The organism is Actinomadura madurae (genome assembly GCF_047130825.1).
In the GTDB taxonomy this organism is placed as follows: domain Bacteria; phylum Actinomycetota; class Actinomycetes; order Streptosporangiales; family Streptosporangiaceae; genus Spirillospora; species Spirillospora madurae.
Genome location: NZ_CP083237.1, coordinates 1241859 through 1351560, shown reverse-complemented (window position 1 = coordinate 1351560; position 109702 = coordinate 1241859). Strand labels below are relative to the sequence as shown.

Genomic DNA, 109702 nt, shown 5'->3' with positions numbered 1-109702 from the left:
GGACCCGGCCAGTTTCAGCGCGACCAGCAGCGGTTCGGCGGCGTCGGGACGGCCGAGCAGGTCGGGCAGCGGCGCCCCGGCCGCGGTGCGGGCGTCGTGGCCGAACAGGCGCTCGGCACCCTCGCTCCACCCGGTGACCGTGCCTTCCGGGGTGAGCAGGACGGTCGCCGCGCCGGGCGGTCCGGGTCTGTCGGGCATCGGTCCTCACTGTCCCGTAAAGCGGGGGCCGCCAGGGTGTCTCGCGTTACGCTGAGGTCCCCGCGGACGGCACCCCTTCGGTCAAAGGGAGACGATGAATGGACTCCGAGTGGATTCCACCCGAGGTCGACAGTCAGAGGCCAAGCGTCGCACGGGTGTATGACTTTCTGCTCGGCGGAGCCCACAATTTCGCGTCGGATCGTGACCTGGCGACGGGGCTGCTGCGGGTCGAGCCGCAGGCGCGGGAGCTGGCGCACGCCAACCGGGCGTTCCTGCGCCGCGCCGTCCGCACGGTGGCCGGCGCCGGGATCTCCCAGTTCGTCGACATCGGGTCGGGCATCCCGACGCAGGGCAACGTGCACGAGGTCGCGCAGGAGGTGAACCCGGACGCCCGCGTGGTGTACGTCGACAACGACGACGTCGCGGTGGCGCACAGCCGGTCGATCCTGGCGGGCAACGAGCGCGCGGCGGTGATCCAGGCCGACATGCGCGACCCGGGCGCGATCCTCGCCGACCCGGGGCTGAAGGGCCTGGTCGACCTGTCCGAGCCGGTGGCGTTCCTGCTCGTCGCCGCGCTGCACCTGATCAAGCGCGAGGAGGATCCGGCGGGCATCGTCGCGACGCTGCGGAACGCCGCGGCGCCCGGCAGCCACCTGGTGATCTCCCACTTCACCGACGAGGCGCAGCCGGGCAAGACCGCGGCGATCGGCAAGCTCTACAACCGCGCCACGTCCCCGGCCGTGCCCCGCTCGCACGCGGAGATCCTGCGCTTCTTCGACGGCTGGGACATGCTCGACCCCGGCCTGGTGTACGTGCCGCTGTGGCGTCCGGACGAGGGCGAGGCGGTGCGGGACCCCGAGCGGTTCCTGGTCTTCGGCGGGGTCGGCCGGCTGCCCTGATCCGGCTCGGCGGGCGCGGCTCAGCGGGCGAACGCGGCTCAGCGGGCGAACGCGATGGCCGTTCCCGCGCTGATGACGACCGCGAGCACCACCAGGACCAGCGAGGTGCTGAGCGGGTTGCGGCGCCGCGGCGCCTCCTCCTTCGCGCGCGGTGCGGTGTGCGCCGGTTCCGGGGACGCCTGCGCGGGCGGCTCCGGTTCGCTGGGCGCCGGTTCGGGCGGCGCGGGCTCGGGGCGCGTCCGGGGCGGCGGCGGGGGAGCGGCGGGCGCCGCGGTGCGCGGACCGGGCGGGGGCGGCGGTGCCGGCGGGCCGGCGGTCTCGGATGGCGGCTCCTCCTCGGGTTCTTCCGGTTCGCCGGGCTCGACGGGAGGCTCCGGCGGCTCGGGCGGGGGGACCTCCTCGGGCGGCGGCGGGGGCGCTTCGGGCGGCGGCGGAGCGCAGCCGGACGCGCCGGCGTCGCCGATCTCGATGTCGACGCACACGCTGATCGAGGGCGGCGGCGGTTCCGGGTCGGCCAGCGCGCCGGACGGGAGGGCCAGCGCGCCGGCGACCGCGGCGGGCAGGACCGCCGGCAGCGTGCGGGCCGGGGCGGAGGGCAGGCGCACGGTCAGCGACCCCCCGCGATGCGCTGCAGGTCCGACTGCAGGCTGGTGTAGGCCTCCGGCCCGACGGCGAGCGCCCCGTCGAACACGTGCGCGATGTCGAACGTCAGGTAGGTGCCCGCGGCCAGCAGGGCCGCCATCAGCGCCAGCGGGACCAGCGTCATGCCGCGCGGCCGGGCGCCCGCCAGGAACGGCAGGAGCACGACCACGATCCCGGTGAGCACGGTGACGGCGGCGAGCGCGGCGGGCGGCGTCGCGCGGGCGTCGGCGGCGCGCTGCCGGCGGGCCGCGGAGACCTCGCCGAGGTGCTCCAGCACGCCGTTGCGGGCGTCCTTGAGCTCGTCGTCGCCGGCCTTGACCGCGATCACGTCGCGGCGCAGCCGGTCGAGCTGCGCCCAGCCGCGGGAGCTGAGGCGCCCCTGCGCCATGAGCCGCCACTCGGGGCCGCGGACGGTGGCGACGTACGCGCTCAGCCCCTCCTGGACGCGCCGGGCCTCGGGCGCGGGCAGCCGGGCCGCGGCCCAGTACGTCTCGGCGATGGCCTGGCTCTCGGCGTAGGTGTTGGAGCGGGCGGCGTCCGCCGACGTCCAGGGCACCACGACGGCGATGGCGAAGGCCAGCAGGAACAGCGCCGACAGCATCGCGCCGGTGTGGGCGGAGGTGGGGCCGTCCGGGTCGGGGTCGTCCACGCCCGCCCGTGCCCGCCGCACCAGCCGGCTCGCGACGATGACCACGCCGGCCGCGCACGCGGCGGCCGCAAGGTAAACGAACATGCCCCTCCTGAATGCGGAACCCGTCATTACCTCGGGTGAGCGTAGCTTTACCCAGCGTGGCTACCGGCGAGTTCTCCGATTGCCGTCACCGGAGGGTGAGGCGGCCGCCCCGCCAGGGAAGATGGGAGTGGTCGCCGGTGGGGGAGGGGTCGCTGAAGATGTACTGCCAGTTCTTGTGAAATACGGTGTTCATACCGGAAGATCTCTCGTAGAGAACTCGGTATGAAGGATGATTGTTCGGGCCCGGCCTGAGAGGGGCGGCTGCGTGAGGGGAGACGGCAATGGCGCCGCAGGGAAAGCTGGACCTCGACCCGGAGGTGGTGCGCACCGCCCGGCGGCTCGCCGCCCGCGCCGCGGAGCCCATCATCGGGATGGCCCGCTCCCACACCACCGTCTCCGTCGAGCGCGCCCTGCTGCGCCTCGCGGGCCTCACCGGCGCCGACGATGAGGGGCGCCCCTGGGTCAACCACCTCGCCGACGCCGTCCGCGACCAGGTCGGCCTGGAGCACGGGGTGGCCCTGCCCGTCTGGGACGCCCTGCTGACCGGCCCGCACGCCGGCCTCGGCGACCTCGCCCGCGCCGCCGCCCGCGGGAAGGCGTCGTTCCGGCTGCCGTCCGGCACCGACGCCGCGCACGCCCGCGAGGCCGCCGCCGCGGCCGCCCGCGCCGGCATCGCGCGCATCGACCGGCGCCGCGCCGAGCGCGACCGGCTGCTGGCCGAGCTGCCCGCCCCCGACACGGCGCCGACGCCGCGGCCGCTGGTGTACCTCATCGTCGCGACCGGCGACATCTACGAGGACATCCCGCAGGCGCAGGCCGCCGCCCGGGAGGGCGCCGACGTCGTCGCGGTGATCCGCTCCACCGGCCAGTCGCTGCTGGACTTCGTCCCCGAGGGCGCCACCCGCGAGGGCTACGCCGGCACCTACGCCACCCGGGAGAACTTCCGGCTCATGCGCGCCGCGCTCGACGAGGTGTCCCGCGAGCTCGGCCGGTACGTGCGGCTGACGAACTACGCCTCCGGGCTGTGCATGCCGGAGATCGCGACGCTCGCCGGGCTGGAGCGCCTGGACATGATGCTCAACGACTGCATGTACGGCATCATCTTCCGCGACATCAACCCGCGCCGGACGTTCATCGACCAGCGGTTCTCCCGGCAGATCCACGCCCGCGCCGGCATCGTCATCAACACCGGCGAGGACAACTACCTCACCACCGCCGACGCGGTCGACGCCGCGCACACCGTGATCGTCAGCCAGCTGCTCAACGAGCGGTTCGGGCACGAGGCGGGGCTCTCAGACGCCCAGCTCGGCCTCGGCCACGCCTTCGAGATCGACCCGGCGATCCCCGAGTCGTTCCGGCTGGAACTGGCGCACGCCCAGCTCGTCCGGGAGCTGTTCCCCGGCGCGCCGCTGAAGTACATGCCGCCGACCAAGCACATGACCGGCAACATCTTCGCCGGCTACCTGCTGGACGCCTTCTTCAACCTCGCCGGCGTGATGACCGGGCAGTCGATCATCCTGATCGGGATGATGACCGAGGGCATCCACACCCCGTGGCTGTCGGACCGCGACCTGGCGCTGGAGAACGTCCGCTACGTCCGCGACGCCTGCGGGAACCTCGCCGAGGACTTCGTGCCCCGCCCCGGGGGGATGGTCGTCCAGCGCGCCAAGCAGGTCCTGTCGGAGTCGGTGGAGCTGCTGGACCGCGTCGCCGGCGACGGGCTGCTGAACGCCATCGCCGAGGGGACGTTCGGCGTCACCCGCCGCCCCGCCGACGGGGGCAAGGGCCTGGACGGCGTCGTCCCCCGCGCCGACGGCTACGTCAACCCCGCCATCGAGATCCTCGACACCGAGGACCCGCACGCCGCCCGTACCGCTGAGCAGGAGGTGCCCGCATGACGGCCGAGACCCCCGGAACCGGCACCGGGACGCAGGCCCCGGCCGAGCCCGCCGACACCCGCCAGGTGATCCGGCCCTACGGCGACACCACCGGCGACGGCATGGTGCAGATGTCGTTCACGCTGCCCGTCCCCGCGGGCAAGCGGGCCGACGCCGCCGCGCTGCAGCTGGCGGGGAAGATGGGCCTGGACCCCGCCAGCGTCGTCCACGCCAAGCCGATGGGCCCCGACTTCACCTTCTTCATCGTGTACGGGAAGGTGCGGCACCTCATCGACTACGCCTCCATCCCCGCCCCGGAGGAGCGCGCCTACCCGCTGCTGACCTCCCAAGAGGTGAACCTGGCGATCCGCGGCGCGCTGAACCGGCGGCTGGTCGTCGTCGGCGCCTGCATCGGCACCGACGCCCACACCGTCGGCATCGACGCGATCCTCAACGTCAAGGGCTTCGCGGGGGAGAAGGGCCTGGAGTACTACCGGGAGATCCAGGTGGTGAACATGGGCGCCCAGGTGACGGTGGAGGAGCTGGTCGAGCGCGCCAAGGCAGAGAACGCCGACGCCGTCCTGGTCTCCCAGGTCGTCACCCAGCGCAACGCCCACCTGCACAACACCAAGCAGATGGCCGCCGCGTTCCACGCCGAGTACCCCACCGCCGTCGCCGGCGGCATGGGGCGGCCGCTGCTGGTCGTCGGCGGCCCCCGGTTCGACACCGTCACCGAGGCCGACCTCGGCGTCGACCGCATCTTCGGCAAGGGCACCACGCCCGCCGAGGTCGCCAGCTATCTCGTCCACGCCCTGCTGCCCGCCCGTAACGGAGAAGAGGACGACGATGAGTGACCCGCGCGAGGGGACGACCGTCACCCACCGCCGCTACATCCCCTACTCGCACGCCCACTACGCCGGCGACCTGGTCGACGGCGCCTACGTTCTCGGGCTGTTCGGGGACGCCGCGACCGAGCTGTGCATCCGCACCGACGGCGACGAGGGCCTGTTCGCCTCCTACTCCGACGTGCAGTTCCGCGCGCCCGTCCGGGCCGGGGACGTCCTGGAGACCACCGCCGTCCTCACCCGCGCCGGCACCCGCAGCCGCGTCATGGCCTTCGAGGCGCGCGTGGTGTGCCGGGGGCGCCCCGACAAGGGGGAGTCGGCCGCGGAGGTGCTGCCCGAGCCGGTCGTCGCCGTCACCGCGTCCGGCACCGTCGTGGTGTCCGCGCCGGGCGGCTGACCCGCGCCCGCCGCGCGCCGCCCGCCCGGGAAAACGGGCAGCCTGTGATCATGGTGCTGAGCTGGGGAAACAGGGAGTCGCCGCAGAACATGCGGCGGTTGACAAGGTGGCGGAAGCCGGTAGTTTTGCTGCAGTCCAGCACGGGACTCACCGATCGGCCGCCCGAGGCGCCGCCGGGCACCGCGCCGCGACGGGGACGGGGATCACGCGAGTGGTCGGCATCGTGCCCGCCCGAGCCAGCGCGGTGAGCCGGGGCCGTGCCCCGGCGGAGCCGTCCGATCGCGCGGGGGGTTGGACCCGGGAAGGGCCCGGACATCCAGTAGAAAACGGAGCCTCGCTCTCACCGCCTGTGGGACGACTCCGGCCCGACGGATGTCGCGGGCCCTCCTCCGTGTCCGGCCGCCGCCGTCCCGGTCCCGGTCCCGTTTCCGCCGAGCGTGAACCGCCCGCTCGCCCGCCGGGTTCCGCGCCGTCCGTGGTCGCCGTCGGCCGCCGCGCCCGGTAGCGTTCCGGCAAGGGAACGAGCGAACGAGGTGGGACGTGGCCCAGGAGACCCTTCCGGACCGGTCGCCGGCCAAGGGCCCGGACGAGGACCCCGGCGGCGCGCCTCGCCGGGAGCCGGGCCGCCTGCGCCGGGGCCTGCGCACCGGCGGTCGCGCGGGCTGGCCGCGGACCCTGCTGGCCGTGGCCGCCGGGCTGCTGATGTGGCTGGCCTTCCCGCCCGCCGACCTCACGCCCCTCGCGCCGGCGGGCGTCGCGCTGCTCACCCTCGCGCTGCGCGGCCTGCCCGCCCGCACCGGCGCCTGGCTCGGCTTCGTCGGCGGCGCCGCGTTCTTCATCCCGGTCCTGGAGGGCATCTCCGCGGTCGGCCCGGACGGGTGGATCATCCTCAGCCTCGTCCAGGCCGCCTACTTCCTGCCGCTCGGCGCGGGCGTCGCGGTGGTCGCCCGGCTGCCCGCCTGGCCGGTGTGGACGGCCGCGCTGTGGGTCGGGGAGGAGCTGATCCGCGGCCGCGTCCCGTTCGGCGGGTTCCCCTGGGCGCGGCTGGCGTTCAGCCAGACCGCCACGCCGCTGACCCCGTACGCGTCCTACGGCGGCGCCCCCCTGGTCACGTTCCTGACCGCGCTGATCGGCGCGCTGCTCGCCTGCGCCGCCGTGTCCGCCCACCGCGCCCTCCGCGCCCACCGCGCCCGCGCCGCCGCGGCGCAGGACGCCGAGGGGGACGGTGCGCAGGGCGCCGCGCGGCCCCCTCGGGCGGCGCGTGCGCTGGTGCCCGCCGCGGTCTGCCTGGCCGCGGCCGCCGCCGTCGTCGGCGGAGGCCTGCTGATCCCCACGCCCGCCACCGGGCGACCCGTCACCGTCGCCGTCGTCCAGGGCAACGTGCCGCGCGCCGGCCTGGACTTCCTCGGGCAGCGCAAGGCCGTCCTGAGCAACCACGTCAAGGTCACCCACGACCTGGCCGCCCAGGTCCGCGCCGGGCGGGTCGCCAAGCCCGAGCTGGTGGTGTGGCCGGAGAACGCCAGCGACCTCGACCCCTACACCGAGCCCGAGGCCTACACCGCCATCGACGCCGCGGTGAAGGACATCGGCGTGCCCGTGCTCGTCGGCGCCCTCACCGACACGCCCGACGGGAAGAAGGTCGAGAACCGCGGCATCGTGTGGGACCCCACGACCGGTCCAGGCGACTACTACGTCAAGCGGCACCCCGTCCCGTTCGGGGAGTACCTGCCGTTCCGCGACATCCTCACCAAGCTCATCACCCGGTTCGAGCGGATCCCGCGCGACTTCGCCAAGGGCACCCGCTCCGGCGTGATGGAGCTCGGCCCGGTGCGCGTCGGCGACGTGATCTGCTTCGAGGTGGCCTACGACAAGGAGGTCCGCGACGTCGCCGGCGGCGACCTGCTGGTCGTGCAGACCAACAACGCCACCTACGGCCGGACGAGCCTTCCGCCGCAGCAGATCGCCATGTCGCGGCTGCGGGCGGTCGAACATGGCCGTACGATCTTGGTTGCCGCGACGAGCGGGATCAGCGCCATCGTCGCGCCGGACGGCAGGGTGATCGACCGGTCCCGGGAGTTCGTGCCCGACATCCAGGTCGCGACCGTCCCGGCGCGCACCTCGCGAACCCTGTCGGACCGGCTGGGCGAAGGACCCGAATGGGCGCTCGCGCTGCTCGGGCTCGGCGCCGCCGGGGCGGCGGCGTGGACGGCCCGCAGGACGGCCCGGGGGACCGCCCCGAACACGGCATCGGAGAACGAGGGGAAATGACGCCGATGGAGATCCCAGCCGGGCTCGGCCGGGTGCTCGTGATCATCCCGACCTACAACGAGCGGGACAACATCGAGCGCATCGCCGGGCGGGTGCGCGAGGCCGTCCCGGAGGCGGACGTCCTGGTCGTCGACGACGCCAGCCCCGACGGCACCGGCGAGGTCGCCGACGCGATGGCGGCCGGCGACGAGCAGGTCAAGGTGCTGCACCGGGAGGGCAAGGAGGGGCTCGGCCCCGCCTACATCGCCGGGTTCCGATGGGCCGCCGAGCACGGCTACGACGTCATGGTCGAGATGGACGCCGACGGCTCCCACCAACCCGAGGAGCTGCCGCGGCTGCTGTCGGCGCTGGAGGACGCCGACCTGGTCATCGGCGCCCGCTGGGTCCCCGGCGGGAAGGTGCGCAACTGGCCGAAGCGGCGCGAGGCGCTGTCACGGGGCGCCAACACCTACGCCCGCCTGATGCTCGGCATCCACCTGCACGACGCCACCGCCGGCTACCGCGCGTTCCGCGCCGCGACCCTGGACAAGATCGGGCTGGACGAGGTCGACTCCCGCGGCTACTGCTTCCAGATCGACCTGGCGCTGCGGGCGGTGCGGCAGGGCCTGCGCGTGGTGGAGGTGCCGATCACCTTCGTGGAGCGCGAGCACGGCACCAGCAAGATGAGCCGGGACGTGATGGCCGAGGCCGCGCTGCGCATCACCCAGTGGGGCGTGTCCGACCGCGTCGGCAAGAACCGCCCGCCCCGCTGACCACCTGTCCCGGTGGACGCGCGGGAAACGTTCGGGGCGCCCGTGCGTTGTACGGGGTGAGGCTTTCGACGACCCCGAAAATGGAGCCATGCTGCCGCTGCTGATCGTCCTGGCGTTCCTGCTGGTGCCGGTCCTGGAGATCTTCGTGCTGATCCAGGTCGGCGAGGTGATCGGCGCGTGGCCCACGGTCGGGCTGCTGGTCGCCGAGACCGTCCTCGGCGTGTGGATCGTCCGCCGGGAGGGCCGCCGCGCGTGGCGGGCCCTGCAGGAGACCGTCCAGCGGGGCGTGCTGCCCGACCGGGAGCTCGCCGACGCGGCGCTGGTCATGGCGGGCGGGATGCTGCTGCTGTTCCCCGGATTCGTCACCGACGTGCTCGGGTTCGCGTTCGTGCTGCCGTTCACCCGTCCCCTCGTCCGGCGCGCCCTGTCGGCCTTCGCGGCCCGGCGGATGCGGGCCGCCGAGGAACGCGCCGCGACGATGTTCCCGCCCGGGGTGTTCCCGCCGGGCGGGGGCGGCTACGACACGTTCGGCCGTCCGGGCCCCGAGCGTGTCGAGACCCCGCCGGGACCGGTGGTCCGCGGCGAGGTCATCGAGGAGGACGACGACACCACCTCCCGCGCCTGAGCCCCGGTCAGGCGTCGCGGACGGCGAGCACCGCACCGCCCGCCAGCAGCGCCGCCGCCGCGTAGGCGGCCAGCACGCCGAGCCCCTCCCACGGCCCGATCGGCAGCCGGTCCAGCCCGCGCGTCGCCTGCACGGCCAGCCCGGCGGTCATCGGCGCGATCTTCTCCAGCCGTTCCTCCCACACCGGGTCGCCGATGAGCCGGGTCACGACCGGGACGATCCACAGCAGCGCCAGCACCGCCGTGATCGCCGCCGCCTGCTCGCGCAGCGCCGTCCCCACGCCGAGGGCGATCAGCGCGACCAGCACCAGGTAGAGGACGGTCCCGACCGCGGCGCGGGCCGTCGGGCCGTCCGCCGGCGACAGCGGCGGATATCCCGCGGCGGTGGTGAACCCGTTGCCGGGCAGGATGGCGCGCCCCGCCGCCAGCGCCGCCAGCACCCCGGCGGTGCCGGCGGCGGCGACGGCGCCCGCGACCACGGCGGCCTTGGCGGCCAGCACGGTGGCCCGGCGCGGGACCGCGGCGAGCGTCGGGGCGATCGTGCCGGTGGCGTACTCGCCGCCGACCGCCAGCACGCCGAGCACGACCGCGGCGACCTGCCCCACCTGGACCCCCGACAGCGCCAGCTTCGGCGTGTCCTCCGCGCAGGCGGCGGGCGTGGGGCAGTGCGAGGTGTCCACCGCCCCGGTCACCGCGGCGCCGACGGCGGCGACCAGCGCCGCCAGGGCGGGCAGCAGCCACACCATGCCCGGCAGCGTCCGCAGCTTCGTCCACTCGGCGTGCGCCGCGTGCACGGTCGTCAATGCTCCCCGGCCCATCACGGCTCTACGGTCCTGCACAGTTCCCCGGCCCATCACGCGTCCCGCCGCCGCACGAGCCACAGGGCCGCCGCCAGCGCCGCCGCCGTGTACGCGCACAGGACCCCGAACCCCGCCCACGGATCGATCGCGCGGTCGAACCGGACGACGGTCTCCTGGATCGCGAACCCCGCCGCCGGGGTGAGGCGCTCCAGCCACCGCGCCGCCGACAGCGGCAGCCCGGTCGCCACGATCTGCGGGGCGAGCAGGAGCAGCAGCACGATGGTGATCGCGGGTGCGCTGCGCCGCACGATCACCGCGACCGCCAGCGAGAACACCGCCACCACGCCGAGCAGCGCGGCCGTGCCGAGGACGGCCCGCAGCACGGTGGCGTCCGACAGCGGCGGCGGCGTCAGCCCGTGCGACCGCTGCACCGGCCGCGCCAGCAGCATCGCGCCGAACGCCGCGGCCAGCCCGGCCGCCAGCGACGCCAGCCCCGCCACGGCCGCCTTGGCCGCCAGGGCCCGGCCGCGCCGCGGCGACGCCGCGAACGTCGTGCGCAGCATGCCGCGCCGGTACTCGGCCGTCACGAACAGCACCGCCAGCGCGATCACGGCGGCCTGCCCGATCAGGACGCCGGTGAGGGTCAGCTCGGTGGCGTCGTCGGCGAACAGGTTGGGGCCGACGTCGCCGACCCCCCTGAGCGTGAACACCCCGCCGGCCTCGGCCGACCCGTCCAGGGAGGGGTCGGCGCCGGGCCCGCCCGGCGCGCCGCGGTCGCGCCACGGCTCGCCCGGCCGCGCCGGTGACACCGACACGTGGTCGAAGGCGGCGCGGGTGGAGACGGGGTGCCCCGAGACGCTCTCGCCGCCGAACCGCCGCTCCACACGGATGTCGTCGGGCGCGGCCACGACCATGCCCGCCAGGGCCTCCCGCGGCAGGCCCTCCAGCCGGACCGACCCGACGCGCCGCCAGGCGCGCCCGTCCGCCGACTCGTGGCCGGTGACGGTCGTCCCCGACCGGGTCAGCTTCAGCCAGCGCGGCAGGCCGCCGGTCCCGCCGCTAGCGCCGCCGCCCTGATAGCCGGTCTGCAGCCGGACGCCGTGCCCGGGGGTGACGACCAGCGCCGCGTACGGACGGTGCGGCTCCGCGCCGCTCTTGATGATCAGCCCGGCCTTCGCCCACCGGCCGCCGCCCTCCTGGGAGGTGACCCGTGCGACGACCGTGCCGTCGCCGGCCATGGTCCGGTAGGTGAGGTGCCCCAGGTCGACGGCCTGCAGCCGGGCGGGGTCCGCCGGACCGGTCCCCGGCCCGGTCGTCTCGCTGCCCGCGGCCGACAGCAGCGCGACCAGCACCGTCAGGGCCACCGCCGTCAGCAGGGTGAGCATCCACCGCGGAACGGTCCGCAGCTTGGTCCACTCGGCCATCAGCAGCCGCCCGAACCCGTCGCGGGCCTCGGCCTGAACGGTGCTGCGGTAGGGCGCCGGGGCGGTCACCCGTCCCTCCGTCCCGTCGCGGCCTGGAACTCCGCCGCGTCCCTGGTCAGCTCCATGTAGGCCTCCTCCAGCGACGCCCGGTGCGCGGACACGCCGCTGAAGGCCACGCCGCCGCCGGTGAGCAGGGCGATGATCCGCTCGGACGGCAGGCCCGCCACGGTGACGGTGTCCCGGCCGGTGGCCGTCACGGTGGCGCCCGCCCGCGCCAGGACGGTCATGGCCTCCTGCCGTTCGGCGGTGCGCAGCTCGACCCGGCCGCCGGACGCGACGTCCAGCAGGTCCGCGACGCTGGTGTCGGCGATGAGCCGGCCGCGCCCGATCACCACCAGGTGGTCGGCTCCGCCCTCCAGCTCGCTCATCAGGTGGCTGGACACCAGCACGGCGCGCCCCTCGGCGGCCAGCGACCGCAGCAGCCCCCGGATCCAGGTGATGCCCTCGGGGTCCAGCCCGTTGACGGGCTCGTCGAACATCAGCACCGGCGGGTCGCCGAGCAGCGCGGCGGCGATCCCGAGGCGCTGGCGCATGCCGAGGGAGAACCCGCCCGCGCGGCGCCGCGCCGCGCCCGCCAGCCCGGTCAGCTCGATCATCTCGTCCACCCGGCGGACCGGCAGGCCGTTGGCGTGCGCCAGCCACAGCAGGTGGTCGCGGGCGCGGCGGGCGGGATGCACCGCGGACGCGTCCAGCATCGCCCCGAGCCGGCACAGCGGCGTGCGCAACGACCGGTAGGGGCGGCCGCCCACCAGGGCGGTGCCGCCGTCGGGCCGGTCCAACCCCATGATCATCCGCAGCGTGCTGGACTTCCCGGCCCCGTTCGGGCCGACGAACCCGGTGACCCGCCCGGGGCCGGCCGTGAACGACAGGCCGTCCACGGCGACGGTGGGCCCGTATCTCTTGCGCAGGTCCCGCACTTCGATGGTCGCATCCATGACCTGGGAGGCTACGGACCGCCGCGGCGCGGGGTCATCACGCCGTGGAGGCGTCTTCGGCGCCCGGGCCCGGGGGACGGGCGTCCCTCTGAGGAGGGACGCCGCGGCGCGCCGTTCCCGCCACAATGGCGTCCGTGAAGGACAGCGTCGACGGCGCCGGGCGGCCGGTGTGGCCCGTGGCCGGCGGCTGCCTGGCCGCGGCCGCCGTCGCCGAGGCCGTCTACCGGTCCCACGACTCCGGGGTGATCCTCCCGCTGGCCCTCGTGGTGGACGTGTGCGCGACGCTCCCGCTGGTCCTCGTCCGGGACCGGGGCACCCTGGCCGCCGCCACGATCACCGGGGCCGCGGCGGCGGCGTGCGTCCTGCACGGCGGGCTCGCCGCCGCCGCGCTCACCGCGTTCGCGACCGTGTGGGCGGTGCTGGTGCGGCGCCGGGTCCTGCGCCGCCGCGCGGAGGCGGCCGTGCGGGACGCGTCCCGCCGGGCGTTCGAGGCCACGCTCCTGGAGCACACCGCGCGCGGCGAACGCGCCCGCATCGCCCGCGAGCTGCACGACGTCGTCGCCCACCACATCTCGATGATCTCGGTGCAGGCGGAGACGGCGCGGCTCGCCGTCCCCGGCATGCCGGACGAGGGCGCCCGGCGGCTGCTGGCCATCGGCGACACCGCCCGCACCGCGCTCACCGAGATGCGGCGGCTGCTCGGCGTGCTGCGCGAGGACGCCGGCGCCGGGCCCGCCCGGCGCCCGCAGCCGGGCCTGCGGCAGCTGCTGGACCTGATCGACGAGACCCGCGACTCGGGCGCGGCGGGCGTCCGGCTGATCGTGCGCGGGGACGTGGCGGCCCTGGACCCGGGCCTGGAGCTGGCCGCGTACCGGATCGTCCAGGAGGCCCTCACCAACGCCCGCAGGCACGCGCCGGGCGCGGCCGTCGACGTGGAGTTCGACTACGCCGCCGACGCGCTGCGGGTCACCGTCCGCGACAACGGGCCGGGCCCCGGCGGCGGTACCGCGGGGCACGGGCTGCTCGGCATGCGCGAGCGCGCGGCCGCCGCGGGCGGGGACGTCCGCACCGGCCCGGGGCCCGTCGGCGGTTTCCTGGTCGAGGCGACGCTGCCGCTGGGCGGGACGCCCGGGGAGGGGCCGTGAGCGTCCGCGTGGTGGTGGCCGACGACCAGGAGGTCGTCCGCGCCGGGTTCAGCGCCCTGCTCGGCACCCAGCCCGACCTGGCCGTGGTGGCGACCGCCGCCGACGGGGCCGCCGCGATCCGCGTCTGCGGCGAGCACCGGCCCGACATCGTGCTGATGGACGTGCGGATGCCCGCCATGGACGGCATCGAGGCCACCCGCCGCATCACCGCCGGGGAGGACCCGCCGCGGATCCTGATGCTGACCACGTTCGACCTGGACGAGCACGTCTACGACGCGCTGGTCGCCGGAGCCAGCGGGTTCCTGCTGAAGGACGTCACGGCCGAGCGGCTGTTCGACGCCGTCCGCGTCGTGGCCGCCGGGGACGCGCTGCTCGCGCCGGCCGTGACCCGGCGCCTCATCGGGGAGTTCGTGCGGCTGCGGCCCCGTCCGCCCGCCCCGCACGTCCTGGACGCGCTGACGCCGCGCGAGACCGACGTGCTGCGCCAGGTCGCGGCGGGCCTGTCCAACGCCGAGATCGCCGACCGCCTCGTCGTGGGGGAGGAGACGGTCAAGACCCACGTCAGCCGGATCCTGCGCAAGCTCGGGCTGCGGGACCGCGTCCAGGCCGTCGTCGTCGCCTACGAGAGCGGCCTGGTCCTGCCGCGCTCGGGCCGCTGACGGCCTCCGGACATGGTTCGGGCCCGCACCGTCACCCGATGCGGGCCCGAACCGCCGAAACCTCTCAGCCCCTCAAGCGGACTTCCTGCGCCCCGCCCGCAGGATCTCCAGGCGCTCGGCCAGAACCTCCTCAAGGTCTTCCAGGGTCCTGCGCTCCATGAGCATGTCCCAGTGGGTCCGCGGCGGCTTGCCCTTCTTGGCCTGCGGCAGCTCCCCATCCACTCGCAGGGCCGTGGCGCCGCAGTTGCGGCATTCCCAGGTCATCGGCACCTCGGCCTCGGCTGCGAGCGTCACGGTGAACCGGTGGCCCTTCGTGCAGGTGTAGTCCACCTCTTGCCGAGGGGCCAGATCGGTGTTGCGATCGTTCTCGTAGCTCGTCGCTCCGAGTCGGGTGCCGCGAAGTGCGCGCTCGGCCATCGTCACGTGCCTCCCAGACGGCTTGCGGTCTTGCCCTGACCAACGCTGAATACCGTGACAAGATTCCCGCGCCCGGCGTGATCCAACCCTGCCGTTTCCGGCCGTGCCGCACAGTCCCGCGGCGCCCCGCTAGTTACGGGACGTGAGCACCGCGTCGATCAGCCCGTAGTCCTTGGCCTCCTCGGCGGTGAAGTACCGCTCGCGGTCCAGGTCGTGCCGGACGGTCTCGGGCGTCCGCCCGGTCGCCTCGGCCAGGATCGCCTCGGTCTGCGCGCGCAGCCGCAGCACCTCCCGCGCCTGGATGTCCAGGTCGGTGGTGTAGCCGCGGGACACCTCGATCGCGGGCTCGTGCAGCAGGATCCGGGCGCCGCGCAGCGCCTGGCGCCGTCCGGGGGAGCCGGCGGCCAGCAGGACCGCCGCGGCCGACCCGGCCCGCCCGACGCAGGTCGTCTCGACCTCCGGCCGGACGTAGCGCATGGTGTCGCAGATCGCCAGCATCGAGGTCAGCGACCCGCCCGGCGAGTTGATGTAGAGGGAGATGGGCCGGTCGGGGTCCATCCCCTCCAGCGCCAGCATCTGCGCCGTGACGTCGTTGGCGCTGATGTCGTCGACCGGCGCCCCGAGGAAGACGATCCGTTCTTCGAACAGCTTGCTGTAGGGGTCGGTGTCCTTGCGCCCGTAGTTCGTCCGCTCCTCGAACTGGGGGACGAGGGAGCGCCTTTCCGCGCGTGTCATGTGCCCACCCGGTCGGTGCTGTCGATGACATGGTCGACGAAACCGTAGTGGCGCGCCTCCTCCGCCGTGAACCACGCGTCCCGGTCGCCGTCGGCCTCGATCTGCTCCAGCGGCTGCCCGGTGTGGAACGCGGTGCGCTCGGCCAGGGTCCGCTTGAGGTAGAGGGACTGCTCGGCCTGGATCTTGATGTCGGAGGCGGTGCCGCCGATGCCGCCGTGCGGCTGGTGCATCATCACCCGCGCATGCCGGAGCGCGTACCGCTTGCCCCGCGTCCCGGCGCACAGCAGCGTCTGTCCCATGGACGCGGCCATGCCCATCGCGACGGTGGATATGTCGTTCGGGACGAACTGCATCATGTCGTAGATCGCCATCCCGGCGTCCACGACCCCGCCGGGGGAGTTGATGTAGATGGTGATGTCGCGCCGGGCGTCCTGGGCGGCGAGCAGCAGGAGCTGGGCGTTGATCTGGTTGGCGGTCCGGTCGTCGATCTCGGTGCCGAGGAACACGATCCGCTGCGCCAGGAGCCGCTCGTACAGCTGCGCGTCCGCGAGGCGCGGCATCTCCGTCACGCTGGCCCGCGACCTGCCGGCGAACGTCTCCGGCCTCCGGCCGCCGTCTTCCCGCCTCGGTTCGACGCTCACCGTGCTCCTCCTTGATCATCTGTACATTTCGTACGCTACGTACGGAGGGACTCTAGACCCGTGGGACGCGGGCGGCCAGAGGAAGATCGGGTATTTCGCTATACGATGAATCACGTGGATGTTCCGGTAACCGAAGCACGTGCCCAGTTCGCGGACCTGGTGAACCGGGTCGCCTACACCGGCGAGCCCGTGAAGCTGACGCGGCGCGGCCGGGTGATGGCCGCCCTGGTCTCCCCGGAGGACCTGGAGCTCCTGGAGACGATCCGGTCCCAGCGCCTCGACCTGCAGGTCGGCGGGACGGTTCCGCCGGGGCAGCCGTCCCGGCCCGCCGAGCGGCCGCAGCAGCCCGCGCGGCCGATGCGCGTCGCGGCCGAGTACCGCCCGCCCGGCTTCAGGCCCTGAGCGTCGCCCGCCGCGGGCGGGAGGCGCGCCGGGTCAGGACGCGCCGGCGGGGCCGGGCCAGAGGCCGCGGGCGGACATGATGCGGCGCAGGGTGATCAGCTCGTCGGTCATGATGCCGTCGATGCCGAGGTCGAGCAGGCGCTCCATGGCGGCGGGGTCGTTGACCGTCCAGGCGTGGACCTGCAGGCCGAGCCGGTGGGCGTGGTCGACGAACGCGGCGGTGACGAAGGGGACGGGCCCGAGGCCGTAGGGCACCTGGGCGCAGGCGACGCCGGTGGCGGCGAGGCGGACGAGCTTGGCGGCGGGCCCGCCGTAGGACTTGGCGCGCAGCGCCATCAGCCCGCGCGGGCCGAGCGCCATGCACACCTCGCGGTCGGTGAACATCGGGAGGCGGGCGCGCATCTGCGCCAGCCGGCGGGTGGAGAACGACGTGATGCACACCCGGTGCCAGGCGTTGGTGCGGTGGAGCGTCTCGGCGAGCGGGCCGATGACGGGGGCGTCCTTGAGGTCGATGTTGACGCGGGCGTCCGGGAAGGAGCCGAGGACGTCCTCCAGGCGGGGGATGGGCTCGGCGCCGTCGATGCGGGCCTTCTGGACCTCGGTGAAGGGGAGCCGGGCGATGGCGCCGGTGCGGTCGGTGACGCGGTCCAGGGTGCGGTCGTGGAAGGCGACGACCACGCCGTCGGCGGTGGCGTGCGCGTCGGTCTCCAGGTAGCGGTAGCCGAGGTCGAGGGCGCGCTGGAACGCGGCCATGGAGTTCTCCGGGCGCCCGGCGCCGCCGCGGTGGGCGAAGGGGATCGGGCCGGGATGGTCGAGGAATTCGTACGAGCGCCGCACCCGACCGATTATGGCGGACCTTGCGCCCCAGGTTGACCTTACTGTGTAAAGGCCACGGGCGGTGAAGGCCCAGTGCTAGCGTCGGCGCCGCAATCGATCAACGAAGGAGCACGCGCATGGCGGACGTGGACGAGTACCGGGCGACGTTCGAGCTGGTGGACGTGGACGGCGACGGCTACATCTCGACCGACGAGCTGAAGAACCTCATGACCAGGCTCGGGCAGGACGTCACCGACACCCGCGCCGTGGAGGTGGTCGTGGCCGCCGACGCCAACCGGGACGGCAGGATCTCCCTGGAGGAGTTCGCCGAGCTGATGGAGCGGACCGCGTCCCGGTGACATCGGCGGCCCGGCCGGTCAGCCTGTCCGGCGCCGTAGTTTGAGGGCGTTGTCGGTGCGGGTCATGGTGCGCCCGTCCGGCGCGGTCTGGACGCGCTCGTGCTCGCCGCTTCGCAGGACCTCCCATCCGCCGTCCGGGAGCCGCAGGGACAGCCTGACCTCCTCCGGCGTCGGCAGGTGCACGCCGCCGTGGGCGTCGGAGTCCCAGGGCGGGGGACCTGCGTGGCCGACGATGAGCAGGACCCCGCCGGGCGCGACGGCCGCGGCGGCCGACCGCAGGATCTCCTCGCGCGGCATGTCGGCGGGGGAGTGCAGGAACTGCGCCGAGACCAGGTCGTAGGTCCCCTCGGGGAAGGACACGGCGAGGTCGTGCCGCTGCCAGTCGACGCGGTCGGCGACGCCGGCCTCGGCGGCGTGGCGGGCGGCGCGTTCGAGCGCGACGCCGGAGATGTCGGCGGCGGTGACGCGCCAGCCCCGCCGCGCCAGCCAGATCGCGTCGGCGCCCTCGCCGCAGCCGAGGTCCAGGGCGGTGCCGGGCTCCAGCCCGGTGACCTCTTCGACGAGGACGGCGTTGGGGTCGCCGCTCCACAGGTGGTGGTGCTCGGAGTATCGGCCGTCCCAGTACTCCTGGTGGGTGGTGGTGTCGTCCATGCCCTGATCGTGCGCCGCACCGGCCGGTTTCCGCGAATCGTGTTGCCGTTTCGGCAACGCGAGCAGGAGCGCCGGGGCGAGGAGGGCGGGGGCCGCGGCGAGGACGTAGCACGCCGGCAGCGGGAAGGTGTCCAGGGCCGCTCCGGTGGCCGCGGTCCCGCCCGCGGCGCCGAGGTTGAGCGCGGTGTTCACCCAGGCCATGGCACGGGTGCGGGCGCCCGGCGGCGCCGCCTCGTCCGCCAGGAGGTAGGCGGTGGTCAGGGCCGGGCCGACGAACAGCCCGGCGGCGCACGCCAGGGCGGCCAGGGCCGCGGTGGACGGCGCCAGGCCCGCGGCGGCGAGGGTGAGCCCAAGCGGGACGAGGAGGACGGCGAGGCGGGCCCGCCCGGGGGCGGGAAGGCCGAGGGCGCCGTAGCCCAGGCCGCCGAGGGTGCTCCCGGCGGCGACCGCGGCCTCGACCCACGCGACGGCGCCGGGCTGGTGGTGGCGCTCGGTGAAGGCGATGGCGAGCAGCCCGGTCGAGCCGAGGACGACGCCGGTCGCCGCCGCGGCCACCGCCGGGGCGGCCGGGAAGATCCGGGTGCGCGGCCCCCGGCGCGGTGTCACCGGCCGCGGTGCCGGCCGCGGGCCCGCGGCCGGTGAGGTGACCATGCCGGCGGTGCCGGCGGCGATCAGGACGGCGCTGACCAGGATCCCGAGGGACGGCGCGGCGGCCGCCGCCAGCAGCCCCGCCAGGAGCGGCCCGGCGACGAACACCAGCTCCTCGGAGACGGTGTCGAGGCTGTAGGCCCGGCGCAGGAGCGGGCCGGCCGGCAGCAGGCCGCTCCACAGCGTCCGCATCACCACGCCGACCGGGGGAGCGGTGACACCGGCGGCCACGGCCAGCACGGCGAGCAGCGCGAGGGGCGCTCCCGGGCGCCAGGTGAGGGCCGCGAAGGCGGTGAGGACGAGGGCGTAGGCGGCGGTCATCGGGGGGAGGGCGCGGCGCGGCCCGTGCCGGTCGATGAGCGCGGCGCGCACCGGCGACAGGACGGAGACGGTGAGGCCCTCCAGGGCCACGAGCGCGCCCGCCTGGGCGTAGGAGCCGGTGGAGGCGGTGAGCGCCAGGGTCAGGGACAGGAAGACCGTCCCGTAGGACAGGCGTCCGAGAAAGGCGAGCGCGAAGGTGCGGGATGCGTGGGGTGTGCGCAGGACGGCCGCGTACGACGACGATGTCACGGGGGAGTTCCTCAGAAGGGGCCCGGAGGGGGCGGACTGCGGGGATGCCGGAGGCCGCCGTCACATGTGCGACGGCGGGGGCGTCCTACGCAAATATGAGGAACTGCACGGGATGATCATAGCGCGCGGCGGCGCGGGCGGGTCAGGTGTCGGTGAGGCGCCAGGCGTCCGGGGCGCGGCAGGCGTGGGCGAGGCCGCGGACGGTGGCGCGGGCCGGGTCGCGGGCGATGGTGACGGTGAGCCCCATCTCGGCGGTGAGGCGTCCGGGCAGGGACGGCAGCCGGGCGCCGCCGCCGGTGAGCACGAGCCCGCCGTCGCGGGCGGCGCGCCGCAGCGGTGCGGGCAGGTCGTCCAGAAGGTGCCGGACGCATGCGGTGAGCCGCGCGCGGACGTGCTCGGGCAGCCGGGGCAGGGGGTGGCCGGGCCGGTGTTCGGGCAGGTACTGGATGGACCGGACGGAGTGGACGCGGCCCCTGATGACGACGGCTGTCTCGACGATGCCGGCGCCGATGTCCACGACGAGGCGGGGGCGCGGGTCGCCGAGGCCGATCCCGGCGCCCACGGCGGCGGCGAGCGGGGCCTCCAGGGTCCGGACGGGGCAGCCGGCGGCCGCGCGGACGGCGCCGGTCGCGCGGCCGAGCTGGACCCTGCTCGCGGCGGAGGGCACCGCGAGCAGGATCTGCCGCAGGGCGAGGCCGGGGCCGGCCTCCAGCAGGACGAGCCGGGTGAGGCGGGTGCAGGCCCGGGCGTCGGTGACCATGCCGTGCTCGATGGGGCGCGCGGCGGCCGTCCGGACGTCCCCGCCGGCGGCCTGGAGGCGGCCGGCGGTGGTGGCGGGACGGTCGATGATCATGTCCAGGGCGGGCAGGACCGCGCGGACGCGGCTGCTGCCGAGGTCGAGGCCGGCGCTCGGTTCCGCGGCGGGCATGGCGGTCAGCGTCGCCGCTGCTGGCAGCCGACGCAGCGGCGCGCGTAGGGGATGATCTCCAGGCGGCCTTCGGGGACGGTGCCGCCGCAGTCCTCGCAGCGGCCGTAGGCGCCGTCGGCGAGGCGGGTGAGGGCGGCGTCGATCTCCCGCAGGGCGTCCTGGAGGGTGTCGCGGCGGGCGTGGGCGCCCTCGTCGGGTTCGGGCCCCCGCCGGTGCTCCAGGACGGCCAGCTGCGCGACGCGGGTGCGGCGCTCCCGCTCCAGCAGGTCGCGTGCCCGCCGGGCCGCCGCTCCGCCGGGCGGGTACCCGCCGGGCGCACCGTTGACCGCGCTGTTGACCGTCATCGCTGTGGGCTCCCTTCGGCCTTCGGGGACAGGGCATGGCGAACCTCCACCATGGGCGAAGGGGACGCTTCCGGCCATGGGTGGCGGCACCCATTTGTGAAGGGGGCGCGGGTGCAGTGGGGTCAGGCGCTCCACTCGCGGCGGCGGGCCTCGGCGAGGGCGATGGCGGTGGCGACGGCGACGTTGAGGGAGCCGACGCGCCCGATCTGCGGGATGTAGGTGACGGCGTCGGCGGCGGCGAGCAGGGCGGGGGAGCAGCCGTGGTCCTCGCCGCCGACGGCCAGGCAGACGTCGCCGTCGAGGGGGGCCTCGTGGAGGGGGACGGCGTCGGCGGTGAGCTCGACGGCGATGAGGCGCAGGCCTTCCTTGCGGACGGCGGCGGCGGCCTCGGCGGGGGTGCCGGCGTGTTCCCAGGGGACGAGCCGTTCGGTGCCGAGGGCGGTCTTGGCGACGTTGCGCTGGGTTGGGGGCGTGGCGTTGCCGGCGAGCCAGAGGTGCTCGACGCCGAAGACGGCGGCGCTGCGGACGATCGAGCCGATGTTGAACGGCTGGGTGACCGATTCGACGAGCAGGCCGAGGCGGGCGCCGGTGCGGCGGCGCCAGTCGCGGTTGAGGCGCTTGACGTCGGTGGGGCGCAGCTGGCGGCGTCCCTGCGCGGGGTCGGGGGTGGTCATCGGGTGGGGCCTTCCGTGCGGGGTGCGACGCGCAGGACGCGGTAGGCGGACCGGGAGGCGATCCGCTCGGTGGGGAAGCCCTGGCCGCCGAGCCACCGCTGGAGGGAGTCGGAGCCGAGGTGCTTCTGGACGACGAGGTGGGCGAGGCCGCCGGGGGTGAGGCGGGGGAGCCAGGAGAGGAGGAGGTCGTGCAGGGCGGCCTTGCCGATGCGGATCGGGGGGTTGGACCAGATCGCGGCGAAGCGCAGCGCGGGGTCGGCGCTGTCCGCCAAGCTGAACCTTACATTGTCAAGGCCGGCGGTTTTGGCATTCCCCTCAGCGGCGTCCAACGCACGCCGATTCACATCCACTCCCAGAACCCTCGCCTGGGGCGAACGCTTGGCCATGGTGAGGGCGATGGGGCCGTACCCGCAGCCGAGGTCGAGGAGGTCGCCGGTGGCGGGGGGATCGGGGACGGTCTCCAGCAGGACGCGGGTGCCGGGGTCGACGCGCTCGGGGGAGAACATGCCGCTGTCGGTGGTCAGCCGCAGGTGCATGTCGGGCAGGACGAGGTCGACGGTGCGGCGGTGGCTCGCGGCGTCCGGGCGTTCGACGAAGTAGTGTTCCCCCACGTCCGCCGACCGTACCAGCGGCGGCGGCCCGATGCGGAGTCAGCGCAGGAGGGCGCGCAGGACGGCTCCGGCCCGTTCGGCGTCGGGCTCTTCGCCGGTGATGACGCGTGTATGTATGTACGACTCGGTGATGCGCACCGCCGCGTAGGCGAGATCGTCCAGCGGCACCTCGTCCGACATCAGCCCGGCCGCGCGGTCTTCGGCGATGAGGTCGCGGACCAGGGCGAGGTAGCGGCACTCGTACTCGCCGGACGCGCTGGTCAGCAGGGTGAGCGCGAGTTCCGGCTCGTCGTGCAGGAGGCGCTGCATGCCGCTGTGGTCGTTGACGTCGCGGACGAACATGGTGAGCGCGGCCGCCGCGCGGGGGCCGTCGGCGATCTGCCCGCGGTAGGCCTCGAAGCTCTTCTGCGTGGCGGACCACAGGATCTCGGTGATGAGCTGCTCGCGTGAGCCGACCCACCGGTAGAGGGTGACGCGGTTGACGCCGACTTCGTCGGCGAGGCTCTGCATTTCGATGCGCCCGCCCGCGGCGAACCGCCGGCGGGCGGCCGCGAACGCGTCCAGGACGGTGGGCCGGCGGCGGGCAGGGCCTTGGCCGAGCGCGCGCTGCAGGGCGGTGCCGCCGGTGGCCGTGGTGCCTGGTCGTTCGGTCACCGTGCAGACTCCTTCGCCGCCGTCCGTGTGTTCGGCCGTGCCGCCAGGGTTGCACCGGTGGGGAGGGGATGCCAAACTGCAACACAGACCCATAAATGTTGCATGATGCAGCGATGATATCCCAACGTTGCGTTCAGCGCAGGGAGGAGCCCCCCGTGGTCGAGGTGCAGGGAAAGGTCGACGCCGCGCTGGAGCAGGTGCGGGACGTGTTCGCGCAGCGGCTGGATTCGGGTGAGGAGCTCGGGGCGAGCCTCGTCGTCGACGTCGAGGGGCGCACCCTGGTCGACATCTGGGGCGGGTGGTGCGACACGGGGCGCCGGACCCCGTGGACAAGGGACACCATCACCAACGTGTGGTCGACGACCAAGACGGTGACCAACCTCGCCGCGCTGATGCTGGCCGATCGGGGGCTGCTGGACCTGTACGCGCCGGTGGCGAAGTACTGGCCGGAGTTCGCCGAGAACGGCAAGGAGCGCGTCGAGGTCCGCCACGTCCTCGGGCACACCTCGGGTGTGGCGGGCTGGGAGGCGCCGTTCCGGCTTGCGGACATGTACGACCGGGACGCCGCGACGGCGCGGCTGGCCGCGCAGGCGCCGTGGTGGGAGCCGGGCACGGCGTCGGGGTACCACGCGCAGAACCAGGGCCATCTGGTGGGGGAGCTGGTGCGGCGGGTGTCGGGCAGGTCGTTGCGGGAGTTCGTGGCGGCGGAGATCGCCGGTCCGCTGGGCGCGGACTTCCAGGTGGGGGCGGTGGAGGGCGACTGGGGGCGGATCGCGCCGGTCGTCCCGCCGCCGCCCGAGGGGGGCGCTCCGGAGGAGGGGAGCGTGGCGTTCAAGGTGTTCACGGGGCCGGTGCCCGATCCGGAGGCGGCCAACACCGGGGCGTGGCGGCGCGCGGAGCTGGGGGCGCTGAACGGGCATGGGAACGCGCGGTCGGTGGCGCGGATCCTGTCGGCGGTGTCGCTGGGCGGGACGGTGGACGGGGTGCGGCTGCTGTCGGCGGGCGGGCTGGAGGCCGTCTTCGACGAGCAGAGCCATGGGGTCGATCTGGTGCTGGGCGTCCCGTTGCGGTTCGGGGTCGGGTACGCGCTTCCGGAGACCGAGACGGTGCCGTACGTGCCGCGGGGGCGGGTGTGCTACTGGGGCGGCTGGGGCGGTTCGCTGATCATCATGGATCTGGAGTCGCGGACGACGATCGCGTACATGATGAACCGGATGGCGCCGGGTGTGATCGGTTCGGACCGGTCGGAGGCGTACGTGCGCGCGGCGCTGGAGTGCCTGTCCTGAGCGTGCCCGTCCTGAGCGTGCGGGTGTCAGGGGAGGCGGGAGAACCAGGCGAGGGAGGTGCCGCCTGCGGCGAGGGCGAACAACAGCGCGATGCCGATGTAGCGGGCGGCGACGTCGCGGTGCTCGGTCTTGAAGCCGAGGGAGGTGCCGATGTTGCGGTAGACCTCGCGGAGCTGTCCGCCGTCGGCGGCCTCGTAGGCCTTGCCCTGGGTGCTTTCGGCGAGGGTCTTGAGGGTCTCCTTGTTGACCGAGACGCTTGTGGTCTCGCCTTCGATGTCGACGGTGCCGTAGGGGGTGCCGAAGGCGATGGTGGAGACGGGGATCTGTGCGGTGCGGGCGGCGTCGACGGCCTCCTGGACGGAGCGTCCGGTGGTGTTGTCGCCGTCGGAGAGCAGGACGATGTGGGCGGGTGGGGGGTCCTGGCGGGCTTCGGCGTCGAAGGAGCGGACGGCCTGCAGGGAGGTGAAGACGGCTTCGCCGATGGCGGTGCGCTTGGCGAGGGCGAGCTGGTCGAGGGAGGCGACGGCGGCGTCGCGGTCGGCTGAGGGGGCGGCGACGAGGTTGGCGTTGCCGGCGAAGGCGACGACGCCGACGTTGAAGCGTCCGGGGAGTTCGTCGATGAAGTTCTTGGCGGCGGTCTTGGCGGCGTCGAGGCGGCTGGGGGTGACGTCCCTGGCCATCATGGACAGGGAGACGTCGACGGCGACCATGATGGTGGCGCGGTCGCGGGGGACCTTGACGGAGCTGGCGGGGCGGGCGAACCCGATCATCATGAGGGCGATCATGATGAGGAAGAGGGTGGCGGCGACATGGCGGCGCCAGCCGGGTCGTTTGGGGGCGACCTGGGAGAGCAGGGCGAGGTTGGTGAAGCGGACGGCGTAGCTGCGGCGGCGGAGTTGCAGCAGCGTGTAGGCGGCGGCGAGGAGCGGCAGGAGGCCGAGGATCCAGAGGCGTTCGGGTGACAGGAAGGTCATGGGCGCACTCCCGCTGTGGTGAAAGGCCGGCCGGCGGCGCGGCGCTGGCGGAGGGCGAAGCGGGCGATGTCGGCGATCCAGTCGCGGTCGGTGCGCAGGATGAGGTGGTGGGCTCCGCTGCGGCGGAGGGCGGCGCGGGTGTGCTCGCGCTGGGCGGCGGCCGCTGCGGCGTATTGTTCGCGGACGCGGCGGCTGAGGACGATCTCGTGGACGGTTCCGGTCTCGGGGTCGGTCATCTCGACGAGGCCGACGTCGGGGAGGTCGAGTTCGCGGGGGTCGATGATCTCGATGGCGAGGACCTGGTGGCGGGCGGTGAGGCGGCGCAGGGGGCGTTCCCAGGCGGGTTGGCCGTGGGGTCCGTCGGGGCTGGTGTCGGCGCCGTCGGGGTGGAGGAAGTCGGAGATGACGACGCGCAGGCCGCGGCGGGTCTGGCCGCGGTCGAGGGCGGTGATGGCGGTGGCGAGGTCGCGGGGCGGGGTGGTGGTGGCGGTGCGGGCGGAGCCGCTGCCGGGGGTGGCGTCGTCGACGGATCGGGCGTCGAGGGCGGCTTGGAGGAGGGCGTAGAGGGCGGCTTTGCCGGTGCGGGCGGGCCAGCGTCGCATGCCGTCGGGGTGCAGGAGGTAGGCGCCGGCGCGGTCGCCGAGGCGGAGGGTGAGGAAGCCGATGGCGGCGAGGGCGGCGACGGCGAGGTCGCGTTTGATCATGGTGTCGGTGCCGAAGTCCATGCTGGGGGTGAGGTCGGCGAGGATCCAGGCTTCGAGTTCGTGGTCGGCGATGAGGTCGCGGACGTGGGGGGTGGTGGTGCGGGCGGTGACGGCCCAGTCCATGTGGCGGACGTCGTCTTCGCCGGGCTGGTAGAGGCGGGCTTCGGCGAGTTCGGTGCCGGGGCCGGGCAGGAGGCCGAGGTGTTCGCCGTTGAGGAGGCCGTCGAGGCGGCGGGTGACCTGGAGTTCGAGGCGGCGCAGGGTGCGTTCGGGGGCGAGGTGGGCGAGTTTGCCGCTGCGCCGGCGGCGGGTGGTGGTGGGGCGGGGGTTCATGCGGTGGTCACCGCCGCCGCTCCGTGGTTCCACACGACGCGGGGCGGGGGGACGGCGGCGAGGATCTGGGCGATGACCTCGGCGGTGTCGACGCCGTCGGCGAGGGCGTCGAAGGTGAGGACGAGGCGGTGGGACATGACGTCGCGGGCGACGGCGCGGACGTCGTCGGGCAGGACGTAGTCGCGTCCGGAGATGAGGGCGAGGGCGCGGGCGGCGGAGGCGAGGCCGAGGGTGGCGCGGGGGCTGGCGCCGATGTCGATGACGCCGCGCAGGTCGGGGAGGCGGTACTGGTCGGGTTCGCGGGTGGCCATGACGAGGCGGACGATGTAGTCGGCGATGAGTTCGTGGACGGAGACCTCTTCGGCGGCGCGTTGGAGGCCGGCGAGGCCCGCGGTGTCGAGGATCTGGGCGGCCTCGGGCGGGTCGACGCTCATCCGCTGGAGGATCTGGAGTTCCTCGTGGGCGGCGGGGTGGTGGACGTCGATCTTCATGAGGAAGCGGTCGCGCTGGGCTTCGGGGAGGGGGTAGACGCCTTCGGATTCGATGGGGTTCTGGGTGGCGAGGACGATGAAGGGGTTGGGGAGGGGGTAGGTGTTGCCGCCGAGGGAGACCTGGCGTTCGGCCATGACCTCCAGGAGGGCGGACTGGACTTTGGCGGGGGCGCGGTTGATCTCGTCGGCGAGGACGAAGTTGACGAAGACGGGGCCGAGTTCGACGTCGAACTGCTCGGTGGAGGGGTGGTAGATCCGGGTTCCGACGATGTCGGAGGGGACGAGGTCGGGGGTGAACTGGAGGCGGGCGAAGGTGCCGCCGACGACTTGGGCGAGGGTGCCGACGGCGAGGGTCTTGGCGACGCCGGGGACGCCTTCGATGAGGCAGTGGCCGCGGGCGAGGAGCGCGACGATCATGCGTTCGACCATGTGTTCCTGGCCGACGATGACCTTCTTGACCTCGGCGAGGGTGTTCTGCAGGAGTGCCGCGGCCTCGTCGACGTCGGTGGCGGCGATGGTCATGTGGGTGTCCCTCACTGTCCCTCGGTAGCCCCGTTCTGGTGTGCCAGGTGACGCGTTTCGACCCTACGCGATCACTTGTACCCGTTCGTTCGGGATACGTGCGCGTCGCCGGTGATCGGTTGAGGGTCCGGTGTGCCCGGTGTGCGGGGGTGGGGCCGTCCTGGCCCTGATGGTAGGGCGTGGTTGTTAGTGTTGCGGCCATGTCGAGGCCGTTGCCGCCGGGGGATCCCGCTCAGCTGGGGCCGTTCCGTTTGTCGGCGCGTTTGTCGGAGTCCGCCGCCGGGATCGTGTTCCTGGGGGTGGACGGTGAGGGGCGGCGCGCGAGCGTGGCGGTGCTGAACCAGGGGGCCGCCGGGGATGCGGCGGCGCGGGACCGGTTCCGTGCCGCGATCAACGCGGCGGTGCCGGGTCCGGGGCGTCCGGTGGGGGACGCGGGCGGGGCGGCGCCGGTGGTGGCGGCGCAGCCGGATGGTCCGGCGCCGTGGGTGGCGACGCTGTACGAGTCGGATCGTGCGGGTGCGGAGCGGTTTCTGGAGCCGGTGGTGTTCCAGGGGTCGGGGCGGGCCTGGTGGGGCGGTCGGCGGCGCGGGCCGCAGTTCCAGCCGTACTGGCTGGGGTCGGGGGAGCCGGCGTTGGAGCGGCCGCGGCCGGTGGGGGTTCCCGGGCCGGTGGGGGAGCGTCCGCCGGAGCGGAATCTGGTGGCGGCGGTGCTGGCGTTGGCGGCGGTGCTGGCGGTGCTGGCGCTGCTGATGGGGTTGCTGTTCGCGTGCCAGCCGACGGCGGAGGAGCCGCCGCCTCCGCCGCCGGAGCCGACGCCGACGTTCCAGCAGCCGTCACGGTCGCCGACGCCGTCGCCGACGTCGCCGACACCGTCCCCGTCGCAGCCGCCCTCGTCTCCGGGGACGCCGTCTCCGTCGCCGTCGGGGACGGGCGGTGACGACGGCGCCCCGCTCTAGGTCCCCGCAGTAGGGGGCTGCGGTAGGGGTCTGCGGGCCGGTGAAGGGCGTTGCGGGCGGGTGCGGAGGCCGGTCAGCATGGGGGGATGCTGGAGAGTCTGGTCGCGTTCGCGGGCGCGGCGGTGCTGATCGCGATGGTCCCGGGCCCGTCGACGGTGGTGATCATGCGTGCGTCGATGCGGTCGGGGCGGCGCGCGGGCGTGGTGACGGCGCTGGGCAACGAGGCGGGCGTGCTGGCGTGGGGCGTGGCGGCGGCGGTGGGGCTGTCGGCGCTGCTGGCGGCGTCGCGGCTGGCGTACGAGGGGCTGCGGATCGCGGGCGCGGTGGTGCTGGTGTGGTTCGGGGTGCGGGCGCTGTGGCAGGCGCGGCGCGGTAGCCGCCCCACCGCTGACACCGCTGACACCGCTGACACTGGGGACACTGGGGACACTGGGGACACCGTGGACGGGGCGGATGCCGGTCGCGGGGCGGCGGGGTGGCGGTGGTTCCGGCTGGGGCTGGTGACGAACTTCGCCAATCCGAAGGCGGGGGTGTTCGCGGTGTCGTTCCTGCCGCAGTTCGTGCCGGAGGGGTGGCCGGTGGCGGCGGTGCTCATCGGGTTCTCGGTGCTGTGGGCGCTGATCGACCTGGTCTGGTACACGGCGGTGGTGTGGACGGTCGCGGCGGCGCGGCGGGCGCTGGGGCGCCCCGCGGTGCGGCGGCGGCTGGACCAGCTGTCGGGTGTGGTGCTGGTGGGGCTGGGTGTGCGGCTGGCGGCCGAGGCGCGCTGACGGCGCGCCGGTTTGGCACATTTCCATGATCGCTTTTCGGGGTGGTGGCCGTAGCCTGGTGCGGTGACCGAACTGGATGACCTTGCCGGCCGGTACGTCGAGGAGTTCGCGGCGCTGGACCCGTGCCTGGCGGCGCTGATGGGGATCGCGGGGCAGGACGCGCGGCTGACCGACTACGGGCCGGACGGGGTCGCGGCCCGCGCGGATCTGTCGCGGCGGACGCTGGCGGCGCTCGGCGGCGCCGCGGCCGGTGCCGGTGAGGCGGGGCGGATCGCGGCTGCGGTGCTGCGCGAGCGCCTTGAGGTGGAGGTGGCGCTGGACGAGGCGGGGGTGCGGGAGGGGTTCCTGGACACCACCGACGGGCCCGTCCAGCGGCTGCGGATGGCGGTGGAGCTGCTGGACCGGGGCGCCGGCACCGACTGGGAGGCCGTGCACGCGCGGATGCGGGCGCTGCCGGCGGCGCTGGCGGGGCTGCGGGTGTCGCTGGAGCGGGCGTGCGCCCGGGGGAGTGTGGCGGCGCGGCGGCAGGTGCTGCGCAACGCCCGCGAGTGCGGGGACGTCCCGGCGTATCTGGTGGGTCTGGCGGGGCGGTACGGGGACGGGCCGTTGGCGGGGGCGCTGGGGGAGGCGGCGCGGGCGGCGTCGGCGGCGCTGGCGGAGTTCGCGTCGTTCCTGTCGGGAGAGCTGGCGCGGCGGGCGCCGGAGCGGGACGCGCTGGGCGGCGACCGGTACCGGCTGGGGGTGCGGGACTTCCTCGGGACGGAGCTGGATCTGGCGGAGACCTACGCGTGGGGCTGGGAGGAGCTGGCGCGGATCGAGGCGGAGATGGCCGCCGCGGCGGCGGAGATCCTGCCGGGTGAGCCGCTGCCGGCGGTGACGGCGGCGCTGGACGCCGACCCCGCGTACCGGATCGGGGGCGCGGAGGCGTTCCGGGAGTGGATCCAGGAGCTGGCGGACCGGGCGATCGCGGATCTGGACGGGGTGCATTTCGACATCCCCGAGCCGCTGCGGCGGATCGAGTGCCGGATCTCGCCGGTGGAGGCGGGGATCTACTATCTGGCGCCGGCGGAGGACCTGTCGCGTCCGGGGACGGTGTGGTGGACGCTGGGGGACCCGTCCGCCGATGTGGTGACGTGGACGGTCCCGACGACGATGTTCCACGAGGGTGTGCCGGGCCATCACCTGCAGCTGGGCGTGACCGCGCTGAACCCGGCGCTGAACCGGTTCCAGCGGCTGTCGAGCGAGCTGCACCCGGGGCACAGCGAGGGGTGGGGGCTGTACGCCGAGCGGCTGATGGACGAGCTCGGCCACTACCGGGATCCGGCGCACCGGCTGGGGATGCTGGCGGGCGGGCAGCGGTTCCGCGCGGCGCGGGTGATCCTGGACATCGGGCTGCACCTGGAGCTGCCGATCCCGGCGGGGACGGGCTTTCACGAGGGGGAGCGGTGGACGCCGGAGCTGGGGTGGGAGTTCCTGCGGGCGCGCAAGGGGCCCGACCCCGACGCGGCGGTGGCGTTCGAGATAGACCGGTATCTGGGGCGCCCGGGGCAGGCGATCGCCTACAAGCTGGGGGAGAAGGTGTGGCTGGAGGCGCAGGAGGAGGCCCGGCGCCGGGCGGGTGCGGGTTTCGATCTGAAGGAGTTCCATCGGCGGGCGCTGGATCTGGGGCCGATGGGCCTGGACCGGCTGCGCGCCGAACTCGCCCGTTTCTGAGATCTCCGGGGCGCGGTCGGCGGGGTGCGGGTCAGACGGGTTCGGGCGGGACCGGGAGGTGGCCCAGGCGTTCCCTGGCGTCGACGCCGGTCTCGCGGAGCCAGCGGCGGGTGTTGCGCATCTGCATGACGTCGGCCTGGCCGGCGGCGGGGAGCTCGTCGGGGGCGCCGGTGTCCTGGGGGGTGCTGCCGACGTGGCAGGCCTCCTCGTCGCCGGGCTCGATGACGCGCTTCTGGTAGTCGGGCGGCCACCGCAGCAGCATGCGGCGCCCGCAGGTGGGGCACGCCCACTCTTCCAGCCCTGACTCCTGTGTCCGGACCTTCCTCATTTCGTGCGTCCGATACAAGACGGTGCCTCCTCGACCGTCGGCGGTTAATCGGTTCGCGCAATAGTGATTGCCGACGTCAAGCCGGTTAAACGGCATGGGCAAGCGGCTTTAAGGTCGGGGCCGCGGTGGTTGCGGACGGGCCGGAACCCCGGTGGCGGTGAGGGCGCGGTGAACGGCGGCGCCGATCCCGGCGATCGCGGCGGCGGGGCGGCGCGCGAACGAGCCCCAGCCGAGGAAGCCGTGGTCCAGCCCGGTCCCGGGGACGAGGGTGACGGGCACGCCGGCGGCGCGCAGCCGCGCCGCGTGCGTTTCGGCCTGGGGGCGCAGCCGGTCGTACTCGGCGGTCGCGATGACCGCCGGGGGCAGCGTCGCCGGGTCGGGGTCCAGCAGGGGCGACACCTCCGGCAGGGTGCGGTCGGTGTCGCGCAGGTAGGCGCGCAGGGCCCGGTCGATGCGGGAGGGCCCGAAGTCAAGCCCGTCGGGGTCGGGCAGCGGCGGCGGGGCCTCGCGCAGGTCCACGGCCGGGTACAGCAGGACCTGCAGGACGGGGCGGGCGGGGCCCGCGTGCCGCAGCCGTCCCGCGGCCGCGGCGGCGATCTGCCCGCCCGCGCTGTCGCCGGCGACGCCGACCCGCCCGGCGTCCACGCCGAGGCCCGCCGCGTTCGCCACGACCCAGCGGGCGGCGGCGGCCGCGTCGTCCACCGCGGCGGGGAACGGGTCCTCGGGCGGGCGCCGGTACCCGACCGACACCCACGCGACACCGCTGGCGGCGGCCAGGGCCCGCACGACCGGGTCGTAGGAGTCGACGTCGCCGAGGATCCAGCCGCCGCCGTGGAAGTACACCAGGACGGGCGCCGGGCCGTCCCACGCGGGCCGGTACAGCCGCGCGGGCAGCGGGCCCGCCGCGCCGTCCACGACCAGGTCCTGGACGGTGCCGGCGGGCGGGCGCGGGGAGCGGGCCAGGTCGGCGGCATGGGCGCGGCGCGCGTCCTCGACCGCGCCGCCGCCGGTCCCGCCGCCGGTCCCGCCGCCTGCCGTGCCGTCGGCGGGACCGGCGAGGCGGTCGCGCATGAACGCCAGGTACTGCGGATCGCGGCCCATCGGCACCTCCACCGCCGAGCCTACGAGGCGGGCCGGCGGAAAACCTGTTGGGTGCGGCCGTGCGCGGGTCCTAGGATCGCGCGCATGTGCGCCATGACCAAGAGCGCGGCGCGGGTGACCGTCTCCGCCGCCGCGAACGCGCGGCCGCGCGAGCGTCGCCCCGCCCTGGACCACCGGGTGCGCGCCGCCGCCTGACCTTCCGCAGGCGACCGGTCCCCGCGCGCCGCGCGGGTGTCGTCACGCGGCCCCGTCACGGGCCGCATCCCCGGCGCCGCGTCTTTGTGACCGCGCGGTTCCCTTCGCGCCGTGAGCCGGTGACCGTCCTGGGCTTCATCCGATGTCCCTGACCATCGTGGACGGGCCCCGCCGCGCGTTCCCGCGGATTCTCCTGCGGCCCGTCCCGCCGGCCCCGCGCGGCCGGAAGCCCAGGACGGCGACCGTGAACCACCGAATCCGCACCATGCCCCGCGGCCGTGCCCGCCGCGAACTGTCCCAGAACCTCCTGGCCGACGCCGGAGTCATCGCCCGCTACGCCCGGACCGCCGCCGTCCCCGGCGGCCTGGTCGTGGAGGCCGGCGCCGGCGACGGCCGCATCACCGCCGCGCTCGCCGCGCACGCCGCCCGGGTGATCGCCTACGAGATCGACCCGGTGCCGGCCGCGCGGCTGCGGCGCCGCTGCCACGCCCTGCCGCACGTGACGTGCGTGACCGGCGACCTTCTGGCCGCCCGGCCCCCGGACGCCGCGTTCCATCTGGCCGGGAACATCCCGTTCGCGGCCACGTCCCGGATCGTCGGCTGGGCGCTGGGGGCGCCGTCGATGGAGTCGGCGACGCTGATCACGCAGCGCGAGTACGCCCGCAAACGCACCGGCGACTACGGCCGGTGGAGCCTGCTGACCGTGCGGACCTGGCCGCGGTTCTCCTGGCGGCTCGGCGCCCGCGTCCCCCGCGACCGGTTCCGCCCGGTCCCGCGCGTGGACGCCGCCGTCCTGCACCTGGACCGCCGCGACCGGCCGCTGGTGCCGCCCGAGGCGATGCCGGGCTACCTGCACTGCGTCGAGGTGGGCTTCACCGGCAGGGGCGGAACCCTGCACGCCTCCCTGCGCACCGCCCACCCCCGCCACCGGGTCGACGCGGCGCTGCGGGCGGCGGACCTGCCCCGCGGCACGATCGTCGCCCACGTCCACCCCGACCAGTGGATCGCCCTCGCCCGCGTCCTGCACCCCTGGTGACCCGGCCGGCGTCCGACCGGCCACCCAGTGGCCGGTCGGACGCCAGAGCACCCAGAGCACCCAGGGCAGACGGGGGTCAGAAGGGGTAGGTGGCGATTTCGTCGCGGACCGTGACCCACTGCGTCTCGGTGAACGCCTCGATGTTGGCGTCCGGGCCGCCGAACCGCGACCCGTTCCCCGACGCCGCGACCCCACCGAACGGGACGACCGGCTCGTCGTTGACGGTCTGGTCGTTGATGTGGACCAGGCCCGTCGGGACCGCGTCGGCGATCCTCATCGCCTGCCCGACGTCCCCGAGGATCCCCAGCGACAGGCCGTACTCGGTCGCCGACGCCAGCTCCACCGCCTCCTCGGGCGTGGAGAACGGCACCACCGGCGCGACCGGCCCGAACACCTCCTGCGCGTAGGCGGGCATGTCGGGGGTGACCTCGTCCAGGACGGTCGGCCGGTAGAACAGGCCCTCGTGGGTGCCGCCCGCCGCGAGCCGGGCGCCCGCCGCGACCGTGTCCTTCACCAGCGTGTCGACATGGGCGAGCTGCCCGGCGTCGATGATGGGGCCGAGCGCGACCTGCCCGGTCGAGGGGTCGCCGACCGGGAGCTTGTCGGCCTTGTCGGCCAGCGCCGCCACGTACTCCTCGTGCAGGCTCTCGTGCACCAGGTGCCGCCCCGCCGTCATGCAGATCTGTCCCTGGTGCAGGAACGCGCCCCACGCGCCCGCCGACACCGCGTCGGCGACCCGCGCGCCCGGCAGCACGATCAGCGCGTTGTTGCCGCCGAGCTCCAGGTGGGCGCGTTTGAGGAGCCGCCCGCACACCTCGCCGATCTTGCGTCCGGCGGCGGTGGAGCCGGTGAACGACACCACCCGCACCTCCGGCGCCGCGACCACGGCCTCACCGGTCTCCCGCCCGCCGGGCAGCAGGTGCAGCAGCCCCTCGGGCAGTCCCGCCTCCTGGAAGATCCGCGCGAGCGCCACCCCGCCGGACACCGCCGTGCGGGGGTCCGGCTTCAGCAGCACCGCGTTGCCGAGCGCCAGCGCCGGCGCCACCGACCGCATCGACAGGATCAGCGGGAAGTTGAACGGCGCGATCACGGTGACGACCCCGGCGGGACGGCGCCGCGCCAGGCTCCACCGCGGCTGCGCCGACGGCAGCACCAGCCCCTGCGGGTGCGACGCCAGCGCCGCCGCCTCGTAGCACAGGCTCTCCGCGAAGTGGGTCTCCAGGTCCCCCTTCGGGGGAATCGCCCCGGTCTCCCGCACGATCCAGCCGCCGATCTCGGCGGCGTGCTCGGCGAACAGCCGCCCCGCCTCCCGCAGCACCGCGGCGCGCTCCTCGTAGGTGCGGGCGGCCCAGTCCCGCTGCGCCGCCGCCGCGGACCGCGCGGCCCGCGCCACGTCGGCGGCGGACGCCTCGCCGAGCGTGCCGAGCGTCCCGCCGGTCGCGGGCTCGGTGACGTCGTAGACGCCGCCGTCCCCGGCCGTCCAGCCGCCGTCGAAGATCTTCCTGGTCCAGATGCCGGGGTCGAGCAACGTCATCGTTCCTCCTCGGATGGGTCCGCGCGACGGGGGACCGCGCACGGGGGCGCACGTCCCCGACCCCACCCTCACCATGGCGGGTCCGTCAAGGAACATCATCATTCCGCTCAGCGGAAACATCCGGCGACGGGGGAAAACCCGTTGCGGGCGGCGGCCGCGGCGGGGCACTCTGATCACGCGGGCGCCCGGACGGCCGGGCGCGACGCGAAGGCCGGACACGAGGGAGGGGACGCAGATGAGCTGTCTGAGCTGTCACCGCGGCGATCGCCCCCGGACCCGGACCCGCGCCACCCGGCGCGCGGCGCGCTGACCCGCGCGCCGCCCCCTGCGGCGGCCCCCGCCCGGCAGCGTCGCCCAGTAGTGTCGCCCTCTTTCTCTTCACGACCTCGTAGCTCAGCGGTCAGAGCACCGGCCCGTCACGCCGGACGCCGTGGGTTCGAATCCCATCGGGGTCGCACGGCCCGCACCCGCGGGCCCGTGACGCCGTGGCCGAGCGGTACAGGCGGCGGTTTGCAAAACCGTCTCAGGTGGGTTCGACTCCCACCGGCGTCTCCCGTCCCGTCCCCGCAGTCACCCTGGGGACGGGACGGCCCCTCCCCGTAGCTCAGCGGACAGAGCGCCGGCCTCCGAAGCCGGGAGCCGCAGGTTCGATCCCTGCCGGGGAGACGTCCGGGCCCGCCCCCGCACCAGGAGCCGCCATGCGCAAGATCCCCACCGTGTTCGTCCGCGACTGGGACGGCGACCCCCGCCACGTCACCCGCGAGCCAGACCCCGCCTGCGCGTGGGTGTTCGCCGGAGAGGGCCGCGCCACCCGCAAGTACGACGGCACCTGCGTCCGCTTCGACGGCGGCCGGTGGCTCGCCCGCCGCGAGGTCAAGGCCGGCCGTGCCGCGCCGCCCGGGTTCATCGCCCTGTCCACCGACGCCGCCACCGGCAAGACGATGGGGTGGGAGCCCGCCGAGCGGTCCGCGTTCTGGAAGCACCTGCGCGCCGCCATCGGCGACACCGCCTGGGCGCCCGGCACCTACGAGCTGATCGGCCCGCGCGTCAACGGCAACCCCGAGGGACGCGACGAGCACGCCCTCGTCCCGCACGGCGCCGACGACCTCGGCGAGGTCCCCCTGGACTACGACGGCCTGGCCGCGTGGCTGCGCGCCCACCCCTACGAGGGCATCGTGTGGCACGCCCCCGACGGGCGGATGGCCAAGCTCAAGCGCCGCGACTTCCCGCCCGCCTGACCGACCCGCCCCGACCGGTGCCGCCCCGACTGGTGCCGCCCCGACCGACCCGGTGCCGCCCGGGGCGGTGTCAGCGGGGTATGACGGCCGTCGCCTCGACCTCCACCAGCTGGTCGTCATACCCCAGCACCGCCACCCCCAGCAGCGTGCTCGGCACGTCGTGGGCGCCCATGCGGTCGCGGTAGGCCTCCCACACCGCCCCCAGATCCTCCCGCCGCGACGACGCCACGTACACCGTGGTCTTCACCACGTCCGCCGGCGACGCGCCCGCGCCCCGCAGCGCCGCCTCCAGGTTCGCCATCACCTGCCGCGCCTGCCCGGCGCAGTCGCCGGGCGCGACCGTCGCGCCCGCCTCGTCCAGCGGGCACGCCCCCGCCACCCACACCGCCCGCAGCGGCGTGTCGGCGACCGCCGCGTAGGCGTACCCGACGGCGCCGGTCAGCCCCACGTCCCGCACCAGCCGCACACCCGGCACACCCATCGCACATCCTCCCTTCGCCGCGTCCCCGGTGAACGCCCCACCCACCAAGACCGTTCCGGTCGGCGTCCGGGCAGCGCAGACGGTCAGGCCGGATCCCGTCGTGAACCTCCGGCATGCTGGGCGGCATGGCCGATCCCGCGACCCGGTTGCTGAACCTGCTGTCCCTGCTGCAGACGCCCCGCGAATGGCCCGGCGCCGAACTCGCGGACCGGCTGAACGTCAGCGCCCGCACCGTCCGCCGCGACATCGACCGGCTCCGCGAGCTCGGCTACCCCGTCGAGGCCGCCCGCGGCCCCGACGGCGGCTACCGCCTCGTCGCCGGCACCGCGATGCCGCCCCTGCTGCTGGACGACGAGGAGGCCGTCGCCATCGCCGTCGGCCTGCGCACCGCCGCCGCCCAGCCCGTCGACGGCATCGGCGAGGCCTCCGCCCGCGCCCTGGCCAAGCTCGAACAGGTCCTGCCGTCCCGGCTGCGCCGCCGCGTCGCCTCCCTCGGCGCCGCCACCCAGCCCCTCACCACGCCCCCCGGCGACACCGCCGTCGACCCCGCCTGCCTGGCCGTCCTCGCCACGGTCACCGCCGCCCGCGAACGCGTCCGCTTCACCTACCGCCCCGCCGCCGGCGCCGAGACCCGCAGGCACGCCGAACCGCACCGCATCGTCGCCGCCGGGCGCCGCTGGTACCTCATCGCCTACGACCTGGACCGCGACGACTGGCGCGTGTTCCGCGCCGACCGCGTCACCGCCCCCCGCCCCACCGGGCAGCGCGCCGCGCCCCGCGACGTCCCCGGAGGCGACGCCGCCGCGTTCCTCCAGGACAAGCTGTACTCCCTGGCCCCCACCCATCGCGCCGAGGTCACCCTCCACCTGCCTGCCGACCGGGCCGCCGCCCGCCTGGGCGCCGACCCCGCCGACGTCCGCCCCCTCGACCGGGACCGCTGCCTGCTCACCACCCGCGCCGACACCCTCGAATGGCTCGCCGCCCGGCTGCTCATGCTCGGCTGCGACCTGCGCGTCCACCACCCGCCCGAACTGCGCGACCACCTCGCCGACCTGTCCGCCCGCGCCGCCCGCGCCGCCGCCCCCTGAACCCCCTCGGCGGTCAGCCGCCCAGCGGGCGCCGCCGTGCCAGGATCCGGCGGCGGCTGATCCGCCAGCCCTCCGCGAGCCGCACCACCGTGTCCTCGTAGACCAGGCTCGCGGCCGTCCCGTCGGCGCTTATCCCGATCGCCTTGGACCGCGCCCGCACCTCATCGGCCGACACCGGCGCCAGCACGACGTTGGTCACGTGATGCCCGACCGGGTTCCGCTCGCCCAGCTCCCGGCCCGCCTGCGCACACGCCGCCACCCCGTGCAGCGGCGGACTCCCCAGGTCGCTGACGTCGTAGACGACGTCGTCGGTGAACACCTCGCCCAGCCGGTCCAGCTCGCCGTCGTCGCACAGATGCCCGTGCAGCGCGATCAGCTCCCCGATGGCCGCCCTGTCCTCACACCTGATCACGCCCCACCGTCCCTTCCCCAACAAAACGGGGAACTCCCCGCTTTTCGCCTGAAAACAGTAAGCGGGGAGTTCCCCATTTGGCAATTCGACGGCGGAAGGACGATGCGCCCGGACCGGCGCGGCCCGGCTCCTGATGGCCTGAAGCGGACGGTCGGCGGGGCGGCGCTCCCCAGGCCGGGGCGTCGCGGCGCACTGGCGCGCGTGCGGGAAGCCATGAACCCGCGGAGCGGACGTGCCCTGGCCCTCCTGGCCGTCTCCGCGGCCTTCCGGGCCTATGTGTTCGTGTTCTGCCTCGTCCTCACGGTGACCGGGCGCCCGCCCGGCTACTCCTTCGGCCGCGTGGTCGGCATGGTGTTGTTCCTGGCCGTGGTGTCGGCGGCGTCCCCGCGCAGCAGCGTGGTGATCAGGGACGCGGCATCGACATCGTCGGCGCCTTCCACCGCAGCCGCGAGGCCGAGCACGCGGTGCTCACCACCCCGGTCGGCCTGATCCACGGCACCCACGACGAGCGGCATTCCTCTGGACACCGGCGGGGGAGGGGTCAGGAGGCGGGCCAGTCCCAGCGGGGGACCTCGCGCAGCGGGTGCAGCTCGTCGTCGGTCTCGGCGTGGGAGTTCTGCCGGGCGACCTCGGTGCCGAACTCCACGTGCTCGCGCAGCGCCTGCCGGAAGGGGGCGTCGGCGGGGAGCCCGGCGGCGTCGGCCGCGGCCATGTACAGCTCGACGAACCGCAGGCGCTGCTCCTCGGTGATCTTCAGGTGCCGGTGGACGTCGATGAGGTGCGCGAAGCCGCCCATCTCGCGGGTGAAGGTGTCGGGGCCGCCGAAGGTCTCGGCGGTGAAGGCGGTCAGGTGGCCGACGTGGCCGGGGTCGCCGTCGCCGAACAGCGGCTGGAGCAGCGGATCGGCCAGGACGCTGCTGTAGAAGATCTCGATGTGCCGGCGCAGGCCCTCGTATCCGCCGGCATGCTCGAACAGTGTTTTCACGATTACACCGTTACATGTCGATGATGGTCTGGTTCGTTTATCGCAGCGCGGATGGGCGGCTGTCGAGGACCGGTTGTGGTCAGCGGCGTCAGTTCTCCGCATCGGACGGGCCGAACGCGCGGACGGCGCGGTTCGCGCGGCGGGCGATCCCGGCCAGGTGCCCGGCCAGCTCGGGCGGGTCGAGCAGGGTGTAGTCGACGGGCAGCAGCGTGACGCGGTAGGCCAGGAACCGCAGCGAGTCCGAGCGGGTGTGCAGCACGCAGGTGCGGTCGCCGGCCGGTTCCAGGACGCCCTGCCAGGCGGTGACGTGCTCGGCGGCCTCCTGGACGGGGACGTGCAGCAGCACCCGCGCCCGGATCGTCCCGGACCCCCCGGCCAGGGCGTCCATCGCCCAGGACGCGGCGTCCGCGCCGCCGGGCAGCTCCCGCCGCGGCCCCCGCACGCCCGTGCGGTGCGGGGCGGTGACCCGGTCGGCGCGGAACGTGCGCCAGGCGGCGCGGTCCTCGTCGTGGGCGACCAGGTACCAGCGGCGGCCGGCGGTGACCAGGCGGTGCGGCTGCGCCAGTCGCCGGGTCGCGCGGCCGCCCGCGTCGGTGTAGGTGAAGCGGACCTTCTCGCCGGTCACGCACGCCGCGGCCAGCAGCGCCAGGACGGCGGGGTCGGCCGCGGGCGGCGCGCCGTCCTGCGGCGGCAGCGGCACCGCCGCCTCGGTGAGGGCGGCCACCCGGTGCCGCAGCCGGTGCGGCAGCACCTGCTCCAGCTTGGCCAGCGCGCGCAGCGAGGAGTCCTCGATGCCGGCGACCGCGCCCGCGGCGGCGGTGCGCAGGCCGATCGCGATGGCGGTGGCCTCCTCGTCGTCCAGCAGCAGCGGCGGCATCGCGGTGCCGGCGGTGAGGCGGTAGCCGCCGGTGCTGCCGTGCGTGGCGTGGACGGGGTAGCCGAGGTCGCGCAGCCGCTCGACGTCGCGGCGGATGGTGCGGGCGGTGACGCCCAGCCGGGCGGCGAGCTCGCCGCCCGGCCACTCGCGGGGCGTCTGCAGCAGGGACAGCAGCCGCAGCAGCCGCCCGGACGGATCACGCATGGTTCCCATCCTGCCGCGCCACTAGGACGTTCACTGACCTATTGGCCTCCTAGCGTGGGTGGGACCGGGGCCGGAACCGTCCGGCCCGGTCAGGAACGGAGACCCACCATGCTGCGAGGATTCGCCACCATCAGCCACTGGGCGGACGACCTGGAGGCGGCCAAGGACTGGTACACCGGGCTCCTCGGCATCCCGCCGTACTTCTCGGCCCCGGGCCCGGACGGCGGCACCGCCTACTACGAGTTCCGCGTCGGGGACTACGAGCACGAGCTCGGGCTCGTCGACGCGCGGTTCCGGCCCGGCGGCGGCGCCGCCACCGCCGGGCCTGCCGGCGCGATCATCTACTGGCACGTGGACGACCTGGAGGCGGCGGTGGCGCGGCTGCTGTCGCTGGGCGCCCGCGAACACGAGGGGATCACCGAGCGGGGCGACGGGTTCACGACCGCGTCGGTGGTCGACCCGTTCGGCAACATCCTCGGCGTGATGTCCAACCCGCACTACCTGGAGATCCTGGCCAAGGCCGCGCCCCGCTGACCCGCCCGCTGACCTGCCCACCGGCCGGCGGCGGCACCCGCGGTGGCCGGAGGGTGTGAAGTGTGTCTCTCCCGGGCCCGGAGGTGTCACATCGGGGGACCTCCGCGGCCTCATTAATCATATGGAGACCTTCGCGGTCCAGCCGCGCGACACCACGTGCCACACCCTGCTGTACGCCGCCCACGACGCGTTCCGCCGCGACCTCGACCGGCTCGCGGCGGCCGCGGCGGCGGGCAAGGGACGGGCGCCGTACGTGCGCGCGGGCTGGGACAACCTCAAGGAGCAGATCCGGCTGCACCACGGCCTGGAGGACGGGTGGCTGTGGTCGCGGGTGCAGCGCGCGACGGCGGGGCGCCGCGCCGAGCAGGCGGTGCTGGAGGAGATGCGCGCCGAGCACGCCCGGCTCGGCCCGCTGATCGCCGCGGTCGACGCGGCGATGGCCGGCACCGGTGACCTGCCGGACGCGGTCGAGGAGCTGCGCCGCGAACTCGGGGCCCACCTGCGGCACGAGGAGATGAACGCCCTGCCGCTGGCCGAGACGGTGCTGGCCGAGGAGGAGTGGAAGGCGGCGGCCGCCGAGACCGGACGCGACTGGGGGTCCGGCACGCCGCTGTTCGTCCCGTGGGTGGTGGACGGCATCGCGCCGGTGGAGCGCAGCCGCGTCCTCACCGCGCTGCCCCGCTCCCTGCGGAACCTGAACCGGGTGATGTGGGAGCCCCGCTACCGCAAGCGCCGCCTCTGGAGCATCTGACCCGGGGCCCGCGCAGGGCCCTGGACAGAAAGGCTTTGGGGATGCGGGGCGGTCACCAGGGGACGGCGCGGACGGTGACGTGGTCGGCGGCCGGGTCGTAGTACGACAGCAGCAGCGCACCGCGCGTGCTGAGCCCGGGATGCCCGATGAGGGCGCGGCACTGGTCCAGCCCCGACCCGCCCGAGCACGGCACGATCCCGTCCCCGGCCGCCCGCCACGGCCCTTCGGGAGCGGGCGCGCGCCACAGCCGGAACCGGCCGTCCAGGCCGCGCTGCTCGACCATGACCAGCCCCCGGCCCAGCGCGGTGTAGTCGGCGACGTGGACGGCGTAGGGGGCGGCGCCGGCGACGACGGTGCCGGCCTGGAACGCGTCGCGGGTCCAGCCGCCGCCCACCCGGTACTCGTAGGCGGCGGGGTCGCGCCACGCGCTCGGATCGGCCCGCACCCGCGCCAGCGTGACGCGGCCTCCCAGGCACGCGCCCGGACCGTGGGCGTCGCAGACCGAGGCGAACAGGTACAGGTACCCGCCGCTGAAGACCGGCGACCCGAGGTTCTGCTGGAACGGCAGCCCGGCCGGGAGCGAGAACACCCTCGCCCGCCCGGTGAGGGCGTTCTCGCCGGGCCGGTACTCCACCAGCCCGAACCCCTGGGTGCTGATGGTGGTGCCGTGGACGCACACGTCGGTGTAGGCGACCAGCAGCGCGCCGGTGCCGGGCGGGCGGGCGGCGCCGGAGACCCACGAGGCGCTGTAGGCGCTGCCGGGGACGCGGCAGGGGGCGCCGCCGGGCAGGACCAGCCCCGGCGGGGTGCCGAGGAACCCCTGCGGCGCCGCCCCCGGACCGGGCGGCGAGGACGCGGCCGCGATCCCGGCGCCGGCCGGGGTGGGCAGCTCGGTCAGGCCGGTGGGGACACGGCCGGGGACGGCGGGCCCGGTCGCGGCGGTCGCGCCCAGCCACAGCCCCCGCCGGGCGCCCGTCCAGACCGTGTCGCAGAACAGCCAGACGCTGCGCCCGGGACGGCCGGGAAGCGGGGCGCTGAAACCGCAGTCGCGGTCGATGGCGTTCCCGGGCGCCGCGGTCTCGTAGCGCGACAGCACCCGCGCCGGCGGCGCGGCCCCCGCGGGCGGGGGCGCGGTCCGCGAGGTGCCGGCCGCCACCGCGACGGCCGCCGCGAGCAGCACCGCCGACGCCGCGGCGATGAGCACCGCGCGGGGACGGGGAAGACGCCGGACCACGATGCCTCCCTCCCCGGCGACCCCGCCGGGCGCACACGCCGCGGGCGCACGCCGCGGGCGGGTGAACAGGGTCGCGCGCCGCCCCTCGCGAATCAACTCCGTCCCGATCGGCTCCGCTCGGGCCCCCGACCCGGACGGCCTGACCTCAGAAACGGGCGGTGAGCAGGGCGAGGACCGCGACGCCCGCGGTGAGCCAGGCGGCGTAGTCGCCGATGTCGCCCGAATGCAGGTCGTGCAGGCGGCGCGACACCGCACCGGCGGCACGTCCGGCGCCACGTCCGGCGGCGCGCCAGGCTGACGCCCCCGCACCGGAGGGGACCAGGCCCCGGATCCGCGCCGGGGCGGGACGGCGGGCGCCGGCGGCGGCGACGGCCGCCGCAAGCAGCAGCGTGACCGCCGAACCGGCGAGCCCCGCCCAGGTCCAGGGGTCGGCCGGCGGCGCGTGCGGCTGGGTGAGGCGGCCCTCCAGCACGAGCCCCGCGTAGGCGTCGCGGCCGGCGAACACCTCGGCGGCCCGCGCCACGGGCCCGCCGGGCAGCAGCCCGGCCGCCAGCCCGCCGGCCAGCAGCACCACGCCGGGCGCGAGCATCGTCCAGGGAAGCGACCCGAGGACCACGCGGGTCTCGGGGTCCTCGTGCCCGCCGCCCGGGCCGCCACGACCAGGCCCCCGACCAGGCCCACGGCCGCCCGCCTCGCCCGGGTCCGGGTGCGGCGGGTCGCCCCGCCACACCACCAGCCAGACCCGCAGCACCGCGCCGGCGGTGAGCGCCGACACCGCCACCGACAGCGGCGCGTACCACCACCAGCCGAGCGCGAGCACGGCGTGCTCGGTCACCGCGTGCCCCGCGAACAGGCCCGACGGCGGCAGCCCGGCCAGGCACAGCGCACCCACCAGGAACGTCGCGCCCGTGACGGGCATACCGCGGCCGCGTCCGCGGAGCTCGCGGTCGTCGACGGTCTGGAGCCGGTTCAGCAGCGCCCCCGCGCCCAGGAACAGCGCGCCCTTCACCCCGGCATGCCCGGCCAGGTAGTACGCGGTCCCCGACAGCGCGTCATGGGTGCCGGCCGACACCCCCACCAGGAGCAGCCCCACATGGCTGATGGTCGAGTAGGCCAGCAGCCGCTTGACGTGGTGCTGCAGCAGGCACATGACGGCGCCGAGCAGCGCCGCGGCGGCACCGAGCACCGCGACGCCCCGCAGCGGGACCAGCCCGTCGAACACCGCCCAGTAGGTCCGCGCGACCCCGTACACGCCGAGCTCGACCATGACGCCGGAGAACAGCACGCACACCGGGGTGGGCGCCACCGCGTGCGCGTCGGCGAGCCAGAAGTGGAACGGCACCGCCGCCGCCTTAACCAGGTAGCCGGTACAGATCAGCACGAACGCGGCGGTGACCAGGGCGCCGGCGCGGGTGCCGGTGTCGCCGCCGGTTCCGGCCAGGGCGCGGCCGGCGGCGGCCAGGCCGAGCTGCCCCGTCCGGCCGTAGACCAGCGCGATCCCGGCCAGGGTCAGGTACGCGCCGAGGGACTGGACGATGCCGAAGTTCAGGGCGCCGTGGACGGTCGAGGGCTCCTCGGACCGGTAGCCGGTCAACGCGAACGCCACCACGCTCATCAGCTCGAAGAACACGAACGCGTCGAACAGGTCCCCGGTGTACACGAACGCGCACATCGCCGCCAGGAACAGCAGCACCAGCACGTGGAAGATCGCCTGGACCTCGGTGAAGTACCGCCAGGAGAACACCAGCGCCGCCAGGGTCAGCGCGGCGGTGACGCAGGCGAGCCCGGCGGCGAGCGGGTCGGCGGCCAGCGGGATCCCGACGCCGGTGCCGGGACCCCACCCGCCCAGCCAGGTGACCTGCGGGGCGCGGCCGGACCGGGCGAGGGTGAGCGCGGTCAGCGCCGTGACGGCGGCGGTGGCCGCCACCGCGGTGACGTCGACGGCCGGCCGCGGCAGCCACCGCCCGGCCGCGGCGAGCAGCGCCGCCGCCAGGACCGGCACCGCGACGGTGACCTGCAGGATCACGATTCGAGGGAGCGCAGCGCGCCGGGGTCCAGGGTGCCGCGGCGCTTGGCGACCTGCACGGCCAGGGCGAGCAGCAGCGCGGTGACGGTGGCGCCGACGACGATGTCGGTGAGGGCCATGGCCTGCACGACCGGGTCGGTGACGGGCCCGCCCGCCGGGGGCGGCGGCCGGTCGGAGAACACCGGCGCGGTCCCGCCCGACCGGTACCCGACGGCCAGCAGCAGCACGTAGGTGCCGGACTGGGTGACCGACAGGCACACCACCGCGTGGATCAGGTCGCGGCTGGTGACGATGCCGTAGACGCCGGCGAGCATGATCCAGCCGGCGGCCAGGTAGGGGACCAGGCTCACCGCGCCTCCCCGCCGCCCCCGGCCCCGGGGCTCGACGCCGGCGGACGCTGCTCGCGGACGAGGAGGGCCTGGTCGAAGAACTTGCCGAGCAGCAGCACCAGCGCGCACCCCACCTCGACGCCCACGGCGGTGTTCAGGGCCGGGACCCGGCCGGTCGCCGCGGCCCCGGCGGCGGCCAGGACCAGCACCACGAACGCCGCGGCGGCCACGGCCTCGGCGGCCTCGAACACCGGCGGCGGCCGCAGCCGCTGCAGCGCCGGATAGTCGCCCGCGAGGTACAGCAGGTGGACTGCGGTGCCCAGGACGACGCCGCCCTGGAACCCGCCGCCGGGGGACTGGTGCCCGTGCGCGACGACGTAGACGCCGGTGAGCAGGGTGAGCGGCAGCAGCAGGTACCCCACGATGCGCAGCGCGTCGGACACCTCGGCGGGCCCGCGCCGCGGCGCGGGGCCCTCGTCCTCCTCCTCGCGGCGCACCGCGCGCAGCAGCACCACCGCGGCGACCGCGGCGGCCAGCAGGATCAGCTCCTCCCCGAGGGTGTCGAACGCGCGCTGGTCGAAGGTGACCGAGGCGACGGCGTTGGGGGTGCCCTGCCGCACCGCCTGCGCGACGGCCCGGTCGGCGTAGGGGTGCACGGAGCCGCCGAACCCGGGCAGCCCGAGCGTCCCGGCGGTGAACAGCGCCGCGGTGCCGGCCGCGCCGAAACCGAACACCAGCAGTCGGGTGCGGGGTCTCACCGGTCCACCTCCCGCCCGCCCGGCCCCGCGCCGTCGTCGCGGCGCGCGGCGCCGGCGCCGAGGTGGCGGCGGGTGGCGTACAGGGCCAGGACGACGATGAGCGGCACCAGCACGGTCCCGACGGCGATCTGGGACATCGCGACGTCGGGTGCCTGCAGGACCAGGAACAGCAGGCCCAGCACCATCCCGTACCCCGACAGGGCGATCGCCTGCCGGACGGTGTCGCGGGTGAGGACCACGGCGGTGGCCATGAAAGCCGCCAGAGCGAGCGCGGCGGGGACCAGGGCGTCCACGCGGGGTCACTCCGATCCGCCGGCGGTGCGCCGGACGGCCTGCGCCGCGGTGACCACGGTGGCCGGGCCGGTCGCGGCCAGCAGCACCGCGATGACGGCGAGCTTGGCCACGTCGTGCCACGACGACCAGGGCCGCAGCGCCATCCCGGCGACCAGCAGCGGCGCGGCCAGCACGGTGAGGGGAGCGACGGTGTGCAGGCGGGCTGCGGCGCCGCGGGTGAGCGGCAGCCGCAGCCCGGCCACCACGGCGACACCGGTACCGGCCCACATCAGCACGTCGGCGAGCAGCGCGAGCGTCATCGGCGTCCCTCCTTTCACAGGGTCCGGCTGAGGAACCGGGCGAACACCAGCGACCCGGCGAACGACAGCAGCGCCATCACCAGCGCGACGTCGAGGTAGGCGGGACGGCCGTAGGCGGCGGCCAGCAGCACCAGCACGAGCGTCACCACCGGCCCCGCGGCGATCAGCCCCGCCAGGCGCCCGGCCGGACCGCCCCGCAGGGTCGCCACCAGCGCCGGCAGCAGCGCACCGGCCATGAGGACCACCGCCGGGACGGCGGCACCGGCCGCGGCGGCCGTCACGACCGCTCCCCGCCGTCGCCCCCACGGTCCCCGCGATCCTCGGTGTGCTCGGTGTGCTCGCCGATCAGCCCGGCGTCGCGCAGGCGCCGCTCGAAGGGTGACGGGTCCCCGGCGAGGCGGTGCACGCGCACGGCCCCGCGCGCCGGGTCGACGCCGCCGACGTAGGTGCCGGGAGAGGCCGACAAGAGCAGGGTCGCGACACCGCGGCCGGCGGTCCCGGGCGCGGCGGCCAGCGTCACCCACCGCCCGCCGGACGCGCCGCGCACCGCGATGCGGGCGGTGTCGGCGACGATCTGGGCGGGCAGCCGCACCATCGGCCGCATGAGCCTGGCGGGCGGGACGGTGCCCCGACCGCGACCGCCGTCCCCCTCGGGGGCGCCGGTGGCGAGCAGGGCGCGGCGCGCGGCGACCGCGGCGGCGGCGCCGGCCGCGGCGGCCACCGCCCCCACGGTGATCTCGGTCACCGAGACCGCGGGCACCAGCGCCAGGTAGCACCCCAGCAGCACCGCCCACCAGGCCACCGGCTCGGCGGGGGAGGGGGCGCGGGCGGGTGCGGGGTCGGATGCGCGGGCCGGCATGACCCTCGCAATACCCGGACGGACGGTTTCAACCGCCACCGCACCCGCCACCGCACCCGCCGCCAGTGCGCGTCCGCCTTGGCCGCGGCATGTTTGCGGCGTTCGGGCGGGGTAGGCCGCGATACGGGCCGGCGCGGACCCCGGGTGGCGGCCGACGAGCAGGGAGGCGCGGACGCGGATGACCAGGTTCGGGTACTTCCTGTCCGCCGAGGAGCACGAGCCGCGGGAGCTGCTGCGGCAGGCGCGGCTCGCCGAGAGCGCGGGCTTCGAGGCGCTGTGGATATCCGACCACTTCCATCCGTGGCTGGACGAGCAGGGGCAGTCCTCGTTCGTGTGGTCGGTGGTGGGCGCGCTGTCGCAGGCGACGTCGCTGCCGGTCGGGACGGCGGTGACGTGCCCGCTGGTGCGCACGCACCCGGCGGTCGTCGCGCAGGCCGCGGCGACGTGCGCGGTGCTGACCGGCGGCCGCTTCACTCTCGGCGTCGGGACCGGCGAGTTCCTCAACGAGCACATCGTGGACTCGCGGTGGCCGCCGGCCGCCGAGCGGATGGAGATGCTGGAGGAGGCCGTCGCCCTGATGCGGCGGCTGTTCACCGGCGAGCTGGTCACCCACCGCGGCGCGCACTACCGGCTCGACACCGCCCGGCTGTACACCCGCCCCGACGAACCGCCGCCGATCTTCATGTCGGGGTTCGGGGACCGGGCGGCGCGGCTGGCCGGCCGGATCGCCGACGGGTTCATCTGCATGATGCCCGACACCGCGCTGGTGGCCGAGTACCGGCACGGCGGCGGCGAGGGCAGACCGGTCCAGGGCGGGCTGAAGGTGTGCTGGGCCCCCGACCCGGCCGAGGCGCGCCGGACGGCGCGGCGGCTGTGGGCCAGCGACCTGCTGCCGGGCGAGGCGAACCAGCTGCTGCCGCTGCCGCGGCAGTTCCGGCAGCTGTCGGACCTGGTCACCGAGGACATGGTGGCCGAGCGGGTGCCGTGCGGCCCCGACCCCGAGGTCCACGCGCGGGCGCTGCGCGCCTACGCCGACGCCGGCTACGACGACGTGTTCGTCACGCAGATCGGCCCCGACCAGGACGGATTCTTCGACTTCTACGCCGGTGAGGTGCTGCCGCTCCTGCGCGGCGGCTGAGCGCCGGCACCCCCCGAACGCACACCCGAAGCAACGCACACCCCTCGACGAAAGGAATCGACGATGGACACCCCCTCGACGCCGGGCAACGGGTCCGGCAAGGTCAGCAAGCACGCGAGCAGGGCGGCCGGCACCGCCCAGAAGGCCGCCGGAGGCACCGCCAAGGGCGCGGCCGGCGGCGCGCAGGGCGCGGCGCGCGACGCCGGCGCCGGAGCCAAGGACACCGCGGCGACCGCCGCGCGGGGCGCGTCCAAGGCCGGCGCCCAGGTCACGGCGCTGCCCGGGAAGGTGGCGGGGCTGGCCAAGCTCCTCACCCTCGGCCGGCTGCTGCGCGCCGTCCCGGTGGTCGGCGCGGCCGCCGCCGGCGTCGTGGTCGGCCGCATCACCGCCCGCAAACGCTGACCCGTCGAGCAAACCCCCGGAAAACGCCTGTTTCCCGGGGGTTTGCGGCGTCCTGGACCACCCCCCGCCGCCTTGAACCGGGGGTGACCGGAACCGGGCAGCCCGTTTAGGAAGGTCAGCACGGGTACACCGGGGTTCGTGCAAAAGCAAGACCCCCTAGACGAGGAGATGACATGACTGGGCCGATCGCCCAGCAGACGTCGGGCAGCACCACCGTGCAGCGCGGCGGCTCGGGCAGCAGCCTCGCCGACGTCGTCGACCTGATCCTGGAGAAGGGACTGGTCATCGACCTGTACGCGCGGGTGTCGCTGGTCGGGATCGAGATCCTCACGGTGGACGTGCGGATCGTGGTCGCCAGCGTCGACACCTACCTGCGCTTCGCCGAGGCCGTGAACCGTCTCGACATCGCCCACGACGGCACCTCCCAGGGCCTGCCGCAGTTCCTGGGCGAGGCGCAGGAGTCGGGCGCCAAGAAGAAGACCCGCGGCGCCCTGGAAGGCGCGCAGGAACGGCTGAAGGAGACCTTCGGCGGCTCCGACGACGACTCCGACGACGACAAGCAGCCCGCACGGCGCCGCTCTTCCCGCAAGAAGGAGGACGAGGACGAATGACCACGCCGCAGACCCCCGGCGGCTCCGGGGACCGGGTCCCGCAGTACGTGTACGGGGTGGTCCGCTCGGATGCGGCGCTGCCGCAGGACGTCGCCGGCCTGGACGACCGGCCGGTGTCGCTGGTCCAGGACGGCGGCGTGTGCGCCGCCGTCGTCAGCGACCTGCCGCAGGGAAGGGCGCTCGGCGAGCGCGCCGACCTGGTCGCGCACCAGCGGGTGCTGAACGCGCTCGTCGACGCCGGGACCGTGGTGCTGCCGTTCCGGTTCGGCGCCGCGCTGTCGGACCGCGACGCCGTGGAGAAGGAACTGCTGGCCGGCAACTCCGACCGCCTCGGGCAGGTCCTGGACCAGCTGGAGGGCCGCGTCGAGCTGCGCCTCAAGGCCACCTACGTCCAGGACGCCGTGCTCCGCGAGATCATGACGGCCGAGCCGGAGATCGCCGAGCTGTCGCGGCGGGTGCGGGAGGTGCCCGCCGACGCCGCCGACGCCGTCTACTACGACCGGGTCCGGCTCGGCGAGCTGATCGCCCAGGCGATGGACCGGCGCCGCGAGGTCGACGGGCAGGTTCTCCTGGACGGGTCCGCGCCCGCCGCCGAGGCGTTCGTGCGCAAGTCCCCGGCCCGCGAGGAGGACGTCCTGGACGCCTCGTTCCTGGTCCGCGCCGACCGCCGCGCCGAGTTCGAGGAGGCCGTCGACAAGCTCGGCCAGACCCACGGCGACCGGATCCGGATCCGGCTGATCGGGCCCCTGCCGCCCTACGACTTCGTCCCGGAGGCGTGAGGCGATGGGGCTGTTCACCGGGCTGGTCACGCTGCCGCTCGCGCCCGTGCGGGGCGTGATGTGGCTGGCCGAGACCCTCACCGAGCAGGCCGAGGCGCAGCTGTACGACCCGGGCCGGATCGCCGCGGAGATGCAGCAGATCGCCGACGAGGTCGCCGAGGGCGAGATCACCGAGGAGGAGGCCGCGGCCCGCGAGGAGGACCTCATCCGCCGGCTGAACGAGGGCCGCGCCCGCGGCTACCAGCCGGGCGGCTGACAGGAGGCCGAAGATGTTGTCCGCGTCCAAGGCCGCCGAGTGCGCGGTCGAGCACGTCACCGCGATGACCGGCCGCAGCGCCGAGAGCGTGGTCGGGGTGGAACGCGCCGGCGAGGACGGCTGGCGGATCACGGTCGAGGTCGTGGAGACCCGCCGCATCCCCGACTCCGCCGACATCCTCGCGGTCTACGACACCGAGGTGGACGCGGACGGGGAGCTGGTCGCCTACCGGCGCGCCCGCCGCTATCCCCGCGGACGAGTGGAGAGGGACTGAGGGGCATTGAGTGAGATCTCCTGGACCGGCGGCCGCTCCCCGGCCCGCTCGATGGCCGGGGAGCGGCAGTCGGCCAACCTGGCCGACCTGCTGGAACGCATCCTCGACAAGGGAATCGTGATCGTCGGGGACATCCGGATCAACCTGCTGGACATCGAGCTGCTGACCATCAAGCTGCGGCTGCTGGTCGCCTCGGTCGACCGGGCCAGGGAGATGGGCATCGACTGGTGGGAGCACGACCCGTCCCTGTCGTCCAAGGCCCGCCGCGACGAGATCGACGGCGACGCGGGCGGGGATCGCGAGCTGCGGGAGGAGAACCGGCGGCTGCGCGAGCGCCTGGCCGCGCTGGAGGCCGCCGCCGGCGACACCGGCGACACCGGCGACACCGGCGACGACGGCGACCACGCCGACCGGCCGGGCGCCGGGACCGGGAAGGAGACCCGATCATGACCGCCGCACCGCTCGCCGGCGGCACCGCCGTCTACCTGTACGGCGTGGCGCGCGGCCTGGACCCCGCCGCGCTCGGCGACGCCGCCGGAGTCGCGGGCGCGCCCGTGCGCGGCGTGCGCGCCGCCGGGCTGACCGCGCTGGTCAGCACCGTCCGGCTGGAGGAGTACGGCGAGGCCGCGCTGCGCGCCAACCTGGAGGACCTGGCGTGGCTGGAGGCCACCGCCCGCGCCCACCACGACGTCGTCGACCGCGCCGCGCACGCCGCCCCCACCGCGCCGGTGCGGATCGCGACCATCTACCGCGACGACGCCCGGGTCGCCGAGGTCCTGGCCGCCCAGGGCGAGCGGTTCGCCGAGGTCCTCGACCTGGTCTCCGGCCGCTCGGAATGGGGCGTGAAGGCCTACGCCGCCCCCGAGTCGCTTCGCGGCGAGGGACCCGCCCAGGATTCCGGTGGGGGGGTCGCGCCGAGCGCCGAGCCCCCCACCGGCCACCACCCCCACCCCACCACCGGCGACACCGGGTCGGGCGACACCGGGTCAGGCGGAGTCGGGACCGCCTACCTGCGGCGCCGGCAGCAGGAACGGCGCCGCCGCGCCGAGGCGGGACGCCGGATCGCCGGGCAGGCCGACGCCGTCCACGCCGAGCTCGCCGACCACGCGGTCGCCTCGCGGCACCACCCGCCGCAGGACCCCCGCCTGTCCGGCCGGCCCGGGACGCAGATCCTCAACGTCGCCTACCTGCTGGACGACGAGCAGGTGGAGGGGTTCCTCGCGGTGACGCGCGCCGCGGCCGAACGCCTGGAGGGCATCGAGGTGGAGGTGACCGGGCCCTGGCCGCCCTACTCCTTCATCGACACCTCCGGCCCCGGCGCGGCCACGCCCCCGCGGAAGGCGCGGGAGGCGGGGGAGGCGTGACGGCCGTCCTGGACCACGGCGGCGACGCGCCGCTGGAGCGGATCGCGCTGGTGGACCTGCTGGACCGCCTCCTGGCGGGCGGCGTCGTCATCGCCGGGGACCTGGTCATCTCCGTCGCCGACGTCGACCTGGTGCAGGTGTCGCTGCGCGCGCTGATCACCACCGTCCGCGACGAACTGCTCGGTGAGGAGGACCGCTCATGAGCCGACCGACGCGTTCCGGTTCCGGCCGGGAGCCGGTGACGGGAGAGGTGTCGGTGCACGACCCCGCCGAGGGGGACCCGTTCACCGACGACATCCTCGCGGGCCGCACCGCCTCGTACCGCACTGCCACTGATTTGACCGGCACTGATTTGACCGGCACTGACTGGCCTCCCTCCGAGGGGGCGGTGCCGGTGCGGGCGGCGCCCGCCAGGGAGATGGGGCCGCGGGAGCGGTCGTCGCGGACGATGCAGCGGCTGCGGTCCGACCCCGAGACGGTCGAGCGGGACCTGGTGAAGCTGGTCCTGACCCTGGTCGAGCTGGTCCGGCAGCTGATGGAGCGGCAGGCGCTGCGCCGCGCCGAGGGCGGCGACCTGACCGAGGAGCAGGTCGAGGCGCTCGGCCTGGCGCTGATGCGGCTGGAGGAGGCGATGGGACGGCTCAAGGACCACTTCGGCCTCGACGACCACGACCTCAACCTCGACCTCGGACCCCTCGGCCCGCTCCTGCCCGAGGACTGACCGGCGGGTTCACCGCGGTCGCCTTGAAGAACGTGTAGTGGAAGGTCCCGCCCTCGGCGGCGGTGCGGCGCAGGTCGGCGATGCCGCGGTCGAAGTCGGCGGCGGTGGAGAGCCCCGCGGCGACCGCGTCGTCGCGCACCGCCCCGACCATCGTGGTGAAGGTGTCCAGGGTGACCGCCCGCGCCAGATCGGGCCGGGCCTCGTCGGCGTACACGGTGCGGGGACCGGCGGTGACCCGCGCGTATCCGGCGGCGGTCACCAGCGGCCGCAGCCGCCGCCCGACGAGCGCGTCGCCGCCGGCGGCGGCCTGCAGCGCCACCAGGTGGGACACGGCGGCGCGGGCGTGGGCGCTGTCGGGATGGAAGAACGCCGACCCGTGGTCGCCCTCGATGACGGTGAGCGTCCCGCCGGGCCGCAGCACCCGCCGCAGCCCCGCCAGCACCGCCCCCGGGTCGGGCAGATGCTCCAGCACGAAGCACACGAACGCGTGGTCGAACGCCCCGTCGGCGAACGGCAGGTCGTGCAGGTCCGCCCGCACCCACTCCACCCGCCCGCCGCCGCCCGGGGCCGGGAGCCCGGCGGCGGCGACCCGGGCGCGCGCCTGGTCCAGCGACGCCGCCGAGACGTCCACCGCGGTCAGCCGCGCACCGGGGGAGCGGCCCAGCAGGTGCACCGTCTGCGCGCCGACGCCGCAGCCCGCCTCCAGCACCCGGCTCCCGGCCGGGTAGGCGGTGCCGTCGTGCAGCAGCGCGGCCAGCGCGTCGGCCTGGTCGGCGAGCCGCCGCGCCTCCCGCCCCGAGTAGCCGTGCACGTATCCGCCCGGTCCGCCCCCTGGCCCGGCGGCTGCCGTCGTGGTCTCCATGGGGTTCACCGTGGCCCCACAATGGCCTGGTGAACAGGTCCAATGGCGAGCAACCCGAACGGTCCATAACTCGGGGGTCGGACTTCCTCCAGCTCGACCCCTCCGACGCCCCGCCGCGGGGCCTGTCGGACTGGCTCGCCGGGCGCCTGCGCGACGCGATCGCCGACGGCCGCCTGCCCGTCGGGTCCCGCCTGCCCGCCACCCGCGTGCTGGCGGCCGAACTGCGGGTCTCCCGCGGCGTGGTCACCGAGGCCTACCAGCGCCTGGCCGACGAAGGCCACCTCGCCGGACGCGGCCGCGCCGGCACCGTCGTCGTCGCCGCCCCGCTCACCCCCGCCCCGGCCCCGGCCCCGGCCGTCCCGGCCTCCGCGGTCCCGCCCGCCGCCTCGCCCGCGCCGCCGCCCGGCGCGCCCTTCCCCGGCGAACCGGGCGCGGACGTCTTCGACGTCCTGCGCGACCGGCCCGCCCGCATCGACCTGACACCCGGCCTGCCCGACCTGGCCGCGTTCCCGCGCGCCGCCTGGCAGCGCGCCGAACGCACCGTCCTGCGCGACCTGCCCGCCGCCGCCCTCGGCTACGGCGACCCGCGCGGCGTCCCCGCGCTGCGCACCGCCATCGCCGCCTGGCTCGCCCGCACCCGCGGGATCCGCGCCGACCCTGACGCGCTCGTCGTCACCGCCGGGACCGCGCAGGCCATCGGCCTCATCGCCCGCGTCCTGGCCCGGGACGGGATCGGCGCCGTCGCCGTGGAGGACCCCGGCTCGCTCGGCGTCCGCCAGCACCTGCGGCACTGGGGGACCGCCACCCCGCCCGTCCCCGTCGACGCCGACGGGATCCGCGTCGACCTGCTCCGCGACACCGGCGCCCCCGCCGTGCTGCTCACCCCCGCCCACCAGTTCCCGACCGGGGTCGTGCTCGGCGGGCGCCGCCGCCGCGAGCTGATGCGCTGGGCCGCCGGCGGCGGCCTGGTCATCGAGGACGACTACGACGCCGAGCACCGCTACGACCGGCCGCCCGCCCCGGCCCTGCGGTCCATGCTCGCCGACCGCGTCTTCCACACCGGCAGCGTGTCCAAGCTCCTGGCCCCGGCGCTGCGGACCGGCTGGATCCTGCCGCCGCCCGCCCACCTGGACGCGGTCGTCGCCGAGAAGCGCTTCGCCGACCTCGGCAACGCCGCCCTGCCCCAGCTCGTGCTGGCCGAGCTGATGGCCTCGGGGGAGATGGAACGCGGCCTGCGGCTGCTGCGGCGCCGCCACCGCCACCGCCGCGACACCATGATCGCCGCGATCGGCGCGCACCTGCCGGGCGCCCGCGTCCACGGCGCCGCAGCGGGCCTGCACCTGACCGTCACCTTCCCCGGCGGCCTCGGCGACGGGACCGGCGACGGGACCGGCGACGCCGACCTCGCCGCGGCGGCGCTGGAGCACGGCGTGAAGACCCATCCGCTGTCCTGGCACGCGCAGCGCCCGCACCCGCCCGGGCTGGTCCTCGGCTACGCGGCGGTCCCCGGGTCCGCCCTCACCGAGGGCATCGCGATCCTCGGGCGCATCCTGCGCGAAACGACCCCCCGAGCGGGTCAGGCGGACAGGAGTTCGGCGTCCCACAGGTCGCGGTAGGCGCCCGGCACGGCCACCAGGTCGGCGTGCCGGCCGCGCTGCACCACCCGCCCCCGGTCCAGCACCACGATCTCGTCCGCCGCCGGCAGCGCCGCGAGCCGGTGCGTGACCAGCAGCAGCGTCCCCCCGCCCGGCGCCTCCAGCAGATCGCGCGTCAGCGCGTCCGCCACCGACGGATCCAGCGCCTCGGCCGGCTCGTCCAGCACCAGCACCGGCGGGTCGGCCAGCAGCGCCCGCGCCAGCAGCAGCCGCTGCCGCTGCCCGCCCGACAGGCCCCGCCCGCCCGCGCCGACCACCGTGTCCCACCCCTCCGGCAGCTCCTCCACCACCTCGGCGAACCGCGCCCGCGCCGCCGCCTCCCGCAGCCGCGCCTCGCTCGCGTCCGGGCGCGCCAGCAGCAGGTTCGCCCGGACCGACCCGGCGAACACGTGCGCGTCCTGCGCCAGCCCCCGCACCGCCGCCCGCACGTCCCCGGGCGCGTACTCGCCCAGCGGACGGCCGCCCAGCACGACCGCGCCCGACGCCGCCTCCACCTCCCCGCACACCGCCGCCAGCAGCGTGCTCTTGCCCGCGCCGCTCGCCCCGACCACCGCGACGCGCCGGCCCCGCTCCACCCGCAGATCCACCCCGTCCAGCGCCGCCCCCTCCCAGCCGGCGCCCCGCCCGCCGCCGTAGGTGACGGTGACGCCGAGCAGCTCCACCTCCAGCGGCCCGGCCGGCAGCGGCGCGGGACGCTCCCGCCCCGCCGCCGGGGGAGCGGCCGCCGGGGGAGCGGCCAGCACCGCCGCGACCCGCCGCAGCGCCGGCGCCGCCTCCCGCAGCCGCTGCGCCGCGCCCGCCAGCGGCAGCACCGACTCCACCGCCACCAGCGACGTCAGCGCCAGCACCGCCGCGCCGACCTCGTCCACCCCCGCCCGCAGGCCCACCCAGGCGACCGCCGCGACGGTGACGCCCTGCACCGCGAAACCGGCGCCCGCCACCAGCGCCGAAACCCGCGCCGCCGCATGCTCGGCGCGCTCCAGGCGCCGCGCCGCGTCACCCGCCCGCGCCGCGTACCGCGCCGACGCCCCTGCCATCGCCAGGTCCGCCGCGCCCTCCAGCACGTCCAGCGCACGCACCGCCAGCGCCTCGCGCCCGGCCGCCGTCCGCGCCGCCGCACGCCCCCCGGCCACCGCCGCCACCACCGGGAGCGCCACCCCCGCCACCAGCAGGCCACCGGCCAGCACCGCCGCGGCCGGCGCCCGCACCAGCGCGCACACCGCCACGCCCGCCGCCCCGCACACCACCGCCGCCACCGCCGGCAGCACGCACCGCAGCAGCAGATCCTGGACGGCCTCCACGTCCGACACCATCCGGGTCAGCGCGTCACCGTCCCGCACCCGCCGCCGCGCGTCCGCGCGCGCCGCCGCCAGGGCGTCGAACACCCGCCCCCGCAGCTCCGCCAGCACTCGCAGCGCCGCGTCATGCCCGGCCAGCCGCTCCACGTACCGCAGCGACCCCTTCGCCAGCGCGAACCCCCGCACCGCCACGATCGCCAGCGACAGCGCCGCCAGCTCCGGCCGCTGCGACGCCCGCGCGATCAGCCACGCCGCCGCCGCGATCAGCCCCAGCCCGCACAGCTCCGCCGCCGCGCCCGCCAACGCCGCGGCCGCCAGCCGCACCGCGTGCGGACGCACCGCCCCCCACACACCCCCGCCCTGCACACCGCCCGCGCTTGTCACGCCGCCTCCTCGGCCACCCGCGGCACGACCCGGCCGCCCTCCAGCCGCACCACCCGGTCCGCCGCCCGCAGCAGCGCCGGACGGTGCGCAACCAGCACCGCCGTCCGCCCGGCCAGCAGCCGCACCGCCGCGTCCACCAGCACCCGCTCGCTGTGCAGGTCCAGCCGCGCCGTCGGCTCGTCCAGCAGCATCACCGGCCCGCCCGAAAGGAACGCCCGCGCGATCGCCAGCCGCTGCCGCTGCCCCGCCGACAGCCCCGCACCGCCCTCCCCGAGCACCGTGTCCCACCCGTCCGGCAGGTCGTCCACGAAGTCCACCGCCGCCGCCCGCGCCGCCTCCGCGACCCGGCCCGTCCCCGCGCCGGGGTCCGCGAGGCGGATGTTGTCGGCCACCGACGCCGCGAACAGGTGCGGACGCTGCGGAACCCACCCCAGCCGCGACCGCCACGCCGCGACGTCCAGCTCCGCCAGATCCACCCCGTCGACCAGCACCCGCCCCGAATCGGGCGCCACGAGCCCCGCCAGCACCAGCAGCAGCGTCGACTTGCCCGCCCCCGACGGCCCCGTCACCGCCACCCGCTCACCCGCCGCGATCCGCAGCGACACCCTCTCCAGCGCCGCCCGCTCCGACCCCGGATAGCGGACGGTCACCTCCTCCAGCACGATCTCCGGCGCCCCGCGCCCCTGCACGGCACCGCCCGCCGCCGCTCCCGGCCGCGCGTCCAGCGCGGCGAACGCCGCCTCCGCCGCCGCGACCCCCTCCGCGCTGGCGTGGAACCGCTGCCCCAGCGCCCGCAACGGCAGATACACCTCCGGCGTCAGCACCAGCACCAGCAGACCCGCCCGCAGCGCCATGCCGCCCTCCAGCAGCCGCAACCCCACCGGGACCGCCACCACCGCCACCGACAGCGCGCACACCAGCTCCAGCACCAGCGACGACAGGAACGCCACCCGCAGCGCCCGCACACTCGCCCGCCGGTGCTCGCCCGCCAGCTCCCGCACCACCACCGACTGGTGCCCGGTCCGCCCGAACGCCCGCAACGTCCCCAGCCCCGCCAGCACGTCCCGGAAATGACCGCCCAGCCGGTGCAGCAGCCCCCACTGCCGCCCCGTCAGCGCCGCCGTCCGCAACCCCACCAGCGCGCCGAACACCGGCACCAGCGGCACCGTCACCGCCACCACCAGCGCCGACGCCCAGTCCACCGACGCCAGCCGGGCCAGCACCACCACCGGCACCACGCACGCCGCCAGCAGCTGCGGCACATACCCGGTGAAGAACGGGTCGACCGCGTCCAGGCCCCGCGTCAGCAGCGTCACCCGCGCCCCCGCCCGCCCCTCCTCACCCGGACGCCCGCGCAGCAGCCCCTCACGCAGCCCCCGCTTCACCCCCGCCGCCGCCCGGCCCGCCATCCGCGCCGCCGCCCACGCCAGCACCGCCCGCCCCGCGACCGCAGCCGCCAGCCACGGCAGCGGACCGGCGTCCACACCGGCCACCGCCCGCACCAGCAGCTCCGCCTGCACCACCAGCAGCACGCCCTGCCCCGCCGCCAGCACCCCCAGCGCCGCCACCACCCCGCGGGGCAACAGCCCCAGCAGCCGCCGCTCGACCTTCTTCACCACGGCCCCGCTACAGGTACGAGGGGGCCTGCACCCGGCCCCGGAACGTCCACCACACCAGCGCCTGCGACGCCACCAGCAGCGGCAGCACCGCCACCGTCACCACCGCCGTCATCGTCAGCCCCGCCCCCTCGGCCACCACCTGCGACCACGGCACCTGCGAACCGGCCACCACCGGCGCCCACGCCATCACCAGCGCCGACAGCCCGTACCGCGCCGGGAACCGGCCCGCCCGCTCCGCCGGCCCCGCCGGCAGCCGCCACCGCGCGAACCCCGCGCCGTGCCAGGCGAACAGCGCCGCCAGCGGCAGCCCCAGCACGCTCCCGGCGTTCAGCCCGCCGCCGGCCAGCACCGACCCCAGCACCGACCCCCACGCCAGCGCCAGCGCCCAACTGCCCGCCACGACCGCCGCGTCGCACGCCCCGCGCCACGCCGCCGCGTCCACCCGGCCCCGCAGCCACAGCCCCATGTCCCGCACGACCCAGCCGATCAGCAGCACCACGAACAGCGGGAACAGCTCCTCCAGCAGCCGGTGCTCCAGCCCCGGGAACGCACCCGCCACCAGGCCCGCCGCAGCCACCAGCCACACCTCGTTGCCCAGGAAGAACGGCGCGAACGAGGCGATCACCAGCCGCCGCTCCCGCTGGTCACGGCCCAGCCACGGCAGCAGCATCCCCACCCCGACATCGGCACCGCCCAGCACCAGATACCCGCCGGCGAACACCGCCAGCAACACCACCGCGAGAGACTCCATCGAACAGCTCCTGTCAGAACGTCGCGCTCAACACCGGCTCGGCCGGACCCGCCGGGGGAGCGGCCCCCAGCCCCGCACCCTCCGGACCGCGCCGCGCGAACCGCGCCAGCAGCCACGCGTTCACCACGAACAGCACCGCGAACAGCACCGAGAACGCCGCGAACGACGCCGTGACCGCCCCCGCACCCACCTCCGGCGACACCGCGTCCCGCGTCTTCAGCACCCCGTAGACCATCCACGGCTGCCGCCCCACCTCGCGGAACACCCACCCCGACAGCATCGCCACATACGGCAGCGGCACCGCCGCGATCACCAGCACGTGAAAGACCCGGCCCCGCACCAGCCACCGCCCGAACGGCACCTTCACCAGCGCCACCGCCGCCACGATCAGCATCAGCAGCCACATCGTCGTCATCAGCGCCTCACCGGCGCCCGCCAGCCCCGGAGGCATGTAGTCGTCCGGCCCGAACCGCGCCGTGAAATCGGCCACCGCCGCCGCCGCGTCGTCCCCGCCGCCCTTCGTCGGCTGCACGTACTCGAACTGCGTCCCGCCGAAGACCACCACCGGCATCACCGACACGATCACCGTCACCAGCCCGATCCGCATCGACCGCCGGAAGAACTCCACCTCACCCGTCCGCCGCAGCAGGTGATAGCCGCTCACCCCGGCCATGAAGAACCCCGCCGTCAGCAGCCCCCCGAACAGCACATGGAAGAACGCCAGCACCGCCGTCGGATTCGCCAGCAGCGCCCCCGCATCGGTCAGCCGCGCCGCGCCGTCCACCATCTCGAACCCCACCGGACGCTGCATCCACCCGTTCGCCACCAGCACGAAGTACGCCGACAGGTACGCCGTCAGCGTCACCACCCAGATCAGCGCCAGATGCACCCACCGGTTCAGCCGATCCCACCCGAAGATCCACAACCCCAGGAACGTCGACTCCACGAAGAACGCCACGATCGTCTCCAGCGCCAGCGGCGCCCCGAACACGTTCCCCGTCACCCGCGACAGACCCGACCAGTTCAACCCGAACTGGAACTCCATCACCAGACCGGTGACGATCCCCACCGCATAGTTGACGACGTACAGCTGCCCCCAGAAACGCACCATCCGCGCATGCACCGCACTGCCCGACACCGCCGCCCGCGTCTGCGTCAACGCCACCAGCGTCGCCAGCCCCAGCGTCAACGCCACGAACAGGAAATGCGTACCGGCCGTCAACGCGAACTGCACCCGCGCCAGAACCAGCGCGTCCCCACCCATCAGCACACGCTCCAAGAATCGATCCGCAACGACCCCACGATCCTCAAAGCGCACACCCCGCCACCGAATCGGACGCGAGCGTGCAACCGCCCTGCGCCTTTGGCGCAGCACCCCCCGCCCGCCTACATCTCCCGATGTACGCGCCCCCGCCGCGCCCCCGCCCCCAGGACGACCGCCGTCAGCAGATACGGCACCGCCGCCGCACCCATCAGCACCCCCGCGCCCGCCCACCGCGAACCCACCGCATACCCGGCGAACGCCAGCACCGCCACCGTCTCCGACCCGAACCCCGCCACCGACGTCACCGTCGCCCGCGCCCCGTCACCGATCCGGTCCTGCAACCGCGCGTCCGCAGCCGCCATCGCCCACCGGAACACCCCGAACGCCACCGCCACCAGCACCAGCCCACCCGGCCGCCCGCTCAACGACCCCACCGCAAGGCACACCGCACCCACCGCCAGCACCGGCGCCAGCCACCGCACACCACGCCCCGCCAGCCAGCCGCCCACCGCGTCACCGACCGTCACCACCAACACCAGCAACGGAACCGACGCCGCCGCCACCCCCGTCGACCGCACCAGCAACGGCACGTACTCGTCCAGCGCCGTCACACCCTCCACCGCCACGACCAGCAGCAGCGCCCACCGCACCGCCGGCTCACCCCGCACCTGCGCCCACCCCTGGCGCACCACCGACCCAAGCGACGGCTCCGGCTCATCCTCACCGCCGCCCCGCGACTCCGGCAGGAACCACCCCGCCACCGCACACACCGCGCACACCGCCACACTCGCCAACCCCAGCGCCCGGTAACCCCCCGCCGCCAGCACCGGCGACGCCACCGCCGACGCCGCCACCACCGCCAGCAGCGACACCGCCTCAGAACGCCCCATCAAACGCGCGTACGCACCCGCAGCCCCCACACGCTCCAGCCGCTCGTACACCAGCGCCTGCATCGTCCCCGAACGCAGCGCCGACCCCGCACCCCACAGCACGAACCCCACGGCGAACGCCGCATACGACGGGAACAACACCCACAACCCGAAACCCGCACCCGCCAGCAGGGGAGACACCACCAGCAGCAACCGGCGCGAGAACACATCCGCCCACACACCGGACGGCAGCTCAAGAGAGAACGTCGTGACCGACCAGATCACGAACAACGACGAGATCGCAGCGGGCGACAACCCGGTCTCGGCGAACAGCACCGCGTACACCGGGTACAGAACAACGAAATCCTCGAGGAACGCGTAGACGTACAGCCTCCGCGCGAGCCCCGCCTCAGGTGAAGATCAATGTCGACGTCGCATACCCCGCACCCTAACCCCACCGTCCCGCTCCCGCACCCCCGTCATTCCGGGGCACCCTCCGCCGCGGCGGGGGAGCGGCCGAACAGCGCCAGCAGCCGCGCCTGACCGTCGGCATCGTCGGGGACGGCCACCGCGGGCCCCACCATGCCCACCTCACGCCCCCGAGGCGCCATCCGCTCCGCCGTCTCCAGCGCCGGACCCACCAGATCCGCGTCGAACACCACCCTCTGCCCGGTCGCCTGCGCCAGATCCCACGTGTGCACCAGCAGCTCCAGCGGATACCGCTCCAGCCACTCACGCATCGTCATCTCCACACCGATGGCCAGCCCGATCCGCCGATCCAGCGCCTCGGGCGTCAGCGCCGCCATCATGCGACCGCGCACCTCCCGCCACGACGCCAGCGGATCCGCACCGGCCACCGCCCGCCAGTCCGGATCCTCCCGGGGGAGAGGACGCCCTGCCGCCCGCAGCTCCACCACCAGCAGACCCGCCGTGACATGCCCCGCCACATCCACCGCCGCCCACCCCTCGCACGGCGACGGCGAAAGCCACCGATCCGCGGGCGTCGCCGCCAGCACCGCCTCGAAACCGTCCAGCGCACGGACGAACTGCTCTGGAACCACGACGCCCACATCCCGTTCCCGACGCCCACACACCGCATGCCCGCCACCGCCATGGCGGCCCCGCCAATGTAACGACCGCCACCGCCCGCCCCGCCACCATGGCCACGACCGGCCCGCGCTAGACGCTCGACACCAAGATCTTGATCAACGCGGCCGTCGCCGGCGGATCCGGCGGCTCGCCGTAGGCGACCGCGAAGACCTGCCGGGCACCGCCCTCGATCTCCGTCGCGTGCACCCCCGGCTCCCGGTGCGCCTCCAACGCCAGCCCCGGAAGCGTCGCCACCCCCATCCCCGCCGCCACCAGCGACTGCACCACCACCATGTCGTCACTGGAGAACGCGATCCGCGGCGTGAACCCGGCGCGCTCGCACACCGCCACCATCGCCGCCCGACACCGCTCGCACCCCCCGACCCACGCCGAATCCCGGTAATCCTCCAGCCTCGCGTCCGGCTCCCGGGCGATCAGGTACAGCGGGTCCTCCAGCAGGGGAGTCAACCGGAACCCCTCCTCCTCATCCGGGGTGTCGGCATGCCGGAACACCAGCGCGACGTCGACACGCCCATCACGCAGCATCCGCAACCCCTCGACCGGATGCACGTCGACGAGATTCAGCTCCACACCCGGATACGACGCCGCCAGCTCGGCCGCCGCCCTCGGCACAATCGTGCTGAGCACCGTCTGGAACCCGGCGACCCGAACCCGCCCGGCCCGCAGCCCCACCTGGGCCTCCAGCTCCGCCGAAGCGGCGTCCACCCGCCCGACGATCTCCCTGGCCCGCTGCGCCAGAAGCTCACCCTCCGGGGTCAGCCGGATGCCCCGCCCCACACGCTGCACCAGCCGCGCACCCGTCGCCGCCTCCAACCGGCCCAGATGATGGCTCACCGACGGCTGCGAATAGTGCAGCTCCCTGGCCGCCTCCGTCACCGACCCATGACGCGCGACCGCCTCCAACACCCGCAGATGCGTCAAATTCAGCACACATCAAATCTATCTATGCACTTCAGCCCAAGTCGGCATTGGACGTCATGACGGCCGCGAACCCGGCATCAAAGCCATGGCCAAGCAGACCACCACTCCCGCGCCGCCCAGGCCCGGCCTGACCGAACTCAACACCCGCATCCGGCCCACGACCGTCCCCGGCACAGCCCTATCGTTTGCTGATGCACGCACACCCCATCGACCGCCCGGCCGATCTCGACGTCGTACGCGACTCCTACGACCGAGTGGCCGGCAACTACGCCGACATGGTCGTCACGACAGGAATCGGCGACATCCGCCGGCACCCATGGCACAAGGCATCGATCGACGCCTTCGCCGACAGCGTGCGCGGGCTCGGGCCCGTCCTCGACGTCGGCTGCGGACCCGGGACGGTGACCGCCTACCTCGCCGAACGCGGACTCGACGTATCCGGGGTGGACCTCTCTCCTCGCATGATCGAGAACGCCCGCCGGCTTCATCCGGAGTGCCGCTTCGCCGTCGCCTCCGCCACCGAACTCGACCTCTCCGAAGCGTCCCTGGGAGGCGTGCTCGGATGGTGGTCGCTGTTCAACCTCCCCCGGCACGTCCTACCCCAGGTCCTGGCCATGTTCGCGCGCGCGTTGAAGCCAGGCGGACACTTCATCACCGCAACCCACGTCGGCGACGAGGACGCGGTCCGCACCGAGGCCTACGGAGGCGTACCCGTCCGCTGGACGACGCACAAGTGGCGGCCGGAACAACTCGTCAGCCTGATCGAGCAGGCCGGCCTGAACCCGGTCGCCGAACTGCGGCTCCCCCCGGAGGAGTACAGCGGACCCGGTCTGGTCGTCATGGCCAAGCGCCCCGACTGACGATTCTTTGCTCCACACCGGGGGAGCAGGCGGCCGAGACACGCCCACGTGCCTCGGCCGCAAAACCGCACACCCCGCTCAGCGGATCCGGTCGTAGACCAGGCTCAGCACGCCGTGCTCACCCGCGGCCTGCCCGGCGAGCGTCCACCGCGCCTCGGGCAGCCCGTCCTCGAACAGACGCGGCCCGCCGCCGAGAAAGACCGGGAAGATCATGATCGACAGCCGGTCGACCATGTCCGCCGCCAGCAGCGCCTTGATGACGCTCGCACTGGAAGGCACGAGAATGTCGCCGCCCTCGCCCGCTTTCAGCTCCGCGGCGACGTCCGCGGCCGGCCTGTCGACGACCCTCGTCCGCTCCCACGGAGCCTCCCCGAGAGTGGAGGACAGCACCACCTTCTCCGCGCCGACGAGCCACTTCGCGAAGCCCTCGTCCCGCGGATCGGCGCCCTCCATGCCGATCACGGTCGGCCAGAAACCCATGAACCCCTCGGCGTTGACCCGCCCCAGCAGCGCCGTCGTCGCCGTCTCCCAGAGACCGCTCATGTGGTCCCGGGCGACGTCGGTCACGGCGAACGGCATCACCCAGCCCATGTCCTCCGGGGCGTCCTTCCTGGCATAGCACCCGTCGAGCGAGAAGTTCATGTTGGCGATCACCCTGCGGCCGCCGGTCTGCTCCGTCATCTCATGCTCCCTGAGTCGTGTTGTCGGTGTCGTGCTCAGTGCCGCCGGCATCCGCGGCCACGAGCGCAACGAGCTTGTCCAGGCTCTGCCCGAACCCGATCTCGATGCCCGCGATGAAGTCCGCGGAGCTGACCGTGCTGTCGGTGATCCGGTACAGAACGTCCAGATCCGTGCCCGTGCCGGTGTCCCGAAGGCCGAAGTCGACGTGCGCGGTGAAGGCCACACCGCCACCGGGAAGCAGCGGCGAACTCCGGTAGGCGAGGCGCTCACCAGGGCGAACCTCCTCGACCACCCCCTCCGCACGCCCGGCGACCGCGTCGGAACCGTCCTCGTCCTCGACATCGCGGTACTCCAGGACGACCCGCCCACCCGGCCGCGCCTCGAACACCAGCTCCGAGACACGCAGGTCCTCCGGCGCCCACCAGCGGGCGAGCAGGGGAGACTCCGTCAGGTGGCGCCACACCAGCTCAGGACCTCCCGCCAACGACCGGTGGAACCGGAACGAGCGGCCATCGGCCCACCCCGCCTCCCCAGCCGCCAACCGCTCCGCCTCGAGACTGAGCCCGTAGCGGTCGAACGTCTCCCGCGCCCCGCCGGCCAGGTCCGCGGTATCGGCCAACCGGCCGAGCTCTGCCGCCAGATCCCGCAGGGGAGCGGCCTGCAGCGCGTAGACGCGGCGCTGCCCTGAGCGCTGGGACGTGACGACGCCCGCACGTTCCAGCGTCTGCAGGTGCTTGGTCGTCTGCGGCTGGCGCGCACCGGCAAGCCGGGCGAGAACCCCGACCGAGCGCGGCCGCTCGGCCAACAAACCCACCAGCCGCCAACGAGCCGGATCCGCCAACGCGGCGAGAAGTTCCTCCATGGCCAGAAGTATTCCTCGCTACGAATATTCGTGTCAAGGAATACTTTCGAATCCGGGGGAGTGCCACAAGCGGAGCGGTCGAACTCAGGCCCTCCAGCCCCGCAACTCGCAAGCCGTGGTTACCCACCTGGGCCCTGGGCGACAGGTCTTCAAGCCCGGCGTTGTTGCGCCAACGGCGCACTAGACCGTGACGCGGGGGAGTCGTCCAGGCCCCGCTTTTCAGGACGGGCTTGCGGCGGTAAGCACAACTCGACGGTCTCGTTCTCCGAGGGCGGTGCCGGGCTCTAGCCGGTGACCCTGCTGGACGACGACGGCGTCGGGCTCGGACGACACCACCACCCACCAGGAGTACTGGGGCGGGCGATACGCCGAGCACGACCACCCGTGGAGCGGCGCGGGCGAGGTCGCGCAGTAGTGCTGGCCGGGCCCGTCTCACTGAACCAGCCGGGCACGTCCGGATGGAACCGTTGATCTACGCGGGCGGGCACGTCCCGTATCGACGCGAGCGAGGCGCGAGGCACCGTCCTTCGTCCGGCGCACCCTCCGGCTTTCGCGGTGCGGCGGACATGGGTCGCCGAGGAACGCGTCGCGACGATGCTCCCGCCCAGGGCGGCGCGGGATCCTGTGCGCGGTGTCCGCTGTCGGGCAGCCCATGAGGCTGGGCCGCCTCCATCCGGCATTCGGCGATCTTACTTAACATAATGTTCATTATCGACCACGTGTGAACCGGGCGAAGTGGGGCGGATCGCCGTCCGGAACGGTGCCGTCAGGTGTTGCGTGACGTGTGCTCGGTGCCGAGATCGATCCAGAAACGGTCCTCACCGCGGGCCCGGCCGTCGTGCACACCGCCGTTCGCCAAGATCACCCGGCGTGACGGCTCGTTGTCCGCCGCGCACGTCAGCAGAACACGTCTTAGGCCGACGCCGGGGCATTCGGTGAGGCCCGCGGCCAGCATCCGCGTGGCGTGGCCCTGCCGCCGCCAGGCCGGCACGACGTGGTACCCGACATGCCCTCCGACCTCGGCCAGCTCAGGCGTCAGCCGGTGCCGGATGATCAGCGTGCCGATGTAGTCCTCGCCCGAGACGTACCAGTACGTCGTGCACGGCACGCCCCAGCGCCGCCGGACACCGCGCCGCTCGGCGACGAACGCCTCGAAGTCCTCCTCGGCGCCCTCCAGCCAGTCCCCGGGGCCACCGGACGCCGCCAGGTCGGCCAGCTCCCCGGCCAGGAACGACTCGCGGACCACCACCGTCGGCGGCACGAGGCGCGGCACTCGGCTCGGATCGTCCACCCGCCCCATTCTCGCCGGAAAAACGATGAAACCAGCGGCGAAATGCGCGAGTCTCACCCCCTGTACCTGATCCATGCGACGGAAGGTGACCGTGAGCGAACACCTCGACCAGGTCTTCGGACAGCTCGTGCAGCGCAGCTGGCAGCGCTTCTCCGAGGAACTCCACACCCGCGAGATCGACGATCTGCTCGTCGGCGCCGTCATCACCGCGGCGGTCGCCCAGGGCAACGCACTCATCGACCTGAACTCCGACGGCAACCACCACTACCTGCGGTTCCAGCACCGGGAGCGCAAGCACCGCCTGATGTTCCAGCTGACGCACCGCGCCGGGACCATCACCGCGGCCAAGACCCTGGGCCAGCACGCCGCGGTCACGATGGCCTACGGCGAGTACGTCCAGGACGCGCGGACGGTGTGGCAGGCGCTGAAATCCGAGGTCAAGAGCAGCTTCCTCGACGTCGGCGAGCCCGGCGTGCTCACCGTCGACGCCGACCTCGGCAGCGGCTACGTCTACGTCCAGGTGCCGCTGCTGCTGGACCTGGACCAGTACTTCGCCGACCACTACACGGTGAAGTACCCCGTCCTGCAAGAGCACATCGCCGCCGTCACGCAGGCCTGCGCGAAGTACCTGCACGGCCGCATCGCCGCCTGAACCGGAGGACACCGCCATGCTTTCGATGATCAACAAGTTCAAGAACAACGCCGAGGCGCGGGAGAGCAAGGACGAGGCCCTCATCGGCGAGATGGTGTTCACGATGGCGCACCTCGGGTGCCCCGTCATCGGGATCAAGTCCGGCGGCGACCTGCAGTACGTGCGGTTCAAGCCGGTCGGCGACCCGGTCCTGTACAGCTTCACGATCGTGCTGGACCGCAAGACCGGTGACAGCGCGCTGCAGCAGGCCGTCCTCGGCAGCAAGGCGACCCTCACGTTCGTCGCCGAGGTGAAGAACCACATCGCCGACCCCGACGACCTGGTGGCCATGTTCCGGACCGACATGGCGAACATGCTGCGCAGCCCGTGGTTCGGCGACATCAAGCTCGACCACCAGCTCAACTCGGTCACCGCGACGAAGAAGCAGCTGATCGACATCGACGACTACGCCGACGCCGACGGCGCCGACCGTGACCGGCTCAGGCAGCTCCTCCAGGGCACCATGCAGGAACTGCGCGAGAAGGTGGGTCCGTACAAGAAATGACAGGGGGCGTGTGGCGCGGGCGACGAGCCCGCGCCACCCCCTCCTCCGCGCGGGCCGGTAACTCTTCTTCCCCTCAAACCAGACAGAAGCAGGATTCTGTCTGGTTTGTGATCTGTTGACGGATTCCTGGCCGAATGACCGAACCTGCGCGACGGGATCTCCGCCGACCCGAGTTCAGTCTTTGGCGAGTGACGGTGAAGGCCGCCTTATCAGGGCCTTTGCACTCCAGGGTGGGGCCGGCTCCCCCGCTCCCCCGGGCGCCGGGCGGCCGGGCGGCCGGGCGGCCGGGCGGCCGGGCGGCCGGGGAGTGATCTTGTGCAGGTGTGCTTGCGCTACCGACATATCCGAGGTGACTTCGGAGAGTGATCGACGTGAAGCGGTGGGTACAGGTCCTGGCCGGTCCATGGTGGACGTGGCGCTTGGCGGCCGTTCACCCCGTGGTGGCGTGGGGGCGGTGCTGGTCGATGAGGGTGGCGAAGCGGAGGGCGTTGCGGACGGCGGCGCCGCCTGGGTCGTTGTTGAAGTAGACGTAGGCGTCGTCCGTGCGGCCGATCTCTGTGGCCCAGGTCTGGAGTGTCTCGTCGTCGTAGTCCGGCCAGGGGTCCGCCGAGCCCTCGTGGAAGCGCAGGTAGAGCCAGCCGGTGGTGCGCCAGAGAGGCGTCTGGGCGCGGCCGAGGCGGTCGGTCCAGCACAGGGCGGCGCCGTGTTGTCCCAGGACGTGGCGGGTCTCGTCCGTCCACCAGGTGGGGTGGCGGGGTTCGACGGCGACGCGGACGCCGTCGGGGAAGCGGTCCAGGCAGGCGGCGAGGCGGTCGGGGTCGGCGCGCAGTGTGGGCGGGAGCTGGAGCAGGACGGGGCCGAGGGTGGGGCCGAGGCCGGCGGCGGCGTTCATGAGGCGGTCGACGGGTTCCTCGGGGTCCTTGAGGCGTTTCATGTGGGTGAGGTAGCGGCTGGCCTTGACCGCCATGACGAAGCCGGGCGGGGTGGCGTCGCGCCAGTGCTCGAAGGCTTCGCGTGAGGGCAGCCGGTAGAAGGCGTTGTTGTTCTCGACGGTGTCGAAGACCTCGCTGTAGCGGTGCAGCCAGCGTCGCTGCGGGAGGTCGGGCGGGTAGAGGACGCCGCGCCAGTCGGCGTAGTTCCATCCTGATGTGCCGATGAGCACGGCCCCTCCCCTGCCTGGTGGTCCGTGCTCGTGGTCATACCCGTCGGTGCGGTTCCAGTGCGCGGATGTAGTCGACGAGGCGGACGCCGATCTCGAAGGGCAGGTCGGGGGTGGTGAGGTCGGCGTCGGGCCAGGTTTCGGAGATGCGGCGCCAGGGGGTGGGGCCGAGGAAGGCGCCGGCCTGGGGTTCGTCGCCGAGTTCGGCGCGCCAGGCGGGTTCGGTGGCGAGGAGGCGGGTGAGGGCGGCCTGGTTGTCGGGTTCGGCGCGGTGTTCGGCGTGGAAGCCGATCTCGATGGCGTGGGTGCGGCAGCCGGGGGCGATGTCGGCGGAGATGATCTGGGCTTCGTAGTGTTCGCGCTGGGGTGCGGGGTCGCCGAACCAGGCCTTGACGCCGTTGCCGCGTACCTGGACGTGCGGGGGCCCGAGGCCGGGTGGGGTGGAGCCCCGGATGATCTCGCCGACCTGGTCGAACAGTGCCCAGTCCGTCATCGTGCCCTGATTTTAGGGCGGTTCTGTCGGTGGCGGGGGGTAGCGTCCGGCGGGTGCGTCCTGTCGATGTTCAGCGTCTGTCGGTGGCCGAGTGCGTTGATCGTTATGCGGAGCTGGTGCGGGCGAAGACGTCGACGGGGGCGTTGTCGCCGGCGACGGCGGAGGTGTACGCGCGGGATGTGGTGACGTTCGCGGCGCTGGCGGGTCCGGAGCGGGTGCTGGACGATCTGGCGGGTGCGGACGTCGATGAGGTGCTGTTGCGGTTCGCGCGGAAGCCGGACGAGCGGCGGCGCCGGGGGGCGGAGGGGGGTGCGGGGGCGCAGAGTGCGGCGTCGCAGGCGCGGTTCCGGCGGTCGGTGTCGGCGTTCTTCCGGTATGCGGTGGTGGCGGGGTGGGTGCAGCTGGATCCGATGCGGGCGGTGACGGTGCGGCCGAAGCAGCGGGGCGGGTTGCGGGCGGAGCGTCGTGCGTTGACGGCGGAGCAGGCGGAGGGGTTGCTGGGGGCGGCGCGGGGTCTGGCGGAGGAGCCGGTGGCGGCGCGGCGGCGGGCGGATCAGCGGACGGAGTTGCGGGACGGGCTGATCGTGTTGTTGCTGGCGGCGGTGGGGCCGCGGGTGTCGGAGTTGACGGCGGCGAACGCGGAGGATTTCTTCGTCAACGCGGGGACGCGGTATTGGCGGATCTTCGGTAAGGGCGGGCGGACGCGGGATGTGCCGTTGCCGCGTCCGGTGGTGGAGGTGCTGGACGCGTATCTGGCGGAGGGGCGGGTGCTGCTGGATCGGGGGCGGGAGCCGAAGGCGCTGTTGTTGTCGTGGCGGGGGCGGCGGCTGGCGCGGGGGGATGTGCAGGGGGTGATCGATCGGGTGCTGGAGCGGGTGGAGCCGGGGCGGCGGCGGAGTGTGACGCCGCATGGGCTGCGGCATACGACGGCGACGCATCTGCTGGCGGCGGCGACGGACATGGACGCGGTGCGGCGGGTGCTGGGGCATGCGGATCTGTCGACGCTGGGCCGGTACCGGGATGAGCTTCCGGGTGAGTTGGAGGCGGCGATGCGGGTGCATCCGCTGCTGGGTCCGGTGGAGGGCCGGCGCGGCGGCTGAGCGGGGCGGTTGAGCGGGCGCCCCGGGCCGGGGGGTCAGTGGGGTTGGAGTGTGCGGCCGAGGGTGTAGGCGGCGGTGAGGTCGGTGCCGCGGTAGTCGAGTGCGGCGATGTCGGTGAGGTGGTGGTCGGCGTTGACGGCGACGGTGTTGGTGAGGTGGCGGAAGAGGGGCGCGTCGGACATGGAGTCGCCGTAGGCGGTGCAGTGGGCGGTGGTGAGTCCGTGGCGGGTGAGGAGGTCGTCGGTGAGGCGGACCTTGTCGTCGGGGGTGAGGATGCCGGCGGTGTCGAGGGTGCCGGTGAAGGGCATCGGGGGGAAGCGTGAGGCGATGACGTCGTCGAAGCCGTGGTCGAGGAGGTGGCGGGCGAAGAAGTCGGGCGACATGGTGATGACGGCGGAGTGCTCGCCGCGGGCGCGGATGTCGGCGCAGACGTCGGCGATGCCGGTGATCCAGGTGGCGGCCCGGTAGGCGGTGGCGACGAGGCCGGGGGTGAGGTGGCGCCAGAGGCGGTGGATCCCGGTGGAGAAGCCGCGGGTGTCGAGGGTGCCGGCGGCGAAGCGGGCTTCGAGGTCGTGGAGTTCGGGGAGGGTTCCGAGGTGGCGGGCGATCTCGAGGTTGGCGGTGGTGCCGGTCAGGAGGGTGCCGTCCATGTCGAAGATGTGCAGGTGTGTCACATGTGTGAAGTGTGGCCGATCGGCGGGCCGGGCCGCGAACCGTTTCGGGGGTCAGTCGTCTGAGGGCCAGATGGCGTAGGAGACGAGGATGGCGGCCCAGATGCCGAGGGGGACGACGGGCCAGAAGTGCGTCCACTCCCCCGCGCGGAGTGAGGTGACGGCCCAGATGGCGGTCATGATGACGGCGCCGCCGGCCCAGTAGCCCCATTCGTTGTTCCAGGCGCGGCGGTCGGCTTCGGCCTTGGCGGCGCGGCGGGCCTTTTCGGCGCGGTCGCGGGCGGTCGTCGAGGGGGGCAGGTCGGCGGTGAGGGGGGTGAGGTCGCCGTGGGTGGTGGCGGTGAGGGCGTGGTGGAGGCGGCGGTCGTGTTCGGCGGGGTCGAGGGCCCCGTCGGTGAGGGCGTCGGTGAGTTGCTGGACGGTGCGGTCGCGGTCCTGGTCGGAGGCGCGGACGTGGTCGTCGCCGGTCCGGTGGTCTGTTCCGGTGGGGTGGTCCATGGCGGGTTTCCTGTCGGTGGGCGGTTCTGGCCGGCGGGTTCTCCTTCCAGGGTCGCGTGGGTTCGGGGGGCGGGTCGTCCTCCGGGGTGAGGATCGGGGTGTACTTCGTTCGCAGGATGGGGTGTCCTCCCCTGCCGAAAGTCGGGGATGGCGGTGGCCTTTCGCGGGATCCGCCGGGCGGTGGTGTTTTCCTAGCGTCGTGACCCATGGACGGGATCATGGGTGTGGTGGACACGGCGGTGACGTCGCCGTGGTTCTACCTGGTGTTGTTCGCGGTGGCGGCGATCGACGGGTTCTTCCCCGTGGTGCCGAGCGAGAGCTTGGTGATCACGGCGGGGGTGTACGCGGCGTCGGGTGAGCCGCGGCTGGGGTGGGTGGTGGTGCTGGCGGCGCTGGGCGCGTTCACCGGTGATCATGTGTCGTTCCTGGTGGGGCGCCGGGCGGGCGGGCGGCTGGTGCGGGGGGCGCGGCCGGGGTCGCGGCGGGACGCGGCGTTCGGGTGGGCGCGGCGGACGATGGCCGAGCGGGGCGGGCTGATCCTGGTGGTGGCGCGGTACGTGCCGGGCGGGCGGACCGCGGTGACGGTGACGATGGGCGCGGTCGGTTACCGGTTGCGGTCGTTCTCGCTGTTCGCGGTGGTGGCGGCGGTGTCGTGGGCGGTGTACGGGGCGCTGCTGGGTTATGTCGGCGGGGTCGCGTTCGAGCACGATCCGGTGAAGGGCGTGGCGGTCGGGCTGGGGCTGGCGCTGTCGGTGACGGTGGTGGTGGAGGCCGTGCGTTACGTGCGGCACCGGCGTGCCCGCGGGGCGGCCGGCGCGGCGGGGCCGGTGGACGGGGCCGGCGGGGCGCAGGACGGGGCGCGGGAGCCGGATCCGGTGGGGCCATTGTCCGGCGGGTGACCGCGCTGAGGTGAAAGGGTTGCGTTCGGGTGGCCGTAGGTTGAACTTCGGCGGTCCGTCTGGTGTCTGAAAGATGTCGGGCATGGGTTGCCTTCGGACGTGAGGGAGAGCATGGGAGCGCCGGATTTCAGCGCTGATCTGTACCGGGAGATCACCGAGTTCGCGGAGGGCACGCCGTCGTGGGTGCATTCGGCGGCGGAGGTGGGGACCGACGGGGGGCTGCTGCTGTTCGCCGCGCTGTTCGTGGCGGGCTGGTGGCGGGCCCGGGGGCGGGACGCGCGGGAGATGGGGCTGGCGCTGGCGGCGCCGTTCGCTGTGGTGGCGGCGTATCTGGTGAGCGAGGTGTCGAAGAGTTTCATCCAGGAGGAGCGGCCGTGCCGTGCGGTGGCGGGGGCGGTGCACATCGCGGCGTGCCCGGCGCCGGGTGACTGGTCGTTCCCGAGCAACCACGCGACGATCGCGGCGGCGTCGGCGGCGGCGATCGTGGTGGCGTGGCGGGTGATGGCGCCGGTGGTGCTGCCGCTGGCGGCGCTGATGGCGTTCTCGCGGGTGTTCGTGGGCGTGCATTACCCGCATGACGTGGCGGCGGGTTTCCTGGTGGGCGTGGTGGTGGCGCCGGTGGCGGCGCTGGTGCTGGTGCGGGCGCTACGTCCTTTGGTGGAGGCGCTGCGGGGTGTGGCGGCGGGTGCGGTGCTGCTGGGTTCGCCGGTGGCGGCGGGTCCGGCCGGCGGGGCCGGGGTCCCGCAGCCCGCGGGGGTCGCGCCGGGGGGTGCGGCGCCGGTGATGGGTGCGGCCGGTATGGCGCAGCCGGCGCCGTCGGGCGGGGCCTGGGCGGGTGACGCGTCGGTGACGATGCCGGACGTGATGGGCGGTGTGCCGCCGCGTCCGGGGTCGGGGCCGGGCCGTGTCCCCTGACCGGATCGTGTGGTCGGTCGTGCGGGCCGCCTCGGGGTGGTGCTTCGGCATCGCCTGAGGCGGCCCGTTCGCTGTGCGCACCTCGGGGGCGGGGGCGGGGTGTCAGGGGGTTTCGTCGGTGGTGTCGACGAGGCCGGCCTCGTAGGCGATGACGGCGGCCTGGACGCGGTTGCGGACGTCCAGGCGGGTGAGGATGGCGCTGACGTAGGCCTTGACGGTGCCTTCGACGACGTGGAGGCGCACGGCGATCTCGGCGTTGGACAGGCCGGCGCCGAGCAGGGCCAGGACGTCGCGTTCCCGGGGGGTGAGGGCGGCGGTGCGGCGGCGGGCGCGGGCGCCGCCGGCGAGGCGGCCGCCGCCGATCTCGGTGATGACGCGGTGGGCGACCTTCGGGGACAGGTAGGCGGCGCCGCCGGCGACGGCGCGGACGCCGGCGATGAGCTCGCGGGGGTCGCCGGACTTGAGCAGGAAGCCGCTGGCGCCGCCGGACAGGGCGCGGGCGATGTACTCGTCCTCACCGAAGGTGGTGAGCATGATCAGTCCGGTGCCGGGGGCGACGCGGCGCAGCTCGGCGGCCGCGGCGAGGCCGTCGAGGCGGGGCATGCGGATGTCCAGGAGGGTGACCTCGGGGCGGTGCCGCAGGGTCAGGTCGATGGCCTCGTGCCCGTCGGCGGCCTCGGCGACCACCTCGATGCCGGGGTCGGCGGTGAGGATCGCGCGGACGCCCGCGCGGATCATCGCCTCGTCGTCGGCGAGCAGTGCCCGGATCACTGGTCCTCCCGGTCGTCGCGGTTCTGGACGCTGAGCTGGTGGGTGTCGTAGGAGTTCTTGGCGGTGAGGCGGCCGCCGGTGAAGCACAGGCGGTAGACGCGGCCGGTGCCGAGCAGGTCGGCGTCGGGCCGGTAGTAGCGGCAGTCGGCGCGGGCGGGTTCGGGGACGGCGGCGCGGACGACGCCGGTGCCGGTGGTCTCCCTGGGCGGCAGGGCCTCCTCGACGCGGTCCTGGGGGGTGCCGACGCGCAGCGCGGCGTAGTCGTCGGGCGGCAGGACGGAGTTGAGGGTGGCGTAGACGTGGTAGCCGAGCATGAGCGCGCCGAGGAAGGCCATGAGGGCGGTGGGGACGGCGATGGCGGTGATGAGGCCGCGGCGCGCCTGGCGTCGTTTGCGGGCCAGGTGCCGGGCGGATTCGGAGGCCCACACTCCCTCGGAGGCCCGCTCCCCCGGCGCCGCGTGGCTTGAGGAGGTCGCGTGGCTTGAGGAGCTGGGGCCGGGCGGGGTGAGGCCGAGGGCGGCGCGCAGGGCGTCGCGGCCCGTCGGCCCGGCCGCACCGGCCATGTCGGCCATGTCGGCCGGTGGGTGCGCGGGGAGGTGCGGGGTGTCGGGGAGGTCGGCGGAGACCCGGAAGCCGCCGCCGGGTGTGGGGGCGGCGTGCAGGACGCCGCCGAGCAGGCGGGCACGTTCGGTGAGGCCGGTGAGCCCGCGGCCCCCGGACGCCAGCCCCGCTCCCCCGCTGGGCGGGCCGCCGGGCGGAGGGTCGTTGGCGACGGTGACGGTGACGGTGGCCGGGTCGCCGTCGCGGTGGGCGAGGGTCACGGTGACGGCGGCGCCGGGCGCGTGCTTGGCGGCGTTGGTGATGGCCTCCTGGACGATGCGGTGCGCCGTCAGCGCGGTCAGCGGTGCCGGTGCGGGCGGCGCGTCCGCGGAGGTGCCGGCGGGGCCGGTGGTGGTGAGGGAGACCGGGACGCCGGAGGCGCGGGCGCGGGCGACCAGCTCGGGGATGCTCTCGCGGGCGGGCGGCACCGGCGCTCCCCCGGCCGTGCCCGCGGCCGGGAGGGTGCCGCCGGAGTCCGCGGGGTTCTCGCCGGGGGCGTCGTCGCGCAGGACGCCGATGATCTCGCGGAGGTGCTCGGTGGCGTCGGCGGCGCCCGTGCGCAGTTCGGCGGCGGCCGCGCGGTGCCGGTCGCCGAGGTCGGCCGCGACCTCCAGGGCGCCGGCGCGGACGGCGATGAGGGCCAGTTCGTGGCCGAGGGAGTCGTGCATGTCCTGGGCGATGCGGGCGCGTTCGCGGAGCCGTTCGCGTTCGGCGATGATGCGCTGCTGGTTCTCCAGGTGCTCGGCGCGTTCCCAGCCGGCGCGCAGGAGCTCCTGGTACTGGCGCCAGTAGCGGCCCACCAGCCAGGGCAGAACGCCCAGCAGGACCAGCCACACCGTCGAGGGGAACCAGGTGGTGACGTCCATGCCGCGGGCGGCCGACAGCAGCGAGCCGCCGACGAACACCGCGGTGAACCCCCACAGCAGCGGCCGTGCCCGGGCGGTCCGCAGCCCCGCCAGGCAGGACATCACGGGCATGGCGAACACGAAGTTGCCGTGGACGAGGATGAGCGCGATGGCGGTGAGGAGCGCGGCGGCCGGCCAGGCGCGGCAGACCGCGATCGCCGCCGCCAGGACGCCGAGCCCGGCCACCTGCGCCCACCAGGAGGCCGAGGCGGGCTCCAGCGGGGAGATCAGGTTGGCCACGACGGGCAGGGCCAGCGCGCCGAACAGCAGGGCGTCCTTGATCAGGGCCGCGCGGGAGGGCCGCCGGAACACCGCACCTCTCACCACACCCCGCACCGCACCACTCACCGCGTGCGTCAGCGCGTGCGCCGCCCGGCGGATCGCCGGGCGGCGGGCGGGCGGGACGGAGCCGGGGGCGGCGGAGTCGTTCACGCGGTCCACGCTACTGGCCGATGATCTGCGGCGTTACTGACGAAAGTCAGGGCCCGGGGCGGCGCCGCCGCACCGGAAAAGATCAGGGCGGGGCGCGCGCGGGCGGCGACCTGAAATACGGTTGGGCCGTGACAGCGCCCCCGGAACACCGCAGACGCCTGCCCGCCGTGCCGGGCCGGACGTGGTGGCCGCGCGGCCGCGCGGCCGACCTGGCCGACGCGGTCCTGGCGGGCCTGGTGCTGGTGGTGACGCTGTCGATGAGCGCCGCGGCCGCCAAACCCGAGGACCGCCCGCTGTGGCCGGGCGGGCTGGCGCTGATCGTCGTCGGCGCGGCCGCGCTGGCGTGGCGGCGGCGGCATCCGGTCGCGGTGCTGCTGATCGGGGTGGTGGTGCCGCCGCTGTACTACCCGCTGGGGTACCCCGACGGGCCGGTCGGCGCGGTGCTGTGGGTGGCGCTGTTCACCGCGGCCGTGGAGTGCCGGCTGCTGGTGTCGCTGGGCGCGGTCATCGTCGTCAACGCCGAGTTCCTGACGGTGGCGGTGACCCGGGGCGGCGGCGGTGACCCGGACGCGATCGTGGACGCGCGCGGCGTGGCGTCGCTGTCGATCGGGCTGCTGCTCGCGGTCGGGCTCGGGCAGTACGTGCGCAGCCGGCGGGAGATGGCCGAGGCCGCGCTGCGGCGCGCCGCCCAGGCCGAGCGCGACCGCGAGGAGGAGGCGCGGCGCCGCGCGGTCGCCGAGCGGCTGCGGATCGCGCGGGAGCTGCACGACGTGCTGGCCCACCAGATCTCGCTGATCAACGTGCAGGCCGGGGCGGCCCTGCACCGCCGCGACGACGCCGACCGCGCGTACACGGCGCTGGAGGCGATCAAGGCGGCGAGCAAGGAGACGCTGCGGGAGCTGCGCGAGGTACTGGGCGTGCTGCGGCAGGTCGACGCCCCCGATGCCGGGGGCGCGGTCGATGGAAGCGATCGGGGTGACGGGGGGACGGTGCCGCCGCCGTCACCGGTGCCGTCGCTGGAGCGGATCGGGGACCTGCTGGACCGGACCGCCGCGGCCGGCCTGTCGGTCCGGCGCGTCGGCGACCTCGCCCGACCCGGCGAGGAGGCCCTGAAGGCGCTGGCGGGGCTGCCGGTGCCGGTCGGGCTGGCCGGCTTCCGGATCGTGCAGGAGGCGCTGACCAACGTCGTGCGGCATTCGGGCGCGACGTCGGTGACGGTCGAGGTGCGGCGGCTGCCCGGCGAGGTGATCGTGCGGGTGGACGACGACGGGACGGGCCCCGGACCCGCCGCCGAGGGCGGGAACGGGCTGCGGGGCATGCGCGAGCGGGCGGCCGCCGCGGGCGGGGAGCTGACCGCCGGGCCGGGCCCGGCGGGCGGATACCGGGTGTGGGCGCGGCTGCCGCTGGACGGCGCCGCGGAACTTGGCGAGCGGGAGGACGAGGCGTGATCCGGGTGATGCTGGCCGACGACCAGACACTGGTGCGGGCGGGGTTCCGGTCGATCCTGGAGGGCGAGGACGACATCGAGATCGTCGCCGAGGCCGGGAACGGCGAGGAGGCGGTGGCGCGGGCCCGGGAGCTGCGGCCCGACGTGGTCCTGATGGACATCCGCATGCCCGTCCTGGACGGCCTGGAGGCCACCCGCCGGATCATCGCCGACCCGCGCCTCGCCGACGTCCGCGTGGTGATCTTGACGACGTTCGACCTGGACGACTACGTCTACGGCGCGATCAAGGCCGGGGCCAGCGGGTTCCTGGTGAAGGACACCGAACCGCCCGAGCTGATCCACGGGGTGCGGGTGGTGGCGCGCGGCGACGCGCTGCTGGCGCCCACGGTGACCCGGCGGCTCATCGCCGAGTTCGCGTCCCGGATCACCGCGCCGCCCCCGGCCGTCGAGCTGAACTCCCTCACCGACCGGGAGCGCGAGGTGCTGGAGCTGGTCGCGGCCGGGCTGTCGAACGAGGAGATCGCCGGGCGGCTGGTGCTGTCGCCCGCCACCGCCAAGACCCACGTCAGCCGTATCCTGTCGAAACTGGGGGCACGGGACCGGGCGCAGCTGGTGGTGCTGGCCTACGAGACGGGAATGATCCGCCCCGGCTGGCTCGGCTGACCCCGGGGCTGCAACGGGGCTGCAACCGGGCCGGTCACGGCGGTGTTGAACGGATGTGACGGTCACGGACGAAGCTCTTGCCCACACCCCGCCCGACACCGGCGCCGGTACCGGTCCGGGCGCGGGCGGTGACGGCGCCGCCGGCGAGGTCGTCGCGGCGCTGGCCGACGACCTGGACGCCGGGTTCGCCGTCCTGTACGAGGCGTACCGGGGCGCGGTGTTCTCCACGGCGCTGCGGCTGTGCGGGCGGTGGGCCGAGGCCGAGGACCTGTCCGCCGAGGCGTTCCTGCGCGCCTACCGGGCGCTGGCCGGATACGAGGCGGACCGGATCGCCGAGCTCCGGCCGCGGGCGTGGCTGCTGACGATCCTGACCAACGTGTGGCGCAACGGGCTGCGCACCGCGGCGCGGCGCCCGCCGCCGGGCCCGATCGAGGACGCCCCGGACCCGCCGGACCCGGGCGAGGGTGTGGAGGACGCCGTGGCGCGGCACGAGACCGGCCGGGAGCTGGCCGCGCTGCTGGCCGAACTTCCCTGGTCCCAGCGCGCCGCCGTCGTCCTGCGGCACGTCACCGACCTTCCGGTCGCCGAGATCGCGGTGATCCTCGACGTGCCCGAGGGAACCGTCAAGTCCCACATCTCCCGCGGCCTGGCCCGCCTCCGCCGGCTCCGCACCGCCGGGCCGCCCACATCCGGGCCGGCCGCACGGCACCGCAGCGACCCTCCGCAGAAAGGGGGCATCCGATGACCCGCACCGATCCCGCCGGCGGCCCGGCCGGCGCCGAGCCCGACCGCGATCTCGCCCGGGAGCTGGCGGCGCTGGCCGCCGACGCGCCTCCCGCGCTGCTGGACCGCATCGCCGCCCGCCGCGTCCACGTCCCCGGGCCCCTGGAGGGCCTGCAGGTCGCCTTCACCGACCACGGCGTCGCCTACCTGCGCGCCGGGATGGACGAGCAGGAGTTCGCGGCGGCGTTCCGGGCCCGGTTCGCGCGGCCGCTGCTGCCCGCCGCCCGCCCGCCGGCCGGGCTGGTCCCGGCGCTGCGCACCGGGCGGCTCGGCGGGCTGCGGCTGGACCTGCGCGGCCTCAGCGACTTCGAGGCCGCGGTGCTGCGCGCCGCGGCGCGGATCCCGCGCGGGCAGACCCGCCCGTACGCGTGGGTGGCGCGGCAGGCGGGACGGCCGAAGGCGGTCCGGGCGGTCGGGTCGGCGCTGGGCCGCAACCCCGTCCCGCTGCTGATCCCGTGCCACCGGGTGACCCGGTCGGACGGCGCGCTCGGCGACTACGTGTTCGGCGCCGGCGCCAAGGAGCGGCTGCTGCGCGCCGAGGACGTCGACGTCGACGAGGCGGCCGAGCTGGCGCGGCGCGGGGTGCGGCTCGTCGGGTCCGACACCACCGGGATCGTGTGCTACCCCACCTGCGGTGACGCCCGCCGGATCAGCCCCGGGCACCGCCGCGGGTTCCGGGACCTGGCCGCGGCGCGGGCCGCCGGGTACCGGCCGTGCCTGCACTGCCGCCCCGGCGACCCCGACCCCCGGCCCGCGTGAGCGTACCGGTCGGCGGCGGGCGGCGATCCCGGTCATTCGCTCTTGCCTTCTCGCGCAGACGGCTGCCGGCTACGTCGAAGGCCACGGACCAGCTCCTAGAATAGCTTTTACCTCTGATTCGAGTTGCTCGAAAATATCCATGCCGAGCGCCGGGAGTTGACGTCGAGCGGTGTTCGCCAGGGCGGCGTCGCCCATTCGGTTCGCAGCTGCCCGCTGGATCGTCCGCTGCCGCCACCGGGATCGGTCACGTGCACGTCATGGCCGGGCAGTGACGCCGCCGGGCCATCCAAGAAAAGGAAAAACGGGTCGTTGTAATCGTCAAAGCGAAATTGTGTTGATGTGAAGAATGCCCCACGGTTCGATGAAGCCAGAATCTGGCCAGACCAGGTTGGACTCGTGATGGTGTTGGCGGGCATCATGCACGGGCACCGACGACATCGCGGGAAATGAATGGTCAGGTGGTTCACCGATCTGGGGAGCGAGAATGGCGGCGAACGGCACGGGCCGGGCCACCCTCGGCGAGGCGGTCGGCCATGTCACCGCGGACCGCGTCCTGGTCTGCGCGGGACGCGAGCACAGGACGCGCTGGCAGCGGGGCGAGCGCCTGGAGCACCTGTTCGAGGAGCGGTGCGACCGGCTTCGGGCGCAGGGCTCCCACGACCATCCCGCCGTCGACGCCGACGGCACCGCCCTCACCTACGACGACCTCGACGCGAGGGCCAACCGGCTCGCCCGCCACCTGCTGGCGCGGGGAATCCGCCCGGGCGACCGGATCGGGCTGCTGTTCGACCGGGCCCCGCCCTCCTACGCGGGCATGCTGGCCGCCCTGAAGATCAACGCCGTGTACGTGCCGCTCGATCCCGGCTACCCGCCCGACCGGCTGTCCTACATCGCGGCGGACGCGGGCGTGCGGACCGTGCTGTCGCTCTCGCACCTGCGCGAACACCTGTCGCCCGCCAAGGCGGAGGTCGTGTGCCTGGACGAGGCGGAGCCGCAGGTCGCCGCCCTTCCCGGCCACCGCCTCACCAGCACGGAGAAGGGCGCCCCGGCCGACGACCTGTGCTACATCATCTACACCTCCGGCTCGACGGGACGGCCCAAAGGCGTGGCGATCCAGCACGCCGCCGTCTGCAACTTCGTCCGCGTCGCGGTCGAGGTCTACGGGGTGGAGCCGGAGCACCGCATGTACCAGGGCATGACGATCGCCTTCGACTTCTCCGTCGAGGAGATCTGGGTGCCCCTGGTCGCGGGTGCGACCCTGGTCCCCCGGCCGAGCGGGGCGGCGCTGGTCGGCGCCGAGCTGAGCGACTTCCTGCGAAACGCGCGGGTCTCGGCCCTGTGCTGTGTCCCGACGCTCCTGGCCACGCTCGACCAGGACCTTCCCGGCCTGCGCTTCCTGCTGGTGTCCGGTGAGGCGTGCCCGCAGGACCTGGTCGCCCGATGGCACCGACCCGGACGCAGATTTCTGAACGTCTACGGGCCCACCGAGACCACCGTCACCGCCACCTGGACGACGCTCCACCCCGACCGGCCGGTGACCATCGGCGTTCCGCTGCCCACCTACTCGGTGGTCGTCCTGGACCCGGCCGAGGACCGTGCCCTGGAGCCCGGCCGGCCGGGCGAGATCGGCATCGCGGGGGTCGGGCTGGCCGCCGGGTACGTCGACCGCGAGGACCTGACCCGCAGCAGGTTCGTGCCCGATTTCCTCGGCATCGAGCACAACCCGTCGGGCCGCATCTATCGCACCGGGGACCTGGGCCGGATCAACGCCGACGGCGAGCTGGAGTACCACGGTCGCATCGACACCCAGATCAAGATCCGCGGGTACCGCATCGAGCTGACCGAGATCGAATCGGTCCTGTCGGAGGTGCCGGGGATCGCGCAGACGGTGGTCGGCGTCCACGAGCCAGAACCGGGCGTGGTCGAACTCGTCGCGTACTACACCCGCCGGTCCGGCAACGGCCGAGGCGAATGCGACGGGGACGGCGCCGGCCACCGTGAACGCCTGCACCGGCGGGCGCGAGAGCGGCTGCCCCGCTACATGGTGCCGGCGTACTTCGAGGAGCTCGACGCCATCCCGATGCTGCCGAGCGACAAGGCCGACCGCGGCAGGCTCCCCGCACCGAGGGGTCCGCGCGGCCTCGCCGCCCCCGCCGGCGGCGGCTCCGCCCCGGCCCGCGGCACCGAGCGGCTGCTCGCCGACGCGCTGGCCGATCTCATGCGGCTGGAAGGCGCGCCGGCCGACGCCCACTTCTTCGACGACCTGGGCGCCGATTCGCTGGTGATGGCCCGCTTCTGCGCCTCGCTGCGGGAGCGGACGGACCTGACGGCACTGTCGATGGCCGACATCTACCAGAACCCGACGATCAGGGACCTGGCCGCGATGATGGACGCCACGGCCCCCGCGCCCGCCCAACCACCACCACGACAGCCGCCACGACAGCCGCCAGAACAGCCGTACGTGGCGGCGCCGGTCCCGGCGACGGCGAAGGCACCGGGGCGCACGGTGGAGTACGTGCTGTGCGGCCTCCTGCAGTTGCTGCTGTTCCTCGGGATCGTCTACCTCGGTGCCCAGGTCGCCCTCGGGTACCGGTGGGTGGCCCATGCGGGCGGACCGCTCGACCTCTACCGGCGGGGGCTGGTCTACGGCTGTGCGGTCTACGGGTACCTGTGCGTCCTGCCGATCCTGGCGAAGTGGGCGCTCATAGGACGCTGGAAGCCCCGGGAGATCCGCGTGTGGAGCCTGTCGTACGTGCGCTTCTGGACGGTCAAGACGCTGGTACGGGCCAGCCCCATGGCGCTCTTCACCGGATCACCGCTCTACGCCTGGCACCTCAGGATGCTGGGAGCGAAGATCGGCAAGGGGGCCGTGATCTTCTCCAGGACGCCGCTGTGCACCGATCTGCTCAGGATCGGCGCCGGGACGATCATCAGGGAGAACTGCGCGATGTCCGGATACCGCGCCGACGCGGGCGTCATCCGGACCGGCACGATCACCCTCGGCGACGACGTCTTCGTCGGCGACCAGACCGTCCTGGACATCGACACCTCCATGGGCGACCGGTCCCAGCTCGGGCACGCCTCGTCCCTGCACGCCTCCCAGAGCGTGCCGGAGGACGAACGCTGGCACGGATGCCCGGCCCGGCGTACCGACGCCGACTACATGCCGGTTCCCCCGGCACGCTGCGGCACCTTGAGGAGATTCGCCTACGCATTCACCCAGCTGTTCGTCCTGCTCGCGGTCTCCCTGCCACTGGCGGCCATGGTCTTGACCGTGCTCTTCACGCGGTTCCCGGTGCTCGACGAGGTGCTGGGCCCGCACCCGGAAGGGCTCGGCAGCCCGGGGTTCTACCTGGACGCCCTGCTGCTGTCCACCGTGCTGTTCTTCGGCGGCGCTCTCACCGGACTGCTGGTGGTGGTGACCGTCCCGCGCCTTCTCACCCTCCTGGTCAGGCGGGACCGGGTCTATCCGCTCTACGGGATCCACTACTGGGCCCAAACGGCGATCAAGCGCGCGACGAACGCGAAGTTCTACACCGACCTGTTCGGCGACAGCTCCTACATCGTCCCCTACCTGCGCGCCCTGGGGTACCGCTTCGCGCGGCCGATCGTGCAGACCGGCACGAACTTCGGCACCGAGCTGAGCCACCATTCGCCCTACCTGACCACGGTGGGAAGCGGCACGATGGTCTCCGACGGGCTGTCGATCATGAACGCCGACTTCTCCAGCACGTCCTTCCGGGTGTCGCTGGTGACGATCGGGGCGCGCAACTTCCTCGGCAACGCCATCGCCTTCCCCGCCGGGGCCCGCGTCGGCGACAACGTCCTGCTCGGCACGAAGGTCGCGGTCCCCGTCGGCGGGCGGCTGCGGGAGAACGTCGGGCTGCTGGGCTCGCCCTGCTTCGAGATCCCCCGGTCGGTGCGGCGCGACCACGGGCCCGCACACCTGGACAAGACCCTGGACAAGACCGGGGAGTTCCACCGTCGCCTGGCCGCCAAGAACCGCCACAACCTCGCCACCATGGGCCTGTTCCTGCTGGTGAAGTGGTTCGGGTCCGCCGTGGTGATCACGCTGTGGCTGCTCGCCGAGGAGGTGTCCCAGGGCCGGCGGGCGCTGGGGATCGTCGCGGCGGTCCTGGCCACCCTGCTGTTCGGTGTCGGCTACGCCGTGCTGGTCGAGCGTGCCGTCACGCGGTTCCGTCCGCTCAGCCCCCAGCTGTGCTCGATCTACGATCCGTACTTCCGGTGGCATGAACGCCTGTGGAAGCTGGGCGCGCCGGCACCGTTCAGCGGAACCCCGTTCAAGAACCTCATCTGGCGCCTGCTCGGTGTCCGCATCGGCCACCGGGTCTTCGACGACGGCTGCGCGGTGCCGGAGAAGACGCTGGTCACCATCGGGGACGACGCCACGCTCAACGCCGGCAGCGTGATCCAGTGCCATTCGCTGGAGGAGGGCGTCTTCAAGTCCGACCGGACCACACTCGGCGCCGGCTGCACCCTGGGCGTCGAATCCTTCGTGCACTACGGCGTGACGATGGGGCAGGGGGCGACGCTCGACGCCGACTCCTTCCTCATGAAGGGCGAGCAGGTCCCTCCGCGGGCGCGATGGCGCGGCAACCCGGCGGGCCATACCCGCACGGCCTCCCGCCACCTCACCACGCCGGCGACGGCCGTCCCCGCCCGGGCCGAAGGCGCCCCGGCGGCGCCCCGCGCGCGCCGGCCCGGCACCGGCGACGCCCGTGCACAAGGGAAGGAGGCGCGGCCCGGGCCGTGAGAGGGCGTTCCCCGGTCAGCGGCGGGCGGCCAGGGCGACCCCGGCGCCGCCCAGCAGCAGGCCCGCCACGGCCATGGCGTTCAGCGACTGCCCGACCGTCAGCCACGCCATGACCGCGGTGACCGAGGGGATCAGGAAGAACAGGGTGGCGACCCGGGCCGCCGGGGCGCGCCGCAGCATCAGGTTCAGCAGCACGAACGCGCCGATGGAGTTGACCAGCACCATCCAGCCGAGCGCGGCGCCGAACGGCGCCCAGTGCGCCACCCGCGGCGCCTCGGTCAGCAGCGACAGCGCGCCGAGCGGGACGGCGGCGGTGAGGAACTGCGCGGCGGTGCCCGTCCGGACGTCCATGGCCGGGACGAACCGCTGCTGGTAGAGGGTGCCCAGGCTCAGGCCGAGCAGGCCCGCCGCGCACAGCGCCACCCCGAGCGGTGAGAACGCCAGGCGGCCGGCGACGGCCAGCACGACCCCGGCGCCGCCGAGCGCGAACCCCGCCCACTGGCGGGCGGTGACCCGCTGCCCAGGCAGCAGCGCCGACAGCGCCGCGATCACCACCGGGTTCAGTCCCTGGACGAGCGCGACGACCGCGGCGGGCAGGCCCATGTCCATGGCGGTGTAGAGGGCGCCGAACTGGACGGCCTGGATCAGCAGCCCGCTCACCGCCACGTGCGCCAGCGCCCGGCCGCGCGGCCAGGGCGCCCGGACGGCGACCGCGAACGCCGCCAGCAGCAGCCCCGCCAGCCCGAACCGGGCGAACAGCAGCAGCAGCGGCGGGGCCGCGTCCACTCCGACGACCCCGGCGATGAACGCGCTGCTCCACAGCAGCACGAACACCGCCGGGACGGCCCGCACCGCCCGCCCGCCGGAGACGGGCGGGGCCGGGACGGCGGCGTGTCCCGCGTGGTTCGCGGTGGGCGAGCCGGTACCGGCGTCCCGCCGCCCGGTGTTCACCCGCCCGGTGTCCACGGCCATCGGACCCCCCTTGGTAACCGGTCAAGACGGTTACTGAGTCTGGGTCCCGGCCACGTAACCTGTCAAGCCGGTTATGATGGGGGGATGACGTTCAGGTTCGTCAGCGGCAACCTCGCCCTCGACTTCGCCGGCACCCTCCAGCACCGCCGGCACGACCGCCGCGAACTGCTGCGCGACCCCGCCGACCTGCTCGCCTGGACGACCGCCGCCGGCCTGGTCACCGGCACCCCCGCCCTGCGGCCCGGCGACCTGGACCGCGCCGTCGCGCTGCGCGAGGCGATCTTCCGCGCCGCCGTCGCGGCCATCCGCGGCGAACCCCCCGCCGACGACGACCGCGCCACGATCAACGCCGCCGCCGCACCGCCGCCCCCCGTCCCCTCCCTCCCCGGCCCCGGCGCCGCCGGCGACCCCGTGCACCGCGCCGGGGACGTCCGCGCGGCCCTGTCCCAGGTCGCCCGCGCCGCGATCGACCTGCTCGGCGGAGCCGTCCCCGGCACCCTCAAGGAATGCGGATCGGGCACCTGCACCCGCCTGTACCTCGACACCTCCCGCCGCGGCACCCGCCGCTGGTGCGACATGCGCGAATGCGGCAACCGCGCCAAGGCCGCCGCGTTCCGCGCCCGCCAGCGCACCTGAACCCCGCCGGCCCCGGCGCGCCCGGCTTCGCGGAGCCGGCGCGGGCATAGAACGGCACGGGACGGGAATGGGGCCGTCCACCTGCGGGAATCCCGCGGGAACCGCCGACGAGGGGGAGATCGCCATGCGCGTCGTCGTCACCGGCGCCACCGGCAACATCGGGACCAGCACCATCCGCGCGCTCACGCAGGACCCGGCCGTCACCGCCGTCACCGGACTGGCCCGCCGCCCGCCCGGACCCGGCGCCGAAAGCGAGACCGACCCGTCCGGCACCGGCAGGCTCCAGTGGGCCGAGGCCGACGTCACCGACACCGACCTGGTCCCGCTCCTGCGCGGCGCCGACGTCGTGATCCACCTGGCCTGGCTGTTCCAGCCCACGCACCGCCCCGCGGTGACCTGGGACGCCAACGTCATCGGCAGCGCCCGGGTGTTCGACGCCGCCGCCGAGGCCGGCGTGCCCGCGCTGGTGTACTCCTCCTCGGTCGGCGCCTACTCCCCCGGCCCCAAGGACCGCCCGGTCGGCGAGTCCTGGCCCACCCACGGCTGGCCCGGCGCCGCCTACAGCCGCGAGAAGGCCTACGTCGAACGGCTCCTGGACGCCTTCGAGGCCGCCAACCCCAGCTGCCGCGTCGCGCGGATCCGGCCCGGGTTCATCTTCGAACGCCAGAGCGCCGCCCAGCAGCGGCGCCTGTTCGCCGGGCCGCTGCTGCCCGGCAGGCTCGCACGCCCCGGTCTCATCCCCATCGTCCCGGACCTGCCCGGCCTCCGCCTGCAGGTCCTGCACTCCGCCGACGCCGGGCAGGCGTTCCGCCTGGCCGCCACCGGCGACGCCCGCGGCCCCTTCAACATCGCCGCCGACCCCGTCCTGGACGCCGCCGAGCTCGCCGGCCTCCTCGGCGCCCGCACCGTGCGGCTGCCCGCCCGCGGCGTGCGGGCCGCCCTCGCCGCCGCCTGGGGCCTGCACCTGGTCCCCGCCTCACCCGGCCTGTTCGACCTGGCCCTGCAGATCCCGCTCATGGACACCGCGCGGGCCCGCACCGAACTCGGCTGGACGCCCCGGCACACCGCCCGCGAGGCCATCACCGAGTTCCTGGAGGGCCTGCGCACCGGCGCCGGCCGCGACACCCCGCCGCTGTCCCCCGGGACCGGCGGGCCGATGCGCGCCCGCGAGTTCAGCACCGGCGTCGGCCGCAAACCCTGACACCCGGACACCCTGACCCCGCGAACCCGATACGAAGCCCTGACGCCACCGGCCCACACGCCGCGGCCCCGACCCGGAGGTCACCCCATGCCGACGATCACACCCGACCACCTGTACGCCCTGCTGGCCTCCGCCGACCGCGGCGCCGCGCTCGTCGTCATCGGCGGGGAGGCCACCGTCGTCCCCGCCGACCCCGGCCGCGGCGACGGCCCCGAGGACGCCCTGGTCATCACCACGCGGGACGCCGTCATCGCCGAACTCGACACCGGCGCCAACGAGGAGCAGATCGAACGCCTCGCCCAGCGCCTGGACGTCGCCCTCGACAGCCTAGGCGGCTGACTTCCGCGCCTCTTCGCACTCCGGCATGAACGGCCCTGCCCCGCGATCTGGCTCGGCGGGCCGCGGGGCAGGGGCGCCCAGGCGGCCATGGGGGATCATCACTCGCGGCGGCGGCGCCGGTGGCTGGTGTCGCAGAACGGGTAGGCGCGGCTGCGGCGGCACGCGCACAGCGCCACCAGCCACCGGTCCGACACCACCGTCGTGCCGTCCTCCAGCACGACCTCGACCGGGCCCTCCACCAGCACCGGCCCGCCCGGCACCATCCGCACCCGTCGCCGCTCCCCCGCCCCCGCGGGCACGGCTCCGGGCGCGGTGTCAGGCGGCCCGCCGGGCGCTGTCACGTCCCCTCCCCTCCTCGATCCGGGCGGCGCGCACCACCACCAGCTCCTCATACCGCTGGTCCGGATCCACCAGGCCGCGCGCCCGCAAGGCGGCCGCGCGGCGCCGCATCACCGGGCCGAACGGCTCACGGTGCCGCGCCACCACCGACGCCCGCATGCCCGCGCCGCGCAGCGCCACCAGCGTGGCCGCCACCCCGTTCAGCGACGAGTGCACCATCAGCAGGGTCCCCGACGGGCTCAGGTGCCCCGGCGCGCCGGCGCAGATCCGGTCCAGCAGCGCCCGCCCGTCCGGCCCCGCCTCCCACGCCCGCGCCCGGCCCCGCACCGACGCCGGGTCGGCGTCCCCCGCCACGTACGGGGGGTTGGCCACGATCACGTCGAACTCCTCGCCCGCCACCGGCGCGAACAGGTCCCCGCGCAGCACCCGCACCGGCAGGCCCCGCATCCGCGCGTTCACCCGCGCCGCCAGCACCGCCTGCGCGGACACGTCCACCGCCACCACCCGGCAGCCCGCCCGCGCCGCGGCCAGCGCCACCGCGCCCGTCCCGGTGCCGAGCTCCAGCACCCGCGCGCCCGGCGGCGCCCCCACCTGGCCGAGCGCCCGCAGCAGCTCCCCCGCCAGCAGCGAGGTGTCGGACTGCGGCCGGTACACCCCCGGCGGCCTGAACAGCAGCATTCCCCGTCCCCCCTTCACCCGTCCCCCTTCACCCAGCGGCCCGCAGCCCCGCGGGCGAGCCCGGCAGCCAGCCCGGCAGCGGGCGCCGCAGCGCCGACCGCCCCTGCCGCCACCGGTCCAGCAGATGCGCGCCCAGCCGGTCCTCCAGCAGCCCGGTCGCCCGGACCCCCAGCACCACGTCCCCCGCCAGGCCCGGCTCGGACTCCAGCAGCCCGCCGACCACCTCGTGCCGCAGCACCTGCTCGTGGACGGCGTCGGCCTCGACGTGCTCGGTGTAGAAGAACCGGGCCCGCGGCCCGGCGCCCAGCCGCTCCAGCGCCCGCACCATCCGCCGCGCCGACGGCGCCGTGGTGATCTCCGCCGCGGCGAAATGCCCCACCAGCGCGGCCCGCAGCGACCGCCGGAGCCCGAACAGCGACATCATGTTCACCGTCGCCAGCATCACCGCCGGAGCCGCGTCCACGTACGCGCCGTAGGAGGGGTCCAGGCCGAGGTCGTCCAGCAGATCGGCGTACAGGCCCTGATGGATCATCCGCGGGCGGCCGCCGCCGAACTCGTCGTTCTCCACCGCGACCAGTGCCGTCTTGACCCCGCCCCGCAGCCGCGGGATCACCCACGCGTGCGGATCGGCCTCCTTCAGGTGGTATACCGACCGCAGCGCCGCGTGCTCGAGCAGCTGCCACCACTCGCCCTCGTCGCGCAGGTGCTGGGACACGCCGCGCGCGTCCACCGGCTCCACCAGCAGATCCTCCAGCGCCTCCACCACGTCGCCGCCACCGGGCACGTCACGGCGCAGCGCCGCCAGGAACCCCGCCTCCATCGCGCCGCGCAACCGCAGCAGCCCCGGATCCCACTCCCAGTCCGGATCCACACCGGCGAACCCCCGGTAGTGCAGCTCGTAGCACAGGTGCAGCGCCAGCTGCAGGTCCTCCCCGTAGGGGTCCGCGCCCGCCACCTCGGCGCCCGGCACCCCGGCGATCGCAAGCGGCGGCGCCGGCGCGTGTAAGCCCGGGCCCGGGGCCGGGCCCGATTCCAGGGCGGCCGCGACGGCGCGCGACAGCGGCCCGCGCGGCTCCGGCATCAGCGGGTCGCCGGCGGGCCGCCGTGCGGGCGGCAGGTCCTGCTGAACGCTCATGTCTCCTCCGTCATCAGGGGGCGTCCGGCTCCGGTACCCGCTCACCCGCGTCCCATACGCACGGTTTCTCCCCTGATGTCGCACCGGGCCCCTCCGCGGGCCCGCCCGGCCCGTCCGAGCCGGTGCCCGCGCCCGCCAGCCCACCGGACTCGGTCTGCCGCGCCAGCATCTCCACCACCGCGCGCGGGCCGCCCCGGCGGGCTGCACGGCGCTGCCGCTCCGCGCCCGTCCCGGCCCTGCGCACGCCCTCCACCAGCGCCAGCACCGTGTCGAGGTCACCCGAGCGCGCCAGCGCCGGGCCCGCGCGGGCCACCAGATCGTCCACCCGCCGCCACGCCGGGACGCTCCGCCCCGCCACCGGGTCCACCATCGGGCCGTCCATGCCGTGCCGTGACGCGTTCCACAGCGCCGCCGCGCACACCTGCCCGTCCGCCCGCGGCGCCTCCCGCCCCTGCGCCAGGTCGTCCAGCGCCGCGCCGACCAGCCCCCGCACCAGCGCGGCCTGCAGCAGCGCCTCGTCGGCGGTGGCCGCCGCGTCCGCCGCACGCACCTCCACCGTCGGCCACCGCGGCGACGGCCGCGCCAGCCAGAACGTCATCGCCGCGTCCACCAGCGCCCCCGCCTCCACCAGCGCCGCCACCCGCGCGTCGTACTCGGCCGCCGACGCCGACCACGGCGGCACCCCCGCCCCCGGGAACCGCGACATCTCCACCTGCCGGCGGCCCGGATACCCCGCCGCGCGGCCCCGGTCGAACGCCGAGTTCACCGACAGCGCCATCAGGACCGGCAGCCACGGCCGCAGATGGTTCACCACCGCCACCGCGGTGTCCCGGTCCGGGACCCCGACGTGCACATGGCACCCGCACGCCTGGTAGTCGCGCACCACCTCCCCGTAGGCCGCCACGATCGCGCCGAACCGCTCCCCCCGCGCGATCGGCGGCGCAGGGCCGCCCAGCACCGGCGTCCCCGCCGACACCAGCAGCGCGCCGCACTCCCGCGCCGCCTCCGCCAGCCGCGCCCGCCCGTACCGCAGCTGCGCCCGCAGGCCCGCCAGGTCATGGCACACCCCGGTCGTCGCCTCCACCTGCGAGGCCAGCAGCTCGCCCTGGAACGAGCCGCCCGTTCCCGCCCACCGGTGCGGGCCCGCCGCGCGCAAGACCTCCTCGGCGCGCCCGACGCACTCTCCCGACTCCGCGTCCACCAGCAGGAACTCCTCCTCCACCCCGAGGCTCCCGCCCGCCGTCCCGGCGTCCGGCGCGCGGCCGTCCCCGACCGGCTCATCTCCGCCCATGCCCGTGCCCCCTCGCTCGCGCAGACCCCTGACCCCGGGCAGATGCCCGTCCGGAACGCCCCCTCCCGCCCCCGGGCAAGATCCTTTACGGCGGGCGGTCCCGCGGTGACCGGATCGTTCCGCACGGCGCCGCGATGATGCCTGCCCCTCGGCGCGGCCCCCCGCCAGCATCGGACGCATGAACCGAGCGCTTCTCGTCATCGACGTCCAGGAGTCCTTCCGCCACCGCCCCCTCTGGGCCGCGGTCTCGACCCCCGACATCGCCGCCCGCGCCGCCCGCCTGGCCGACGCCGCCCGCGCCGCGGGCGACCTGGTCGTGTGGATCCTGCACGCCGAACCCGGCAGCGGTGGGGTGTTCGACCCCGCCCTCGGCCACGTCCGCCTCATGGACGGCCTGCGGCCCGCCCCCGGGGAACCGGTCCTGACCAAGACCTCCCGCAACGCCTTCACCACCACCAACCTGCAGCAGCTGCTGACCTCCCGCGGCATCGGCGAGGTCACCGTCTGCGGCATCCAGACCGAGCAGTGCTGCGAGACCACCGCCCGCCTGGCCGCCGACCTCGGCTACCGCGTCACCTTCGTCACCGACGCCACCGCCACCTTCCCCATCGCCCACCGCGACGCCACGCCCGGTCGCCCCCTCGCCGAGATCCTCGCCGACCCCGCCACGCTGCCCGCCGACCAGGTCATCGCCCGCACCGAGTACGCTCTGGCCGGACGGTTCGCCGCCATCGCCTCCCTCGACGACCTCGCCCCCGCCGGCGGCTCCCCGGCCCCGGTGGGCTGAGCGGCCCCGGTAGGCTGACCGGATCGTGACACGCATCGCCTTCCTGCTCGTCCCCGGACTGCACCTGCTCGACCTCGCCGGCCCCGCCCAGGTGTTCTCCACCGCCGCCGGCGCCGGCCTGCCCTACCGGCTCGCCTACGTCGCCGACCGGCCCCGCTCCGGGGACGAGCCGGACCACCCGCCCGAACCCGCGCCCCCCGAACACGTGCCGACCGCCCAGGGCATCGCGCTGCAGGCCTCCACCGCCTGGCCCGCCCTGACCGCCGACGACATCGTCCTGGTCCCCGGATGGCGCTGGGGCACCGGCCGCCCCCACGCCCCGCCGGTCTCCGGCCACGCCGCGCGCCGCCTGGCCGGCCACCACGCCGCCGGCGGCACCGTCGCCAGCGTCTGCGCGGGCGCGTTCGCCCTCGCCCACGCCGGGCTCCTGGACGGACGCCGCTGCACCACCCACCACGAGCTCCAGGACGCCCTCGCCCGCCGCCACCCCCGCGCCACCGTCGTCCGCGACGTCCTGTACGTCACCGACGGCCGCGTCATCACCTCCGCCGGCATCGCCTCCGGCATCGACCTCGCCCTGCACCTGGTCGCGGCCCGGCACGGCCCCGCCGCCGCCGCGCGCATCGCCCGCACGATGGTCGTCTACGCGCGCCGCAACGGCGACGAACCCCAGGCCAGCGCCCTCCTGCGGCACCGCGCGCACGTGTCCGACACCGTCCACCGCGCCCAGGACCTCATCGACGCCCGCTACACCCGCCCCCTTCCGCTGGCCGCCCTCGCCGCCGAGGCCGGCGTCAGCGAGCGCACCCTCACCCGCCGCTTCGCCGCCGCGACCGGCCTCACCCCGCTGCGCTACCAGCAGGAACTGCGGCTCGAACGCGCCGAGCACCTCATCGGGCAGGGCGCCACCGCCGACGCCGCCGCCCGCGCCGTCGGCTTCACCGACGCCCGCATGCTCCGCCGCCTGCGCGCCCGACCCTGACCCGCCGCCCGCGGGCCCTTGCCTCCACGGCCGAGGGCGACGGTCAGCCGTGCAGCGCCACGTACGGCGCCAACGCCAGCAGGCTCACCACCAGGGCGCCCTTCAGCGCCCCCGCCGGGACCGCCCGCGCGATCGCCCACCCCGCCACCACACCCGCCAGCTCCGGCACCCCCACCAGCGCCGCCAGCGGCCAGTCCACCGCCCCCGCCGCGACGTACCCCAGCGTCCCGGCACCGGCGATCACCACCGACTGGGCCTGCGCGGCCGCCAGCGCCGCCAGCACCGGCGACCCGAGCGCCACCAGCAGCGGGACGCACAGCATCGGCCCCCCGACCCCGAACAGCGCGCCCGCCGCCGCCACCGCCGCCCCGGCCGCCGGCACCACCGGCCACCCCGCACCCGGCGACCCCGAGCCCTCACCGCGGCGGCACAGCACCAGCACCGCGGACAGCGCGACCAGCACCCCCAGCAGCACGCCGAACACCCGCCCGGTCACCAGGCCGTTCAGCCACACCCCCAGCGGCGTCCCCGCCACCGCGCCCCCGCACAGCAGCGCCGCCGTCCGCCGCGTCCCCGGCTCCCGCAGCTGCCCCGACCTGGTGTAGACGGCCGTCCCCAGCACCCCGGTCGCGACATTGGTCACCATCGCCGTCCCCGCCACGTGCGCCGGCGGCAGCCCCGTCAGCGCGAACAGCCCAGCCGTGACCAGCACCCCGCCCGGCCCGACCGCCGTGATCCCCACCCCGGCGGCCAGCCCCAGCAGCACCAGCGCCGCCAGCACCCCCGGCTCCAGCCCCGTCACGGCTCCGGTTCCCGCCGCGCGGCGGCGCCCCGGTACAGGGTCGCGTGGAAGGTGAGCCGGTCCGCGCGGATCCGGATGTCCTCGCAGTCGACCGGGCGGCCGTCGGCGAGCCGGGTCAGCCGGCCCACCGCGAACACCGCCGCGCCCTCCGCCACCCCCAGCAGCGCCGCCGGCCCCGGTCCGGCGCCGACCGCGTCCAGCGTCACCTCCGCCCGCCCCAGCGGTTGCCCGGCCACCTCCTCGATCAGCGCGAACAGGTCGCGCCCCGCCAGGTCCAGGCCCAGCACCGCGGCGCCCACGTCCGCGGGCAGGTAGCTGACGTCCAGCGACAGCGGCTCCCTCTCCAGCCGCCGCAGCCGCTCGATGCGCACCGCGCCCTCGCCCGGCGCCAGCCCCAGCCGCGCGGCCACCCCGCCCGGCGGGTCGGCGACGCGGCCGGCCGCGCGGACCTCGTTGGTGACCGCGCCATGCCCCGCCAGGGTCTCGGCCAGCCCCTCCAGCCGGTCCAGGCCGTGCCCGTACCGGGGAGCCACCACCATCGTCCCCACGCCCCGCCGCCGGGTGATCAGCCCCTCGTCCCGCAGCAGCGCCAGCGCGTCCCGGACCGCGTTGCGGGACACGCCGAGCCGGGCCCCGAGCACCCGCTCGTCGGGCAGCGGGCCGTCCGCGAAGGTCCCGCCCGCGATGTCGCGGCGCAGCACCTCCGCCGCGCGCCGCGCCCGCTCCGCCCGCGGACTCGACGACACCCACCCCGCCCGCGCATCGCTCATGCCGACTCCCGCCCCGCCGACTTCCGCCACTGTTCCGCCACCCCAGCGTACGACCGCCCGGGCCCCGTCCCAACGGCTCCGCGGGGTCCTCGCACACGGGGATGGTCAGCCGCACGCGGCGAAGGAGCCCCCACGGTGACCGAACGACCAGGCACCACGGCCATCGGCGGCCGACGCCCGGCCACCGCCCGCGCTCGACCGGCGCCCGGGGCCCTGCGCCGCGCCGCGAGCGGTCGCGCCCTTGGCGCCGCTCTGCACCGCGCTCCCGGCGAAGGGCCCGCCCGCCGCCGAGGGCGGCACTCAGCGGGGCGAGGCGGCGACGTGCACACGCTCACCGGCCCCGTCCGACAGGAACGACGCCAGCTCCCGCCCCTCCTCGGCGACGGCCTCGCGGTCGGCCCGGGAGAAGCGGCGCAGCGGCGTGACCGACACGGTGCCGTCCCTGACGTCCCACGTGGCGGCGACCCGCCCGTCCACCAGCACGACGCGGGCCCCGGTGACCGACAGGCCGCGGTGGACGTCATCGATGATCCGGCGCCGGTCGTGATAGCCGAGGATCGCGTTGTCGAACGCCGGCAGGAAGCGCACCGGCGCCGGCGTTTCGGGATCGGGACGGGGCGCGCCGGGCAGATCCAGCAGCTCCCGGCCCCGCTCGTCGCGGAAGGCGACCAGCTCCCCGCGGATCGCGGCCACCGCGCCCGGCAGCCCGGTCAGGCCGCACCAGGCCCGCAGATCGGCCGTGGCCGCCGGCCCGTACGCGGCCAGGTAGCGGCGCACCAGCGCCTCGCCCGCCGGGTCGGCGCTCTCCGGGTGGGAGCCTTCCGGGGCCGGCGGGTCGGCCTCGCGGCCCAGCCACGAGGACAGCAGCACGTTGCGCACGCCCGACCGCTCCCGCCACAGCCCGCGCGGCGGCGCCTGCACCATCGGGACCAGCGCGCCGACCAGCAGCTCGCCCAGCGCCCGCCGCTGCGGCGCCGGCAGGTCCCCGGCCACCGCCCGCACGAGCTCGGCCATCGAACGGGACTCGCCGTCGGCCATCACCGCCCGGCCCGCCGCCGCGAGCTCCTCCAGATCCACCCCGTCCAGCTCGCGGCGGTAGGTCCCGAGGACCCGCTGCCGCAGCATGGCGTCGTGGCGGGCCCGCCAGGCCAGGACGTCCTCGGCGGTGAGGAGGTGGACGGTGCGCCGCATGAGGTGGGTCCGCACCACGCGCCGCCGGACCAGCAGGTCCGAGAGCACCGCCGGGCCGAACGCGCGCAGGCGCGACCAGAGCCCGGTGAACGGTTCCTGCGGCTCCTGCGCCTGCAACCCGCACAGGTGCGCGACGGCGTCATGGACCGGCATCTCGGCGCGTTCGAGCAGCAGCTGCCGCGCCAGCGTCGCACGGTTCAGCGCCCGGACGCTCAGGACGGTCACCCGGCACCGCCGGCGCCCGAGGCCATCACGTCATCGTCGTGGATCGTCATACCGCAACGCTGGCAGGCGAAGCGGTCAGGACATGACCGCTTTTCCCCGGCGACGGCGACGAGACCGGTTCAGTATCGGCGGGCTGGACCGTCGGGCGGCGGGGCCAGGGCACCGGACAGGAAGACGGTGGTGACGGCGGCGCTGGCCTCCTCCACGCCCAGGCGGTGGCGGATGACGCGCGAGACCACGCCCTCCAGCAGGCTGAAGTACAGCTCGGCCAGGGTGTGGACGGGCAGGTCGCCGCGGAAGCAGCCGCCCTTGGCGCCGCGCTCGAACACCGCGCGGAGCGGGCCGGCGAGCTGGCGTTCGACGCGGCGCGCCTCGGCCGGGCTCTTCTCGAACAGGCCGAGGGCCCGGTACCTGCTGGTCGCGGCGATCGTCGCGCGCGTCATCCGGGCGACGGCCTCCTCGATCGGGACCGCGTCCAGGCGGGCGTCCTCCAGCCGGTCCGTGAGGTCGGTCAGGGCGGCCTCGTAGAGGGCGTACAGGAGCGCCTCGCGGCTGGGGAAGTAGCGGTAGAGCGTCGCCCGCGCGACGCCGGCGGCCTTGGCGATGTCGGTCATGCTCGCCGACTCGCCGCGCTCGGCCAGCACGCCGGCCGCGACCTCGAGTATCCCCGCCCTGACGTGGTCGCGGATGACCGTGCTCCTGCTCATCGCCGGGAAGGCTACACCACCGTCCCCTGAAGCGACACCATGCCCCGTGCGGGAGACAGCCTGTCTCCCTGTCGGACCCGGACCGGATACTGGGGAGCCGCCGCACGTGGAACGCCGCGCCAAGACCGCCGCGACCTGGGAAGGAACCCCCCATGGAAACCGTGCACTCCAAAGACGGCACCCGCATCGCCATCGACCGGACCGGAACCGGCCCCGCCGTCGTCCATGTCGGCGGAGCCCTCAACGACCGCGGATCGGGCGCCGCGCTCGCCGAGCTGCTGGCCCCGGTCCACACCGTCCTCACCTACGACCGCCGCGGCCGCGGCGACAGCGGCGACACCCCGCCCTACGCCGTCGAACGCGAGATCGAGGACCTGGCCGCCGTCATCGAGGCCGCCGGCGGGTCCGCCGCGGTTTACGGGATGTCCTCGGGCGCCGTCCTGGCCCTGCGCGCCGCCGCGCACGGCCTGCCCATCACCCGGCTCGCGCTGTTCGAGCCGCCGTTCAACCCGGCGCACGACGACCACCTCACCCGGGCCAGGGCCTACCACACCGAGCTGACCGGCCTGCTCGCCGACGACCGCCGCGGCGACGCGCTCGCGCTGTTCATGACCAACGTCGGCATGCCCGCGGAGATGGTCGGGCAGATGCGGCACGCGCCGATGTGGCCCGCGCTGGAGGCGCTCGCGCCCACCCTCGCCTACGACTCCGCCGTCATGGACGACGCCGCCACCGGCGCCAAGCTCCCCGAGGACCTGCTCGCCCGGGTCACCGTCCCGGCACTGGTGCTGGACGGGGGCGAGAGCCCCGACTGGATGCGCGACACCGCCCGCCGCGCCGCCGCGCTCCTGCCCGCCGGGTCGCACCGCACCCTGGACGGGCAGACCCACGACGTCGCGCCCGCCGTTCTCGCGCCCGTCCTGGCCGACTTCCTCGCCGCCTGATGGGAGCTGCCGGGTCGCCCGATCAGGCGCCCGGTGAGGCGCCCGGCCGGCCGCGGGTCACGGCACCGGGACCTCGACGTGGCCGGGCGCGCCCCGCCGGACCGACGCGCGCCCGGCCGTCACCTGCGCGGCCCACGCCTCGAACGCCTCCAGCTCGGGCACGGGCACCGCCACGTCGGCCTCCACGCCCGCCCCGTAGCGGACGCCGGCGGGCTGGTGCCCACTAGAGTGCAGATCGCCCAGGAACCGTCCCGCCAGCGCGTGCTCCACCCCCACGGTGACCGTCACCACCGGGCGCAGCTCCACCACCCCGACGGCGTCGATGGTGTCGGCGACGGCCTGGCTGTAGGCGCGGACCAGGCCGCCCGCGCCGAGCTTCACCCCGCCGAAGTAGCGGGTGACGACGGCGACCGTGCCGGTCAGCCCGCGCCGGGTCAGCACCTCCAGCATCGGGACGCCCGCGGTCCCGGCCGGCTCCCCGTCGTCGCTGCTCCTGGTGATCTCACCGTGCTCGCCCACGACGTAGGCGGTGCAGTTGTGGGTGGCGTCGCGGTGCGCCCGCCGGTGCGCGGCCACGAACGCCGCCGCCTCGGCCTTGTCGGCCGCGCGGGCGAGCGTGCAGACGAACCGCGACCTGCGGATCTCCAGCTCGCGCGACCCGCCCTGCCTGATCATGCGCATGGTCGACCCCGATTCTACGTTTGGCCGGGCGGGCCCGCGAGCAGCACCCGGGGCATGGACGACGCACTGGACGCCCTCTACCGCAGGTGGCTGTTCGAGGTGTGGGGCGGCGACCACGCCGTCGCCGCCGAGATCCTCACCCCCGGCTTCACCGGCCACTGGCCGAACCTGGAGGTGCACGGCCCCGCCGAGGCGGCCGAGCAGGTCCGCCGCTCCCACGCCTACTTCACCGGCGTGCGCACCACCCTGGACGTCGGCCCGGTCGTCGGCGACGGGATGGTCGCCGCCGGATGGAGCTTCCACGGCTCCTACCGCGGCGGCATCCCCGGCGCCACCGCCGAGCCCGGCACGCCCGTCTCCTTCAGCGGCCAGGACATCTTCCGCGCCGAGGACGGCCGGTTCGCCGAGTACTGGGTCGTGTCGGACGCGCTCGGCCTCATGACCGCCCTCGGAGCCGTCGCCGTCCCCGGCTGACAGACCCGGCCCGCGGGCGGGCCCGGCCGCCGCCGGTCAGACCAGCTCGATCAGGTCGGCGATGGACGCCACGACGCGGTGCGGCCGGAACGGGAACCGCGCGATCTCGTCCTTGCCGGTCACCCCGGTCAGCACCAGGATCGTCTCCAGCCCGGCCTCGATGCCCGCGACGATGTCGGTGTCCATCCGGTCGCCGATCATGGCGGTGCTCTCGCTGTGCCCGCCGACGACGTTGATCGCCGTCCGCATCATCAGCGGGTTCGGCTTGCCGACGAAGTAGGGCTCCACGCCCGTCGCGCGGGTGATCATCGCGGCGACCGCGCCGCACGCCGGCAGCGACCCCTCCGGGGACGGGCCGATCGGGTCGGGGTTGGTCGCCACGAACCGGGCGCCCTTCTCGATCAGCCGGATCGCGCGGGTGATCTGGGAGAAGCTGTAGGTGCGGGTCTCCCCCAGCACCACGTAGTCGGGATCGATGTCGGTGAGGACGAAGTCCGCCTCGTGCAGCGCGGTCGTCAGCCCCGCCTCCCCGATCACGTACGCCGACCCCTCGGGCCGCTGGTCGGCCAGGAACCGGGCGGTGGCCAGCGCCGACGTCCAGATCGACTCGGCCGGGACGACGAGCCCCGCCGCGGCCAGGCGGGCCGACAGGTCCCGGCGGGTGTAGATCGAGTTGTTGGTCAGGACGAGGAACGGTTTTCCGGAGGCGGCCAGGCGGCGGATGAACTCCTCCGCGCCGGGGACGGGACGGCCCTCGTGGACCAGCACCCCGTCCATGTCCGACAGCCAGTACTCGATCGGCTTGCGCTCGGTCATGCCCCCATTGTCGCAGGCAGGGATCATCCGACGGACCATCCGGGCGAATCCGCCCGCGGCGGCGGGGGCGTTGACCCGCGCGTGATGTGGATCATAGATTTCGAGCACGGCGCACCGAACCGTGTTCGGCGGAGAGGCCCGCGCGGCGGCGCGCCGTGACCCCGCGGGAGGCGCGACGTGCAGGACCGTGACGTGGAGGACCGGAACGCGCAGGGCACCGGGCAGGACGGCGGCGGGCTGCCCGCCATCGCCGAGGTCCGGGCGGCGATGACCGCCCCCGGGCAGCTGTTCGAGATGGCCGAGACCGAGATACGCGGCGTGCGGACCCGCGTCTGGAAGAACGCCCCCGTCACCCTGCGCGACATCCTGGAGATCTCCCGCGCGCACGGCGACAAGGACTACCTGGTCTACGGCGGCGACCGGCTCACGTTCGCCGTCCACTACGCGCGGGCGGCGGCGTTCGCGCGCCGGCTCATCGAGCGGTACGGGATCGCCAAGGGCGACCGGGTCGCGATCGCCATGCGCAACTACCCCGAATGGTCGGTGGCGTTCTTCGGCGCCGCCGCAGCGGGCGCGGTGGTGGTGCCGCTGAACGCCTGGTGGAGCGCCGGGGAGCTGGAGTACGGGCTGGCCGACAGCGGCGCCAAGGTCCTCATCGCCGACGCCGAGCGCGCCGAGCGCCTGGCCGGGGTGCTGCCGAAGCTCGACGTCCCGTGCCTGGTCGCCCGCCCGGACGGGCCGCCGCCCGACGGCGCCGAGGCGTTCGAGGACGCCCTCGGCGACACCGGCGACCCGGCCGCGGCCTCGCTGCCGCAGGTGGCGCTCGACCCCGAGGACGAGGCCACCATCTTCTACACCTCCGGCACCACCGGCCGGCCCAAGGGCGCCCTCGGCACGCACCGCAACATCGCCACCAACCCCGTCAGCCTCGCCTACGGGATCATGTCGGCCGGGGTCCGCGCCGGCCGGACGGTCGAGGAGCTGGCCGCGCCGCAGCCGCGGGTGACGCTGCTGAGCGTCCCGTTCTTCCACGCCACCGGCTGCCACTCGGTGCTGGTCGCCAGCGCCCTGCAGGGCGGCACCGTGGTGCTGATGTACAAATGGGACGTCCGGCAGGCGCTGGAGCTGATCGAGCGGGAGAAGGTCACCGGGTTCGGCGGCGTGCCCACCATGGCCTGGCAGGTGCTCACCTCCCCCGACTTCGGCGAGTACGACACCTCCAGCCTCACCGGCGTCAGCTACGGCGGCGCGCCCGCCGCGCCCGCCCTCGTCGAGAAGATCAAGGAGCGGCTGCCCGAGCGGATGCCCGGCAACGGATACGGGCTCACCGAGACCTCCTCGGTCACCACCTACAACGGCGGGGTGAACTACCTGGAGCGGCCCGAGAGCGTCGGCCCGCCCGTCGCCGTCTGCGACGTCAAGGTCGTCGACCCCGCCGGGGAGGAGCTGCCGCCCGGCGAGGTCGGCGAGCTGCTCATCAAGGGACCCAACATCATCAAGGGCTACTGGAACAAGCCCGAGGCGACCGCGCGGGCGTTCGTGGACGGCTGGTTCTACAGCGGCGACCTGGCCCGCCTGGACGAGGACGGGTTCGTCTACATCGTCGACCGCGCCAAGGACATGCTCATCCGCGGCGGCGAGAACATCTACTGCGCCGAGGTCGAGGCCGCCCTGTACGAGCATCCCGCGATCGCCGACTGCGCGGTCATCGGCGTCCCCCACCAGGTCCTCGGCGAGGAGGTCGGCGCGGTGGTCGTGCTGCGCCCCGGCGCCGCGGCGGGCGAGGAGGAGATCCAGGACTTCCTGCGCGGCCGGATCGCCGCGTTCAAGGTGCCGGTGCACTTCTGGTTCCGCGACGAGGGCCTGCCCCGCAACCCCGGCGGGAAGATCCTCAAGACGCGGCTGCGGGAGGAACTGCTCGGCTGACCCGGCGGCACCGCCACCACCGGACGCCGCGTATCGTGATCTTGTGAGCGACCACGATCCGCGCACCGGCATCCGGCAGATCGACGCGCCCGGCCTGGTGCCCGGCCCCGGCTACAGCCACGCCGTGTCCGTCGACGTCCCCGGCCGCCTGGTCGTGCTCAGCGGGCAGATCGCCCTGGACGCCGCCGGGAACCTCGTCGGCCCCGGCGACCTGGAGGCCCAGACCCGGCAGGTGTTCGCCAACCTGGAGGCCGCGCTGACCGCGGCCGGCGCCCGCTGGGAGCACGTCGTGCGGCTCGGGTACTTCCTGCGGGACGCGGGCGGCGTCGGCGTCGTGCGGGCGGTGCGCGCCGAGTTCGTCCCCGAGGGCGTGTCCCCGGCCGCGTCGCTGGTGGAGGTGTCCCGCCTGGTCCGCGACGACCTGCTCGTGGAGATCGAGGCCATGGCCGTCGTCCCCGCCGCCTAGCCCGCCCGCCGCAAGATGTCAGGTGTTGCGGGACGTGTTGCGGGACGGCGGGCGGCGCTCGCACGCCAGGGGCTGGGTGCCGGTCTGGGCCGCCGAGGCCGAACGGGCCGCCCGCGAGCACGGGCCGCTGGCGGCCTCGCTGTGCTGGGGCGCCGCCCGTTTCCCCTGCCCGGCCACCCCGGCCCGCCGCGACGCGCACCGGCGGCAACTGGAGTGCTACCTGGAGGCGGCGCCGGGCTTCCGCGCCCGGTTCCGCCGGGAGCTCGTCACCGTCCCGGACGGCGACACCACCGGCCTGGCGGAGATCCCGGGCACGGCCGTGTGGCTCGTGCGCGGCGCCACCCACTGCGCCCCCGAACGGTTCCGGCTCCTCATCCCCGCGGTCCAGGCCTGGCCGGCGGCCCGCCTGCCCCCGGGCCCGGCACCCGCGCCGCGGAGGCCGCGCGGCTGGACCCGCTGGCACCCCACCTGCAACGCGGCACCGCCGGAGAACGCGACACCGGAGAACGCGACGGGGCGCCCCGGACACCCGGGACGCCCCCGTCACATGCGGCGGACGCTCAGACGTTCACCCCGAAGTCGGACGCGATGCCCGACAGGCCCGAGGCATAGCCCTGCCCCACCGCGCGGAACTTCCACTCGGCGCCGTTGCGGTACAGCTCGCCGAACACCATCGCGGTCTCGGTCGAGGCGTCCTCCGACAGGTCGTAGCGCGCGATCTCGCCGTTGTCGGCCTGGTTCACCACGCGGATGAACGCGTTGCGGACCTGGCCGAAGTTCTGCTGGCGGGTGTCGGCGTCGTAGATCGACACCGGGAAGACGATCTTGGTGATCTCGGCGGGGACCGAGGCGAGGTTCACCTTGATCTGCTCGTCGTCGCCCTCGCCCTCGCCGGTGAGGTTGTCGCCGGTGTGCTCGACCGAGCCGTCCGGGCTCTTGAGGTTGTTGAAGAACACGAAGTGCTGGTCCGAGAGGACCTTGTTCTCCGCCGAGCACAGCAGGGCGCTGGCGTCCAGGTCGAAATCGGTTCCGGTCGTGGTCCGAACGTCCCAGCCCAGACCAACCACGACGGCGGTCAGTCCGGGGGCCTCCTTGGTCAGCGAGACGTTGCCGCCCTTGCTCAGACTGACTCCCACTGTCTACCTCCGTATCGGCCAGCGGGTGAAGGGCACCCGCGTGCAGTCTGTCTTACCAGAACGGTAGCCACTCTCCGCTGGTTCCCCTTGCTCCTTGGCGAATTCGGGGCGTGGCGTGCCGGTTCGCCCCGCCGCGGCCGGGTGCTCAGGCGAGGAAGGAGGCGGGTGCGGTGACCGGGGCGGGCAGGTCGAGCGCGGCGGCCAGATCCTGGGCGCCGGGGGCCAGTTCGTCGCAGGTCCGGCGTCGTGCCGCCCACAGCTCGTCGAGCATGCCGGGCGGCACGACGCCCTCGTTGAGCAGGTCGGCGGCGCGGTGCTCCAGCCGGTCGAGGGCGTGCAGCCGCAGGACGGGACCGAGGGCGCGCGGCCCGCTCTCCAGGGCGGAGGCCAGGATCTCCAGGACGATGCGGTCGGCGCAGGCGGTGGCGGTCCGCGCGGCCAGGACGAGGTTGCCGTTCCATGCGGTGAAGGCGTCCTCGCCGCTTTGCAGGGCGTCGTTCACCCGGGCGGCGAGCCGGTCGCGCATCCTGCGCTCGGTGGCGCGGGCCAGGAACAGCCAGACGCGCGGGGACTCCAGGTCGCCGTCGTCGGGCGGCCCGGCCTCGGGTTCGGGCGGGACGTAGCGGTCCAGGTCGGCCATCGCGCGGGCGGTGTCGTAGAGGATCAGCTCGTTGTCGCCGCCGGCGTTCTGGTAGGCGTGCGCCAGGCCCCGGTAGGCGTTGAGGCGCTCGACCGCGGCGAACCCGGGCGCGCCGCTGTGCACGCGGCAGGCCGACACCGTCTCCTGCGCCTGGACGGTCGCGGCGGCCTTCAGCAGCGCCAGGTCGCGGTCGACCGCCGACCAGGGCGCCCACGCGGTCGCCGGACCGGCCGGGGCGTCCGCGGCGGCGGCGGGCCGGGGGGCGGTGACGTGCGCGGCGACGGCGGTGAGGGCGTAGGCCGAGGCCAGCGCGCCCAGCACCGCCTCCTGCTGGTTGCGGTAGTCGGTCAGCGGACGGCGCGGCGCCAGCCGCCCGAGCGTCGTGCGGCCCGCCGAATGGGCCAGCAGCATCCCCGCCGACGCCCGGGTGATCGCGGCGGAGGCGGAGACGACCGCCCGCCACACCGGCGGCGCGATCCCCATCGAGCGGGTCAGCCGCGCCGCCGCGGTCCCGGCGGGGTCGTGGAAGGTCCCGTCCGCCTCGATGCGGGCGCCGTCGCGCAACCACGCCTCGCCGGGGACGCGCAGGTCGTCGAGCAGGACGGCGGCGTAGTCGATCTGCAGCCCGGTCGTCTCCGGTGCCGCGACGATCCGGACGCCGGGCGGGACCGAGCCGTCCGGGCCCCGCAGCGGCACCGCGAACACGAACACGCCGCGTTCCTCGCCGCCGTGGACGAGGGTGGCGTAGACGGCGGCGGTCTTGGGGACGTCCGGATGGGCGGTGTTGGTGGGGAACTTGGCCGCCTGGCCGTCCGGGGTGCTCAGCACGAACCCTCCGGTGGCCGGGTCGTGGCGGGCGACGGTCCGCGGCGACAGGTGGCTGTTGCTGCGCCCCACCTCGGTCATCAGCAGGGTGCCGAACGACGCCATCGACTCCAGGGAGTCGCGGACCGCCCGCGTCCCGTCCTGGTCCGCGCCGAACCGCAGGACCGGGCCGAGCGCGAGGGTGTAGTGCAGCAGCATCAGGTGGAACAGCGGCGGGTCGGCGATCGCGGCGCGCTCCAGCAGCGCGCACAGCGCCGGCGGGTCGGCCAGCAGCTCGCCCGCGGGCGGTGCGGCGAGCCCGGCCCGGCGCAGCCGCTCGTAGGTGAGCGCCTGCCGGTCGCGGGCGGTGAGCCCGCCGGGGACGGTGAAGAACTCCTCCGGGACGGCCTCCCGCACCCTGGCTCGCGCCTTGGCGTCCAGGGACGTGCCGCGCACGAACCCGAGCAGATCGGCGGCGGTGCTCATGAGCCGTCCTCCCGGTCGCGAGAGGGGGCCACGCCGGAGGCGGCCTTGCCGGTGAGCCCGTGGCGGGGGCGGTCGCGCAGCGGCGCCAGGGTCCGCACCCCCGGGAGGGTCAGCCGCGCGCACTGGCACAGCGCGTTGCCCGCGCCGGCCTCGGTGAACACGGTCGCGCCCGCCGCGTGCACGGCGCGCAGCGCCTCCGGCAGCCGGACGGGCCGGACGATGCAGTCGGCCATGGCGCGGTGCAGGTCGTCGCCGTCGTGGTAGGCGCGGCCCCGGACCGGTGAGTGCACCGGCAGCTCCAGGGGCCGCTGCGGGAAGTCGCGGATCATCGCGTACCACTCGTCGTCGGCGCCGGCCATCGAGGGATGGTGCGACAGGTAGGGGACGGCGAGGCGCACGGCGTTGACGCCCCGGCCGCGTGCGGCGTCCAGGACGGTGTCCAGTGGCCCGTCGGGTCCGGACACGACCGTGACCTCCGGGGCGTTCAGGCAGGCGACGACCACCTCCGGGGCGCCGGCGGCCTCGATGCACGCCCGGGTGGCGTCCTCACCGGCCTCCAGCAGCCCCATGCCGCCGCCCCGGCCGCGCCGGGCCAGCACGCCGACCGCCGCGACCGCCATGCGGGCGCCGTCGGCGATCGAGAACGCGCCCGCGCACACCAGCGCGGCGATCTCCCCGAAGCTCTGCCCGACCGCGAACCGGGGGTGGACGCCGTGCGCGCGCAGCGCCCGGTCCGCGGCGACGGACGCGGCGTAGGAGGCGAGCTGGGCGACGCCGGGAGTGCGGGCCGCGGCCCGGTACCCGCGCGGATCCACCAGCAGGATCGACCGCAATGACGGCCATCCGGTGCGCGGCAGGCCCTCCTGGACGGCGTCCAGGACGTCGGTGACGGCGCGTGCGGCGGCGGGTCCGGTGGCGGCGAGGCCCGCCAGGTCGGGGACGCCGGCGGAGCCGGTACCTGGGAAAAGGAAGGCGCAGACGTCGTCGGGTTTGAGCTCCTCGGCCGGGCTGACTCGGGGGGACGGCACGCGGGGTCTCCTTACCTGGAAGGAAGGCTCACGTCTCTATTCGACTAAATGCTGCGTTATAGACAGATATGGAACATAAACCCTGAAATGGGATTATTCACTCATGGGATGGGGCTGACAACCGTCAGTGCTGTGAGCAGGGGGGAGTGCGCGCATGACAGTGCCGGACGCGCCCGGACGGACCCGGCCGGGCGGGCACGACGCGGACGCCGGCCGCGGATGGGCGATCCGCGGGACCGGCGCCCACCTGCCCCGCGAGTACGTGGCCAGCGACGAGCTGTCCCGCGCGCTGGGCCTGGACCCGTCGTGGATCGAGCGGCGCACCGGGATCGCGCGCCGGCACGTCGCCGCGCCCGGCGAGGCCGCCTCCGACCTGGCCGCCGCCGCCGCGGACCGGGCGCTGCGCGCCGCCGGGCTGGACGCCGCCGGCATCGGGCTGCTGGTGGTCGGCACCTCCACCCCCGACGTCATCGCCCCCTCCACCGCCTGCCGCGTGCAGGTCGCGCTCGGCGCCCGCAACGCCGCCGCGTTCGACATCTCCGCCGCCTGCAGCGGGTTCGTCTTCGGGCTGCAGACCGCGATCGGCTGGCTGGCCACCCAGCGCGGCTCCGCCCCGTACGCGCTGGTCGTCGGCGTCGAGGTGTACTCGCGGTTCCTCAACCGCGCCGACCGCGCCACCGCCGCGCTGTTCGGCGACGGCGCCGCCGCCGCGGTCGTCGGGCCCGCCCCGGCGCCGTACGGGATCGGCCCGATCACCCTCGGCTCGGACGGCTCCGGCGCCGAGGACGTGCTGATCCCCGCGGGCGGCAGCCGGCTGCCCGCCAGCCCCGAGACCCTCGCCGCGCTCGGCCACACCATCCACATGGACGGCCGCGCCGTCCGCGACTTCATCACCGCGATCTTCCCGCGGCTGGTGGCCGAAGCGACCGAGGGCGCCGGGATCAAGCCCGCCGACCTGGCCCTGGTGGTGCCGCACCAGCCCAACCCGCGGCTGGTCGCCTCGCTCGCCCCGGACGCAGGCCTGGAACCGCGGCAGCTGGCGATCGTCGGGCACGACGTCGGCAACATCGGCGCCGCCAGCATCCCCTTCGCCCTCGACAGGGCCGTCCGCACGTCCCGGATCGGGCCCGGCGACCTGGTGCTGCTCGCCGGCTTCGGCGCCGGCCTGACCTGGGGACACACGCTCATCACCTGGCCGCCCGCCTGACCTCTCCACCGTATATGCCTTGAAAGTTATATGCGAAAGGGGTTATGTTCGGAGGCGGCGGCGCGCGGCGCGTGGCCCGCCGCACGTCCGGGCAGAACGCGACCGAGGAGGCAGGCGAGATGAGCACCGGCGAGCAGCACCCCGACGGCACGGCCACCCAGAGGGACGGGCGGACCCTGCTGCGCTTCGAGCGCCGCCTGCGCCACCCGCCCGAACGGGTCTGGCGCGCCCTCACCGACCCCGCCGAACTGTCGGCCTGGCTCGCCGAGGCCGTCCTGGAACCCGCCGTGGGCGGCAAGTTCGCGCTGCGGTGGCTCAACACCGGCGACGCCGCCGACGAGACCGTCGCCCGCGGGACCGTCACCGCCTTCGACCCGCCCCGCCTGCTGGAGCTGGACTCCGACATCCACGGCCGGCTGCGCTGGGAGCTGGCCCCCTCCCCCGAAGGGACGCACCTGGTGTTCACCAGCGACGTCCAGCCACCCGGCGAGTACCTCGTCCAGACGCTCGCCGGATGGCACCTGCACCTGGACTACCTCGCCGAGGCCCTGGACGGCTCCCGCGTCGACTGGGCCGGCTGGACCACCGACCGCTGGCAGGTCCACCACGACCGCTACGCCGAACGGCTCGGCGCCCTGGACGCCGTCCGCGCCCTCTACCGGCGGATCCTGGACGGCTGGAACGCCCGGGACGGCGCCGCGTTCGCCGCTCCGTTCCGCGACGACGGCGAGACGATCGGGTTCGACGGCACCCTGCACTCTGGCCGGGACCGCATCGCCGCCCAGCTCGACGCGATCTTCGCCGACCACCGGACCGCCCGCTACATCGGCCGGGTGCGCGAGGTCCGGGTGATCGGACCCGGCGCCGCCGTCCTGCGCGCCGTCGCCGGCATGGTCCCGCCCGGATCCTCCGACATCGACCCCGAGGCCAACAGCGTGCAGACGCTCACCGCGTCCCAGCTCATGGGCGAGTGGCGCGTCGCGCTGTTCCAGACCACCCCGGCCGCCTACCACGGCCGCCCCGAGGCCGCCGAGGCCCTCAGCGCCGAACTCCGATCCCTCCTGCCCGGCGACGGCTGAGGCCGCCGCGCAACGGCGGACGGCCCGGGGCCTGGTGGCCGCCGGGCCGTCCGCCGTTCGGGAGCCGTGCGCGCCCGCGCCGGCCCGCCGTCAGCGCTTCAGCGAGCGCAGCACCTCCCGGGACTCGGCGCGGCGGTCCCAGACGACGGCCGCGAACACGACCGCGAGCCCGGCGGGCATCAGCGCCCACGCCGGCTCCAGCACCAGCAGCTGGGTGAGCGCGGCACCGGCCATCAGGCCGATCAGCCCGGCCGCGGCGAGCCCGGCCAGCCGCGGGACCACCAGCCCGATCGCGCCGGCGGCCTCGACCGCGCCGGTCACGTACCGGAACCACTGGCCCCAGCCGATCTCCTCAAAGGTCCGGACGGCCTCGGCCTGCCCGGCGAACTTCGGCAGCGCCGACGCGAACAGCAGGAACGCGGCGATGAAGATCTGCGCGCCCCACAGCACCCTGCGGAGCGTGCGGCGCTCGCCGGGAGCGGTCTGGGCGGTGCCGGTCTGGGCGGTGGTGAGGGTCTGGGTGCTCATGATCGGGGTCCTTCCGTGCGGTGTCTCATCGGCCGTTCACTGACGCGTCGCGCGGCCGGCCGCCGGATCGACATCCCGCCGGATTTTTCTTCAGAAGTTTTTCCGCCGCCGTATCACCCCAGGTGAGAGGCGGTGACCTCGGCCGCGACGGCGGCCGTCGCGCGGACGAACGCCGCCAGCGCCCGGGACCGGGACGTCTCGGGCCACGCCAGCACCAGCGTGGTCGGCTCGGCGTCCCGCACCGGCACCGCCGTCAGGTCCTCGCGCAGCAGCCCCCGCATCGACGCCGGCAGGATCGCCACCGCCCGGCCGAGCGCGATCAGCTGCATCAGCTGCCCGCCGTCGCTGATCGCCGGGCCGTCGCCCGGTCCCGTC

122 protein-coding genes and 3 tRNA genes (2 of these 125 only partly in view) are annotated in these 109702 nt (G+C 75.0%); 56 read left to right on the top strand and 69 right to left on the bottom strand.

What is annotated here, in order from left to right; translation table 11 throughout:
• On the bottom strand, nt 1-198 hold the start of the coding sequence (locus tag K8Z49_RS06350) for a SpoIIE family protein phosphatase (RefSeq protein WP_412517829.1). It extends 1431 nt beyond the left edge of the window; 198 of the gene's 1629 nt are visible here — the first part of the coding sequence; its start codon is at nt 196-198; its stop codon lies off the left edge, out of view.
• Nucleotides 199-296: 98 nt separating this feature from the next.
• Between K8Z49_RS06350 and K8Z49_RS06345 the strand changes: the two genes are divergently transcribed.
• A complete protein-coding gene (locus K8Z49_RS06345; RefSeq protein ID WP_033332829.1) occupies nt 297-1097 on the top strand; it encodes an SAM-dependent methyltransferase in 801 nt (266 codons plus the stop codon).
• 38 nt (nt 1098-1135) lie between these two features.
• Here K8Z49_RS06345 and K8Z49_RS06340 read toward each other — a convergent pair whose 3' ends face one another.
• Both K8Z49_RS06340 and K8Z49_RS06335 read right to left on the bottom strand, forming a co-directional pair.
• Nucleotides 1136-1702, bottom strand: a complete 567-nt coding sequence (locus K8Z49_RS06340) for a hypothetical protein (protein WP_412517828.1) — start codon at nt 1700-1702, stop codon at nt 1136-1138.
• Between the two features lie 2 nt (nt 1703-1704).
• Entirely contained in the window at nt 1705-2472 is a 768-nt protein-coding gene (locus K8Z49_RS06335; protein ID WP_024936796.1) for a DUF4239 domain-containing protein, read from the bottom strand.
• 281 nt (nt 2473-2753) lie between these two features.
• Between K8Z49_RS06335 and K8Z49_RS06330 the strand changes: the two genes are divergently transcribed.
• From K8Z49_RS06330 to K8Z49_RS06305, 6 genes are all read left to right on the top strand, one after another.
• A complete protein-coding gene (locus K8Z49_RS06330; RefSeq protein ID WP_024936795.1) occupies nt 2754-4370 on the top strand; it encodes a lysine 5,6-aminomutase subunit alpha in 1617 nt (538 codons plus the stop codon).
• Nucleotides 4367-5203 (top strand): OAM dimerization domain-containing protein, encoded by an 837-nt coding sequence (locus tag K8Z49_RS06325; RefSeq protein WP_021600217.1) that lies wholly within the window; start codon nt 4367-4369, stop codon nt 5201-5203. Before K8Z49_RS06330 ends, K8Z49_RS06325 begins: the two co-directional genes overlap by 4 nt.
• Nucleotides 5196-5591 (top strand): hotdog fold domain-containing protein, encoded by a 396-nt coding sequence (locus K8Z49_RS06320; protein ID WP_021600216.1) that lies wholly within the window; start codon nt 5196-5198, stop codon nt 5589-5591. Before K8Z49_RS06325 ends, K8Z49_RS06320 begins: the two co-directional genes overlap by 8 nt.
• Nucleotides 5592-6131: 540 nt before the next feature.
• Nucleotides 6132-7859 (top strand): apolipoprotein N-acyltransferase, encoded by a 1728-nt coding sequence (lnt, locus tag K8Z49_RS06315; protein WP_412517827.1) that lies wholly within the window; start codon nt 6132-6134, stop codon nt 7857-7859.
• A gap of 5 nt (nt 7860-7864) precedes the next feature.
• Complete coding sequence (locus K8Z49_RS06310; protein WP_024936501.1) at nt 7865-8611, top strand: polyprenol monophosphomannose synthase; 747 nt, start codon at nt 7865-7867, stop codon at nt 8609-8611.
• 88 nt (nt 8612-8699) lie between these two features.
• On the top strand, nt 8700-9236 hold the full coding sequence (locus tag K8Z49_RS06305) for an FxsA family protein (protein WP_021600255.1): 537 nt from the start codon (nt 8700-8702) through the stop codon (nt 9234-9236).
• A gap of 7 nt (nt 9237-9243) precedes the next feature.
• Here the strand turns inward: K8Z49_RS06305 and K8Z49_RS06300 are convergent, their stop codons facing one another.
• Genes K8Z49_RS06300 through K8Z49_RS06290 form a run of 3 tightly spaced genes read right to left on the bottom strand, consistent with a single transcriptional unit; the run spans nt 9244 to nt 12454 of the window.
• Nucleotides 9244-10029 carry an ABC transporter permease subunit gene (locus tag K8Z49_RS06300; protein ID WP_412520998.1) on the bottom strand — a complete coding sequence of 262 codons (786 nt, stop codon included), beginning with the start codon at nt 10027-10029 and terminating at the stop codon, nt 9244-9246.
• A gap of 59 nt (nt 10030-10088) precedes the next feature.
• On the bottom strand, nt 10089-11528 hold the full coding sequence (locus K8Z49_RS06295; RefSeq protein ID WP_412517826.1) for an ABC transporter permease subunit: 1440 nt from the start codon (nt 11526-11528) through the stop codon (nt 10089-10091).
• Nucleotides 11525-12454, bottom strand: a complete 930-nt coding sequence (locus tag K8Z49_RS06290) for an ABC transporter ATP-binding protein (protein WP_412517825.1) — start codon at nt 12452-12454, stop codon at nt 11525-11527. Before K8Z49_RS06290 ends, K8Z49_RS06295 begins: the two co-directional genes overlap by 4 nt.
• A 134-nt stretch (nt 12455-12588) precedes the next feature.
• Here K8Z49_RS06290 and K8Z49_RS06285 point away from each other — a divergent pair, with 134 nt between their 5' ends.
• Together K8Z49_RS06285 and K8Z49_RS06280 are read left to right on the top strand one after the other, a co-directional pair.
• The gene (locus K8Z49_RS06285; RefSeq protein ID WP_220126646.1) at nt 12589-13599 is read left to right on the top strand and encodes a sensor histidine kinase; all 1011 of its coding nucleotides are present in this window, start codon (nt 12589-12591) and stop codon (nt 13597-13599) included.
• Nucleotides 13596-14258: a response regulator gene (locus K8Z49_RS06280; RefSeq protein WP_412517824.1), complete on the top strand. Its 663-nt coding sequence runs from the start codon at nt 13596-13598 to the stop codon at nt 14256-14258. Before K8Z49_RS06285 ends, K8Z49_RS06280 begins: the two co-directional genes overlap by 4 nt.
• Nucleotides 14259-14330: 72 nt before the next feature.
• Here the strand turns inward: K8Z49_RS06280 and K8Z49_RS06275 are convergent, their stop codons facing one another.
• From K8Z49_RS06275 to K8Z49_RS06265, 3 genes are all read right to left on the bottom strand, one after another.
• A complete protein-coding gene (locus K8Z49_RS06275) occupies nt 14331-14675 on the bottom strand; it encodes an RNA polymerase-binding protein RbpA (RefSeq protein WP_024936496.1) in 345 nt (114 codons plus the stop codon).
• Nucleotides 14676-14804: 129 nt separating this feature from the next.
• Nucleotides 14805-15410, bottom strand: a complete 606-nt coding sequence (locus K8Z49_RS06270) for an ATP-dependent Clp protease proteolytic subunit (protein WP_412517823.1) — start codon at nt 15408-15410, stop codon at nt 14805-14807.
• Nucleotides 15407-15970 carry a ClpP family protease gene (locus K8Z49_RS06265; protein ID WP_111831148.1) on the bottom strand — a complete coding sequence of 188 codons (564 nt, stop codon included), beginning with the start codon at nt 15968-15970 and terminating at the stop codon, nt 15407-15409. Before K8Z49_RS06265 ends, K8Z49_RS06270 begins: the two co-directional genes overlap by 4 nt.
• A 195-nt stretch (nt 15971-16165) precedes the next feature.
• Here K8Z49_RS06265 and K8Z49_RS06260 point away from each other — a divergent pair, with 195 nt between their 5' ends.
• Nucleotides 16166-16453, top strand: a complete 288-nt coding sequence (locus K8Z49_RS06260) for a type II toxin-antitoxin system Phd/YefM family antitoxin (RefSeq protein ID WP_021599495.1) — start codon at nt 16166-16168, stop codon at nt 16451-16453.
• Between the two features lie 33 nt (nt 16454-16486).
• Here the strand turns inward: K8Z49_RS06260 and K8Z49_RS06255 are convergent, their stop codons facing one another.
• Nucleotides 16487-17290 (bottom strand): glycerophosphodiester phosphodiesterase, encoded by an 804-nt coding sequence (locus tag K8Z49_RS06255; protein ID WP_111831132.1) that lies wholly within the window; start codon nt 17288-17290, stop codon nt 16487-16489.
• 116 nt (nt 17291-17406) lie between these two features.
• Between K8Z49_RS06255 and K8Z49_RS06250 the strand changes: the two genes are divergently transcribed.
• Entirely contained in the window at nt 17407-17628 is a 222-nt protein-coding gene (locus tag K8Z49_RS06250) for an EF-hand domain-containing protein (protein ID WP_021599497.1), read from the top strand.
• Nucleotides 17629-17646: 18 nt separating this feature from the next.
• Here K8Z49_RS06250 and K8Z49_RS06245 read toward each other — a convergent pair whose 3' ends face one another.
• The 6 genes from K8Z49_RS06245 to K8Z49_RS06220 form a co-directional block, all read right to left on the bottom strand.
• Nucleotides 17647-19497 carry an MFS transporter gene (locus K8Z49_RS06245; protein ID WP_412517822.1) on the bottom strand — a complete coding sequence of 617 codons (1851 nt, stop codon included), beginning with the start codon at nt 19495-19497 and terminating at the stop codon, nt 17647-17649.
• A 142-nt stretch (nt 19498-19639) separates the two neighbouring features.
• Nucleotides 19640-20425 (bottom strand): rod shape-determining protein, encoded by a 786-nt coding sequence (locus tag K8Z49_RS06240; protein ID WP_412517821.1) that lies wholly within the window; start codon nt 20423-20425, stop codon nt 19640-19642.
• Between the two features lie 5 nt (nt 20426-20430).
• The gene (locus K8Z49_RS06235; RefSeq protein WP_412517820.1) at nt 20431-20769 is read right to left on the bottom strand and encodes a TraR/DksA family transcriptional regulator; all 339 of its coding nucleotides are present in this window, start codon (nt 20767-20769) and stop codon (nt 20431-20433) included.
• A gap of 122 nt (nt 20770-20891) precedes the next feature.
• Nucleotides 20892-21443 (bottom strand): TrmH family RNA methyltransferase, encoded by a 552-nt coding sequence (locus K8Z49_RS06230; RefSeq protein WP_021597739.1) that lies wholly within the window; start codon nt 21441-21443, stop codon nt 20892-20894.
• Entirely contained in the window at nt 21440-22054 is a 615-nt protein-coding gene (locus tag K8Z49_RS06225; RefSeq protein WP_244938569.1) for a class I SAM-dependent methyltransferase, read from the bottom strand. The genes K8Z49_RS06230 and K8Z49_RS06225 overlap by 4 nt, the downstream gene beginning before the upstream one ends.
• Nucleotides 22055-22093: 39 nt before the next feature.
• On the bottom strand, nt 22094-22708 hold the full coding sequence (locus K8Z49_RS06220) for a QsdR family transcriptional regulator (protein WP_021597737.1): 615 nt from the start codon (nt 22706-22708) through the stop codon (nt 22094-22096).
• A gap of 155 nt (nt 22709-22863) precedes the next feature.
• Between K8Z49_RS06220 and K8Z49_RS06215 the strand changes: the two genes are divergently transcribed.
• The gene (locus K8Z49_RS06215; RefSeq protein WP_412517819.1) at nt 22864-23994 is read left to right on the top strand and encodes a serine hydrolase domain-containing protein; all 1131 of its coding nucleotides are present in this window, start codon (nt 22864-22866) and stop codon (nt 23992-23994) included.
• 26 nt (nt 23995-24020) lie between these two features.
• Here the strand turns inward: K8Z49_RS06215 and K8Z49_RS06210 are convergent, their stop codons facing one another.
• The 3 genes from K8Z49_RS06210 to K8Z49_RS06200 are packed head-to-tail and all read right to left on the bottom strand — an operon-like array spanning nt 24021 to nt 27018.
• Complete coding sequence (locus tag K8Z49_RS06210; protein ID WP_021597735.1) at nt 24021-24968, bottom strand: VWA domain-containing protein; 948 nt, start codon at nt 24966-24968, stop codon at nt 24021-24023.
• Nucleotides 24965-26005: a DUF58 domain-containing protein gene (locus K8Z49_RS06205; protein WP_412517818.1), complete on the bottom strand. Its 1041-nt coding sequence runs from the start codon at nt 26003-26005 to the stop codon at nt 24965-24967. The genes K8Z49_RS06210 and K8Z49_RS06205 overlap by 4 nt, the downstream gene beginning before the upstream one ends.
• Nucleotides 26002-27018, bottom strand: a complete 1017-nt coding sequence (locus K8Z49_RS06200; RefSeq protein WP_021597733.1) for an AAA family ATPase — start codon at nt 27016-27018, stop codon at nt 26002-26004. Before K8Z49_RS06200 ends, K8Z49_RS06205 begins: the two co-directional genes overlap by 4 nt.
• 200 nt (nt 27019-27218) lie before the next feature.
• On the opposite strand from K8Z49_RS06200, the gene K8Z49_RS06195 reads away from it, so the two are divergent.
• From K8Z49_RS06195 to K8Z49_RS06185, 3 genes are all read left to right on the top strand, one after another.
• Entirely contained in the window at nt 27219-27974 is a 756-nt protein-coding gene (locus K8Z49_RS06195; RefSeq protein ID WP_412517817.1) for a hypothetical protein, read from the top strand.
• An 86-nt stretch (nt 27975-28060) separates the two neighbouring features.
• A complete protein-coding gene (locus K8Z49_RS06190; protein WP_412517816.1) occupies nt 28061-28744 on the top strand; it encodes a LysE family translocator in 684 nt (227 codons plus the stop codon).
• 63 nt (nt 28745-28807) lie between these two features.
• Nucleotides 28808-30457, top strand: coding sequence for a DUF885 domain-containing protein (locus tag K8Z49_RS06185; protein ID WP_111833512.1), 1650 nt, complete (start codon nt 28808-28810; stop codon nt 30455-30457).
• 31 nt (nt 30458-30488) lie between these two features.
• On the opposite strand, the gene K8Z49_RS06180 is transcribed toward K8Z49_RS06185, so the two are convergent.
• Nucleotides 30489-30785, bottom strand: a complete 297-nt coding sequence (locus tag K8Z49_RS06180) for a hypothetical protein (RefSeq protein WP_143118586.1) — start codon at nt 30783-30785, stop codon at nt 30489-30491.
• Between the two features lie 108 nt (nt 30786-30893).
• Nucleotides 30894-31886, bottom strand: coding sequence for an alpha/beta hydrolase (locus K8Z49_RS06175; RefSeq protein ID WP_412517815.1), 993 nt, complete (start codon nt 31884-31886; stop codon nt 30894-30896).
• A gap of 460 nt (nt 31887-32346) precedes the next feature.
• Here K8Z49_RS06175 and erm point away from each other — a divergent pair, with 460 nt between their 5' ends.
• Nucleotides 32347-33117, top strand: coding sequence for an ErmE/ErmH/ErmO/ErmR family 23S rRNA (adenine(2058)-N(6))-methyltransferase (erm, locus tag K8Z49_RS06170; RefSeq protein ID WP_412520996.1), 771 nt, complete (start codon nt 32347-32349; stop codon nt 33115-33117).
• Between the two features lie 76 nt (nt 33118-33193).
• Here erm and K8Z49_RS06165 read toward each other — a convergent pair whose 3' ends face one another.
• Entirely contained in the window at nt 33194-34651 is a 1458-nt protein-coding gene (locus K8Z49_RS06165) for a benzaldehyde dehydrogenase (protein WP_412517814.1), read from the bottom strand.
• Between the two features lie 382 nt (nt 34652-35033).
• On the opposite strand from K8Z49_RS06165, the gene K8Z49_RS06160 reads away from it, so the two are divergent.
• The 4 genes from K8Z49_RS06160 to K8Z49_RS06145 all read left to right on the top strand — a co-directional run bounded on the left by K8Z49_RS06160 (nt 35034) and on the right by K8Z49_RS06145 (nt 35889).
• Nucleotides 35034-35106: transfer RNA gene (locus tag K8Z49_RS06160), tRNA-Asp, on the top strand.
• A 24-nt stretch (nt 35107-35130) separates the two neighbouring features.
• Nucleotides 35131-35203, top strand: a tRNA-Cys gene (locus tag K8Z49_RS06155).
• Nucleotides 35204-35244: 41 nt separating this feature from the next.
• Nucleotides 35245-35317 (top strand) — tRNA-Arg (locus K8Z49_RS06150).
• Nucleotides 35318-35349: 32 nt separating this feature from the next.
• Nucleotides 35350-35889 carry a DUF5565 family protein gene (locus K8Z49_RS06145; RefSeq protein WP_075022411.1) on the top strand — a complete coding sequence of 180 codons (540 nt, stop codon included), beginning with the start codon at nt 35350-35352 and terminating at the stop codon, nt 35887-35889.
• Between the two features lie 70 nt (nt 35890-35959).
• Here K8Z49_RS06145 and K8Z49_RS06140 read toward each other — a convergent pair whose 3' ends face one another.
• Nucleotides 35960-36370 carry a RidA family protein gene (locus K8Z49_RS06140; RefSeq protein ID WP_412517813.1) on the bottom strand — a complete coding sequence of 137 codons (411 nt, stop codon included), beginning with the start codon at nt 36368-36370 and terminating at the stop codon, nt 35960-35962.
• A 125-nt stretch (nt 36371-36495) separates the two neighbouring features.
• On the opposite strand from K8Z49_RS06140, the gene K8Z49_RS06135 reads away from it, so the two are divergent.
• Nucleotides 36496-37458, top strand: coding sequence for a helix-turn-helix transcriptional regulator (locus tag K8Z49_RS06135; RefSeq protein WP_412517812.1), 963 nt, complete (start codon nt 36496-36498; stop codon nt 37456-37458).
• 13 nt (nt 37459-37471) lie between these two features.
• Here the strand turns inward: K8Z49_RS06135 and K8Z49_RS06130 are convergent, their stop codons facing one another.
• The 4 genes from K8Z49_RS06130 to K8Z49_RS06115 form a co-directional block, all read right to left on the bottom strand.
• Entirely contained in the window at nt 37472-37870 is a 399-nt protein-coding gene (locus K8Z49_RS06130; RefSeq protein WP_075022409.1) for a nuclear transport factor 2 family protein, read from the bottom strand.
• 323 nt (nt 37871-38193) lie between these two features.
• A complete protein-coding gene (locus tag K8Z49_RS06125; protein ID WP_412517811.1) occupies nt 38194-38373 on the bottom strand; it encodes a hypothetical protein in 180 nt (59 codons plus the stop codon).
• A 38-nt stretch (nt 38374-38411) separates the two neighbouring features.
• Entirely contained in the window at nt 38412-38855 is a 444-nt protein-coding gene (locus tag K8Z49_RS06120) for a group II truncated hemoglobin (RefSeq protein ID WP_021599758.1), read from the bottom strand.
• A gap of 88 nt (nt 38856-38943) precedes the next feature.
• The gene (locus K8Z49_RS06115) at nt 38944-39936 is read right to left on the bottom strand and encodes a helix-turn-helix transcriptional regulator (RefSeq protein WP_412517810.1); all 993 of its coding nucleotides are present in this window, start codon (nt 39934-39936) and stop codon (nt 38944-38946) included.
• Nucleotides 39937-40044: 108 nt separating this feature from the next.
• Between K8Z49_RS06115 and K8Z49_RS06110 the strand changes: the two genes are divergently transcribed.
• Nucleotides 40045-40470, top strand: a complete 426-nt coding sequence (locus K8Z49_RS06110) for a VOC family protein (protein ID WP_412517809.1) — start codon at nt 40045-40047, stop codon at nt 40468-40470.
• Between the two features lie 121 nt (nt 40471-40591).
• On the top strand, nt 40592-41221 hold the full coding sequence (locus K8Z49_RS06105) for a hemerythrin domain-containing protein (RefSeq protein WP_021600337.1): 630 nt from the start codon (nt 40592-40594) through the stop codon (nt 41219-41221).
• Between the two features lie 52 nt (nt 41222-41273).
• Here K8Z49_RS06105 and K8Z49_RS06100 read toward each other — a convergent pair whose 3' ends face one another.
• From K8Z49_RS06100 to K8Z49_RS06065, 8 genes are all read right to left on the bottom strand, one after another.
• Entirely contained in the window at nt 41274-42455 is a 1182-nt protein-coding gene (locus tag K8Z49_RS06100) for a hypothetical protein (protein WP_412517808.1), read from the bottom strand.
• Nucleotides 42456-42600: 145 nt separating this feature from the next.
• Entirely contained in the window at nt 42601-44481 is a 1881-nt protein-coding gene (locus K8Z49_RS06095) for a complex I subunit 5 family protein (protein WP_412517807.1), read from the bottom strand.
• The gene (locus K8Z49_RS06090; RefSeq protein WP_412517806.1) at nt 44478-44831 is read right to left on the bottom strand and encodes a sodium:proton antiporter; all 354 of its coding nucleotides are present in this window, start codon (nt 44829-44831) and stop codon (nt 44478-44480) included. Before K8Z49_RS06090 ends, K8Z49_RS06095 begins: the two co-directional genes overlap by 4 nt.
• The gene (locus K8Z49_RS06085; protein ID WP_412517805.1) at nt 44828-45568 is read right to left on the bottom strand and encodes an MnhB domain-containing protein; all 741 of its coding nucleotides are present in this window, start codon (nt 45566-45568) and stop codon (nt 44828-44830) included. The genes K8Z49_RS06090 and K8Z49_RS06085 overlap by 4 nt, the downstream gene beginning before the upstream one ends.
• Nucleotides 45565-45861: a Na(+)/H(+) antiporter subunit B gene (locus K8Z49_RS06080; RefSeq protein WP_021600509.1), complete on the bottom strand. Its 297-nt coding sequence runs from the start codon at nt 45859-45861 to the stop codon at nt 45565-45567. Before K8Z49_RS06080 ends, K8Z49_RS06085 begins: the two co-directional genes overlap by 4 nt.
• Before the next feature lie 6 nt (nt 45862-45867).
• Nucleotides 45868-46161 (bottom strand): monovalent cation/H(+) antiporter subunit G, encoded by a 294-nt coding sequence (locus K8Z49_RS06075; protein WP_075022404.1) that lies wholly within the window; start codon nt 46159-46161, stop codon nt 45868-45870.
• Between the two features lie 14 nt (nt 46162-46175).
• The gene (locus K8Z49_RS06070) at nt 46176-46442 is read right to left on the bottom strand and encodes a monovalent cation/H+ antiporter complex subunit F (RefSeq protein ID WP_021600507.1); all 267 of its coding nucleotides are present in this window, start codon (nt 46440-46442) and stop codon (nt 46176-46178) included.
• Nucleotides 46439-47020, bottom strand: a complete 582-nt coding sequence (locus K8Z49_RS06065; protein WP_412517804.1) for a hypothetical protein — start codon at nt 47018-47020, stop codon at nt 46439-46441. Before K8Z49_RS06065 ends, K8Z49_RS06070 begins: the two co-directional genes overlap by 4 nt.
• Before the next feature lie 178 nt (nt 47021-47198).
• Here K8Z49_RS06065 and K8Z49_RS06060 point away from each other — a divergent pair, with 178 nt between their 5' ends.
• The 10 genes from K8Z49_RS06060 to K8Z49_RS06015 all read left to right on the top strand — a co-directional run bounded on the left by K8Z49_RS06060 (nt 47199) and on the right by K8Z49_RS06015 (nt 52565).
• The gene (locus K8Z49_RS06060) at nt 47199-48158 is read left to right on the top strand and encodes a TIGR03557 family F420-dependent LLM class oxidoreductase (protein WP_111833504.1); all 960 of its coding nucleotides are present in this window, start codon (nt 47199-47201) and stop codon (nt 48156-48158) included.
• 63 nt (nt 48159-48221) lie between these two features.
• Nucleotides 48222-48560 (top strand): hypothetical protein, encoded by a 339-nt coding sequence (locus K8Z49_RS06055; protein ID WP_024936764.1) that lies wholly within the window; start codon nt 48222-48224, stop codon nt 48558-48560.
• A gap of 173 nt (nt 48561-48733) precedes the next feature.
• The gene (gvpJ, locus tag K8Z49_RS06050) at nt 48734-49171 is read left to right on the top strand and encodes a gas vesicle protein GvpJ (RefSeq protein WP_075022401.1); all 438 of its coding nucleotides are present in this window, start codon (nt 48734-48736) and stop codon (nt 49169-49171) included.
• Nucleotides 49168-49950 carry a GvpL/GvpF family gas vesicle protein gene (locus K8Z49_RS06045; protein WP_075022400.1) on the top strand — a complete coding sequence of 261 codons (783 nt, stop codon included), beginning with the start codon at nt 49168-49170 and terminating at the stop codon, nt 49948-49950. Before gvpJ ends, K8Z49_RS06045 begins: the two co-directional genes overlap by 4 nt.
• Nucleotides 49951-49954: 4 nt before the next feature.
• Complete coding sequence (locus tag K8Z49_RS06040) at nt 49955-50206, top strand: gas vesicle protein GvpG (RefSeq protein WP_021599778.1); 252 nt, start codon at nt 49955-49957, stop codon at nt 50204-50206.
• A 13-nt stretch (nt 50207-50219) separates the two neighbouring features.
• Nucleotides 50220-50480: a gas vesicle protein GvpO gene (gene gvpO, locus K8Z49_RS06035; RefSeq protein ID WP_021599779.1), complete on the top strand. Its 261-nt coding sequence runs from the start codon at nt 50220-50222 to the stop codon at nt 50478-50480.
• A 6-nt stretch (nt 50481-50486) separates the two neighbouring features.
• Nucleotides 50487-50930, top strand: a complete 444-nt coding sequence (locus K8Z49_RS06030) for a gas vesicle protein (RefSeq protein WP_412517803.1) — start codon at nt 50487-50489, stop codon at nt 50928-50930.
• Nucleotides 50927-51844 (top strand): GvpL/GvpF family gas vesicle protein, encoded by a 918-nt coding sequence (locus K8Z49_RS06025; RefSeq protein WP_412517802.1) that lies wholly within the window; start codon nt 50927-50929, stop codon nt 51842-51844. The genes K8Z49_RS06030 and K8Z49_RS06025 overlap by 4 nt, the downstream gene beginning before the upstream one ends.
• Entirely contained in the window at nt 51841-52047 is a 207-nt protein-coding gene (locus K8Z49_RS06020; RefSeq protein WP_075022397.1) for a gas vesicle protein, read from the top strand. The genes K8Z49_RS06025 and K8Z49_RS06020 overlap by 4 nt, the downstream gene beginning before the upstream one ends.
• Complete coding sequence (locus K8Z49_RS06015; protein WP_021599784.1) at nt 52044-52565, top strand: gas vesicle protein K; 522 nt, start codon at nt 52044-52046, stop codon at nt 52563-52565. Before K8Z49_RS06020 ends, K8Z49_RS06015 begins: the two co-directional genes overlap by 4 nt.
• Here the strand turns inward: K8Z49_RS06015 and K8Z49_RS06010 are convergent.
• Nucleotides 52519-53427: a methyltransferase domain-containing protein gene (locus K8Z49_RS06010; RefSeq protein WP_412517801.1), complete on the bottom strand. Its 909-nt coding sequence runs from the start codon at nt 53425-53427 to the stop codon at nt 52519-52521. The genes K8Z49_RS06015 and K8Z49_RS06010 overlap by 47 nt on opposite strands.
• A 29-nt stretch (nt 53428-53456) precedes the next feature.
• Here K8Z49_RS06010 and K8Z49_RS06005 point away from each other — a divergent pair, with 29 nt between their 5' ends.
• Nucleotides 53457-55043, top strand: coding sequence for a PLP-dependent aminotransferase family protein (locus K8Z49_RS06005; protein WP_412517800.1), 1587 nt, complete (start codon nt 53457-53459; stop codon nt 55041-55043).
• Here K8Z49_RS06005 and cydC read toward each other — a convergent pair.
• The 7 genes from cydC to K8Z49_RS05970 all read right to left on the bottom strand — a co-directional run bounded on the left by cydC (nt 55004) and on the right by K8Z49_RS05970 (nt 63307).
• Entirely contained in the window at nt 55004-56764 is a 1761-nt protein-coding gene (gene cydC, locus K8Z49_RS06000; protein ID WP_412517799.1) for a thiol reductant ABC exporter subunit CydC, read from the bottom strand. The genes K8Z49_RS06005 and cydC overlap by 40 nt on opposite strands.
• Nucleotides 56761-58380 (bottom strand): thiol reductant ABC exporter subunit CydD, encoded by a 1620-nt coding sequence (cydD, locus tag K8Z49_RS05995; RefSeq protein WP_412517798.1) that lies wholly within the window; start codon nt 58378-58380, stop codon nt 56761-56763. The genes cydC and cydD overlap by 4 nt, the downstream gene beginning before the upstream one ends.
• A 10-nt stretch (nt 58381-58390) precedes the next feature.
• The gene (locus K8Z49_RS05990) at nt 58391-59134 is read right to left on the bottom strand and encodes a cytochrome d ubiquinol oxidase subunit II (protein WP_024936611.1); all 744 of its coding nucleotides are present in this window, start codon (nt 59132-59134) and stop codon (nt 58391-58393) included.
• 13 nt (nt 59135-59147) lie between these two features.
• Nucleotides 59148-60398 (bottom strand): cytochrome ubiquinol oxidase subunit I, encoded by a 1251-nt coding sequence (locus K8Z49_RS05985; RefSeq protein ID WP_024936610.1) that lies wholly within the window; start codon nt 60396-60398, stop codon nt 59148-59150.
• Between the two features lie 122 nt (nt 60399-60520).
• Nucleotides 60521-61657: an MFS transporter gene (locus K8Z49_RS05980; protein ID WP_412520994.1), complete on the bottom strand. Its 1137-nt coding sequence runs from the start codon at nt 61655-61657 to the stop codon at nt 60521-60523.
• 89 nt (nt 61658-61746) lie between these two features.
• On the bottom strand, nt 61747-62337 hold the full coding sequence (locus K8Z49_RS05975; protein WP_412517797.1) for a TIGR03086 family metal-binding protein: 591 nt from the start codon (nt 62335-62337) through the stop codon (nt 61747-61749).
• Between the two features lie 109 nt (nt 62338-62446).
• On the bottom strand, nt 62447-63307 hold the full coding sequence (locus K8Z49_RS05970) for a LysR family transcriptional regulator (RefSeq protein WP_075022391.1): 861 nt from the start codon (nt 63305-63307) through the stop codon (nt 62447-62449).
• A gap of 182 nt (nt 63308-63489) precedes the next feature.
• On the opposite strand from K8Z49_RS05970, the gene K8Z49_RS05965 reads away from it, so the two are divergent.
• On the top strand, nt 63490-64158 hold the full coding sequence (locus K8Z49_RS05965) for a class I SAM-dependent methyltransferase (RefSeq protein WP_021596003.1): 669 nt from the start codon (nt 63490-63492) through the stop codon (nt 64156-64158).
• A 78-nt stretch (nt 64159-64236) separates the two neighbouring features.
• Here the strand turns inward: K8Z49_RS05965 and K8Z49_RS05960 are convergent, their stop codons facing one another.
• The 3 genes from K8Z49_RS05960 to K8Z49_RS05950 all read right to left on the bottom strand — a co-directional run bounded on the left by K8Z49_RS05960 (nt 64237) and on the right by K8Z49_RS05950 (nt 66992).
• Nucleotides 64237-64839 carry a dihydrofolate reductase family protein gene (locus K8Z49_RS05960; RefSeq protein WP_412517796.1) on the bottom strand — a complete coding sequence of 201 codons (603 nt, stop codon included), beginning with the start codon at nt 64837-64839 and terminating at the stop codon, nt 64237-64239.
• 1 nt (nt 64840) lies between these two features.
• Nucleotides 64841-65701 carry a metalloregulator ArsR/SmtB family transcription factor gene (locus K8Z49_RS05955; protein WP_412517795.1) on the bottom strand — a complete coding sequence of 287 codons (861 nt, stop codon included), beginning with the start codon at nt 65699-65701 and terminating at the stop codon, nt 64841-64843.
• Between the two features lie 766 nt (nt 65702-66467).
• Entirely contained in the window at nt 66468-66992 is a 525-nt protein-coding gene (locus K8Z49_RS05950; RefSeq protein WP_412517794.1) for a GNAT family N-acetyltransferase, read from the bottom strand.
• A gap of 91 nt (nt 66993-67083) precedes the next feature.
• On the opposite strand from K8Z49_RS05950, the gene K8Z49_RS05945 reads away from it, so the two are divergent.
• Both K8Z49_RS05945 and K8Z49_RS05940 read left to right on the top strand, forming a co-directional pair.
• A complete protein-coding gene (locus tag K8Z49_RS05945; protein ID WP_021596008.1) occupies nt 67084-67644 on the top strand; it encodes a hypothetical protein in 561 nt (186 codons plus the stop codon).
• A 16-nt stretch (nt 67645-67660) separates the two neighbouring features.
• Nucleotides 67661-68188, top strand: a complete 528-nt coding sequence (locus K8Z49_RS05940) for a hypothetical protein (RefSeq protein ID WP_075022388.1) — start codon at nt 67661-67663, stop codon at nt 68186-68188.
• A gap of 430 nt (nt 68189-68618) precedes the next feature.
• On the opposite strand, the gene K8Z49_RS05935 is transcribed toward K8Z49_RS05940, so the two are convergent.
• A complete protein-coding gene (locus tag K8Z49_RS05935; protein ID WP_412517793.1) occupies nt 68619-69350 on the bottom strand; it encodes a DUF72 domain-containing protein in 732 nt (243 codons plus the stop codon).
• 34 nt (nt 69351-69384) lie between these two features.
• Nucleotides 69385-69840: a hypothetical protein gene (locus K8Z49_RS05930; protein WP_021596011.1), complete on the bottom strand. Its 456-nt coding sequence runs from the start codon at nt 69838-69840 to the stop codon at nt 69385-69387.
• Between the two features lie 53 nt (nt 69841-69893).
• Here K8Z49_RS05930 and K8Z49_RS05925 point away from each other — a divergent pair, with 53 nt between their 5' ends.
• Complete coding sequence (locus K8Z49_RS05925) at nt 69894-70940, top strand: tyrosine-type recombinase/integrase (RefSeq protein WP_111833522.1); 1047 nt, start codon at nt 69894-69896, stop codon at nt 70938-70940.
• A 35-nt stretch (nt 70941-70975) separates the two neighbouring features.
• Here the strand turns inward: K8Z49_RS05925 and K8Z49_RS05920 are convergent, their stop codons facing one another.
• Complete coding sequence (locus tag K8Z49_RS05920) at nt 70976-71614, bottom strand: HAD family hydrolase (RefSeq protein ID WP_412517792.1); 639 nt, start codon at nt 71612-71614, stop codon at nt 70976-70978.
• Between the two features lie 51 nt (nt 71615-71665).
• Nucleotides 71666-72109, bottom strand: coding sequence for a DUF1707 SHOCT-like domain-containing protein (locus tag K8Z49_RS05915; protein WP_021596014.1), 444 nt, complete (start codon nt 72107-72109; stop codon nt 71666-71668).
• Between the two features lie 206 nt (nt 72110-72315).
• On the opposite strand from K8Z49_RS05915, the gene K8Z49_RS05910 reads away from it, so the two are divergent.
• Entirely contained in the window at nt 72316-73008 is a 693-nt protein-coding gene (locus tag K8Z49_RS05910) for a DedA family protein (RefSeq protein ID WP_021596015.1), read from the top strand.
• A 111-nt stretch (nt 73009-73119) separates the two neighbouring features.
• Nucleotides 73120-73923 carry a phosphatase PAP2 family protein gene (locus K8Z49_RS05905; RefSeq protein ID WP_024936606.1) on the top strand — a complete coding sequence of 268 codons (804 nt, stop codon included), beginning with the start codon at nt 73120-73122 and terminating at the stop codon, nt 73921-73923.
• Between the two features lie 102 nt (nt 73924-74025).
• Here K8Z49_RS05905 and K8Z49_RS05900 read toward each other — a convergent pair whose 3' ends face one another.
• Nucleotides 74026-74694, bottom strand: a complete 669-nt coding sequence (locus K8Z49_RS05900) for a response regulator transcription factor (RefSeq protein WP_075022381.1) — start codon at nt 74692-74694, stop codon at nt 74026-74028.
• The gene (locus tag K8Z49_RS05895; RefSeq protein ID WP_412517791.1) at nt 74691-76631 is read right to left on the bottom strand and encodes a sensor histidine kinase; all 1941 of its coding nucleotides are present in this window, start codon (nt 76629-76631) and stop codon (nt 74691-74693) included. The genes K8Z49_RS05900 and K8Z49_RS05895 overlap by 4 nt, the downstream gene beginning before the upstream one ends.
• Before the next feature lie 128 nt (nt 76632-76759).
• Here K8Z49_RS05895 and K8Z49_RS05890 point away from each other — a divergent pair, with 128 nt between their 5' ends.
• From K8Z49_RS05890 to K8Z49_RS05875, 4 genes are read left to right on the top strand one after another with little or no spacing between them, the layout of a single operon-like run.
• Nucleotides 76760-78079, top strand: a complete 1320-nt coding sequence (locus K8Z49_RS05890) for a sensor histidine kinase (RefSeq protein WP_244938912.1) — start codon at nt 76760-76762, stop codon at nt 78077-78079.
• Entirely contained in the window at nt 78076-78741 is a 666-nt protein-coding gene (locus K8Z49_RS05885) for a response regulator (RefSeq protein ID WP_075022378.1), read from the top strand. Before K8Z49_RS05890 ends, K8Z49_RS05885 begins: the two co-directional genes overlap by 4 nt.
• Before the next feature lie 55 nt (nt 78742-78796).
• A complete protein-coding gene (locus K8Z49_RS05880) occupies nt 78797-79486 on the top strand; it encodes an RNA polymerase sigma factor (protein WP_021600354.1) in 690 nt (229 codons plus the stop codon).
• Complete coding sequence (locus tag K8Z49_RS05875) at nt 79483-80283, top strand: methylated-DNA--[protein]-cysteine S-methyltransferase (protein WP_024936602.1); 801 nt, start codon at nt 79483-79485, stop codon at nt 80281-80283. Before K8Z49_RS05880 ends, K8Z49_RS05875 begins: the two co-directional genes overlap by 4 nt.
• A 107-nt stretch (nt 80284-80390) precedes the next feature.
• Here the strand turns inward: K8Z49_RS05875 and K8Z49_RS05870 are convergent, their stop codons facing one another.
• Nucleotides 80391-80702 (bottom strand): hypothetical protein, encoded by a 312-nt coding sequence (locus tag K8Z49_RS05870; RefSeq protein WP_143118583.1) that lies wholly within the window; start codon nt 80700-80702, stop codon nt 80391-80393.
• A 65-nt stretch (nt 80703-80767) separates the two neighbouring features.
• Between K8Z49_RS05870 and K8Z49_RS05865 the strand changes: the two genes are divergently transcribed.
• Nucleotides 80768-85057 carry a Pls/PosA family non-ribosomal peptide synthetase gene (locus tag K8Z49_RS05865; protein ID WP_412517790.1) on the top strand — a complete coding sequence of 1430 codons (4290 nt, stop codon included), beginning with the start codon at nt 80768-80770 and terminating at the stop codon, nt 85055-85057.
• Between the two features lie 15 nt (nt 85058-85072).
• Here the strand turns inward: K8Z49_RS05865 and K8Z49_RS05860 are convergent, their stop codons facing one another.
• Complete coding sequence (locus K8Z49_RS05860; RefSeq protein ID WP_412517789.1) at nt 85073-86029, bottom strand: DMT family transporter; 957 nt, start codon at nt 86027-86029, stop codon at nt 85073-85075.
• An 84-nt stretch (nt 86030-86113) separates the two neighbouring features.
• Here K8Z49_RS05860 and K8Z49_RS05855 point away from each other — a divergent pair, with 84 nt between their 5' ends.
• From K8Z49_RS05855 to K8Z49_RS05845, 3 genes are all read left to right on the top strand, one after another.
• The gene (locus K8Z49_RS05855; protein WP_412517788.1) at nt 86114-86665 is read left to right on the top strand and encodes a CGNR zinc finger domain-containing protein; all 552 of its coding nucleotides are present in this window, start codon (nt 86114-86116) and stop codon (nt 86663-86665) included.
• A gap of 124 nt (nt 86666-86789) precedes the next feature.
• A complete protein-coding gene (locus K8Z49_RS05850; RefSeq protein ID WP_024936814.1) occupies nt 86790-87866 on the top strand; it encodes an NAD-dependent epimerase/dehydratase family protein in 1077 nt (358 codons plus the stop codon).
• Nucleotides 87867-87953: 87 nt separating this feature from the next.
• Nucleotides 87954-88205, top strand: coding sequence for a hypothetical protein (locus K8Z49_RS05845; RefSeq protein ID WP_021600350.1), 252 nt, complete (start codon nt 87954-87956; stop codon nt 88203-88205).
• A 98-nt stretch (nt 88206-88303) separates the two neighbouring features.
• On the opposite strand, the gene K8Z49_RS05840 is transcribed toward K8Z49_RS05845, so the two are convergent.
• Genes K8Z49_RS05840 through K8Z49_RS05825 form a run of 4 tightly spaced genes read right to left on the bottom strand, consistent with a single transcriptional unit; the run spans nt 88304 to nt 91648 of the window.
• Nucleotides 88304-88468: a CDGSH iron-sulfur domain-containing protein gene (locus K8Z49_RS05840; RefSeq protein ID WP_021600351.1), complete on the bottom strand. Its 165-nt coding sequence runs from the start codon at nt 88466-88468 to the stop codon at nt 88304-88306.
• A 52-nt stretch (nt 88469-88520) separates the two neighbouring features.
• A complete protein-coding gene (locus K8Z49_RS05835) occupies nt 88521-89222 on the bottom strand; it encodes a HemK2/MTQ2 family protein methyltransferase (protein ID WP_075022375.1) in 702 nt (233 codons plus the stop codon).
• Between the two features lie 28 nt (nt 89223-89250).
• The gene (locus K8Z49_RS05830; RefSeq protein WP_412517787.1) at nt 89251-90357 is read right to left on the bottom strand and encodes an iron-containing redox enzyme family protein; all 1107 of its coding nucleotides are present in this window, start codon (nt 90355-90357) and stop codon (nt 89251-89253) included.
• A 13-nt stretch (nt 90358-90370) separates the two neighbouring features.
• Nucleotides 90371-91648 carry a glutamate--cysteine ligase gene (locus tag K8Z49_RS05825; protein WP_412517786.1) on the bottom strand — a complete coding sequence of 426 codons (1278 nt, stop codon included), beginning with the start codon at nt 91646-91648 and terminating at the stop codon, nt 90371-90373.
• A 178-nt stretch (nt 91649-91826) separates the two neighbouring features.
• Between K8Z49_RS05825 and K8Z49_RS05820 the strand changes: the two genes are divergently transcribed.
• Complete coding sequence (locus K8Z49_RS05820; RefSeq protein ID WP_412517785.1) at nt 91827-92435, top strand: cysteine hydrolase family protein; 609 nt, start codon at nt 91827-91829, stop codon at nt 92433-92435.
• A gap of 25 nt (nt 92436-92460) precedes the next feature.
• Nucleotides 92461-93417: a GlxA family transcriptional regulator gene (locus K8Z49_RS05815; protein WP_021600032.1), complete on the top strand. Its 957-nt coding sequence runs from the start codon at nt 92461-92463 to the stop codon at nt 93415-93417.
• A gap of 43 nt (nt 93418-93460) precedes the next feature.
• On the opposite strand, the gene K8Z49_RS05810 is transcribed toward K8Z49_RS05815, so the two are convergent.
• The 4 genes from K8Z49_RS05810 to K8Z49_RS05795 form a co-directional block, all read right to left on the bottom strand.
• Nucleotides 93461-94219: a sulfite exporter TauE/SafE family protein gene (locus tag K8Z49_RS05810; RefSeq protein WP_412517784.1), complete on the bottom strand. Its 759-nt coding sequence runs from the start codon at nt 94217-94219 to the stop codon at nt 93461-93463.
• The gene (locus K8Z49_RS05805) at nt 94216-94989 is read right to left on the bottom strand and encodes a GntR family transcriptional regulator (protein ID WP_412517783.1); all 774 of its coding nucleotides are present in this window, start codon (nt 94987-94989) and stop codon (nt 94216-94218) included. The genes K8Z49_RS05810 and K8Z49_RS05805 overlap by 4 nt, the downstream gene beginning before the upstream one ends.
• Before the next feature lie 300 nt (nt 94990-95289).
• Complete coding sequence (locus K8Z49_RS05800) at nt 95290-96405, bottom strand: winged helix DNA-binding domain-containing protein (protein WP_412517782.1); 1116 nt, start codon at nt 96403-96405, stop codon at nt 95290-95292.
• 119 nt (nt 96406-96524) lie between these two features.
• On the bottom strand, nt 96525-97112 hold the full coding sequence (locus K8Z49_RS05795) for a TetR/AcrR family transcriptional regulator (RefSeq protein WP_021600173.1): 588 nt from the start codon (nt 97110-97112) through the stop codon (nt 96525-96527).
• A gap of 152 nt (nt 97113-97264) precedes the next feature.
• On the opposite strand from K8Z49_RS05795, the gene K8Z49_RS05790 reads away from it, so the two are divergent.
• On the top strand, nt 97265-98056 hold the full coding sequence (locus K8Z49_RS05790) for an alpha/beta fold hydrolase (protein ID WP_024936695.1): 792 nt from the start codon (nt 97265-97267) through the stop codon (nt 98054-98056).
• Between the two features lie 57 nt (nt 98057-98113).
• On the opposite strand, the gene K8Z49_RS05785 is transcribed toward K8Z49_RS05790, so the two are convergent.
• A complete protein-coding gene (locus K8Z49_RS05785) occupies nt 98114-98737 on the bottom strand; it encodes an IMPACT family protein (protein WP_412517781.1) in 624 nt (207 codons plus the stop codon).
• Nucleotides 98738-98791: 54 nt separating this feature from the next.
• Between K8Z49_RS05785 and K8Z49_RS05780 the strand changes: the two genes are divergently transcribed.
• Entirely contained in the window at nt 98792-99211 is a 420-nt protein-coding gene (locus tag K8Z49_RS05780; protein WP_021599377.1) for an ester cyclase, read from the top strand.
• A gap of 36 nt (nt 99212-99247) precedes the next feature.
• Here the strand turns inward: K8Z49_RS05780 and K8Z49_RS05775 are convergent, their stop codons facing one another.
• Complete coding sequence (locus K8Z49_RS05775; protein WP_021599376.1) at nt 99248-100027, bottom strand: HAD-IIA family hydrolase; 780 nt, start codon at nt 100025-100027, stop codon at nt 99248-99250.
• Nucleotides 100028-100204: 177 nt separating this feature from the next.
• Between K8Z49_RS05775 and K8Z49_RS05770 the strand changes: the two genes are divergently transcribed.
• Both K8Z49_RS05770 and K8Z49_RS05765 read left to right on the top strand, forming a co-directional pair.
• Nucleotides 100205-101953 carry a class I adenylate-forming enzyme family protein gene (locus K8Z49_RS05770; RefSeq protein ID WP_412517780.1) on the top strand — a complete coding sequence of 583 codons (1749 nt, stop codon included), beginning with the start codon at nt 100205-100207 and terminating at the stop codon, nt 101951-101953.
• A gap of 43 nt (nt 101954-101996) precedes the next feature.
• A complete protein-coding gene (locus tag K8Z49_RS05765) occupies nt 101997-102419 on the top strand; it encodes a RidA family protein (protein ID WP_021599374.1) in 423 nt (140 codons plus the stop codon).
• 560 nt (nt 102420-102979) lie between these two features.
• Here K8Z49_RS05765 and K8Z49_RS05760 read toward each other — a convergent pair.
• From K8Z49_RS05760 to K8Z49_RS05750, 3 genes are all read right to left on the bottom strand, one after another.
• A complete protein-coding gene (locus K8Z49_RS05760) occupies nt 102980-103555 on the bottom strand; it encodes a TerD family protein (RefSeq protein ID WP_021599372.1) in 576 nt (191 codons plus the stop codon).
• Nucleotides 103556-103700: 145 nt separating this feature from the next.
• Nucleotides 103701-105485 (bottom strand): acyl-CoA dehydrogenase, encoded by a 1785-nt coding sequence (locus tag K8Z49_RS05755; protein ID WP_075022366.1) that lies wholly within the window; start codon nt 105483-105485, stop codon nt 103701-103703.
• The gene (locus K8Z49_RS05750) at nt 105482-106513 is read right to left on the bottom strand and encodes an ACP S-malonyltransferase (RefSeq protein ID WP_412517779.1); all 1032 of its coding nucleotides are present in this window, start codon (nt 106511-106513) and stop codon (nt 105482-105484) included. Before K8Z49_RS05750 ends, K8Z49_RS05755 begins: the two co-directional genes overlap by 4 nt.
• Before the next feature lie 154 nt (nt 106514-106667).
• On the opposite strand from K8Z49_RS05750, the gene K8Z49_RS05745 reads away from it, so the two are divergent.
• Both K8Z49_RS05745 and K8Z49_RS05740 read left to right on the top strand, forming a co-directional pair.
• Entirely contained in the window at nt 106668-107720 is a 1053-nt protein-coding gene (locus K8Z49_RS05745; RefSeq protein ID WP_083597879.1) for a 3-oxoacyl-ACP synthase III family protein, read from the top strand.
• A gap of 44 nt (nt 107721-107764) precedes the next feature.
• Nucleotides 107765-108799: an SgcJ/EcaC family oxidoreductase gene (locus K8Z49_RS05740; RefSeq protein ID WP_412517778.1), complete on the top strand. Its 1035-nt coding sequence runs from the start codon at nt 107765-107767 to the stop codon at nt 108797-108799.
• Nucleotides 108800-108889: 90 nt separating this feature from the next.
• On the opposite strand, the gene K8Z49_RS05735 is transcribed toward K8Z49_RS05740, so the two are convergent.
• Both K8Z49_RS05735 and K8Z49_RS05730 read right to left on the bottom strand, forming a co-directional pair.
• A complete protein-coding gene (locus tag K8Z49_RS05735; protein WP_021599429.1) occupies nt 108890-109327 on the bottom strand; it encodes a DoxX family protein in 438 nt (145 codons plus the stop codon).
• Between the two features lie 113 nt (nt 109328-109440).
• Nucleotides 109441-109702, bottom strand: partial view of a LysR family transcriptional regulator gene (locus K8Z49_RS05730; RefSeq protein WP_181663457.1) — the 3' end only. 596 nt of this gene lie beyond the right edge of the window; 262 of the gene's 858 nt are visible here — the last part of the coding sequence; its start codon lies beyond the right edge, outside the window — the gene reads right to left on this strand; its stop codon occupies nt 109441-109443.

Coding starts and splice junctions, on each gene's coding strand:
- K8Z49_RS05820 (WP_412517785.1), top strand. CDS start 91,827: ATGAACCGAGCGCTTCTCGTCATCGACGTCCAGGAGTCCTTCCGCCAC.
- K8Z49_RS05865 (WP_412517790.1), top strand. CDS start 80,768: ATGGCGGCGAACGGCACGGGCCGGGCCACCCTCGGCGAGGCGGTCGGC.
- K8Z49_RS06015 (WP_021599784.1), top strand. CDS start 52,044: ATGAGCCGACCGACGCGTTCCGGTTCCGGCCGGGAGCCGGTGACGGGA.
- K8Z49_RS05985 (WP_024936610.1), bottom strand. CDS start 60,398: ATGGGTGGGGACGCGCTGGTTCTGGCGCGGGTGCAGTTCGCGTTGACG.
- K8Z49_RS06190 (WP_412517816.1), top strand. CDS start 28,061: ATGCTGGAGAGTCTGGTCGCGTTCGCGGGCGCGGCGGTGCTGATCGCG.
- K8Z49_RS06010 (WP_412517801.1), bottom strand. CDS start 53,427: ATGGAGACCACGACGGCAGCCGCCGGGCCAGGGGGCGGACCGGGCGGA.
- K8Z49_RS06065 (WP_412517804.1), bottom strand. CDS start 47,020: ATGCCGGCCCGCGCATCCGACCCCGCACCCGCCCGCGCCCCCTCCCCC.
- K8Z49_RS05835 (WP_075022375.1), bottom strand. CDS start 89,222: ATGCTGCTGTTCAGGCCGCCGGGGGTGTACCGGCCGCAGTCCGACACC.
- K8Z49_RS06140 (WP_412517813.1), bottom strand. CDS start 36,370: ATGGGTGTGCCGGGTGTGCGGCTGGTGCGGGACGTGGGGCTGACCGGC.
- K8Z49_RS05805 (WP_412517783.1), bottom strand. CDS start 94,989: ATGAGCGATGCGCGGGCGGGGTGGGTGTCGTCGAGTCCGCGGGCGGAG.
- K8Z49_RS06310 (WP_024936501.1), top strand. CDS start 7,865: ATGGAGATCCCAGCCGGGCTCGGCCGGGTGCTCGTGATCATCCCGACC.
- K8Z49_RS06275 (WP_024936496.1), bottom strand. CDS start 14,675: ATGGCCGAGCGCGCACTTCGCGGCACCCGACTCGGAGCGACGAGCTAC.
- K8Z49_RS05745 (WP_083597879.1), top strand. CDS start 106,668: ATGACAGTGCCGGACGCGCCCGGACGGACCCGGCCGGGCGGGCACGAC.
- K8Z49_RS05915 (WP_021596014.1), bottom strand. CDS start 72,109: ATGGACCACCCCACCGGAACAGACCACCGGACCGGCGACGACCACGTC.
- K8Z49_RS05965 (WP_021596003.1), top strand. CDS start 63,490: ATGCACGCACACCCCATCGACCGCCCGGCCGATCTCGACGTCGTACGC.
- K8Z49_RS05955 (WP_412517795.1), bottom strand. CDS start 65,701: ATGGAGGAACTTCTCGCCGCGTTGGCGGATCCGGCTCGTTGGCGGCTG.
- K8Z49_RS05830 (WP_412517787.1), bottom strand. CDS start 90,357: ATGAGCGTTCAGCAGGACCTGCCGCCCGCACGGCGGCCCGCCGGCGAC.
- K8Z49_RS05940 (WP_075022388.1), top strand. CDS start 67,661: ATGCTTTCGATGATCAACAAGTTCAAGAACAACGCCGAGGCGCGGGAG.
- K8Z49_RS05755 (WP_075022366.1), bottom strand. CDS start 105,485: ATGAGCACCGCCGCCGATCTGCTCGGGTTCGTGCGCGGCACGTCCCTG.
- K8Z49_RS06180 (WP_143118586.1), bottom strand. CDS start 30,785: ATGAGGAAGGTCCGGACACAGGAGTCAGGGCTGGAAGAGTGGGCGTGC.
- K8Z49_RS06320 (WP_021600216.1), top strand. CDS start 5,196: ATGAGTGACCCGCGCGAGGGGACGACCGTCACCCACCGCCGCTACATC.
- K8Z49_RS06115 (WP_412517810.1), bottom strand. CDS start 39,936: ATGCGTGATCCGTCCGGGCGGCTGCTGCGGCTGCTGTCCCTGCTGCAG.
- K8Z49_RS06060 (WP_111833504.1), top strand. CDS start 47,199: ATGACCAGGTTCGGGTACTTCCTGTCCGCCGAGGAGCACGAGCCGCGG.
- K8Z49_RS05825 (WP_412517786.1), bottom strand. CDS start 91,648: ATGGGCGGAGATGAGCCGGTCGGGGACGGCCGCGCGCCGGACGCCGGG.
- K8Z49_RS06330 (WP_024936795.1), top strand. CDS start 2,754: ATGGCGCCGCAGGGAAAGCTGGACCTCGACCCGGAGGTGGTGCGCACC.
- K8Z49_RS05790 (WP_024936695.1), top strand. CDS start 97,265: ATGGAAACCGTGCACTCCAAAGACGGCACCCGCATCGCCATCGACCGG.
- K8Z49_RS06165 (WP_412517814.1), bottom strand. CDS start 34,651: ATGACGTTGCTCGACCCCGGCATCTGGACCAGGAAGATCTTCGACGGC.
- K8Z49_RS05780 (WP_021599377.1), top strand. CDS start 98,792: ATGGACGACGCACTGGACGCCCTCTACCGCAGGTGGCTGTTCGAGGTG.
- K8Z49_RS05775 (WP_021599376.1), bottom strand. CDS start 100,027: ATGACCGAGCGCAAGCCGATCGAGTACTGGCTGTCGGACATGGACGGG.
- gvpO (WP_021599779.1), top strand. CDS start 50,220: ATGTTGTCCGCGTCCAAGGCCGCCGAGTGCGCGGTCGAGCACGTCACC.
- K8Z49_RS05855 (WP_412517788.1), top strand. CDS start 86,114: ATGACGTTCAGGTTCGTCAGCGGCAACCTCGCCCTCGACTTCGCCGGC.
- K8Z49_RS05870 (WP_143118583.1), bottom strand. CDS start 80,702: ATGATGCCCGCCAACACCATCACGAGTCCAACCTGGTCTGGCCAGATT.
- K8Z49_RS05910 (WP_021596015.1), top strand. CDS start 72,316: ATGGACGGGATCATGGGTGTGGTGGACACGGCGGTGACGTCGCCGTGG.
- erm (WP_412520996.1), top strand. CDS start 32,347: ATGCCCCGCGGCCGTGCCCGCCGCGAACTGTCCCAGAACCTCCTGGCC.
- K8Z49_RS05735 (WP_021599429.1), bottom strand. CDS start 109,327: ATGAGCACCCAGACCCTCACCACCGCCCAGACCGGCACCGCCCAGACC.
- K8Z49_RS06230 (WP_021597739.1), bottom strand. CDS start 21,443: ATGACCACCCCCGACCCCGCGCAGGGACGCCGCCAGCTGCGCCCCACC.
- K8Z49_RS05875 (WP_024936602.1), top strand. CDS start 79,483: ATGACCCGCACCGATCCCGCCGGCGGCCCGGCCGGCGCCGAGCCCGAC.
- K8Z49_RS05990 (WP_024936611.1), bottom strand. CDS start 59,134: ATGGAGTCTCTCGCGGTGGTGTTGCTGGCGGTGTTCGCCGGCGGGTAT.
- K8Z49_RS05905 (WP_024936606.1), top strand. CDS start 73,120: ATGGGAGCGCCGGATTTCAGCGCTGATCTGTACCGGGAGATCACCGAG.
- K8Z49_RS06055 (WP_024936764.1), top strand. CDS start 48,222: ATGGACACCCCCTCGACGCCGGGCAACGGGTCCGGCAAGGTCAGCAAG.
- K8Z49_RS05840 (WP_021600351.1), bottom strand. CDS start 88,468: ATGGTGCCGGGCGGGCCGGTGCTGGTGGAGGGCCCGGTCGAGGTCGTG.
- K8Z49_RS06250 (WP_021599497.1), top strand. CDS start 17,407: ATGGCGGACGTGGACGAGTACCGGGCGACGTTCGAGCTGGTGGACGTG.
- K8Z49_RS06040 (WP_021599778.1), top strand. CDS start 49,955: ATGGGGCTGTTCACCGGGCTGGTCACGCTGCCGCTCGCGCCCGTGCGG.
- K8Z49_RS06305 (WP_021600255.1), top strand. CDS start 8,700: ATGCTGCCGCTGCTGATCGTCCTGGCGTTCCTGCTGGTGCCGGTCCTG.
- K8Z49_RS06290 (WP_412517825.1), bottom strand. CDS start 12,454: ATGGATGCGACCATCGAAGTGCGGGACCTGCGCAAGAGATACGGGCCC.
- K8Z49_RS06270 (WP_412517823.1), bottom strand. CDS start 15,410: ATGACACGCGCGGAAAGGCGCTCCCTCGTCCCCCAGTTCGAGGAGCGG.
- K8Z49_RS06175 (WP_412517815.1), bottom strand. CDS start 31,886: ATGGGCCGCGATCCGCAGTACCTGGCGTTCATGCGCGACCGCCTCGCC.
- K8Z49_RS06200 (WP_021597733.1), bottom strand. CDS start 27,018: ATGACCATCGCCGCCACCGACGTCGACGAGGCCGCGGCACTCCTGCAG.
- K8Z49_RS06240 (WP_412517821.1), bottom strand. CDS start 20,425: ATGCCCGCCGCGGAACCGAGCGCCGGCCTCGACCTCGGCAGCAGCCGC.
- K8Z49_RS05785 (WP_412517781.1), bottom strand. CDS start 98,737: ATGCGCATGATCAGGCAGGGCGGGTCGCGCGAGCTGGAGATCCGCAGG.
- gvpJ (WP_075022401.1), top strand. CDS start 48,734: ATGACTGGGCCGATCGCCCAGCAGACGTCGGGCAGCACCACCGTGCAG.
- K8Z49_RS06235 (WP_412517820.1), bottom strand. CDS start 20,769: ATGACGGTCAACAGCGCGGTCAACGGTGCGCCCGGCGGGTACCCGCCC.
- K8Z49_RS05795 (WP_021600173.1), bottom strand. CDS start 97,112: ATGAGCAGGAGCACGGTCATCCGCGACCACGTCAGGGCGGGGATACTC.
- K8Z49_RS06325 (WP_021600217.1), top strand. CDS start 4,367: ATGACGGCCGAGACCCCCGGAACCGGCACCGGGACGCAGGCCCCGGCC.
- K8Z49_RS06345 (WP_033332829.1), top strand. CDS start 297: ATGGACTCCGAGTGGATTCCACCCGAGGTCGACAGTCAGAGGCCAAGC.
- K8Z49_RS06210 (WP_021597735.1), bottom strand. CDS start 24,968: ATGACCTTCCTGTCACCCGAACGCCTCTGGATCCTCGGCCTCCTGCCG.
- K8Z49_RS05740 (WP_412517778.1), top strand. CDS start 107,765: ATGTTCGGAGGCGGCGGCGCGCGGCGCGTGGCCCGCCGCACGTCCGGG.
- K8Z49_RS05960 (WP_412517796.1), bottom strand. CDS start 64,839: ATGACGGAGCAGACCGGCGGCCGCAGGGTGATCGCCAACATGAACTTC.
- K8Z49_RS05860 (WP_412517789.1), bottom strand. CDS start 86,029: ATGGCCGTGGACACCGGGCGGGTGAACACCGGGCGGCGGGACGCCGGT.
- K8Z49_RS06075 (WP_075022404.1), bottom strand. CDS start 46,161: ATGACGCTCGCGCTGCTCGCCGACGTGCTGATGTGGGCCGGTACCGGT.
- K8Z49_RS05850 (WP_024936814.1), top strand. CDS start 86,790: ATGCGCGTCGTCGTCACCGGCGCCACCGGCAACATCGGGACCAGCACC.
- K8Z49_RS05930 (WP_021596011.1), bottom strand. CDS start 69,840: ATGACGGACTGGGCACTGTTCGACCAGGTCGGCGAGATCATCCGGGGC.
- K8Z49_RS06145 (WP_075022411.1), top strand. CDS start 35,350: ATGCGCAAGATCCCCACCGTGTTCGTCCGCGACTGGGACGGCGACCCC.
- K8Z49_RS06045 (WP_075022400.1), top strand. CDS start 49,168: ATGACCACGCCGCAGACCCCCGGCGGCTCCGGGGACCGGGTCCCGCAG.
- K8Z49_RS06205 (WP_412517818.1), bottom strand. CDS start 26,005: ATGAACCCCCGCCCCACCACCACCCGCCGCCGGCGCAGCGGCAAACTC.
- K8Z49_RS05845 (WP_021600350.1), top strand. CDS start 87,954: ATGCCGACGATCACACCCGACCACCTGTACGCCCTGCTGGCCTCCGCC.
- K8Z49_RS06110 (WP_412517809.1), top strand. CDS start 40,045: ATGCTGCGAGGATTCGCCACCATCAGCCACTGGGCGGACGACCTGGAG.
- K8Z49_RS06025 (WP_412517802.1), top strand. CDS start 50,927: ATGACCGCCGCACCGCTCGCCGGCGGCACCGCCGTCTACCTGTACGGC.
- K8Z49_RS06335 (WP_024936796.1), bottom strand. CDS start 2,472: ATGTTCGTTTACCTTGCGGCCGCCGCGTGCGCGGCCGGCGTGGTCATC.
- K8Z49_RS06265 (WP_111831148.1), bottom strand. CDS start 15,970: ATGCCGCGCCTCGCGGACGCGCAGCTGTACGAGCGGCTCCTGGCGCAG.
- K8Z49_RS06135 (WP_412517812.1), top strand. CDS start 36,496: ATGGCCGATCCCGCGACCCGGTTGCTGAACCTGCTGTCCCTGCTGCAG.
- K8Z49_RS06195 (WP_412517817.1), top strand. CDS start 27,219: ATGTCGAGGCCGTTGCCGCCGGGGGATCCCGCTCAGCTGGGGCCGTTC.
- K8Z49_RS06105 (WP_021600337.1), top strand. CDS start 40,592: ATGGAGACCTTCGCGGTCCAGCCGCGCGACACCACGTGCCACACCCTG.